The sequence below is a fragment of the Arcticibacter pallidicorallinus genome, from assembly GCF_003002875.1.
Taxonomy (GTDB): domain Bacteria; phylum Bacteroidota; class Bacteroidia; order Sphingobacteriales; family Sphingobacteriaceae; genus Arcticibacter; species Arcticibacter pallidicorallinus.
Genome location: NZ_PVTH01000012.1, coordinates 1 through 104451, shown reverse-complemented (window position 1 = coordinate 104451; position 104451 = coordinate 1). Strand labels below are relative to the sequence as shown.

95 protein-coding genes are annotated in these 104451 nt (G+C 44.2%); 72 read left to right on the top strand and 23 right to left on the bottom strand.

Annotated elements, in window-relative coordinates; all coding sequences use genetic code 11:
• Window positions 1-119 precede the first annotated feature (119 nt).
• Window positions 120-1073 carry an ISAon1 family transposase gene (locus B0I27_RS15845; protein WP_106295145.1) on the bottom strand — a complete coding sequence of 318 codons (954 nt, stop codon included), beginning with the start codon at window positions 1071-1073 and terminating at the stop codon, window positions 120-122.
• Window positions 1074-1086: 13 nt separating this feature from the next.
• Window positions 1087-1473 carry an ISAon1 family transposase N-terminal region protein gene (locus B0I27_RS15840; protein ID WP_245925531.1) on the bottom strand — a complete coding sequence of 129 codons (387 nt, stop codon included), beginning with the start codon at window positions 1471-1473 and terminating at the stop codon, window positions 1087-1089.
• Between the two features lie 194 nt (window positions 1474-1667).
• On the opposite strand from B0I27_RS15840, the gene B0I27_RS15835 reads away from it, so the two are divergent.
• The 10 genes from B0I27_RS15835 to B0I27_RS15790 all read left to right on the top strand — a co-directional run bounded on the left by B0I27_RS15835 (window position 1668) and on the right by B0I27_RS15790 (window position 19256).
• Window positions 1668-2252, top strand: a complete 585-nt coding sequence (locus tag B0I27_RS15835) for an RNA polymerase sigma factor (protein WP_106295141.1) — start codon at window positions 1668-1670, stop codon at window positions 2250-2252.
• A gap of 133 nt (window positions 2253-2385) precedes the next feature.
• The gene (locus B0I27_RS15830; RefSeq protein ID WP_106295139.1) at window positions 2386-3561 is read left to right on the top strand and encodes a FecR family protein; all 1176 of its coding nucleotides are present in this window, start codon (window positions 2386-2388) and stop codon (window positions 3559-3561) included.
• A 152-nt stretch (window positions 3562-3713) separates the two neighbouring features.
• On the top strand, window positions 3714-7103 hold the full coding sequence (locus B0I27_RS15825; RefSeq protein WP_106295137.1) for a SusC/RagA family TonB-linked outer membrane protein: 3390 nt from the start codon (window positions 3714-3716) through the stop codon (window positions 7101-7103).
• A 12-nt stretch (window positions 7104-7115) separates the two neighbouring features.
• The gene (locus B0I27_RS15820) at window positions 7116-8582 is read left to right on the top strand and encodes a RagB/SusD family nutrient uptake outer membrane protein (RefSeq protein WP_106295135.1); all 1467 of its coding nucleotides are present in this window, start codon (window positions 7116-7118) and stop codon (window positions 8580-8582) included.
• Window positions 8583-8596: 14 nt separating this feature from the next.
• Complete coding sequence (locus tag B0I27_RS15815) at window positions 8597-9343, top strand: DUF4843 domain-containing protein (protein ID WP_181276802.1); 747 nt, start codon at window positions 8597-8599, stop codon at window positions 9341-9343.
• Between the two features lies 1 nt (window position 9344).
• A complete protein-coding gene (locus B0I27_RS15810; protein WP_106295131.1) occupies window positions 9345-10886 on the top strand; it encodes a PKD-like family lipoprotein in 1542 nt (513 codons plus the stop codon).
• A 20-nt stretch (window positions 10887-10906) separates the two neighbouring features.
• Window positions 10907-13171 carry a Gldg family protein gene (locus B0I27_RS15805; RefSeq protein ID WP_106295129.1) on the top strand — a complete coding sequence of 755 codons (2265 nt, stop codon included), beginning with the start codon at window positions 10907-10909 and terminating at the stop codon, window positions 13169-13171.
• A 7-nt stretch (window positions 13172-13178) separates the two neighbouring features.
• Window positions 13179-14114, top strand: a complete 936-nt coding sequence (locus B0I27_RS15800) for an ABC transporter ATP-binding protein (protein WP_106295127.1) — start codon at window positions 13179-13181, stop codon at window positions 14112-14114.
• A 14-nt stretch (window positions 14115-14128) separates the two neighbouring features.
• On the top strand, window positions 14129-16393 hold the full coding sequence (locus tag B0I27_RS15795; RefSeq protein WP_106295125.1) for a Gldg family protein: 2265 nt from the start codon (window positions 14129-14131) through the stop codon (window positions 16391-16393).
• 10 nt (window positions 16394-16403) lie between these two features.
• Window positions 16404-19256 carry a M16 family metallopeptidase gene (locus B0I27_RS15790; protein WP_106295123.1) on the top strand — a complete coding sequence of 951 codons (2853 nt, stop codon included), beginning with the start codon at window positions 16404-16406 and terminating at the stop codon, window positions 19254-19256.
• Window positions 19257-19441: 185 nt separating this feature from the next.
• On the opposite strand, the gene B0I27_RS15785 is transcribed toward B0I27_RS15790, so the two are convergent.
• Complete coding sequence (locus B0I27_RS15785) at window positions 19442-19996, bottom strand: DUF1003 domain-containing protein (protein WP_106295153.1); 555 nt, start codon at window positions 19994-19996, stop codon at window positions 19442-19444.
• A 293-nt stretch (window positions 19997-20289) separates the two neighbouring features.
• Between B0I27_RS15785 and B0I27_RS15780 the strand changes: the two genes are divergently transcribed.
• The gene (locus tag B0I27_RS15780; RefSeq protein ID WP_106295121.1) at window positions 20290-21081 is read left to right on the top strand and encodes a TIGR00266 family protein; all 792 of its coding nucleotides are present in this window, start codon (window positions 20290-20292) and stop codon (window positions 21079-21081) included.
• Window positions 21082-21101: 20 nt separating this feature from the next.
• On the opposite strand, the gene B0I27_RS15775 is transcribed toward B0I27_RS15780, so the two are convergent.
• From B0I27_RS15775 to B0I27_RS15765, 3 genes are all read right to left on the bottom strand, one after another.
• Window positions 21102-21728 (bottom strand): response regulator transcription factor, encoded by a 627-nt coding sequence (locus tag B0I27_RS15775; protein ID WP_106295119.1) that lies wholly within the window; start codon window positions 21726-21728, stop codon window positions 21102-21104.
• Window positions 21721-23724 (bottom strand): sensor histidine kinase, encoded by a 2004-nt coding sequence (locus tag B0I27_RS15770; protein WP_106295117.1) that lies wholly within the window; start codon window positions 23722-23724, stop codon window positions 21721-21723. Before B0I27_RS15770 ends, B0I27_RS15775 begins: the two co-directional genes overlap by 8 nt.
• 83 nt (window positions 23725-23807) lie before the next feature.
• Window positions 23808-24755, bottom strand: coding sequence for a TolB family protein (locus tag B0I27_RS15765; protein ID WP_106295115.1), 948 nt, complete (start codon window positions 24753-24755; stop codon window positions 23808-23810).
• A 401-nt stretch (window positions 24756-25156) separates the two neighbouring features.
• Between B0I27_RS15765 and B0I27_RS15760 the strand changes: the two genes are divergently transcribed.
• The 7 genes from B0I27_RS15760 (at window position 25157) to B0I27_RS15730 (ending at window position 31894) form a co-directional block, all read left to right on the top strand.
• The gene (locus B0I27_RS15760; RefSeq protein ID WP_106295113.1) at window positions 25157-26185 is read left to right on the top strand and encodes a LacI family DNA-binding transcriptional regulator; all 1029 of its coding nucleotides are present in this window, start codon (window positions 25157-25159) and stop codon (window positions 26183-26185) included.
• 16 nt (window positions 26186-26201) lie between these two features.
• Window positions 26202-28355, top strand: coding sequence for an alpha-glucuronidase family glycosyl hydrolase (locus B0I27_RS15755; protein WP_106295111.1), 2154 nt, complete (start codon window positions 26202-26204; stop codon window positions 28353-28355).
• Between the two features lie 133 nt (window positions 28356-28488).
• Window positions 28489-29589: a glycoside hydrolase family 43 protein gene (locus B0I27_RS15750; protein WP_106295109.1), complete on the top strand. Its 1101-nt coding sequence runs from the start codon at window positions 28489-28491 to the stop codon at window positions 29587-29589.
• A 136-nt stretch (window positions 29590-29725) separates the two neighbouring features.
• Window positions 29726-30154, top strand: a complete 429-nt coding sequence (locus B0I27_RS15745; RefSeq protein ID WP_106295107.1) for a DUF2147 domain-containing protein — start codon at window positions 29726-29728, stop codon at window positions 30152-30154.
• 431 nt (window positions 30155-30585) lie between these two features.
• Complete coding sequence (locus tag B0I27_RS15740; protein WP_106295105.1) at window positions 30586-30999, top strand: OsmC family protein; 414 nt, start codon at window positions 30586-30588, stop codon at window positions 30997-30999.
• A gap of 183 nt (window positions 31000-31182) precedes the next feature.
• Entirely contained in the window at window positions 31183-31533 is a 351-nt protein-coding gene (locus tag B0I27_RS15735; protein ID WP_106295103.1) for a LiaF transmembrane domain-containing protein, read from the top strand.
• Between the two features lie 76 nt (window positions 31534-31609).
• Complete coding sequence (locus tag B0I27_RS15730; protein WP_106295101.1) at window positions 31610-31894, top strand: hypothetical protein; 285 nt, start codon at window positions 31610-31612, stop codon at window positions 31892-31894.
• An 8-nt stretch (window positions 31895-31902) separates the two neighbouring features.
• Here the strand turns inward: B0I27_RS15730 and mscL are convergent, their stop codons facing one another.
• Window positions 31903-32316, bottom strand: a complete 414-nt coding sequence (gene mscL, locus B0I27_RS15725) for a large-conductance mechanosensitive channel protein MscL (protein WP_106295099.1) — start codon at window positions 32314-32316, stop codon at window positions 31903-31905.
• 91 nt (window positions 32317-32407) lie between these two features.
• Entirely contained in the window at window positions 32408-33622 is a 1215-nt protein-coding gene (locus B0I27_RS15720) for a DEAD/DEAH box helicase (protein ID WP_245925530.1), read from the bottom strand.
• A gap of 106 nt (window positions 33623-33728) precedes the next feature.
• On the opposite strand from B0I27_RS15720, the gene B0I27_RS15715 reads away from it, so the two are divergent.
• A complete protein-coding gene (locus tag B0I27_RS15715; RefSeq protein WP_146133145.1) occupies window positions 33729-34364 on the top strand; it encodes a hypothetical protein in 636 nt (211 codons plus the stop codon).
• A 29-nt stretch (window positions 34365-34393) separates the two neighbouring features.
• Here B0I27_RS15715 and B0I27_RS15710 read toward each other — a convergent pair whose 3' ends face one another.
• Window positions 34394-34834, bottom strand: coding sequence for a hypothetical protein (locus B0I27_RS15710; protein ID WP_146133144.1), 441 nt, complete (start codon window positions 34832-34834; stop codon window positions 34394-34396).
• A gap of 106 nt (window positions 34835-34940) precedes the next feature.
• Here B0I27_RS15710 and B0I27_RS15705 point away from each other — a divergent pair, with 106 nt between their 5' ends.
• Window positions 34941-35348, top strand: coding sequence for a hypothetical protein (locus B0I27_RS15705; protein ID WP_106295090.1), 408 nt, complete (start codon window positions 34941-34943; stop codon window positions 35346-35348).
• A gap of 13 nt (window positions 35349-35361) precedes the next feature.
• On the opposite strand, the gene B0I27_RS15700 is transcribed toward B0I27_RS15705, so the two are convergent.
• From B0I27_RS15700 to B0I27_RS15690, 3 genes are all read right to left on the bottom strand, one after another.
• Window positions 35362-35973 (bottom strand): YceI family protein, encoded by a 612-nt coding sequence (locus B0I27_RS15700; protein WP_146133143.1) that lies wholly within the window; start codon window positions 35971-35973, stop codon window positions 35362-35364.
• Between the two features lie 103 nt (window positions 35974-36076).
• Window positions 36077-37426 (bottom strand): hypothetical protein, encoded by a 1350-nt coding sequence (locus tag B0I27_RS15695; RefSeq protein WP_106295085.1) that lies wholly within the window; start codon window positions 37424-37426, stop codon window positions 36077-36079.
• A gap of 37 nt (window positions 37427-37463) precedes the next feature.
• On the bottom strand, window positions 37464-38063 hold the full coding sequence (locus B0I27_RS15690) for a YceI family protein (RefSeq protein ID WP_106295084.1): 600 nt from the start codon (window positions 38061-38063) through the stop codon (window positions 37464-37466).
• A gap of 305 nt (window positions 38064-38368) precedes the next feature.
• On the opposite strand from B0I27_RS15690, the gene pta reads away from it, so the two are divergent.
• From pta to B0I27_RS15670, 4 genes are all read left to right on the top strand, one after another.
• Window positions 38369-40462 (top strand): phosphate acetyltransferase, encoded by a 2094-nt coding sequence (gene pta, locus B0I27_RS15685; RefSeq protein WP_106295082.1) that lies wholly within the window; start codon window positions 38369-38371, stop codon window positions 40460-40462.
• Between the two features lie 15 nt (window positions 40463-40477).
• Window positions 40478-41677 (top strand): acetate/propionate family kinase, encoded by a 1200-nt coding sequence (locus tag B0I27_RS15680; protein ID WP_106295080.1) that lies wholly within the window; start codon window positions 40478-40480, stop codon window positions 41675-41677.
• 132 nt (window positions 41678-41809) lie between these two features.
• On the top strand, window positions 41810-42823 hold the full coding sequence (locus B0I27_RS15675; protein ID WP_106295078.1) for a sensor histidine kinase: 1014 nt from the start codon (window positions 41810-41812) through the stop codon (window positions 42821-42823).
• Window positions 42824-42825: 2 nt separating this feature from the next.
• Complete coding sequence (locus B0I27_RS15670; protein WP_106295076.1) at window positions 42826-43539, top strand: LytR/AlgR family response regulator transcription factor; 714 nt, start codon at window positions 42826-42828, stop codon at window positions 43537-43539.
• Here the strand turns inward: B0I27_RS15670 and B0I27_RS15665 are convergent.
• The 3 genes from B0I27_RS15665 to metK all read right to left on the bottom strand — a co-directional run bounded on the left by B0I27_RS15665 (window position 43536) and on the right by metK (window position 46150).
• Window positions 43536-44267 carry a lysophospholipid acyltransferase family protein gene (locus B0I27_RS15665; protein ID WP_106295074.1) on the bottom strand — a complete coding sequence of 244 codons (732 nt, stop codon included), beginning with the start codon at window positions 44265-44267 and terminating at the stop codon, window positions 43536-43538. The two genes, B0I27_RS15670 and B0I27_RS15665, sit on opposite strands and share 4 nt — an antisense overlap.
• Before the next feature lie 4 nt (window positions 44268-44271).
• Window positions 44272-44832 carry an NUDIX domain-containing protein gene (locus B0I27_RS15660; RefSeq protein WP_106295072.1) on the bottom strand — a complete coding sequence of 187 codons (561 nt, stop codon included), beginning with the start codon at window positions 44830-44832 and terminating at the stop codon, window positions 44272-44274.
• Window positions 44833-44896: 64 nt separating this feature from the next.
• On the bottom strand, window positions 44897-46150 hold the full coding sequence (metK, locus tag B0I27_RS15655) for a methionine adenosyltransferase (protein WP_106295070.1): 1254 nt from the start codon (window positions 46148-46150) through the stop codon (window positions 44897-44899).
• A gap of 216 nt (window positions 46151-46366) precedes the next feature.
• Between metK and B0I27_RS15650 the strand changes: the two genes are divergently transcribed.
• The 27 genes from B0I27_RS15650 to B0I27_RS15515 all read left to right on the top strand — a co-directional run bounded on the left by B0I27_RS15650 (window position 46367) and on the right by B0I27_RS15515 (window position 70685).
• Window positions 46367-47239: a diacylglycerol/lipid kinase family protein gene (locus B0I27_RS15650; protein WP_106295151.1), complete on the top strand. Its 873-nt coding sequence runs from the start codon at window positions 46367-46369 to the stop codon at window positions 47237-47239.
• Between the two features lie 5 nt (window positions 47240-47244).
• Window positions 47245-47586 carry a translation initiation factor gene (locus B0I27_RS15645; RefSeq protein WP_106295068.1) on the top strand — a complete coding sequence of 114 codons (342 nt, stop codon included), beginning with the start codon at window positions 47245-47247 and terminating at the stop codon, window positions 47584-47586.
• Between the two features lie 282 nt (window positions 47587-47868).
• Window positions 47869-48684: a MotA/TolQ/ExbB proton channel family protein gene (locus tag B0I27_RS15640; RefSeq protein ID WP_106295066.1), complete on the top strand. Its 816-nt coding sequence runs from the start codon at window positions 47869-47871 to the stop codon at window positions 48682-48684.
• 92 nt (window positions 48685-48776) lie between these two features.
• Entirely contained in the window at window positions 48777-49397 is a 621-nt protein-coding gene (locus B0I27_RS15635; RefSeq protein ID WP_106295064.1) for an ExbD/TolR family protein, read from the top strand.
• Between the two features lie 27 nt (window positions 49398-49424).
• Window positions 49425-49970, top strand: coding sequence for an ExbD/TolR family protein (locus B0I27_RS15630; RefSeq protein ID WP_106295062.1), 546 nt, complete (start codon window positions 49425-49427; stop codon window positions 49968-49970).
• Between the two features lie 39 nt (window positions 49971-50009).
• Window positions 50010-50840 (top strand): energy transducer TonB, encoded by an 831-nt coding sequence (locus B0I27_RS15625; RefSeq protein WP_106295060.1) that lies wholly within the window; start codon window positions 50010-50012, stop codon window positions 50838-50840.
• A gap of 220 nt (window positions 50841-51060) precedes the next feature.
• Entirely contained in the window at window positions 51061-51957 is an 897-nt protein-coding gene (locus B0I27_RS15615; protein ID WP_106295056.1) for a PstS family phosphate ABC transporter substrate-binding protein, read from the top strand.
• Window positions 51958-51975: 18 nt separating this feature from the next.
• Window positions 51976-53637: a tetratricopeptide repeat protein gene (locus B0I27_RS15610; protein WP_106295054.1), complete on the top strand. Its 1662-nt coding sequence runs from the start codon at window positions 51976-51978 to the stop codon at window positions 53635-53637.
• 140 nt (window positions 53638-53777) lie between these two features.
• Window positions 53778-54152, top strand: a complete 375-nt coding sequence (locus B0I27_RS15605) for an NADH-quinone oxidoreductase subunit A (RefSeq protein WP_106295052.1) — start codon at window positions 53778-53780, stop codon at window positions 54150-54152.
• Window positions 54153-54261: 109 nt separating this feature from the next.
• Window positions 54262-54804, top strand: coding sequence for an NADH-quinone oxidoreductase subunit B (locus tag B0I27_RS15600; RefSeq protein ID WP_106295149.1), 543 nt, complete (start codon window positions 54262-54264; stop codon window positions 54802-54804).
• On the top strand, window positions 54804-55301 hold the full coding sequence (locus B0I27_RS15595) for an NADH-quinone oxidoreductase subunit C (RefSeq protein WP_106295050.1): 498 nt from the start codon (window positions 54804-54806) through the stop codon (window positions 55299-55301). The genes B0I27_RS15600 and B0I27_RS15595 overlap by 1 nt, the downstream gene beginning before the upstream one ends.
• Before the next feature lie 2 nt (window positions 55302-55303).
• On the top strand, window positions 55304-56512 hold the full coding sequence (locus tag B0I27_RS15590) for an NADH-quinone oxidoreductase subunit D (RefSeq protein WP_106295048.1): 1209 nt from the start codon (window positions 55304-55306) through the stop codon (window positions 56510-56512).
• Window positions 56505-57041 (top strand): NADH-quinone oxidoreductase subunit NuoE family protein, encoded by a 537-nt coding sequence (locus tag B0I27_RS15585; protein WP_106295046.1) that lies wholly within the window; start codon window positions 56505-56507, stop codon window positions 57039-57041. The genes B0I27_RS15590 and B0I27_RS15585 overlap by 8 nt, the downstream gene beginning before the upstream one ends.
• 3 nt (window positions 57042-57044) lie before the next feature.
• Window positions 57045-58412, top strand: coding sequence for an NADH-quinone oxidoreductase subunit NuoF (gene nuoF, locus B0I27_RS15580; protein WP_106295044.1), 1368 nt, complete (start codon window positions 57045-57047; stop codon window positions 58410-58412).
• Between the two features lie 16 nt (window positions 58413-58428).
• Complete coding sequence (locus tag B0I27_RS15575) at window positions 58429-59433, top strand: NADH-quinone oxidoreductase subunit G (protein WP_106295042.1); 1005 nt, start codon at window positions 58429-58431, stop codon at window positions 59431-59433.
• Window positions 59433-60482, top strand: a complete 1050-nt coding sequence (nuoH, locus tag B0I27_RS15570) for an NADH-quinone oxidoreductase subunit NuoH (protein ID WP_106295040.1) — start codon at window positions 59433-59435, stop codon at window positions 60480-60482. The genes B0I27_RS15575 and nuoH overlap by 1 nt, the downstream gene beginning before the upstream one ends.
• Window positions 60483-60486: 4 nt before the next feature.
• The gene (locus B0I27_RS15565; RefSeq protein ID WP_106295038.1) at window positions 60487-60984 is read left to right on the top strand and encodes a NuoI/complex I 23 kDa subunit family protein; all 498 of its coding nucleotides are present in this window, start codon (window positions 60487-60489) and stop codon (window positions 60982-60984) included.
• Window positions 60985-61037: 53 nt separating this feature from the next.
• The gene (locus B0I27_RS15560; RefSeq protein WP_106295036.1) at window positions 61038-61535 is read left to right on the top strand and encodes an NADH-quinone oxidoreductase subunit J family protein; all 498 of its coding nucleotides are present in this window, start codon (window positions 61038-61040) and stop codon (window positions 61533-61535) included.
• Window positions 61535-61864 (top strand): NADH-quinone oxidoreductase subunit NuoK, encoded by a 330-nt coding sequence (nuoK, locus tag B0I27_RS15555; protein WP_106295034.1) that lies wholly within the window; start codon window positions 61535-61537, stop codon window positions 61862-61864. The genes B0I27_RS15560 and nuoK overlap by 1 nt, the downstream gene beginning before the upstream one ends.
• 57 nt (window positions 61865-61921) lie before the next feature.
• On the top strand, window positions 61922-63832 hold the full coding sequence (gene nuoL, locus B0I27_RS15550) for an NADH-quinone oxidoreductase subunit L (RefSeq protein WP_106295147.1): 1911 nt from the start codon (window positions 61922-61924) through the stop codon (window positions 63830-63832).
• Between the two features lie 20 nt (window positions 63833-63852).
• Window positions 63853-65331: a complex I subunit 4 family protein gene (locus tag B0I27_RS15545; protein ID WP_106295032.1), complete on the top strand. Its 1479-nt coding sequence runs from the start codon at window positions 63853-63855 to the stop codon at window positions 65329-65331.
• 31 nt (window positions 65332-65362) lie between these two features.
• Window positions 65363-66742: an NADH-quinone oxidoreductase subunit N gene (locus B0I27_RS15540; RefSeq protein ID WP_106295030.1), complete on the top strand. Its 1380-nt coding sequence runs from the start codon at window positions 65363-65365 to the stop codon at window positions 66740-66742.
• A 45-nt stretch (window positions 66743-66787) separates the two neighbouring features.
• Complete coding sequence (locus B0I27_RS15535; protein WP_106295028.1) at window positions 66788-67462, top strand: DedA family protein; 675 nt, start codon at window positions 66788-66790, stop codon at window positions 67460-67462.
• The gene (locus tag B0I27_RS15530) at window positions 67449-67988 is read left to right on the top strand and encodes an inorganic diphosphatase (protein WP_106295026.1); all 540 of its coding nucleotides are present in this window, start codon (window positions 67449-67451) and stop codon (window positions 67986-67988) included. The genes B0I27_RS15535 and B0I27_RS15530 overlap by 14 nt, the downstream gene beginning before the upstream one ends.
• A gap of 8 nt (window positions 67989-67996) precedes the next feature.
• Complete coding sequence (locus tag B0I27_RS15525; protein WP_106295024.1) at window positions 67997-69322, top strand: hemolysin family protein; 1326 nt, start codon at window positions 67997-67999, stop codon at window positions 69320-69322.
• A 5-nt stretch (window positions 69323-69327) separates the two neighbouring features.
• Complete coding sequence (locus B0I27_RS15520) at window positions 69328-70026, top strand: 16S rRNA (uracil(1498)-N(3))-methyltransferase (protein WP_106295022.1); 699 nt, start codon at window positions 69328-69330, stop codon at window positions 70024-70026.
• A complete protein-coding gene (locus B0I27_RS15515) occupies window positions 70023-70685 on the top strand; it encodes a DUF4159 domain-containing protein (RefSeq protein WP_106295020.1) in 663 nt (220 codons plus the stop codon). Before B0I27_RS15520 ends, B0I27_RS15515 begins: the two co-directional genes overlap by 4 nt.
• 45 nt (window positions 70686-70730) lie before the next feature.
• Here the strand turns inward: B0I27_RS15515 and B0I27_RS15510 are convergent, their stop codons facing one another.
• A complete protein-coding gene (locus B0I27_RS15510; protein WP_106295018.1) occupies window positions 70731-72302 on the bottom strand; it encodes an SUMF1/EgtB/PvdO family nonheme iron enzyme in 1572 nt (523 codons plus the stop codon).
• 106 nt (window positions 72303-72408) lie between these two features.
• On the opposite strand from B0I27_RS15510, the gene porV reads away from it, so the two are divergent.
• Window positions 72409-73575, top strand: a complete 1167-nt coding sequence (gene porV / locus B0I27_RS15505; protein ID WP_106295016.1) for a type IX secretion system outer membrane channel protein PorV — start codon at window positions 72409-72411, stop codon at window positions 73573-73575.
• A gap of 168 nt (window positions 73576-73743) precedes the next feature.
• Entirely contained in the window at window positions 73744-74232 is a 489-nt protein-coding gene (ispF, locus tag B0I27_RS15500; protein WP_106295014.1) for a 2-C-methyl-D-erythritol 2,4-cyclodiphosphate synthase, read from the top strand.
• On the opposite strand, the gene B0I27_RS15495 is transcribed toward ispF, so the two are convergent.
• Window positions 74222-74371 carry a FeoB-associated Cys-rich membrane protein gene (locus B0I27_RS15495; RefSeq protein ID WP_106295012.1) on the bottom strand — a complete coding sequence of 50 codons (150 nt, stop codon included), beginning with the start codon at window positions 74369-74371 and terminating at the stop codon, window positions 74222-74224. The two genes, ispF and B0I27_RS15495, sit on opposite strands and share 11 nt — an antisense overlap.
• 110 nt (window positions 74372-74481) lie before the next feature.
• On the opposite strand from B0I27_RS15495, the gene typA reads away from it, so the two are divergent.
• From typA to B0I27_RS17845, 6 genes are all read left to right on the top strand, one after another.
• Window positions 74482-76287, top strand: a complete 1806-nt coding sequence (gene typA / locus B0I27_RS15490) for a translational GTPase TypA (RefSeq protein WP_106295010.1) — start codon at window positions 74482-74484, stop codon at window positions 76285-76287.
• Between the two features lie 173 nt (window positions 76288-76460).
• A complete protein-coding gene (locus tag B0I27_RS15485; RefSeq protein WP_106295008.1) occupies window positions 76461-77225 on the top strand; it encodes a class I SAM-dependent methyltransferase in 765 nt (254 codons plus the stop codon).
• Between the two features lie 83 nt (window positions 77226-77308).
• The gene (locus B0I27_RS15480) at window positions 77309-78361 is read left to right on the top strand and encodes a glycosyltransferase (protein ID WP_181276801.1); all 1053 of its coding nucleotides are present in this window, start codon (window positions 77309-77311) and stop codon (window positions 78359-78361) included.
• The gene (locus B0I27_RS15475) at window positions 78361-79854 is read left to right on the top strand and encodes a lipopolysaccharide biosynthesis protein (RefSeq protein WP_106295004.1); all 1494 of its coding nucleotides are present in this window, start codon (window positions 78361-78363) and stop codon (window positions 79852-79854) included. Before B0I27_RS15480 ends, B0I27_RS15475 begins: the two co-directional genes overlap by 1 nt.
• A 48-nt stretch (window positions 79855-79902) precedes the next feature.
• Window positions 79903-80814: a glycosyltransferase gene (locus B0I27_RS15470; RefSeq protein ID WP_106295002.1), complete on the top strand. Its 912-nt coding sequence runs from the start codon at window positions 79903-79905 to the stop codon at window positions 80812-80814.
• Window positions 80815-80834: 20 nt separating this feature from the next.
• On the top strand, window positions 80835-82859 hold the full coding sequence (locus B0I27_RS17845; protein WP_342751883.1) for a glycosyltransferase: 2025 nt from the start codon (window positions 80835-80837) through the stop codon (window positions 82857-82859).
• Window positions 82860-83276: 417 nt separating this feature from the next.
• Here B0I27_RS17845 and B0I27_RS15460 read toward each other — a convergent pair whose 3' ends face one another.
• From B0I27_RS15460 to uvrB, 4 genes are all read right to left on the bottom strand, one after another.
• Window positions 83277-85760, bottom strand: a complete 2484-nt coding sequence (locus B0I27_RS15460) for a YfhO family protein (protein WP_106295000.1) — start codon at window positions 85758-85760, stop codon at window positions 83277-83279.
• Window positions 85761-85831: 71 nt separating this feature from the next.
• Window positions 85832-86116 carry a DUF4834 family protein gene (locus B0I27_RS15455; protein WP_106294998.1) on the bottom strand — a complete coding sequence of 95 codons (285 nt, stop codon included), beginning with the start codon at window positions 86114-86116 and terminating at the stop codon, window positions 85832-85834.
• Window positions 86117-86193: 77 nt separating this feature from the next.
• Window positions 86194-86400: a YwbE family protein gene (locus B0I27_RS15450; protein ID WP_106294996.1), complete on the bottom strand. Its 207-nt coding sequence runs from the start codon at window positions 86398-86400 to the stop codon at window positions 86194-86196.
• Window positions 86401-86403: 3 nt separating this feature from the next.
• A complete protein-coding gene (gene uvrB, locus B0I27_RS15445; RefSeq protein WP_106294994.1) occupies window positions 86404-88443 on the bottom strand; it encodes an excinuclease ABC subunit UvrB in 2040 nt (679 codons plus the stop codon).
• A gap of 120 nt (window positions 88444-88563) precedes the next feature.
• Here uvrB and upp point away from each other — a divergent pair, with 120 nt between their 5' ends.
• From upp to B0I27_RS15390, 11 genes are all read left to right on the top strand, one after another.
• Entirely contained in the window at window positions 88564-89205 is a 642-nt protein-coding gene (gene upp / locus B0I27_RS15440; RefSeq protein ID WP_106294992.1) for a uracil phosphoribosyltransferase, read from the top strand.
• A gap of 8 nt (window positions 89206-89213) precedes the next feature.
• A complete protein-coding gene (locus B0I27_RS15435; protein WP_106294990.1) occupies window positions 89214-89906 on the top strand; it encodes a YjjG family noncanonical pyrimidine nucleotidase in 693 nt (230 codons plus the stop codon).
• Window positions 89903-90418 (top strand): DinB family protein, encoded by a 516-nt coding sequence (locus B0I27_RS15430; protein WP_106294988.1) that lies wholly within the window; start codon window positions 89903-89905, stop codon window positions 90416-90418. The genes B0I27_RS15435 and B0I27_RS15430 overlap by 4 nt, the downstream gene beginning before the upstream one ends.
• 28 nt (window positions 90419-90446) lie before the next feature.
• A complete protein-coding gene (locus tag B0I27_RS15425) occupies window positions 90447-91424 on the top strand; it encodes a DUF6427 family protein (protein ID WP_106294986.1) in 978 nt (325 codons plus the stop codon).
• Between the two features lie 113 nt (window positions 91425-91537).
• Window positions 91538-92290 (top strand): type III pantothenate kinase, encoded by a 753-nt coding sequence (locus B0I27_RS15420; RefSeq protein ID WP_106294984.1) that lies wholly within the window; start codon window positions 91538-91540, stop codon window positions 92288-92290.
• Window positions 92274-93566, top strand: a complete 1293-nt coding sequence (gene bamG / locus B0I27_RS15415) for a BamG family beta-barrel-assembly machinery protein (protein WP_106294982.1) — start codon at window positions 92274-92276, stop codon at window positions 93564-93566. Before B0I27_RS15420 ends, bamG begins: the two co-directional genes overlap by 17 nt.
• Before the next feature lie 2 nt (window positions 93567-93568).
• Window positions 93569-94129 carry an LPS export ABC transporter periplasmic protein LptC gene (gene lptC, locus B0I27_RS15410; RefSeq protein WP_146133142.1) on the top strand — a complete coding sequence of 187 codons (561 nt, stop codon included), beginning with the start codon at window positions 93569-93571 and terminating at the stop codon, window positions 94127-94129.
• Window positions 94130-94236: 107 nt separating this feature from the next.
• Window positions 94237-96339, top strand: coding sequence for a peptidylprolyl isomerase (locus B0I27_RS15405; protein WP_342751882.1), 2103 nt, complete (start codon window positions 94237-94239; stop codon window positions 96337-96339).
• Window positions 96340-96497: 158 nt separating this feature from the next.
• Complete coding sequence (locus B0I27_RS15400; protein ID WP_106294976.1) at window positions 96498-97013, top strand: DUF2480 family protein; 516 nt, start codon at window positions 96498-96500, stop codon at window positions 97011-97013.
• A 9-nt stretch (window positions 97014-97022) separates the two neighbouring features.
• Complete coding sequence (locus B0I27_RS15395; protein WP_106294974.1) at window positions 97023-97778, top strand: DUF3108 domain-containing protein; 756 nt, start codon at window positions 97023-97025, stop codon at window positions 97776-97778.
• A 57-nt stretch (window positions 97779-97835) separates the two neighbouring features.
• Window positions 97836-98411 carry a DUF3109 family protein gene (locus B0I27_RS15390; protein WP_106294972.1) on the top strand — a complete coding sequence of 192 codons (576 nt, stop codon included), beginning with the start codon at window positions 97836-97838 and terminating at the stop codon, window positions 98409-98411.
• A 67-nt stretch (window positions 98412-98478) separates the two neighbouring features.
• Here B0I27_RS15390 and aspS read toward each other — a convergent pair whose 3' ends face one another.
• Together aspS and dapF are read right to left on the bottom strand one after the other, a co-directional pair.
• Window positions 98479-100224, bottom strand: coding sequence for an aspartate--tRNA ligase (gene aspS / locus B0I27_RS15385; RefSeq protein ID WP_106294970.1), 1746 nt, complete (start codon window positions 100222-100224; stop codon window positions 98479-98481).
• A 90-nt stretch (window positions 100225-100314) separates the two neighbouring features.
• On the bottom strand, window positions 100315-101097 hold the full coding sequence (gene dapF / locus B0I27_RS15380; RefSeq protein ID WP_181276800.1) for a diaminopimelate epimerase: 783 nt from the start codon (window positions 101095-101097) through the stop codon (window positions 100315-100317).
• Between the two features lie 177 nt (window positions 101098-101274).
• On the opposite strand from dapF, the gene B0I27_RS15375 reads away from it, so the two are divergent.
• Window positions 101275-102810 carry a Do family serine endopeptidase gene (locus B0I27_RS15375; protein ID WP_181276803.1) on the top strand — a complete coding sequence of 512 codons (1536 nt, stop codon included), beginning with the start codon at window positions 101275-101277 and terminating at the stop codon, window positions 102808-102810.
• A 162-nt stretch (window positions 102811-102972) separates the two neighbouring features.
• Complete coding sequence (locus B0I27_RS15370) at window positions 102973-104265, top strand: thioredoxin family protein (protein WP_106294964.1); 1293 nt, start codon at window positions 102973-102975, stop codon at window positions 104263-104265.
• Window positions 104266-104451 lie beyond the last annotated feature (186 nt).

Sequence of the window (104451 nt, the reverse complement as noted above, 5' to 3'; positions counted from 1 at the left end):
TATGGATCTTGCAAGGGTATTCTTCTTTTGGGATTTTAAAATGATCTACAAAAAAACGACTTTTTTATTTCCCCCCCAAGAATTCCGCTTGATCCAAAACTTGTGGACTAATACTCTTTTCAAGCATAAAGTTGTGTGAGGCGGTACAAGAAGAATTCGGTATTTCTTACTCCTCTGAACTGGCTTCTGAACGCTTTTATTTTGGCATTGAACGACTCTGCTGAGGCATTTGTAGATCTGCTATCGAAGTAGTTTAGGATTGTTTGATAGTGGTACTGAATAGATCTTGAGATCGTATTGAAGGACTTAAAGCCAGATTGCCTTACAGCCTCATGCCATTTGGCAAGCCTTGCCAGACCATAAAGTTTGTCGTGAGTTTTCTCAAAGATGTTGCTCAGGCCTAGACTTAAGTTGTAGGCCTGTTTAAGTTTAGGATATTTTTCAAAGAGTAGATCCGCCCGCTCTTTTTGGCTCTCAGACCAGCCATCAGGTCTTCTATATAATACATACCGGCTCCGGGCCAGTAGTTGTTTCAGTGTGTCACCATTTGATAATACTTCCGCATGGAAGGCTTTCTTTGCTTTTCTAGCCAGATCTATTGCTTCGTTTTCTGCCTCTAAAGCTTCCCAACGGTACTTTATACGCATTTCCTGCAATGCTTCGGTTGCCAGTTTCTGAACATGGAACCTGTCGGTCACCCGCACTGCTGAGCGGAAGCACCGCTTGGCAATAAGCTCCATGTTACCTGCAATATCCAGGGTGATCTCCGTGACTTTCATGCGTAGCTTTTCAGGAATTTTCTGCAATACTTCTATAACGGTTTCTGCCTTTGTACCGGCGATAATGGCCACGATAGCGCCCTTTTTACCCTTAGCGGCCTTATTGGTAAGTATAGTATAGAGCTCTCCATGGGATAAGGAGGTCTCATAAATGGATAGCTGAGGGCCTAAGTTCTCCGGGTACAACAGCCAATCTTTTGCATGGGATCTTTGGTTCCAGTCCTTGAATGCACTTAATGACTCCCGGTAGTTACGCTGCAGCGTTTTGCCTTTTACACCATAGAAACCCCCAATCGTGTGGACCGAGTTAGGGCTGGTATCGACTGATTTCTTTTAAAAAAGCCGCGAATCCCTCTGTTATTCGCGTTCCTTCTGCAACAATATTCCAATCCCGGTAAGCCACCTTGTTTGTGCTGGTATTCAACCAGCGCCGACGTTTGATATGAAGAAACACCTTGTGTCCACGAATAGGAAAATCCTGCACGGTAATGGTAGGAAAGAAACCTTTGGAAAGCAGTTTCTCTCCATCAGGCACATTCGGCGTAATATTAACTTCCTGCAGGTCCAGGTGAAAGATATCTTCTTCCTTGCGAACTTCTTTGAGTTCAAAAAAGTCAAGAATAAAATCTGGGAGTAGTAGGCTTATTAAAGTGTGATATCCGTCCTGCATGAATGTTCTAACCTGAAAATCCAAAGCTAGAAATTTACCTCATGCTCCACAAGTTTTTGACTTGATCCGTCTTAGTCACTGATACTGTGTGTTTTTTGCTGTATTCTTTCCATCCTTGATTCAATTCGCTCTTGCTTATTGAAAATTTGCCCATATTTCACGTTTCTTTACGAAATACATCAAATAAGTCGCATTTTGTTTTAATTTTGATATCTAGGATGGTACAAAAGTTAGGAGAAAGCGAAGAGGATGTTCTGCATTCACTAAAACAAGGAAATGTATCTGCGCTTAGCAATTTGTACAAAATCCATGTTGATCAGCTTTATGGCTTCGTCCTGAAGATAGCAAAGTCTCCCACGCTGGCTGACGATGTTGTTCAGGACACTTTTATCCGCATATGGGAATCCCGCCACAACATCGACACCTCCAAGCCGTTCAAGCCACTTTTGTATACTGTAGCCCGCAGACATCTTTTAAACCTGCTCCGCCGGGCAAGTCACGAACAAGTTATCGTATCAGAGATTAAACAGTATACTACTTTTTCGGAGAACGTAACCGATCTGCAAACAGAATTCCTCGAAAGCAATAACATATTGAACGACGCAATAAGGAGCTTATCTCCTCGCATGCGGGATGTCTTCGTCCGATGCAAGATCGACGGCTACTCATATAAAGAAGTCGCCAATGAGTTCGGCATCTCAGAAGGAACAGTCAATAGTCAAATTGTAAAAGCAACCAAGTCAGTCAGGAAGTTTTTCCAAACGCGAGGAATGACAACGCTCTTTTTTTTATTTTTTTTCTGAGTTATTATCAAAAATGCCTGTTCGTACAGGTCTCTTATATTGGAATTTTAAGCTTTTTTTAAAAATAAAGCACTTTTTTCCTCTAACCAGTATATGATTCCTTCCTCTTAATTGTATTACTGTTAAAAGATAGATGTTGAATAAGGAAATCGTCCTGGTTTTTAAGAAGTTTATCAACGATAGCTGCGATGCCGAAGAACAGGATCGTGTATTTTCGTATTTGCAAAACGGGGAATTCCTTGATGAATGGAACCGCGCTATAAGCGAAGAAGCAGACAAATCTATCGACGTGAATGTGCTGTCAGCGCTAAGCTCCCAACACAAGGATGAGCTGGAAAACAAAATTCTGAAGAAAATTTCCAAGAGAAGTATCCCATACTGGATCAGATACTCAGCTGCCGCTATCGTGTTGTTAGCACTTGGCATTTCGTTGTCAACGTTTGAAAAAGATCAACCTACCCAGGAGCCGGCAGAGACTCTAGCAGCGAATGTAGAGCCGGGGCGTAATGTGGCCAGTCTGACTTTGGCAGACGGGACGGTAATCAATCTCGACGACAAAGGAGCAGGTAAGCTGAGCACTCAGGGAAACGTATCTATCATCAAGAAGGGTGACGGAGAGATCGTTTATCAACCGATTGACGACGTAAAACCCGTTACCGCCAACAATTCATTAGCTACTCCACGAGGCGGTCAGTATCAGATAACACTTCCCGACGGAACCCATGCATGGTTAAACTCCGCTTCTTCCATCGAGTATCCTACTAGTTTTGGTCCTAAAGAAAGACGAGTTCGCATCAAGGGAGAAGTATATTTTGAAGTAAGCCATAACAAAAATAAGCCTTTTATAGCAGAGACAGATGGTCAGGAAATACAAGTATTAGGTACTCATTTCAATGTCAACGCCTATAAAGATGAGGGTGCTATTAAAACAACCCTTTTGGAGGGCAGCGTAAAGATAGCTATATCGTCAACGAAATCTCTGGTGCTAAAGCCGGGACAACAGAGTTCTGTTATGCCTGGAAGAGACCAGATCAATGTAAAAAGAGTAGACACCGAAGCCGCTACAGGATGGAAAAACGGTGATATTCACTTCAATAGTGCTGATTTAAAAGGGGTGCTCAGGCAGCTTGCCCGTTGGTATGATGTAGATGTCGATATGACCCGGGTTCCGGCTGTTAAAATAAATGGCGTTATCTCCAGAAATGTAAGTCTTGCGGTTGTCTTAAAGGCTATAGAAGCAACAAGTGACGTTCACCTGGCGATTGAAAATAAACCAAACGGAGAAGGAAGGAGGATAATTATGAAATAATTCTCCCCGGTTACAATTATTAAGATGTCAAAACTCCCCGATACTGCAAATATCGGAGAGCTCTCCGGAGTAGCTGCAAACTCTCCATACAGGAATTAAGATTGTAAATCCAGAGCAATTCAGAAAAAACAATCCATTAATCTTCACAATTTATGAATCTTCTTTTACATAAACGTCGTGCGCCTTTTTTGGTTTTCAGAATCACGATGATATTAATGTTCGCCTGCTTGCAGGTTAACGCCAGCGGCTTTGCGCAGACAATCACACTTACTCTTAAGAATACTCCTGTTGCTGAAGCGATCAAGCAGATCAGAAAGCAAACAGGCTATAGTTTTATTTACGAAGAGAGCTTTGTTGCAAATGCAAAGCCTGTTTCCGTTACATTAAACAAATCATCGATCAAAGATGCAATGGAGAAGATTTCTTCAGGGCAACCCTTTACTTTCGAGATCTCTGACAAGCTCATCTACTTGAAAAAGCTGGAGGCCGTCAAGCAGATTAAAAGTGATCCTTTTATCCAGGTTAGTGGTAAAGTGACTGATTCCGTTGGGAACACACTTCCCGGAGTGTCAGTGTCTTCGAAAGAACCTTCCAGGTTCGCCAGAACCGATCAGGATGGCATGTATGTCATAACAGGCGTACCCGCTGACGGAGTATTATACTTCTCTATGATCGGATTCCGTACACAGGAAGTTAAAATCAACAACCGCAGCACTATCAACATCAAGTTGAAGGAAGAAGCAGCTTTGCTGAAAGACGTTGTTGTTACCGGAGTATTTGAAAGGAAAGCGAGCAGCTTCACCGGTGCAGCTGTTTCTATTTCAAAATCAGAATTGAAAAGAAATGGAAATGCAAATCTCTTCCAGGCCTTGAAAAACATTGCGCCTTCCATGGTGATGGACAATTTCGATATGGGTTCCAATCCGAACACGATGCCCGATATTCAGATTCGCGGAACTTCCACTTTTCCTGTGGATCAGTCTACTATGAATACGGGCCTAAAAGGAAACTTCCTTAAAAATCCAAATGAGCCCCTTTTTATACTTGATGGTTTTGAGGCTAACGTCGAACGCATATTCGACTTAGACATGAACCGCATTGAGAGCGTAACTATCTTAAAAGATGCAGCCTCAAAAGCGTTGTACGGATCAAAAGCAGCTAACGGAGTAATTGTTATAGAAACGACAAAAATCTCATCCAATAAGCCGCTGGTTACCTATAATACGAGTCTGGACGTCGAGATGCCTGATCTATCAAGTTATAATCTCACAAATGCACTGGAGAAGTTAGAAGCAGAGCGTATTGACGGTATGTATATTGCTCCCTCTATAACATTCGATGCTCCGGGAACGGATGTCAGATTACAACAGAGTTATAACTCCAGACTTAAGCTTGCCCTGGAGGGACTTGACACTTACTGGATCGCCAAACCATTGCAAAACGGAATTGGTCAGAAACATGCATTATCCGTCGAGTTAGGTGCAGATGCCCTGAAAGTAATTGCCGACTTATCTTACAGAGATGTCACAGGTGCGATGAAAGGTTCACAACGAGAAACTATTTCTGGTAGTGTTAGCGCATCCTACCGCTTGAACAACTTTTTGTTCAGAAACATCAGCAGCCTGGTAAGTAATAGTTCCGCCGACTCTCCGTATGGTCTATTTAGTGATTATGTTCAGATGAACCCTTACTGGAGAGCCGTTAACGTGGATGGAACTATACCGTTCTACGCAGAGTTAGGAGCAAATGGTGAAAGATACACCAATCCACTATACAACTCGACGCTGAATTCAAAGAACACTTCGGGATATTTGAACTTCATCAATAACTTTTATTTGGAGTGGACACTTCTGCCTGGATTAAAAGCTACCAGCCGTATAGGTATTGATATCAGAAATACAAATGCAGATGAATTCTATCCTTCAAGCCATACAATGTTTGATACGTATAGCGATGTAGACGCAACACGTAAAGGCTCGTACCAGGTAAATACCGGAAAGAGTACTAACCTTTCGGGAGATTTAAACGTCAACTACTCTAAACAGGTAAATAAACATTTCTATTTTGTAAATGCAGGCTTCAATGTTAGCCAAAGAGATTACAATGAGTTGATCCACGAGGTCGAAGGATTTGCAAGTGACCAGATGGATAACATTACTTTCGGACGCGCCTATGCTCTGGGCTCAAGGCCGTATGGCGTGAGTGGAATTACCCGGGATATCGGATTTCTTGCCGTTGGTTCCTACATGTGGGATGACCGCTTTATATCCGACCTTACACTAAGGACAAATGCTTCATCGCAATTTGGTGCAGATAAACGTTGGGCAAAATTCTGGAGCCTTGGTCTTGGATGGAACCTTCATAAAGAACAGTTCCTGAAAGATCTGGGATTTGTAGAAAATTTAAAGATCAGAGGTTCCCTGGGATCAACCGGAAACCAGAATTTTAATTCAAATGCCTCGATCGCTACTTACAAATACTATCTGGAGTCATTGTACCAGGGTTTCCCTGGCTCGTTCCTGTTCAATATGGCAAACGCTGGTTTGCAGTGGGAATCTAAATTTGAATACAACGCTGGTTTAGATGCAAAGATCAAGAAGCTAAACCTCCGTTTTGATTATTATCTCGGCTATACTGAAAACCTCCTGACAGATGTAACCTTACCTAACTCATCAGGATTTGATATCGTAAAGGACAATTTAGGAAGGGTGCAGAATAAAGGTGCCGAACTTTTCACGTCCTATCAGGTATGGTCCAGAGGTAGAAGTTTTCTGAACCTCAACTTCGGACTCGAAACAAACAAGAATAAAATTGTCGAGCTATCTGATGCCATGGAGACTTATAATAGCCGGATGGACAAATTGGCCGCGGATCAAGGTAATAGCCGCCCGGTTAAGAAGTATCAGGATGGTATTTCCATGAACGCTATTTGGGCGGTTCCCTCATTGGGTATTGATCCCGCAACCGGGAACGAGATCTATGTTGATCGCAGTGGAAACACAACGTTTATTTGGAATGCAAGCGATATGGTAGTTGCTGGAAACTCTCTACCCTCGTACCAGGGTACCTTCGGTTTCAGCGCTGAATACAACCGTGTTGGCGTAAGCGTAACAGGCCGTTATCTGGGCGGTGGGCAGCTTTACAATCAAACGCTTGTAGATCGTGTGGAGAATGTCGACATGAACTTTAACGTAGACAAGAGAGTTCTTACCGGTCGCTGGAAGAATCCTGGTGACAATAGCTTGTTCAAGCGTTTAGGTCAGTTTAGTCGCCCGACCGAAGATGGTACCTCCACCACTCCTGAAAACGAAAAAACCAGAGCAACTACCCGCTTTGTACAAGATAGAAAGGAAATCAACATAGGAGCAATAAATGTGTACTATGATTTTGGTCCAAAAGTGCTTTCGAAATTAGACTTCCAACGTCTTCGTGTAAGCGCGAATATGAATGAAGCGGCTCAGTTCTCTTCCATTCGTATCGAAAGAGGAACATCGTATCCATTTTCAAGAACGCTTTCATTCTCTTTATCAGCTACATTTTAATCAGGAAACATCATGAAAGAAATTAGATATTTACTACTCGGCCTTACTGTAACCCTGTTCACATCATCTTGCGAAAAAGGATGGCTGGATGTTACAGCAAGTAATGAGATCAAGGCCGAAGATCAGTTTAAACAAACTTCCGGATTCAGAGACGCCCTGATGGGTGTGTATATTGGGATGACCAAGCCCGAGCTATACTCCAGAGATATGACATGGAATCTGGTTGACCTGCTTTCTCAGCAGTATAATCCATTACCAAGCCTGGCACAATATGATAAAGTACAGCAGTTTGATTACAAAGCAGTAGAAGCAGTCGACAAGGTCAATGCATTATGGAATAATCAATATAATGTGATCGCGAATGTAAATACTACCCTCGGATTTGTAAACAAGAGTGAGGGTGTACTGAATAAGATCGACTACTCCATTATCAAAGGTGAATTACTCGGTTTGAGGGCTCTACTTCATTTTGATCTGATCCGTTTGTACGGACACAGCAATTATGCCGGCAGACCCGAGCTTAAAACCCGGCTGACTATTCCTTATGCTACCTCATTCACGAAGGACCTGATCCCACAGCTCTCTTATGATGAGACGTTCAAACTGTTGGAGAAAGATATTCAGGATGCCTTGGAGCTTCTCACCGAAGATCCTATTTATGCAGATCCTCAGCGCCCCCAGAATTACTTCGCCGAAGTCAATAGGGGAGGATTTTACAACGACAGGCATTTACGCATGAACTACTATGCCGTAAAAGCGCTGCAGGCACGGGTATTATCCTGGCAGGGTGGTGATAAGATGGCTGCTGCAGCTGCAGCAGCTGAGGCTGTCATAGCTGGCTCTAAAGCTAAATTGATCACTCCAGCCACTAATATAAATGCCGACCTCATCTTGTCTACTGAGCATATCTTCAGTTTGCAGGTTACGGCATTTGCAAATATTAACGCATCCTATTTCGATGCAGTTCTCAACACAAATTATGATGCGCTCTTCATCCCTACCAGCGTCGCACAGACGATGTATGAAGCGAATGTGCCAAGTATTGGTTTAACGGATATCCGCTACACGAAGTTGCTGTCATCTTCATCCAGAGGCATGGTTCCAATCAAACTAAGGCAAGGAGATGTACCAACCCCGACCGGCTTGATGCCCTTGATGAAGGTTCCTGAAATGTACTATATCGCTGCCGAGCAGTATATCAAATCAAACCCGGCGAAAGCGGTTGATTATCTGAATATAGTAAGGGCAAGCAGAAGTATAACTCAACAAATTACGCCAACTGCCAGCACCACCGTCCTTGAAAATGAACTGTTCAAGGAGTACCGGAAAGAATATGTAAGTGAAGGACAATTATTCTTCTACTTCAAAAGGACCGGACGTGAGACTATTCCAAACTTGGCTGGCGTGGTAGCGGGAGATAAAATTTATATGCTTCCTTACCCAGACAGCGAAGTGGAATTTGGAAACAGGATTCAATAATTAATTCAATGTACATGAAAAAGATTAACTTCTTCTTATCTACTGTACTCCTGGCTTCGACCATGTTTGCCGGATGTAAGAAAGATGAACCAATGGCCTTCAAGGCTGAAAGTGCTGTTAATTTCAATTTAATTAACAAACTCTACTCTGTTGATTACTCGTTTCTCACGAACCCTGAGTCTGAATTTGTACAAGAGATCCCTGTTGCCATTATAGGTGATAGCACAGGATATGATCGTACTTTCAATGTAGAAGTAGTGAATGACAGTGTCACCACCGCCACCGCTGATCTTTACGAGATCATCGGTGGTAAAGTTGATGCGGGGCAATTCACCGGAAAATTGCAGGTAAAACTGAAGAAATCTGCAGCCTTGGATAACTCAACAGTCTCCCTGAAGGTACGAATTGTCGACTCTGAAGACTTTAGAATCGGAAATATAGAGGCCCGGGAATTTGTAATTAACTGGACCAACAAGATTATCGTTCCTACCTGGAACGTCTATTTGCGTACCTACATTACCCCCACGAGAAGCACTCTTGCATTCCGGATATTCATGCAGCTTTCAGGTCTCACGCAGTTTACCGCGGCTGAGTACAGAATTCTCGGCGTAGCAGGTAGTGAAGCTTTGGGAACCAGATATGGTGATTACATTAAGCAATGGAACAAAGATCACCCGAATGATATCTTAAGGCATGATGACGGAACAAATGTCGGAGAACCGATTGTACCTCTTTATTACACGCGTTCTAAATTCGATTAACATGAATAAGCATAGTATTATATATTTTCTGTTTGCTCTTTTTAGCACCTCCCTCTTCTTTTCATCTTGTAAGGAGGACCTCAGTTCCCTAGATCTCGATAAGATTTCCGGAGTTAGCTTCGATACCACCGGAACAAGCTCATTGAACGTGTTCCAGTTTGAGCACCTTGTAGTGAAGCCTAATATAACCACCGAACTCGATCCTGCGGATCTGAATTATGAGTGGAAAATCAATGTTGCTCCGGGTAGCCTTACCTATGATGTAATCGGCACCGAGCGTGACCTGGATGCTGAAATTCGTTTGAGACCAACTGATGCAAACAAGTTTCACCAGATCGTTTACACCATTACAGATAAGAATACAGGTCTGAAATATGTTATGGGCTGGCCCTTAACTGTCAGGAACAGTATTTCCGAAGGATTGGTAATTGCGGAAACTACCGATGGGACGACAACAGACATTAGTCATATCATGTCGCCTTTAGTAACGCCTAACTATGATAAGGTCAGCGTAAAGCATAATATCTATTCTTCCTTAAATGGCGTGACCATTCCGGGACTGATTAAAGAGATGCGCTATACCAATTTGAGAGGGACAGGACCGGTTATTTTGGGTATTACTGACAATTCCTTTATCACGATCAAAACACTGGATTATTCACCAGGACCGGCAGATGAAGGATTGTTCTACAATACACCAGATGGTATTAAACCACAAACACTGGCAGGTCTGCAACAGGTTGATGTATACGTAGGGAACAATGCAATCCATGGAACCTGGTTAGCTACTTCAGACAAAATAGGTCTCCCATTTGCTTCCTCTTACAAGGTGCCTGATCATATTGCTCTCGACGCAAGAAGCAGCGGTACTGCAGTTGCTTTAAGCTTCTATGATGAAACCAACGGAAGCTTTATTTATCAACCTAGCTTAACAGCCTTTGGAGACAGAACCATGCACATGGTTCCATCAGCAAGCAGCCAGGCATTTAACCCAACAGCTTTACCGTTTAAGGTTAATGTCGCAGCGGACGCAACAACCGATGGTGACTACTTACACCTGTTGAAAGACAAAAATACCGGAAAGATCGGTTTGTATATTCTTGGTGCCGGCAGGTATGACGCTTCCAACAGGGTCGTTCCTCCTTATGCGAAATCATTTTTCGACCTGTCAAGTGCTCCTGAAATTGACGCTGCTGTTCATTTTGTTCTGTTGAATGATCAGCGCGTCATGTACTATGCAACTAAAACAAAGATCTACGCGATGTTGTACGGTGCCTCAAACCCGCAGTTTGAGTTGAGGTATACAGCCCCTGCGGGAGAGGAGATCACTACCCTGCAGATCTATCGTCAGGCAAATTACCCTTTCAAGGTCGGCTACCTCCCAACCAACAACAAGCAACTGATTATGTCTACGTTCTCCGGAACCGAAGGTAAGGTGTATCTCCTGCCGATGATCAATCCTGGAGTAGGTAATATTGATGCTGCCAATATCAAGACCTACGGCGGCTTCAAGAAGATCACTGCCATAGCACCTCAACTATAAGCATTTCTTTAAATAGATCCATGAAGAAAATTTTCAAAATAGCTAAGCTCGAACTTAGCTTATTATTCTACTCCCCGATCGCCTGGATCGTACTGATCATCTTTATTGTTCAGTGCGGCCTGTCCTTTACCGATCTCCTGTACACTAAAGAAACCAGTCAGCAGTTAGGAAGTACTATAAAGAGCCTCACTGCCGATATATTCGGTGGAGGAAAAGGCTTTTTCTCTGCTGTACAGGGAAAGCTGTTCCTGTATATTCCCTTGCTGACTATGGGATTGATGAGCCGTGAAATAAGCAGCGGTTCCATCAAATTATTGTTATCATCCCCGGTAACCATTGCAGAGATCATTCTCGGTAAGTTCTTCGCCATGATGCTCTATGGTTTCCTCCTGGTTTCCGTACTCCTATGCATCATGCTGGCGGGCGCGGTTTCTATAGAGAACCTCGACTTCGGCTTTGTTGCCGGAGGAATACTCGGCCTGTATATGCTGATATGCGCGTATGCCGCAATCGGCTTGTTCATGTCTAGCCTTACATCGTATCAGGTAGTAGCTGCTATCAGCACCCTGGCTATTTTCGCGGCCCTGAAATTTGTTGGTAACATCGGGCAGACCATCGATTTTGTAAGAGACATTACGTACTGGATCTCCATTGATGGAAGAGCTGACAATTTTGTTAACGGACTGATCAGCAGTAAAGACGTTATCTACTTCTTGCTTGTAATAGGTCTGTTCCTGCTGTTAACCATTATGAGGTTGAATTCAGGCAGGGAAATTATTTCTGCTTCTCAAAAGGTAATGCGTTACAGCCTTTTGGTAATCGCTGTACTTGCCATCGGATATTTAAGCTCTCTGCCGTCCTTCACCCGATATTTTGATACCACGCGATTCAAGAACCGGACACTGACTGCCGAAAGTCAGGCCATCATCAAACAACTGGATGGCCCGGTTACGCTTACCAGCTATGTAAACCTCCTGAATATAAACGCCCATCTCGGTGCGCCTAAATTCAGGATCTTTGAACTTCGCCAGTTTGATCAGTATCTACGTTACCTGCCTGATCTGAAGATCAACTACGTTCCTTACTACGACTCCACCATGACCAGGAACCCGAAGGATAAAACCCTGGAGGAAAGAGCTGAGCGTGCTGCTACAGCTTTTGGTTACGAGTTTGAAGACGTACTCAGTCCGGCTGAGATCAAGAACCGCATCGACCTGGTACCTGAAGAGAACCGCTTCGTGAGAACGATGGAATATAAGGGCAAAACCACGTTCCTGAGAATGTTCGCTGATATGATCGCTTACCCTCAGGAAGCGGAGGTATCTGCTGCTTTGAAGCGGCTAATTGGCAAGCCTGCTATAGTGGGGGTCTTATCTGGTAATGACGAACGTAACATCGTTAAAACCGGCGATAAGGCTTATCAGAACATCACCACTTCGGTAAGTTCAAGAACTGCCTTGATCAATCATGGGTTCGACGTTCTGGACATCGCTATCGATCAATATAAGGCTATCCCCGACAGCCTTTCCGTACTGGTTATCGCCGACCCGATCACGGCTTATACGCCTGAACAGCTGGCCAAGATCAATGCTTATATCGCCGCCGGTGGCAATATCCTGATTGCCGGAGAGCCAGGAAAACAAGGATTGCTGAATCCATTCCTAAAACAGTTTGGTGTCTCTCTGAATGAAGGCACCCTTCTTCAGAAGTCAGATAAGTATGAGCTTGACCTTATCCAGACACATACAACGAAAGAAGCCTCCACCTATGGCCTTTCTCTGCCTGAAAGCTGGATCGTGACCACACCGGGAGCTGTGGCTGTCAACTATGGAGGTTCAAGCGACTATAAGGCTGTTCCCGTATTGGTTGCAAATAAGCCAGATCCATGGATCAAATACGGCACGTTTAATTTAGAAACCGATAAGATTACCTTCAACCGGCAGACGGATAAAAAGGTGCCGGCTGTAGTAGCTGTAGCCTTGAGTAAGAAGTTTCCGAATAAAGAGCAGAAGGTCCTTATCACAGGCGATGCAGACTTTATGAGCAACGCAGAGCTTTCCAGGTCTAACATCAGGATTGCCAATTTCGAGTTTGCCGTGCAGGTATTTAAATGGTTCAGCAATGGCGAATACCCAATCAATACATCCCGTCCTGATCCTATCGATAACAAGATCACCGTCTCCAGAAGCGAGATCAACTGGATGAAAATGCTCTTGCTAGGAGTCCTGCCAATCGCATTGGCGCTTGCCGGCAGTATTACATTAATTAGAAGAAAAAGAAAATAATTTAACAATGACGAAGATCATCGCACAGATTAAAAATCTGTCTCACCGCTATACTAAAGACTGGGCTGTTAAAAATATAAGTTTCGATATCACTGAAAAAGGTATCCTTGGCCTGTTGGGTTCTAATGGAGCTGGAAAGTCAACTACCATGAATATCCTTTGTGGGGTAATTAACCAAACAGAAGGTGAAGTTTTTATCGACGGAATCAACGTACGCGAGAATCCTGTTGAGGCGAAGAAGCTGATCGGCTTTCTTCCTCAGAAAGCTCCTCTGCACCTGGAACTGACAGTTGATGAATACCTGACACATTGTGCTCACATGCGCTCTATTCCTAAAAGTGAGATTAAGGATGCTCTGGAGCTTGCTAAGGCAAAATGCGGCATTACTCACTTCAGCAAAAGGGTTTTGAGTAACCTGTCTGGAGGCTATCAGCAAAGGGTAGGCCTGGCACAGGCGATCATCCACAATCCTAAGCTGGTTGTATTGGATGAGCCTACCAACGGACTTGACCCTAACCAGATCCTGGAAGTACGAAAGCTGATCAAAGAGATCGCTCAGGACCGTTCCGTTATCCTCTCCACGCACATCCTTTCTGAGGTTCAGGCAACTTGCGATAATATCATTATGATCGAGCATGGAAACATTGTTTTTGCTGACACGATGCATGCTTTCAATAACTATGTCGAGCCTAATACTTTGATCGTCGAGATGGAGGCTAAGCCTCCGGTAGAAACACTCTATGAGATCACCGGTGTGAGCGAAGTTGAGTTTATTACCGACACCAAGATCAGAATACACTTCAGTAGCGGACCGGAGATCACCAAATCAATCATTCAGACATGCGTAGCAAAAGGATGGCCGCTTACTGAGATCTATCTGGAAAAAAGTTCACTTGACGGCATTTTTGCACAGCTATCGAAGAAGCAAACGCCGACTCTCTAATATAAAGAAAACACATGCAAAGAATATTCAGGATAGCCCTTTTAGAGCTACGACTATTGTTTTACTCGCCAATCGCATGGTTGGTGTTAATGATATTTACCATACAGAGCGGTTTTGCTTTCACCGACATGCTATACAGTCAGGAAACGCAGCAACAGCTGGAGCGCCCCTTAAACGTCTTGACAAGGGTGCTTTTCGCAGGAGATACCGGAATGTTTAAAGCGGTTCAGGACTCTCTATACCTCTATATTCCCCTGTTGACGATGGGACTGTTCAGTCGGGAAACGAGTAGCGGATCAATCAAGCTGCTGCTCTCATCACCAGTGAAAATACGCGAGATCGTGCTGGGAAAGTTCCTGGCCATGATGCTCTATTCCCTCTCTCTGGTGGCCATCATGCTTTGCTATATGCTTGCAGCCTCTGTATCCATTGAGAATATTGACGTTACATTTGTCCTGGGCGGAATCCTCGGTCTTTACCTCCTGGTATGTTCCTATTCAGCTATCGGTATCTATATGTCGAGCCTGACTTCCTACCAGGTAGTGGCAGCGATCAGTACCCTGGCAGTACTGGCCGGATTTAACTTCATTGGCGAAGTAGGGCAGGGTCAGGATGTGCTGCGCGATATAACCTACTGGATCTCCAGTGCAGGCAGAACGGAAACGATCATTAACGGAATGATCACCAGCAGAGATATCCTGTATTTCTTACTGATCATCGCGCTGTTCCTCCTGCTGACCATGATGAAATTGAACAACGGAAGGGTTCATCGCAGTGGTTTGTCCAAGACCCTGAGATTTAGCGGACTGGTTATCGCTGTGATAGTTGCCGGATATATTTCTTCTTTACCGGTATTCATCAGTTACTATGATACTACCCGGATCAATGATCTGACCATTTCCAGCAACAGTCAGGAGCTACTGAAAAAGATCGACAAGCCCTTGAGCATCACAACTTACGTGAATGTTATCGATTACAAGGCTCCACTTGGAGCACCGAAGAACCGGATCGCCGATATGCAACGGTTTGAAAACTATCAGCGTTTTCTGCCAGGGCTTAAAATGGAGTATGTCTATTACTATGATACGGTATCGTATCAGAAGGACACCCCGGCGGCTCTCAGGGAAAAAGCAAAAAAGGCATCTGAGGCACATGGCTTTAATTTTGAGAAGTTGCTGAAACCAACTCAGATCCGAAAGATGATAGACCTTTCATCAGAAGACAACCAGTTTGTAAGAATGGTGAATTACGATGGGAAGCAAACACCTCTAAGGATGTTTGATGATATGATTGTCTATCCTAAAGAAGCAGAAATCAGTGCTGCCTTAAAGCGTTTGCTTCAGGGCCCTGCACGCGTAGGTGTAGTAAGCGGTCATGATGAACGCAGTACGGAGAAGGTGGATGATAAATCATATAAAGCAATAACCAAGGGACTAGGAGTGAGGGGATCGCTCATCAATAATGGCTTTGAAATCGTTGATATATCCCTGCCAGCTGTAGCTAATGTGCCTACAGATTTGGCCGTGCTGATCATTGCCGATCCAAAAGGAGCATACAGCACAGAGGAGCTCCTTAAAATTGAGAAATATATTCAGGCAGGCGGAAACCTGATCATCGCAGGTGAGCCGGGAAGACAGGCTTTCCTAAATCCAGTCCTTAAAAATCTGGGTATTGAGTTCACTGATGGAACATTGTTGCAGGAAAGCGAGAATCATGAACTCAACCTCATCCAGGGAGTGTTTACGGCACAGGCACAGGCCTTTGGTCTTACCTTCTACGATAAGGCAGTCGTGACCTTTCCAGGTGCCACCGGTATGAACCTCAAGGTTACAGGCGATTTTCAGATCATTCCTTTGCTGGTAAGCAGCGGGAACAAAACCTGGAATAAGTATGGCAACTTCGACCTGGCTACCCAAAAGATAGTGTTTGATCCGAATGCTGAGAAAAGAGGTGTCTACCCTTTGGCTGTGGCATTAAACCGGAAACTGAACAACAAGGAGCAGAGGATCCTGGTCACCAGCGACGCCGACTTTATGAGTAATGCAGAGTTAAGCCGATTCAACCTGAATAATATGAACGCTTCTTTTGTGCTCCGCATGTTCAAATGGTTCAGCAACAGGGAGTACCCGTTCAGTGTGAATAAAGAAGATGCGATAGATAAGAAAATAACGGTATCAAGAGCGCAGATCAACCTGCTGAAGCTCATCTTCTTCGCCATTATACCGGCACTGATCGGCATCGTCGGTGCCACTATTTTAATAAGAAGAAAAGGAAAATAAAACCACTAAAATGTTCATTAAACATATTTTATATACATCCGCATTGGGGTTGTTCTTTGTGCTGCCGGTCGCTGCTCAAGGAACTGCGTCGCCCGCAGAGCCATCGGCTAATCAGTTCAGGTTTGATCAGCCGGAGGACCTTCCCCTGGATGCTGCCGTTAAAACGGGAATATTAAAAAATGGCTTCCGCTATTTTATCCGCAAGAATGTAAAGCCGGAGAAGCGCGCTACCTTTTACCTGGCTATGAAGGCCGGTTCTATACTGGAAACCGAAAAGGAACTGGGCCTTGCCCACTTCCTGGAGCATATGGCTTTCAACGGAACAAAAAACTATCCGAAGAATGACCTGATCAGCTACCTGCAAAAGAGCGGTGTGCGTTTTGGTGCTGACCTGAATGCCTATACCAGCTTTGACGAAACGGTATATCAGTTGCCACTACCTACGGATAACCCCGACATTGTGAAGAACGGGATGCAGATATTGAGGGACTGGTCACAAGACATTCTTCTTGAAGGTTCTGAGATAGACAAGGAAAGAGGCGTCATTGTGGAAGAGAAGCGTATGGGTAAAGGGGCATCAGAAAGGATGCAGAACAAATACCTGCCGGTTCTTTTCAATCACTCCCGGTATGCAGACCGTTTGCCTATCGGCAAAGATGAGGTGTTGAAGAACTTCAGTCACGAAACTATTCGTGAGTTCTATTCCAAATGGTACCGCCCGGATCTGCAGGCGCTGATCGCAGTGGGTGACTTTGACGTTGAGGCAATGGAAAAGCTGATCATAGATAAGTTTTCTGACCTGAAGATGCCGAAGAATGCACCGGAAAGAGTATACTATTCTATTCCTTTGAAGGGAGAAAGCCAGTTTCTTAAAGTAACAGACAAGGAAAATACATCCACCCTTATTCAGGTGCTGATGAAACATAGGGCTCCGGAAATGAAAACGACGACCGATTTCAGGGAAGCGCTTAAGAAAGTCCTGTTTAACAATCTGGTTGCAGCCAGAATTTCTGAGCTGCGCAAGCAGGCAGACCCTCCTTTCCTGCAGGGGTCAGCCAGCATCGGAGACTTTATGGCGGGGCTGGAAGTTGCTTCTGTAGTTGCCGCTGTTAAGCCTGGTGAACTGGAGCGTGGCTTCAAAGCAGTATGGTCAGAAACAGAACGTATCAAGAAATTTGGCTTTACCCAGACCGAATTAGACCGTATGGTTAAAGCGATCCTGATGTACCAGGAGTCTTCTTACAAGGAAAGAGAAAAGACCAATTCAAGTGCTTACGTGAAGGAATACCTGGCTCTTTTCCTGAAAGAGCAGGTGAGTCCGGGTAAGGAATATGAATATAACTTTTACAAGAACGTGCTTCCGGGCATCCGTCTTGATGAAGTGAATGTCCTGACATCCAAATATTTTACGGATGTGAATCGCGACATCCTGATCATGGCACCTGAAAGCCAGAAAGATAGCCTGCCATCGGCAGCAGACGTTTTATCCTGGATCGATAGCATTAGATCAACAGCGATGCTGGCTTATGATGATGCCGTATCAGATAAGCCTTTGATGTCTAAAGTTCCGGTTGCCGGAAAAGTTACTTCTATCAAAGATTTGAAGTTTGTGGGAGCGAAAGAGGTCACGTTAAGCAATGGAATTAAAGTTGTTTTAAAGCCTACAGATTTCAAGAATGATGAGATTCGCTTCAGCTCATTCAGTCCGGGGGGTAATTCGTTGTACGGCGACGAGAAATACCAGTCGGCAGTCAATGCAGCGCCCGTGATTGCCAGCAGTGGTTTGGGACAGTTTAATGCTAAAGAACTTCCTAAAGTATTATCAGGCAAGATGGTCAGCATTTCTCCTTACATTTCTGAAAGGTATGAAGGGGTGAATGGATCTGCGTCGCCGGCCGACCTGGAAACTGCTATGCAGCTGGTTAACCTGTTCTTCACCGAGCCGCGTGCGGATAAAGATATTTTCAACGGCCTGATCGCGAACTACAAAAGCACGCTTTCTAACCGTGGAAATAGTCCCGCAAATGTGTTTAGCGATACGGTATCTGCCGTGGTGGGTAATTACCATCTACGTCGTACCGGTCCAAGCATGGCGAAGGCTAATCAGATCTCGCTGAATGATGCGATGGAGATCTATAAAGATCGCTTTGCCGATGCATCTGATTTTACTTTCTTCTTCGTAGGCAGCTTTCAGGTTGACACCATTGTGCCTTTACTGGAAAAGTACCTGGGTTCTCTTCCATCCATCAACCGTAAGGAAAACTGGCGCGATCTGGGGATCAGAATCCCTGGCGGAAAGCTCCGCAAGGTTGTTGAGAAGGGTTCAGAGGATAAAGCAACTGTACAATTAATATTTAGCGGAGACTATAAATACAATGAAAAGGCAAATATAGCCATGGACGCTCTTAAGGAGATCCTGAACATCCGTCTTACAGAGCGCCTTCGTGAAGATGAAGGTGGTGTTTACACACCAAATGCGTCTGTGGGGTATAGCAAGATTCCATCTAAGTACACCATAAGCGTATCCTTCGGATGTGCTCCTGCAAACGTCGATAAGCTGATCGCAGCAACGCTTGATGAGATAGAGAAGCTACAGCAGAACGGTGCAAAGAAAGAAGATCTGGAAAAACTGATCTCAGAATCAAAGCGATCAAGGGAGCTTGGTTTAAAAACGAACAGTTTCTGGCTTTCTTATCTGAACGGACGGTATCAGTTGAACGAAGATCTGAATGAGTTTTCCAAATACGAGAAGCTGTTAGAGAGTCTTAAATCTGGTGATATCAGGAAGGCCGCAAGATCCTATCTGACTCAGCAAAATTATATGGAGTTCATCCTCCTTCCGGAGGCTACCGCTCAGAAATAGGCCCGCAGTCCGTTTCATCCTTCATTTAGGGGAGCAGCGGAAAGGTCCTGATGATCCCCGATACCGGATCGGAATTACCAGACATCAGGGAAAATTTAAATGGAGAAAGGCTGCGATCAGGGATGCCGCAGCCTTTCTTGTATCAGTCTCAACAGCCAGATGTCTTCTTTATACCTCATCCTTCGTTATTTCGACTGCAGTTTCTCTACTTTTTCATAAAGCTCTCTGATCAGATTCACCCCCGTGACCTGGGATTCATAGAGTTGCCTGATCTGATCTTCCACCATCAGATCCAGTTTCTGATGCAGGCTCCTAATCTCCAGCTCTGCTTTGAGGTTGATCAAATAGTCGTTCTCACTGCGCATACGGTCTTTTTCTTCCTGCCTGTTCTGGCTCATCATAATAATGGGTGCCTGCAGAGCGGCAATGGAAGAAAGTATCAGATTCATGAGAATGAAGGGGTAAGGATCAAAATCGGCACCCCGTGGAGCCATCATATTGTAAACGATCCAGACCATCATTATCAGCGAGAACAGGATGATGAACTTCCAGCTTCCACCAAACCGTGCAACCTTATCGGATATCTGCTGTCCCCTCGACAGTACTTCCTGTGGCGGATTCAAGAGGTTATTGACAATGAGCTGCTCCTCTTCCATCGTCTTTTGTACGATGTCGTGCAGCCTTTTCAGGTTTTCCCGGCTTTGTTCGGTCATTTTGCTTATCAGGTTATCGTCACTCATATTCATAGTGTTAATCCTGCTCTAATTTAATCTATTCGGGTAATAAATTTGTTGCTACTCCCTGATTATAAGCGTATTTTTAGTACTCACTCTGATTATACCCCCCTGTTTGATAGCTATAGATTTATCACATGGCAAACACCACTTAACAAAAAGACAGAAGCCCAAGAGATTGGCGGCGGATGGTCATTTCGCTATTCGGAGCAAGCACTCACATTCGATTTCAAACGGTTCTGAATTTTCCATCTGATACAGAATATTCGTATTTTAATCCCTGATTAAACAAATTCAAGATGATTAGAAATCACGAAATAGACTACCGTATTTATGGTGAAGAAATGCAATATGTCGAAGTAGAACTCGATCCGAATGAAACTGCTGTCGCAGAACCGGGAGCCTTTATGATGATGGACGATGGTATCCAGATGCAGACCATCTTCGGCGACGGGAGTCAGCAGTCGGGTGGGCTCATGGGTAAGCTCTTCAGCGCGGGAAAGCGTCTCCTTACCGGAGAAAATCTCTTCATGACAGCATTTACCAATGCCGCCCACGGAAAGAAAAGGGTTAGTTTCGCTTCTCCCTATCCGGGCAAGATCATTCCTCTCGATCTTTATCAGCTTGGTGGCCGTATCATCTGCCAGAAGGATGCCTTCCTGTGTGCCGCTAAGGGCGTCAGCGTGGGTATTGAGTTCCAGAGAAAATTAGGTACAGGTCTTTTCGGAGGAGAGGGCTTTATCATGCAAAAGATCGAAGGGGATGGAATGGCCTTCATGCATGCGGGTGGACATGTTCTGGAGCGAAACCTTCAGCCCGGAGAGCTTTTAAAGGTGGATACCGGTTGCCTTGTCGGCTTTACGTCTGGCGTAAACTACGATATTCAGTTCGTAGGCGGGATCAAGAACACCCTCTTCGGTGGAGAAGGAGTGTTCTTTGCTACCCTGAGAGGCCCCGGAAAGGTATGGATCCAGACCATTCCGATCAGCAGATTGGCAGGCCGCATCATGCAGTTCGCCAATTCCGGTCGTAAGGAGGAGGGAAGTATTCTCGGTGGGTTGGGCAACTTGCTTGACGGCGACGGGCGCTAAGACCCGATTAGCGACCTTCGCTAAATATATTTCATCTCCATCGCTTTATGGATGAGCGCAGCAACATTCACAACCTTGAATTTCTGCAGCAGATTCCTCCTGTGGCTTTCAACAGTGAGCGGACTGATGAAAATACGTTCACCTATCTCACCGGAACTCAGTCCCTGCGAAAGAAGCTGGAGTACCTCTTTCTCTCGCCGCGTGATGACCGGCAAATCGCCTGAATGTGCAGAATCGATTATCGTCTGCACATTCAGGCTAAGAGCGTTACCCCCGCAAGCTACCTGATGTATTGCATCCAGAACCTCGTCCGAGGAAGCATTTTTCAAAAGATATCCTGAAGCTCCTGCCCGAAGCATCCGCTGAATAATACTGTATTCGTTTAGATTGCTAATGGCAATGACCTTGCACATCGGATTTATCGCCTGTATCTCCTCGCAGGCATCGATCCCATTCTTTCCTGGCAAATTTATGTCTAGTAATACTATGTCCACGTGCTCAGTCCTGAGGAAAGCCAGTCCCGTATCTGCGTCAGCAAACTCACCCACCAGCTCCATGCCCGCAATATTTGCTAGCATATAAGAAAACCCCTGAAGTACCACAGGATGGTCGTCTATAATAATGATCTTAAGCGATTCTTTATGCATTGCTTAGGGGTATTTGAATGTTAACCGCTGTCGGCCGTCCCGGTTTGCTGTCAATTTCAACCTTGCCCTGCAGCAAAGCCACCCGGTTCTGGATGTTGCTCAGTCCCATACCCTTCTTCGCCATGTCTGTCGGGTCAAAACCACAACCGTCATCCTCCACCGTTAGGAAGAGGTGGCCTTCATTTTCACTGCATTGGACGATAATCTGACGGGCGCTTGCATGCCTGACGGCATTGTTCAGCAGCTCCTGAGCGATACGATACACGCCAATCAAAACAGGCTGACTGTAGGAGGTTTGTAGATTAAAGGCTTGAAACTGAATGTCTTTTCCGGAAGTCTGCATATACTTGCAAAGGTCGGCCAACGCTGGCTTGAGGCCAATTGATAAAAGCGACTCAGGCATCATATTTCTAGCAATTCTCCGCAGTTCATCTACCGATTGATCCAGATCCCTGATCACATAATCTATATCCGGATGTTCCACTCCTGTTCGGTTTTTCTCCCGACTGACAATTGATGACAGTCTTAATTTTACACCCGCAAGCAATCCCCCCAGACCATCATGTAAATCACGCGAAATCCGGTTCCGCTCTTCTTCCTGTGCCTGAAGTACAGAGCTGTATTGATGTAGCTTTTCCTGCTGCTTGAGGTTGATAACTTCTTCTCTGTGCAATAAATCTTTCTGAAGGAGGGCCTGACGGTTATTATGCGCGAGCTTCCAGGAAAAGCCGGCTGTTATGAGTGCAAGGAGCAGTCCGGAGGTAAGCAATATCGTCCAGCGCTTGTTTTTATCCATAGAAAGTGCCTGCTTTTGGTTCATATCCTCAAGCTTTAAAATTTGGTTCTCCTTTTCTATTGTCCTGTATTTTTTCTCCAGCTCAAGGATTTTTAGCGCCATATTCTCTTCCTGAAGAGAATCCTTGCCGAGAGCGTAGGTCTGCATCTGTTCATATGCCCTCTTGTAGTTACCCAGCCGATATTCCGTGTTCGCCATCTCTCTAGCAAGCAATAAACGGTTATGAAGATTTTTGTTCGGCTCATACCGGCTCGAGGTCAAAAGATATTTTTTCGCAAGAGCAAATTCTCCGAAATCCCGGTACGTGGCGTAGATCTCAAAGTTAATATCTTTCAGGAGGTACTCATCAGAGAGTCTCTCCGCTGCGTCAAGGCCTCTAAATAAGTTAGCCAGCGCTTCGGACTTATTGTTTTTGTGACGATAATAAACACCCTCGGTTCGGTAGTAATGAGGCGCGTAGTTCGAATGTGGAATTTGGTTAAACTGATGCCGGGCGCTATCCAGATAAGTCCGAGCCCTGGAATGCGCGCCTGCCAAAAGCGCGTTCTTCGACGCATTGACAAACAGCGTGAGCTTATCTTCCTGAACATCATTAAAATGCAGTAATGTTCGCTGTGCTTGCTTGTAATAATTCTCAGCCTTTTGGTAATCGTGGACGTTTCCTAAGAGCATGCCAATATTCTGGAGGTTCACGCCTACAGCGATACTATCCCCCGCCTGGCGGGAGTAAGGTATGGCTTTTTCGATCAAGATGTCCATATATCGGCTGGCGCTGTCCTGTATCTGGAGTAAAGTTCCGTAGTTATTCCATGCCTTTGCCCGGTAATAGTAAGCTCTTTTGAACCGGCTGCCCGAGAGGCGCAGGTCGGCCTGCATATATAAACGTTTCGCCCGTTCAATATCGTGAGTATACACGACGTTCGCGGTGAAGTGATGCAACAAACCCTGGTGATAATCGCGTGGTCTGGCGCCCATAACGTTTCCTGCTTTTCGTATCAATTCAAACGCCCTGGCAGTATCGCGATCGCACCAGAAAAAGCTCAGACTAAGCAGCCGTTCTATCTTTACGCTGTCATTTGGTGATCTCGCTGCCTGCCGGAACAGACTGTCTGAAAACTGAATGGTGGCCTTATCGATAAGTTGAGCAAACCCGCCTTTAATATTTAAAAATAGAAATGCTAAGCATAGGTATCGCCTCATTTTCTTGAGCAATCAGCAATTATTCGTTTTTCGGTTAACCAAAATAAGCAAAAAATCCAAAGTCCCTTCCTTATGTCATGGTCTTATGGTCGCCACATGGAGTTCCCGCTTGCTTTTGTTCGTTCGCTGCTCTGACCGGGAACGATCGGGATCACTTCATTGCTGTTATCCAGATTATATATCTTGCCATCTGCCGGAATGACCTTCAGCTTCCAGTTTGACCGCCCTGATACGGGGGCGTGTATGTAGTCGCAACCGACCAACAGATGTTTTCCGTCAGGTGAGAACTCTCCAAAGTTTTCCGCGCTCTCACTTTCCGTCACCTGTGTCAGATTGCTTCCATCGATGTTCATCAGATAGATGTGATTACCGATATACATCGAAACCTTTTGTCCATCCCGGCTTACCCTCACCGCTCCCCACTGCTCGTAGTTCATTTCCTTTACGAGTGTCAGATTAGTGTAGGGCGCCTCAGCCCTAAGAAGGTATTTACCGTCAAAGGATACAAGCAGACTGTTGTCAGGTAGCCAACGCGCCCGATCGTTCAGGCCTAATTTTTTACCGTTAATTTTATCGAGACGGTGCTTAACCTGGCCATCCATATCGATGATCACGATCCCATTGTCATAATCCGGATTGATCACGATCAAGGAGTTATCAAACGATATCTCTCCGCTGTTATTCGTGTTGTTTCCTATCAACGGGTCGTACATAAACTCTTTTATAATCGTTCCATCCGCAACATTGACCAAAATAAATTTGTTCTTGTCATACACTCCTGCGGGGCGCTCGCTGACCAGCCTCAATTTGCCATCTTTACTAACGTCCCAGTCGACGGTGGAATAAGCGCTATACGTAAAGAAAGTACTCTCGCTCCAATCGTTAAGATTGATTTTTTTAACTTCCGTGGTGTACTCATGGATAATATTCCCGCTGAGGCTGCCTGCACGGCCGCTGTCACCCCCGTCTTTGGAGCATGCAGAAAGTGCTGCAACCAAAAACAGAGCATAAATTGTCTTTATAGGTTTCATAGGGTCTGTGTTTTAGTCAAAGTTACCAACCAGGTGTAACTGCTGCAATCCACGGAAACAAGGATATTTTAGCCGACTTAGTTAGAGGATGTGCGTCCTCGCGCTATTGTTGTTTGCTTGTATGGCAGGTTTGGAACTGCATTTATTTACTCAGCCTGTTCATAGCAGCTTTGCCCATTCCTAAACCGTCCTCGCTGTAAGCCCCTATTGCGACCCATAAAAGCGCCACATAAGTCCGACTTTTTTAACTGTAAGTCGGACTTATGTGGCGCTTTTATGGGTTTGATAGCCGGATGATTTAAACGCTGGCGCAACCAAAATGTCAACAAGTAACAATCTAACTGCAACCGATTGCATATTGGGTTTTTTTATTAATTTGCAACAGTTCGCTTAACCAGCTTATGAGCCAGGAGAAAATAATTACCATTTACGATATTGCTGAAAAACTTAGTTTGTCTCCTTCGACTATAAGCCGGGGGTTACAGAACCATGCTGCTGTAAATGCAGTGACGAAGAAAAAAATCTTTGATACTGCGAACGAAATGGGGTATCGCTTCAATACATTCGCAAGAAATCTCCGCAGTAGAAAAACGAATACCATCGGTGTCATTGTTCCGCGTTTGAATAGTTATTTCATCTCAGCGATGCTCGCCGGCATCGAAAAAGAACTGAACGGATCCGGTTATAATATGTTGATCAGCCAGTCGCTTGAATTACAGGAAAAGGAGGCAGAATATGCGGAAACAATGATGCACAACCGTGTAGATGGTCTTATCGTAGCGCTTGCGGCAAACACCACTAGTCTTGATCATTTTCAGCCCTTTTTTAAACACCATATACCTTTGCTGTTTGCGGACCGGGGCATTGCCGGAAATGAGTATACCAAAGTGGTTATTGATAATTTCAGAGCAGGATATGAGGCTGCTTTTCATTTGGCAGAGCAGGGATGTACCCGCATTGCACATATAACGGGTAATACAATACGTGACGTCTATTCGGAAAGGAGGGACGGTTATCAGCAAGCATTGAAAGACAAGGGTCTCTCTTTCGACGAATCGCTTGTTTTTGAAACTGACCTGACGGAAATTTCAACGATGAAAGTAATGAACAGGATCTTAAAAATGGAGGTTCTACCCGACGGGCTCTTCGTTTCGAATGATTTCTGCGCGGCGATAGGTCTGAAGACCTTAAAACAGGCAGGATTGAGGATTCCCGAAGATATCGCCATTGTCGGTTTTAATAATGACGCTACTTCACGTATTACTGAACCTGCGTTGTCTACGGTAAACTATCCCGGACAGGAAATGGGAGAGGTGGTGGCGAGAAGGCTTATTAATCAGCTCAATGCTTCTAACCCATCGGAACCTGAAACTCTTGTACTTAAATCAGAATTAATAGTAAGAAGCTCTTCCCTTAAAGGAGGGGTATAAACCAATTTTAACCTTTATGAAGAAACTAATATTTGCGTTGATCATCTTTTTTATGAGTGTCGGCCACAGCTTTGCAGAAAGTGGGTATCGCTTGTGGATGCGGTATGATCAGATTAATGATGAAGCTTTAAGAACGCAGTATCTTAAGAGCTTGAGCGGTATACGTATCGATACGATATCCCCAACATTGAAAGCAGCATCTGATGAACTGGGCAAGGGCTTGTCGGGTTTGCTGGGAAGAACGCTGGGCTTATCATCAACTGCCAGCATCGAAGCGGGCTCAGTTGTCGCCGGAACGCCTGCCTCTTCCTCCCTGATCAGAGGCCTGAAGCTGCAGTCGCTGGCCGGATTAGGGGATGAGGGTTATATGCTGTCTTCCATGGTGCATAATGGTAAGCAAATTACCGTTATCGCAGCCAATACGGATGTAGGCGTTTTATACGGCTCCTTTCATCTGCTCAGGCTCGTTCAGACGCAGCAACCTGTTGTCAAGCTGAGTATCGTTGAAAAGCCATTGCTTAAGCATCGTGTGCTTAATCATTGGGATAATCTCGACCGTACTGTTGAACGTGGCTATGCTGGATTTTCGCTTTGGAACTGGCATCTTCTGCCCGGATATCTTCAGCAACGTTACATTGATTATGCGCGGGCTAACGCTTCTATCGGTATAAACGGTACTGTATTGACTAATGTTAATGCAAATTCTCTGATTCTGACTGAGGAGTTTCTGCCTAAGGTAGCTGCTATCGCAAATGTGCTCAGACCTTATGGAATCAAGGTATATCTTACAGCGCGCTTCAGTTCTCCAATCGAGATCGGCAAGTTGAAAACTGCGGATCCGCTTGATGAGAGCGTCAAAAAGTGGTGGAAGGATAAGGCTGATGAAATCTACAGACATATTCCAGATTTCGGGGGCTTTTTGGTAAAGGCCAATTCGGAGGGTCAACCGGGACCGCAAAACTATGGTCGTTCTCATGCAGAAGGGGCGAATCTGCTGGCGGATGCCCTTGCACCTCACAACGGTATTGTCATGTGGCGTGCTTTTGTTTACAGTCATGAGGTAGATGAGGATCGTTTCAAGCAGGCTTATAATGAGTTCAAACCGCTGGACGGGCAGTTCAGGAAAAACGTGTTGGTACAGGTGAAGAACGGACCTATCGATTTCCAGCCAAGGGAACCTTTCTCTCCGCTTTTTGGAGCTATGCCAAAAACTCCGCTGATGATGGAGTTCCAAATCACGCAGGAATATTTGGGACAAGCTACGCACCTGGTGTATCAGGCTCCGTTATATAAGGAAGTCCTTGATGCGGATACGTATGTTAAAGGTAAAGGCTCAACTGTTGCGCGTGTAGTCGATGGAAGTTTAGACAAACACGCTTTATCGGGTATTGCAGGTGTAGCCAATATCGGGGATGATCTGAACTGGACGGGACATCTGTTCGGACAGTCTAACTGGTATGCTTTTGGGCGGCTGGCCTGGAATCACCAGCTCAGTTCTGAGAATATTGCCGATGAATGGACAGGGATGACCTTCTCGAACGTTCCGGAGTTTAAGGTTTCGTTACGGGGTATGATGATGAAATCGAGGGAGAACCTGGTAAACTATATGACGCCTCTTGGGTTACACCATATCATGGGTTGGGATCATCATTACGGCCCTGGTCCATGGATTAAAGATAAGCCACGGATGGACTGGACTTCGTTCTACTACCATAAAGCGGATAGTGTGGCTATTGGCTTCGATCGTACTGCCAGCGGCAGCAATGCACTTTCTCAATACAGTCCCCAGGTCAGGAAGTTCTATGGAGATCTGAAGACCTGCCCTCCCGAGTATCTTTTGTGGTTTCACCGGTTACCCTGGTCTCACCGGATGAAGACTGGCGAATCGCTTTGGGAAGCTTTGTCTCAGCGCTATCAGCAAGGTGCTGAATCGATGGACCCTTTGATCGCTGGTTGGAATAAACTGGCTCCCTACGTGGACCAGGAACGTTTTGATCAGGTGAGAATGCTGTTAGCGATCCAAAAAAAGGAGGCCTGGTGGTGGCATGACGCTTGTCTGGCTTACTTTCAATCCCGCTCTGGTTTGCCCTTCCCGCAGGGAGTAACACCGCCTAAAGAAACACTTGAGTTTTACGAAAGCCAGCATTTCCATTTCGTACCGGGCATCTAATTATCGATTATGTTCCACGTGGCTTGTTGTTATCCGAAAAGCTATGTGGAACATAATCGGAGTAAGTGATAATAGAAGTCTCTTCCAGCCAGAAGAGGCTTTTATTGAATAGTTTAATGATAACGTTGAGGATATGAATACAAAAATGCAATTGGCTTTGGCTCTGGGAATGAATGTGCTGGTCGCTGCTGGATGCCAGAACGGTGGTGGGAAAAATGCCGGTAAGCAAGAAGTAAGTAGTGTGGATACCAGCAGGTATCTTTCACAGCCTCTTGTCAGTCATATGTATACCGCCGATCCATCAGCTCACGTGTTTGATGGCAGGATCTATATTTATCCTTCACATGACGTGGATTTAGGTACACCGCAATCAGTGGGTGGAGATCATTTTGATATGCGTGACTATCATGTTTTTTCCATGGACAGTATTGGCGGCAAAGTAACTGATCACGGCGTAGGCTTGTCGCTGGAGGATGTTCCCTGGGCAAAAAGACAGCTTTGGGCACCTGATGCTGCGTATAAAAATGGTACGTACTACCTGTTCTTTCCGGCCAAGGATCCGGAAGGTATCTTCCGAATGGGTGTAGCAACTTCAAAGTCGCCTTCGGGTCCGTTCAAGGCAGAACCAAAGCCTATTGAGGGGAGCTTCAGTATAGATCCGGCGGTTTTTACCGATGACGATGGTGCTTCATATATGTACTTTGGTGGAATATGGGGTGGCCAGCTGCAGAAGTGGGTAGGTGGAAAGTTCGATCCGAAAGGATCAGAAACTGACTTGCCCGACGATAATGCGCCCGCTCTTGCTCCGAAAGTTGCAAAAATGAGCTCTGATATGCTAAGCTTTGACGGTGCGGTGCGGGACGTGCAAATTCTCGATAAGAATGGAAAGCCATTTTTAACAAAAGATCATAACGAGCGCTTTTTTGAGGCTGCCTGGGTACATAAATATAATGGTAAATATTATTTCAGCTATTCTACCGGCAATACCCATTTTTTGGCCTATGCAGTTGGAGACAGCCCTCTTGGTCCCTTTACATACCAGGGCGCTTTTATGAATCCGGTACACGGCTGGACCAGTCATCACTCGATTGTTGAAGTTAAGGGGAAGTGGTACGTTTTCTATCACGACACTCAATTATCGGATAAGACCTATCTGCGAAATATTAAGGTGGCTGAGCTAAAGCATGATAACGACGGGTCGATTGAGCTGATCGAGCCTTTGGTAAAACGCTAGTGTTTAAGGAGATGTTCAAGTAAAGATTTCGAAAGTTCTTTATCGTTGAGCCAGACACTATCCCGAGTTAAGGAATTGTCGGCTATAATTAAACAAATGTCATCAAAGTGTGTATTTAGAAAAAAGAGTACTAGCTATGAAGAGATTTTTGATTTTGTTGATGCTATTGCAGTTGCCCGGATTTATTTTCGCGGGTGATGAGAATGGTATCGTGGGTAAGTGGGGAGATCACAAAGGAGAGGCGAAAGTCATGATCTACAAAAAGGGGCAACACTTTTTTGGAAAGCTTTACTGGCTGAAGGACCCGTATGACAAAGACGGAAAAGTTCGGAAGGATGAGAAGAATCCGGAGCCTGAAAAACGGGACAGGGAGCTGGAAGGACTGGAAATTTTAAGGAACTTTAGCTATAATAACGGGGTGTGGACAGGAGGTAAAATCTACGATCCGCGTTCGGGTAAAACCTATGACTGCAAACTTTCCTTATCCCAGGATGGAAAACTTTCGATAAGGGGATATCTGGGCTTTAGCTTCATTGGTAAGACAGAAACAATGGTAAGGCTTTAAAATAAGGGACAAAAAAATAAGCTCTCGATGGGCGAGAGCTCAAACTAACCAATTATAAACCTAAATTATTGAAAGGAGCTGTTAGAGAAGGAGTCGAACCTTCAGGAGTTCATCCCGTTTCACCACTCTACAGTGTTTAAGCATTTATTTCCTTTTGCTTGATACAAAGATAATGTCAAGGCTGATTTCTTGCAAATATTTTAATCGATCTTTTGAATTTTTATCAATTGTATAATGTAAATCGATGCCGATTGCAAAATTTTTAATCTCAGAGCTAGAAATAATGCTCATATTAACACTTTGTCAACTGTTATATCATCGTTTATTTGGTTTTTAAAGGGGTTGAATCTATATATTCGTACAAAACAGGATGTTTTAAGTCAAACCAAGCTTGACCATAACCGTTAACACTATAATATAACCAAGATATTATGATAAGAAATGCAACTGCTGTCTGGAATGGATCCGGCAAAGATGGAAATGGTAATTTGACGACTCAAAGTACTGTATTGGATAATACACAGTATTCATTCCATTCCCGCTTCGAGGATGGAATAGGAACGAACCCTGAAGAACTGATAGCTGCAGCTCATGCGGGATGTTTTACGATGAAGCTAAGCTTTGTTCTAAATGAAAAAGGTTTTACTGCAGAGCAACTGAGTACCCGTTGTGATATAACTTTTGAAAACGGCGCGGTGACTAAATCTCACTTGATTGTTGAAGGTTCAGTTCCGGATATTTCAGCTGAGGAGTTTCAAGCTGCTGTTAAGGATGCAGAAGAGAATTGTCCCATCAGCAAACTGCTAAATACGGCGATTTCGTCTGAGGCCAAGTTGTTAAGCTAAAGCGGTATATGAAAAAAAGAGAGCGAAGTCTGAACGGATTTCGCTTTTTTTTTATCTCGTCTGTTTTCACCTGTCTGTTCCGGCTGTTTACCGAGAATTTTAATGGTCTTGCCTAAAGGTTATTGGGTAGGCGTTGGATGGGATTTACCTTTGAATAATAAATAGTTATTAAAACGCATTCAAATGGAAAATCAAAAACTAGGGACGGGTATGATAGCCGGCATTTTGTTTATTTTATTCGGCATAATTCTCTTAATGCATACGTTAGGGGCAGTCGATATTGTTCCTGGGTGGCTCATGAGCTGGCCGATGATCCTGATCGTGATAGGTGTTATCAGTGGCGTCAAGCATAACTTCAGAAAGGCTGGCGCATACTTGTTTATCGCGACTGGTCTGGCATTTCTGGCTGGCGAGATCGATCCTCATCTGTTTACCGGGAAATTGGTATTCCCTGCTATCCTTCTCGCGATCGGTCTCTATCTTATATTCGGTAAACACCAAAAATGCAAGCTCAGCTCTCATTCCAGAGTTTAGCTCACAGGATAATCTTACATTTCTGTGGAGGTTTTCATGGTTCTTTCTGATTACCTTTGCCGCCACAAAAAATGATATGAATAGACTTTTTACTATACTATTTTTGCTGATTTCCTTACAATTAAACGCTTCCGGAAAAGCTGATAAGACGGTTCCGGAGACGATTGCGGCAGTGGGCTCGGTCAAGGTGTCTCCGAATTTTGCGAAACCCAAAATGGAGAAGCTTAATAAAGTTGTGGTGGACAGTCTGCTTGCTCGTCCCGCTTCTGAGGTGTCTTCCATCAGGAAGCATTCAAAAAGGTACAGGCCGGCGTCTGCGCCTGGCCTGCAAAAGAAACTAAACTGGGTGTTCGCTTACTAGTAGCGCACTCAGTCTTTTTTTTCTCTCAGTATATCGCGTATTTGAGTAAGAAGTACTTCCTCTTTACTTGGAGGAGTAGGGATGCTTGGAGCAACCTCCTCTTTTCTTTTCATGGAGTTGATGGCCTTAACAATGAGGAAGATACAAAATGCCACAATAAGGAACTGGATCAGGGTGTTTAAGAACTGGCCATACTTAACAGACACCTCCGCAATTTTATTCGCCGCATCTCCTTCTTTGAGAACTAACACCTTGTCAGCAAAATCAATGCCCCCTGTCAGATATCCTATAGGAGGCATGATAATATCGTCAACTAAAGAAGTGACGATTTTTCCAAAGGCAGCTCCGATAATAACACCGACTGCGAGGTCGATGACATTACCTCTAACTGCAAATTCCTTGAATTCTTTAATGATACTCATGCTTTTTAAATTTAACGTACGTGAATATTTTAATTAAGTCTGAACCCATCGTAAACGTGCATCAGTTCAGCGAGAAGACTCAACGGAGAGATTAGGCGGAACTTTCCTTCGGACGCTTAACGAATTTTTTCTTTTTCTTGGTTTTGAGTCCCGGGCTAGCGGCCTTAAAAACAGGTTCTTCGCCAATTTCGGGAGGGAGAGGTGTATGAGGAATCGGCCTGCCGATCAGTGCTTCGATATTGCTGAGCTTACGCACATCTTTCTCGTTCACAAACGTGATGGCAGTTCCGGTAGTCTCAGCGCGTGCAGTTCTTCCTACGCGGTGAATATAGTCTTCGGCATCACCCGGGACGTCAAAGTTTAAAACAAGGCTGATGCCTTCAACATCAATTCCCCGGGAAATGACGTCTGTTCCAATCAGTACCCTTAACTTTCTGTTTCTGAAAGACAGCATGATTTCTTCACGTTCTGACTGATCAAGGTCTGAATGAAATGGCTTTGCCTGTATATGTATAGCCTTTAAGGATTTGTAAAGTGCTTTTACTTTATCTTTGGTAGATGCGAAAATGATTACGCTCTGGTATTCATTTTTCTGAAGCAGCAAGGTGATCAATGGGATCTTCTGGCTATCGGCAACCTTATAAATCTGTTGGTCGATGCCAGCTGCCGGCTGTGAAACAGCCATTGTCACTTGTTCAGGTTTGTTGAGAATAGATGTGGCGAGCTTTCTGATCTTCGGCGGCATGGTCGCGGAGAACATGACCGTCTGTCTATTTTTTGGGAGAAAGCTGATGATGCGCATGATATCATCCAGAAAGCCCATATCCATCATCCGGTCTGCTTCGTCGAGGATCAGACATTCCAGATGTTCTGCCTTAAACGTTCCGGAATTGAGATGGGCAATCAACCTGCCCGGTGTGGCAATGACGATATCCACACCGTCTTTTAAGGCGCGCTGCTGCTGGCCGTACACGATGCCGTCGCCTCCGCCATAGACTGCTACGGAGCTGATGCCTGTGAAATATCCGAGTCCTTCAACCTGCTGGTCAATCTGTTGGGCCAGCTCACGTGTTGGTGCAAGGATGAGCGTATGGGTATGTTTTTTATCAGTTTTAGATATGCTGTTTAAAACAGGGAGCAAATACGATGCGGTTTTTCCGGTACCTGTCTGGGCGCAGGCAATCAGGTCTTTCCCTTGAAGAATTAAGGGTATTGTTTGCTGCTGAATGGGAGTGGGTTCTTTATAACCCATGCTTAGAATGCCATCAAGTAGCTGCTCTTCGAAATTAAAATCCTGGAAAGTCAATATATGTTGTATTATTCATTGCCAAGTTAGATATAATTTTCAACAATTTATACTTTGATAAGTACGGGAGAAAGCGGTAACTTGAGCTCTTAAACGCATGTTCGAGATGAAACACTATTTAATAGGCCTGGCCATGCTTGCGCTTCTGTACACGTCCTGCTCGAGTTCTTCACAGAATAAGGAGGAGGATGCAACTCTTAAAGAGCTTGTGACGCTGAAAAGAGATATAGACAATATGATGTCTGACAGTACGCTTCAGGTACTGGTAAAGGTTAAAGGGAAACGTGAGCTTCAGGTAGTAAAGGACAGGGGATATCCAAGAAATATTGAGACGACGTATAATCTGCTTCGGGATACTACGGGAAGAGTGTTGTTTATATCTGAAATGCCGTATAATGCCACCAGTGAGTGGTTTATCGCTTACAAAAGCTATTTCGATGCAGATGGTAGGTTATTTGCGTTTCAAAGGCAGAATAATTTCCTGAACAACGGTTGTACGCATGGTGCCGCGATGGAGAACAGCATCGGCTATTATAATGAGGAATTTTTGCTCATTGATTCCGTATATACTATAACGGATACCTATAAAAAGCCCCTGGATAAAAAGGTTTGTAAGTTTCCTTATAATTTTAAGTACACAATCATTAAAACCTTAAATGAGTATATAGCAGCAAAAAACATAACACTTGCTTCGCTTGATGAGTCCAGCGGTGTTTCTATTGCAGAGGGCGCAGAAAGATAGCCATTGATGGTTGCTAAGATTTAGCTGGATTATCCGGTCATGCTGCTTTCCCAGCGTGACTGTTTGATCTGAGCCTCGGTGATCAGGTACAGATCCGCTTTTATTTCATCCAGGGTCGTTTGCAGTGCCATAACATCTTGTTGTATGGACTCATGCTGAACAGTGAGGTAGTTTTCACTTAAATCCATCAGTTCTTCAATTGTCGCTTTCAGATTGGCCTGGTGACAGAATATTTTGCTTAGGACGGTATTCTTCTTACGGTCCAGAGAATTGATCGAACAGTTGATTAATTGAATTTTATTGATCCTGTCATCATTAAGTTCGACCATGAAAAATTTCAGCATCAGTTTGTTTAGAAACTTAATTTCATCCTCGAAAAAATCGATATATGATAGCCAGTTTCTTGATGAGAGATAAAGTCCTTGAATGTTGGAACCTGTCCCTGCCAGTGATGTTGTTTCCGCTTTCATAATATTGATATTAAATAATGATAAGTATAAAAATGAGGTTATTTTTGCCGGGTAAAAATGACACAAGTCATTTAACTTGCTGATATAGAGAATAAATAAAAATGCAATGAAAAGAGTCGTTTTGAACGGATTAGTCATCGGAATTATCTTATTCATAATTAGCTACGGAGGGCTATTTCTATCGATCAGATTCTTTCCGGAATTGTTTTTGGATTATAATAACCCATTATTTAATTCAGACGGTAGTCGTGATGTTCTGTTTTACTTACACGCCTTTATTATCAGTATGGCCTTGTCATGGTTTTGGGACAGATTCAAGGGCCTGTTTAAAGGGAACTTCGTTTTAAGGGGAATTGAGTTCGGCTTTGTATATGGGCTGGTTGCACTAGTGCCAGTCATGTGGATTACCTTCAGTGCGATGGACATTACCGTTATAATGGTAGCCAGCTGGTTTATTTATGGCTTACTTCAGGCAACGGTTGCCGGAATTGTATTGGCGAAGATTAATCCCTAGGTGTACAGGCGTGTTAGCTAAGAGGCTTAAGCGTAAGCTTGAACTCGACGCTCAGTTTATTATCTGTCTGTATCATTCCACCTAGCTTCCTGGGTGGAGTAAGTCCGAAATCAGAAAAATTAACATCCCGCTCACCCAAGAGCTGAATGTTCCGCTGGTTATCCAGCTTGAATGTGTAGTCGACGAGAAAGCGTTTTACCTTACCGGCGAGCTCGATATCAACCGTTCCTTTTATTTTACTTTCTCTGGAACTAAGGTTGGGAAATTTCTCCAGACTGATAAAGATGATCTTCAGTTGGGGAAACTCTTTTGCTTTTAGTGTTTTACGAAGGTCGGCTGTCATGACGGCATGGTGGCAGTCGAAAAGCTTCACATTAAGACCAATTCTGCCTCTGAGCGGCAAAAGACCTTCTTGCATCTGACCTCTATATAATAATATGGTATCGGGAGTACTGTAACCGCTTATATCGCAGTTAAAAGTATTGATGTTTGTGGTGCCTTTCACTCTCAAAGACCCGCCATTCATTACTACCCAACGCGTTGGTGCCGGTGAGGACTTGTGAAGCGAGAAGCTAGACAGCAGGAATGTCAAGAGGGCGAATGAATATATAACCAGGCATTTCATGTGTTATGTCTTGGGGCTGATGAGTCCGGAACAACGCAATAATAAAAAATAAAAGTCAGGTTGAAGGCTCAACCTGACTTTACTAGTTCAAAAGAACCGTTTATTAGAATCCTACTACAGCCTGAATCACGTAGCCATTGAACTTGCCACCGTTTCTATAGTCTGTTACTGCAAAATCTTTATATTTCTGGTTTACGTATTCGCCTTTTAAAAGTACGTTTCTTGTAAGGAACCAGCCTGCTGCGAATGATGCACGGTCGATCTTAATATCTTCCGGACTTCCTGCCAACTCAGCTGTTACTGTATTGTAACGTGCGCCGATGAAAACGTTCTCTTTTTGTCCGAATCTGTACACACCCTCGATTGCAAATTGTTTAGCATCTCTTGAGTCTGCTTCTGATTTAGTTCTTCCTTTTGCAATTTCGTAAGTTCCGAAAATCTCCAGACCGTAAGTTTTAACAAATCCATTGAATTGGAAAGCGTCAATTTTCTTTGTGAAGCCTGGGTTGAAACGTCCTGAGAAAGCTGCAGAAGCGTAAGTTGGTGCAGGATTGATAGGTGCACCGGCAACTGTCGCAATCTGCTCCATTACCATAAAGTAATTAGATCCGGTACGGTCGCCACCATATAAAGTGTTACCATTATTACCTGCACTATTATTATGGTAGTAAGATCCAGCTACACGGATGCGTACATTTTCGTCAACTTGTGCATCGTATCCGATTTTTCCATAGATAGAAGGAGATTTGCGGAGGTTATCGTCTACGATGTTGCCTTGTGCATCTCTTCCTACAGTGACACTGTCAATATTTCCTTTGATTAATCCGTTAGATACACCCAGCATTCCGAATGCATTGCCCTGACGTACATAAACCTCTCCACCAATCTCGGTTGCAAATGCGTCCATGATATAGTTTTCAACAAATGGGTTTTGAAGTGTTTGCCCACCATCTGATCTGCGGAAGTGCTGATCGCCATAGTTGATTTCAGTATGACCGATCTTGATCGTTGTGACTTTCATGATATCATCCCAGATCTTTCCGTTAAAAGGAAGCTTGTCAAACTGGATATAACCACCCTTTACCCAGGTTTCATTGTGGTGGCGGGAAGATAAATAACTAGTCAGGTTCAGGCGGATACCATCGGCTAACTGCACGTCCATGAAGAGATTTGCATTAGCGGTGTTAAAGCCCGGGCTCATTTTGTACAGGTTATTGGCAGTGTTCTCATGCTTTAAGCCTTGGAAAGACTGAGTAAAGCCTGCTCCGAACTTCACTTTTAAGCCGTCGAACTCAGTTAATGTATCTTTAGGTGCTTCAAATACATTGATGCCGCTTTGATCATAAGACCTCATGTTGGTCCAGTTCCTGTCTTGTGCATTTACAAGTGCAGGGCTTATCAGGATTGCCGCCAGCGCTGCTTTTTTCGCAATTGATAGTAAATCAGTTTTCATTTTATTGGTGTTTTATTTGTGTATGATCTATTGATGATTACTTTTTAAGTTTCAGAGTGTAGGTGACGTTAATCTCATCGGCTACTTTCAACGCGCCAAGCATGAAGCTAGGGGGCTGTATGCCGTACTCGCTCATTTTGATTTTTCTAGAGCCGTTGATTGAAAGGGATCCGTCTGCATTTTCTACAGCTTTTCCTTGAACAGCAATCTCTTTCGTAACGCCCGCTATAGTTAATGAACCACTGCCTTTTACTATGTCTCCGCTTACAGTGGCAGAGTTCAGTTTGAAGGCGATTGTAGGGAACTTGTCAGCTTTCATTGCTTTGTGAGCTCTGGAGTTTAACAGGTCTTCTTTACCTTTAAGATTTTTTACCGCTGTGCTGAAGTTCAAGGTTTTTACATCAGTCAGGTTCTTCCCTGCCAGAGCGACCTGAGCGTCACCAGACATAGTAGTGGTTTTCATGTTCCAGTCGTGGATGTTTGACGTTCCGTCTACTTTAATTTCTGATCCCGGAGCGATCTTGTATGTTTGTGCAATGCTGCTCTGTGTAAAAGCTACTGTGCTGAAAGCAAAAGTCAGAAGAACGAAAGTCTTCTGAAGATTTTTAGTGAAATGTGTGATTGTTGCCGTTTTCATTTTTTTATTTTTAAGGTGTTGTAACTCTTGTTGTATGGTACAAATGTAGAGGTATCAAAGGGGCGGGGGAATGACGTTTGTTATGAACAAAAGTGACGTTAAACATTAAATGTTGAAACAGATGATAGTTTTTTAACCAAGGGCTGCGAAGATATCGTTTAACTTATATAAACAAGAGTCAGTTATTATTGTAATACAAAAGTTATTCTCGGGGAGAAAGGTATCAGCCTTGTAATAAAGTGACCGCTGTCATTCCAAGTTGCTGGAGATAACCCTACTTTCGTGCATTATTTCAAAAACAGATCATGACCAAAAATATTTTTATTGCGACAGCAGAGCCCTACAGTGGGAAATCCATCGTTGCACTAGGACTTGTAAATATGCTCCTGGGAAAGACGCAGCGGGTGGGTTATTTCAAGCCGATTGTTAATTTCCATCCGCTCGAAGAAAAGGATATTCACGTCCGGACGATAATAGAACATTTCGGGTTGCCTATCAATTATGAAGATACCTATGCGGTGACCAGACAAGAAGCGATGCGTCAGATTGAAGGGGACAGCCAGGGGCAGATGATGGATCTGGTAATCAGCAAGTTTAAAAAGATCGAAGCGAATTACGATTTCACAGTAATAGAAGGAAGCGATTTTATAGGTGAAGGAGCAGCGTTTGAGTTTGAGGCCAATATTTCAATAGCAAAGAATTTAGGAGCACCGGTTATCATCGTAGTATCCGGAGAAAATAAAACCACGGCACAGGTTATTAACTCCGCTCATACGATGTTGAGAAATTTCGAAGCCCGCGAAATGCAGGTTCTTGCAATTGTGGCTAATCGGGTTAAACCTGATCAGGTAGACGATGTGCAGGATTTGCTTAAAGTCCAGCTTCCCGAAGGATCAATCCTGGCGGTTATTCCCGAGGATAAGGGGCTACAAAGTCCTTCAATGAAAGAGATTTTCGAAAACCTGGGTGGAAAGCTTCTTTTTGGAGAAGATCAGCTGACAAACCAGGTTGATAATTTCGTAACCGGAGCGATGAACGTGCCTAACTTTCTGAATCATATTAAGGAGAACGTGCTGATCGTAACCCCAGGGGATCGCGGTGATATCATTATTGGCGCGCTCCAGGCAAATCTTTCTACTAATTATCCGAAGATTGCAGGTGTGGTGCTGACTGCGGGATCAGAACCTGAAGAGCCTATTATCCGATTGTTAGAGGGTTCACAAACCGTCTTTCCGATCATTGCAGTGAAAACCGGGACATTCCAGACGATTACACAGATTGACTCGATCAAACCGAAGATTACAACAGATAACGCAAAAAAGATTCAACTGGCAATTGATACTTTTAGCAAGTACATGGATATGCAGTCATTGGATGAGAAGATCATCACCTTTACCCCCGAAGGCATCACGCCGCATATGTTCCAATATCAACTGGGTCAGTGGGCTAAGAAGGAGATTAAAAATATCGTATTGCCGGAGGGCCATGATGACCGGATACTAAAGGCCGCAAGCCGGTTAATAAACCAGGAGATCGTTGAACTGACTATCCTGGGAGATATCGATGTTATTGCTGCGTCTGTTAAGAGATTGGGACTGGATCTTGACCTCGGCAAGGTTCGTATCATCAATCCGGCGAAATCTGAGTTTTACGAAGAGTACGTAGAGACGCTTTATGAATTAAGAAAGAATAAGAATGTCACCCTCGAGATGGCAAGGGATCTTATGACAGATGTTTCCTATTTTGGAACTATGATGGTTTACAAAGGACATGCGGACGGAATGGTTTCCGGTGCCGTTCACACTACTCAGCATACTATCAGACCTGCCTTACAGTTTGTAAAAACAAAGCCTGGAATTTCGGTCGTATCGTCTGTGTTCTTCATGTGTCTTCCTGACCGGGTTTCGGTATTTGGGGATTGTGCAGTAAACCCGAACCCTAGTGCGGAGCAACTGGCTGAGATTGCTATATCTTCAGCAGAAAGCAGTATTCGTTTCGGTATTGAGCCTCGTATTGCTATGCTGTCTTACTCGTCGGGAACTTCCGGAGAAGGTGAAGACGTAGAGAAAGTGCGTAGAGCTACCGAAATCGTTAAAACGAAGCGTCCGGACCTTAAGGTGGAAGGACCTATTCAATATGATGCGGCAGTAGACCCGGTTGTAGGTAAGCAAAAGCTTCCAAATTCAGAGGTTGCAGGCCAGGCCAGCGTGCTTATCTTCCCGGATTTAAATACCGGTAATAATACTTACAAAGCGGTTCAGCGTGAGACAGGTGCCCTTGCTATCGGTCCTATGCTTCAGGGATTGAATAAACCGGTTAACGACCTAAGTCGCGGATGTACGGTAGATGATATTTTTAACACCGTGATCATTACTGCGATCCAAAGTCAACAGAGCTAAAATTAATAGAAAAGCATGAATATTTTTGTAGTAAACTGCGGAAGCAGCTCAATAAAATACCAGTTGTTTAAGTGGCCGTCTGAAAGTCCAATCTGCTCCGGACTGGTGGAACGTATCGGCCTGGAGGAATCGATCATTACGCATAAAGTGTTTGTTAACGATCAAGAACAGGTGATTAAACGCGTATTGGAATTGCCGGATCATGATGCGGGGATGAAGGAAGTAGGTATGTTGCTTACAGAGCCCGGAATCGGGGTTATCCAGAATCCAGAAGAGATCGAAGTTGTGGGGCACCGGATCGTTCACGGGGGCGAGTCTTTCGTGGAAACCTGCAAGGTAACTCCTGATGTTAAGGAGGAGATCAAACGCCTGGCCATTTTAGCGCCCTTGCATAACCCGGGTCACTATGTCGGTATTAACGTAGCAGAGCATATCTTCAGTAAGGCAACTCATGTGGTTGTATTTGATACTGCTTTCCACTCAACGATGCCTGAAAAAGCTTTCCGCTATGCTATTCCAGAGAATTTTTACAAAGATTACGGTGTGCGTGTTTATGGTTTTCATGGAACGAGTCATAAGTATGTGAGTGAAGAGGCTATTGCGCACCTGAACAAGCCTGACGCTAAGCTGATCACTATTCATTTAGGTAATGGTTGCAGCATGGCAGCAGTAGACGGTGGCAAGTGTATCGATACCAGTATGGGCTTGGGACCTCTGGACGGTTTGATCATGGGTACTCGCAGCGGAAATATTGATCCATCTGTGATCTTTTACCTGGTTAATCAATTGGGATATGACATCGCCCAGGTGGATACATTGCTCAATAAGCGCAGTGGTATGCTTGGGTTGACGGGTTTCAGCGACATGAGGGATATCCTGAAGGCGATTGACGCTGGCGATAAAAATGCCAAACTTGCGTATGATATGTATGCCTATCGCATTAAGAAATATATCGGATCGTACGCTGCCGCGATGAACGGCCTGGATGCAATTATTTTTACTGCTGGCGTCGGTGAGAATGATCCCGACCTCCGCGAGATGGTATGTTGTGATATGGAGTTTCTAGGCATCACGTTTAACGCAGAAGAAAATAAGATCCGTGCAAAGGGCCTAAGAGAACTTAATCTTCCGGATTCCAGGGTTAAAGTGCTGGTAGTACCTACGAACGAGGAGCTGGAAATCGCCAAACAGTGCTTTGAGCTGATCCAGAATTAATTAAAATCATAAAATGGAGAGAGGCGTTTCGAAAGGGACAGCCTCTTCTTTTTTGGTGGTGGTTGGCAGATAAATATCGACGGTTTGTCTAATGTGTCTTAAAATGCAACATCTTTCAGGTATTTTAGGACGATGAATAATTTGCAAAGAGCTTGTCTGCATGCATTGCTTTGGGCTCTTATATTAATTCTGTTTGTTTATATCAGCAGCCGCGGTGGAAATCTCGCGAGCTCTGTGGTGATATTTTTTTATTTCGGCCTGATCAATATCGCTGTCTTTTATATTAATTACCTCTATATACTGCCTAGCTATTTAAATAGCCGAAGGTACCTGGGTTGTGCTGTGAGTATTCTTCTTCTAATAGCATCGTCTGCAGTAGTTAAGTATGCAGTTGCGTCCTTCTTCAGGGAAATTGTGCTGGTCCGGGGGCCGAACAGGGATTATTATGTTAGCTTTTGGGAGTATGTCGTCATCGCTCTAATCACCGGAGCATTTTTTGTTTTTATCAGTACAGCCCTTAAGTTTGCTGGGGACTGGTTTCAAAATGAGAAGGTGAGAAAGAATTTGGAGAATGAGAAGCTCACCGCGGAGCTTGCCTTTCTGAAATCGCAGATAAATCCTCATTTTCTTTTTAATTCACTCAATAATATTTATTCCCTCGCTTATCAGCGTTCAGAAAAGACACCTGCTGCTATTCTTAAGCTCTCGGAGATTATGAGGTATATGCTGCAGGATAGTAATGAGCCGACGGTGCCATTGGAACGCGAAATGCGTTATTTACAAAATTATATTGAGCTACAGAAACTGCGCTTCAAAGATGGCGCGTTTGTTAACTTTAGTTATTCCGGCGTGAACGAGGATATGCAAATTATTCCGCTAATCCTGATTGCATTTGTGGAGAACTGTTTCAAACACGGTATCGTGACAGAAGAGGCTAGTCCGCTTGATATTAAATTGCAGGTTCAGGCAAGCAAGATGACGTTTGAAGTAAGAAACAAGAAGAACCTCCAGAATAAAGATGTTCTTGGAGGTATAGGATTGAGCAATGTGAAACGACGTCTTGAGTTAGCTTATGCAGGAAGATATGAGCTGACCATAGAAAACGGACGGCTTATCTACTATTGTAAATTAATTTTACATTTATAACCATGATACGATGTTTAGTTGTAGATGATGAACCACTGGCTTTAGACATCCTTGTAGACTATATTGAAAAAGTATCTAGTCTGGAGTTGATTAAAGCGACCACTAGTGCATTCGAAGCCCTGGCTATTGCGCAAACAGGAGAAGTGGATCTGATTTTTCTGGATGTACAGATGCCGGAACTTACGGGAATTCAGTTATTGAAGATCATAAAAGGAAAATGCCGGGTGATTCTAACTACGGCCTATCCACAATATGCACTGGAGGGTTATGATCTGGATGTGGCTGATTATCTGTTGAAGCCAATAGCTTTCGACCGGTTTTATAAGGCGGTATCAAAAGTTCAGCAGCAAATACAGGAGAAACCCGTTATAATTCCCGAAAAGGCAAGTTCGGGCGTTCAGGATTTTATTTTTGTTAAAACAGAGCACCGGATTCAGAAGATTTACATCAACGACATCCTGTATATAGAAGGGCTCAAGGATTATATATCGATTTTTACACCCCAGGAGCGGATCATCACCCTGCAGTATATGAAAAAGATGGAAGAAGCACTGCCGTCGGATATATTCGTCAGGGTTCACAAGTCTTATATCGTCGCCATCCCCAAGATAGAAAGCATTGAGAGAGGCCGCATTCAGATTGGGGACAAAATCATACCGATAGGAGACACCTACAGGGAAGGATTTTTTAATAAGATACAGGACAGAAATATTTAGACGATATGGTTTCTGATTGCTGTTTCGGCATCTTTTAGTATTTCTTCGGGCGAAAACCCCTCTGTCTCTAACGGCTTGAGAATGGTGATCTTCATGTGCTCACCAAAGCTCAGCGGGTATCTGCCGAAGCGGGTGATTTTCCAGGAGTTTTCTATGGCTACGGGAACAACCAGGACCTCAGGGACTTTTTTGATAAGGGTTGTAGCTCCGCCGGGGATGAATGTCTTCATGACTCCATCGCCTGACCGGGTTCCTTCAGGGAATATGGCTGCGGACCATACGTTTTCCCTCATTCTCTTTGCGAGCTTTAATATTTCGGAAATCGACTGTTTTGGGTCTTTCCTGTCAATGTTGGCGGCACCTCCATGCTTCAGGTTGAAGGAGACACTTGGGATACCCCTGGTCAGTTCTATCTTCGAGACAAATTTAGCATGATACCGGCGAAGGAACCAGATCATCGCAGGCACGTCGAACATGCTCTGATGGTTGGCAACGAAGATGATTGATCTGCCCTCGGGTAGCTTGTAAGGGTTGATAAAGCTAACGCGGCATCCGATCAGATAGTAGGTGCTGACCAGGAAGAAGTTCAGCACGTCAACTGATCTTTTATGTGCAGAATATCCGCCGACTTTGAGAGACAGCCATTGTATTGGATGGAATATCAGTAGAAAGAGAAGAAATGCAAGATAGTGGATGGGACTGAAAATATAACCTAAAAGCCTTTTCATTATGCTATAGTTGGTTTTCTAATAACAGAATCTTTAATCTCAGTATGGCAGCTATGCTCATAGAATCAGTAATCTGATTGTTGATGACCATTTGATACGCGTCTTCAAAGGGGATCCTTTTTAACTGGAGTTCTTCCGTTTCTTCCGGTTCCGCCTGGCCCATGCTCAGGTTTCTGGCCAGATAGATAATGCCGAGTTCATCAGACACGGAGTTTGAAAGGTGTATGTGCTGAAGTTCCGTCCAGCTTTCTGCTGTGAGCCCGGTTTCTTCCATAAGCTCTCTCTGTGCCGATTCGAGAGGTGAGAGGTGGAGGGGCCCTCCTCCTTCGGGAAGTTCCCAGCTGTATTGATTGATTGGAAATCTATATTGACCGACCAGCCAGATGTGTTGTTGCTCATCGAGGGCAATAATAGCCAGAGCGTAATTCTGAAAATGGACTTTGCCGTATATGCCTTTTCCGCCAGACGGATTAATAACATTGAACTCAGTTACGTTGATCCAGGGATTTGTATATATCTCCTTTTGCGATAAGATCTGCCAGGGATTCTTGTCCTCATTAATCATGCTGCAAAGTAATAAAAAAGCCTTCTGATTTGATGCAGAAGGCTTTCTTTATTTGAACATTGTTTTACAGTGCGAAGGCAGCTTTTACCTTCTCGAGGTAATCGAGTTTCTCCCATGTGAAAAGTTCCACTTCTATGGACTTCTTTTCACCATTAGCAGCTTCAAACACTTTCGTTATTGTTTCAGGGTTACGACCCATATGTCCGTAAGCAGCTGTTTCGGAATAAATTGGGTTTCTTAGCTTTAGGCGGGTTTCAATACCATAGGGAGTTAGATCAAAGATCTCCAGGATCTTTTCAGCTATTTCTCCATCGGTAAGACCTACATTAGCTGTGTTGTATGTGTTTACATACACGCCCATTGGGTCTTTCACACCTATTGCATAGGATACCTGCACAAGAATTTCACTGCAAACTCCGGCCGCAACGAGGTTTTTTGCGATGTGGCGCGTAGCGTAGGCAGCAGAGCGGTCAACTTTTGAAGGATCTTTCCCGGAGAAAGCGCCTCCACCGTGTGCTCCTTTGCCACCATAAGTATCGACAATGATCTTTCTTCCGGTTAATCCAGTATCCCCATGAGGGCCGCCTATAACAAATTTGCCGGTTGGGTTGATATGGTATTTGATTTCGTCATTGAACAGGCTCTGTGTCTCGGCAGGAAGCATTGACTTGATCCGGGGGATCAGTATGGAGATGATGTCTTCCCTGATCTTATTCTGCATTTCCACTTCCGAAGCAAAATCATCATGCTGGGTGGATACAACGATGGTATCGATGCGGACAGGCTTGTGATCGTCACTGTATTCAATAGTTACCTGTGATTTAGCGTCGGGACGGAGGTATGATATCTCCTTATTTTCCCTGCGCAATGCAGCAAGTTCAATCAGGATTTTGTGAGCCAGGTCTAAAGCAAGCGGCATATAGTTGGTCGTCTCGCTGGAAGCGTATCCAAACATCATTCCCTGATCTCCTGCTCCCTGCTGTTGTTTTTCCTGGCGGTCAACTCCCTGATTAATATCTGCTGACTGTTCATGGATGGCAGACAGAATTCCGCAGGAATTTGCCTCAAACATGTATTCAGATTTGGTATAGCCAATTTTCCGGATAACGTCGCGGGTGATTTTCTGCACGTCCAAATACGTATTTGATTTCACTTCTCCAGCAAGAATTACCTGCCCGGTTGTTACGAGCGTTTCGCAAGCAACCTTCGAATCAGCATCCCAAGCCAGAAAATTATCAATTAATGCATCTGATATTTGGTCAGCGACTTTGTCCGGGTGACCCTCAGACACTGACTCAGAGGTAAATAAATACGGCATATTTATAGTTTAAGATATAATGCTTAAGGAAGACGATCAGGCTAAGACCAGCAAGTGTAAAAGAAAGCATGAATTAGCAATTTTTTTACGTGGTTGCAATCTTATTCCGGAGGAACAAAGCAAATCAGTCCACTTAGCACTGCAAATTTAGAAGATTTTTTATATTATGAGAAATTAAAACCTAATTTAGCAACGAAAAGAACTACTTGTAACTTATTGAAAAAGAATATATTATTTATAATAAACCCTATATCGGGGGGTAAAAACAAGCGAGATTTCCCTTTAATGGCAAAAGCGCATCTGGATATGCGTAAGTATAATTCCGAATTCATTTACACGAATTATCCCAGGCATGCGTATGATCTGGCGCAAAAAGCAGTGAAGGAAAACATAGATGTAGTCGTAGCTGTTGGAGGAGACGGGACTATCAATGAGGTTGGCTCAGCGATTATGGGGACTGATACGAAGATGGGTATAGTCCCTTGCGGATCGGGAAACGGGCTGGCACGAGCGCTGGGTATTCCGTTGAGCTGGAAGAAAGCGGTAATGAGACTCAACGAATTTCGATCACGCCGCATTGATACCGGCATCTTAAATGAGTTTCGTTTTTTCAACATGGCGGGCCTTGGCTTCGATGCGCACATCAGTAATGAATTTGCCGCATTAAAAGGAAGAGGGCTAACCGGGTATGTAAAGAAGGCTTTCTCGGAGGTATTGAATTATAAACCCGGACAGTACACACTTGAGATTGACGGGAAAACACTGGAGAGGGAAGCGTTCATGATCAGTTTTGCAAATTCAAGTCAATATGGAAATGATGCGCATATCGCTCCGAAAGCACTGCTGGACGACGGAATACTTGATATATGTATCATTAAACCATTTCCTTTATATCTCTTTATCTCAATGGGTTTGAGAATGTTTGCAAAAACTTCTGAGCAATCTAAGTATGTTGAAATAATAAAAGGCGAATCTGTACGTATTGAATCTGTTACTAATTCATTGGTGCATATCGACGGTGAGGCCAAAATGATTGAAAAAGAAATTTGTATTTCTATTGACCCGTTATCTCTTTGTGTGCTATATTAGCTCTTATGTCTAAGAGAAGTAACATAAACGGAGTGGTTTTTTCCACGGATCCTGATTTCGAATACACATACGAAACGGATCAGGAAGAAGATACACTGCCTCCGTCTCAGCAGGACCTGCGTGTTCAGCTGGACAAGAAGCAGAGAGGAGGAAAGGCCGTTACTTTGATAACCGGTTTCAGAGGAACGGCGCAGGACCTTCAGGACTTAGGGAAAAAATTAAAGTCCAAATGCGGAGCGGGGGGCTCAGCGAAGAATGGGGAAATTATTGTGCAAGGAGATTTTAGAGAAAAGATCTTAGAATATTTAAAATCTGAAGGTTATAAAGTGAAAAAATCAGGGGGATGAGTCTAGAAGTCAAATTGTGAGCCAAATCAGGCGCCTTTTTATTTCAGATGTTTGCATTTCCAGAAAAAAATGGTTTTTATTGTATCCGATTATTAAGAAAGTTACCTGAAAAATGAGAGAGGAGTGAATAAGCTGATGAAAAGAATGTCTGAAAACGGCCTTATAAATGTAATTTAAATCACATTTTTATTAATTTCAAAATTCTATTTTTGTTATCGTATCATTGCAAATAAGTAGCAACTATTATATTAAATTAAAACTAAAAACTAAATTTCAAGAAGAATGGCAACCGCACCAAAACCAACAACTGCTAAGAAAGAAAGCACTGGTTCAAACCTTTTCGCAAGTTTGACCATCGTTATCTGTATTATTATTGGAGTACTAATCTGGAAGTTCGTAATGGGACATCCTGGTAATTTCGGCGAAGATGGACAACCACTACCGGGGAACTTTCCTGGGATGATCTATAAAGGCGGTGTTATTGTACCGTTATTATTCGGAATGCTTTTAATGGTAATCGTTTTTTCAATCGAGCGGTACATCGTAATCTCTAAAGCTGCCGGATCTGGAAGCGTTGAGGTTTTCGTAAGAAAAATTCAAACTTTATTATCTGCAGGAAACATTGAGTCAGCAATGGCTGAGTGTGACAAACAAAAAGGATCTGTAGCAAACGTGATTAAGTCAGGTTTGAAAAAATACAGAGAAGTTGAAGCAGATCAGGGTATCGATACTGAGCAGGCTTCATTAGCAATCCAGAAGGACATTGAAGAAGCTACCGCTTTGGAAATGCCAATGTTGGAGCAGAACCTGACAATTATCGCAACTTTGGTATCAGTAGGTACGCTGGTTGGTCTGTTAGGAACAGTAACAGGTATGATTAAATCGTTTGCGGCTCTTGCAACTGCAGGTGCGCCTGACCAGGCTGCGTTAGCAAACGGTATCTCTGAGGCATTGATTAACACGGCTACAGGTATCGCGGTATCTACTATTGCGATCATTATGTACAACATCTTTACCTCAAAAATTGATAAGCTGACTTATTCAATTGACGAAGCAGGCTTCTCGATTGTTCAGACTTACGCAAGTACCCACAAATAATATTGAAAAATAATTCCGGATCACTTATGGAATATCCGGAATTATTTCATCAATGAGATATACAGATAAAGGAATCAATTTAAAATATTACAATGCCTAGAGTAAAAGTACCTAGAAAGAGTACCGCTATTGACATGACGGCAATGTGTGATGTGGCTTCCTTGTTGTTAACATTCTTTATTTTAACAGCAACTGCCCGTCAACCAGAAGCGTTGACTGTAGATACGCCTACTTCGACGGTTAAGATCAAGCTTCCGGAATCAAATATTGCCACTATTACGGTAGGTCAGGGCAAGGTTTTCTTCGGAGTTCAGGGTCAGCCTATTCGCGAAAGGGTGTTACAGAAAATGTCAGAGCGCTATAAAGTTCCGTTTAGTGCGGAAGATATAAAGCGATTTTCTTTGATGGATAACTTCGGAGTTCCGATAAATCAGTTGAAGCAGGTTATCGATATGAAAGGTGCGGACCGAAATAAAGAAGGTTTGCAACCCGGCATCCCGGTAGATTCTGTAGCAGGTGCGGCTTCACAGCTTCACGAGTGGATTTATCAGGCTCGTGTTGCCACGAAGGAAATTAATGACGAATCTCTTCGGATTTCCATCAAAGGAGACGCTAAGGAAGAGTATCCGACAATTAAGAAGATAATTGATATTTTACAAAAACAAAAAGTTAATAAGTTTAGTCTGGTTACTTCCATGGAAGGTGCCGACTAATTATTACAGAAAACGTAGAATAATAAAATGGCAGAATTAAATAGTGACGGCGGCGGCGGTGGTAAAAAGGGTGGCAAGGTAAGAAGTAAGAAGCAGTCTACACGGGTGGATATGACCCCGATGGTGGATTTAATGTTCTTACTGATCACTTTCTTCATGCTAACGACTACGCTTGCAAAACCCCAGGCGATGGACCTGGCGATGCCAGACAAAGACGATAAGAACAAAGATGAGCAGTTAGATGTTGCGGACACGCGTACCATGACTGTCTTGCTTGGTAGTAAGAACAAAATCGAGTGGTTTGTTGGTCTTGCTGACAACCCGATATCGGCTCCTACTGTAGAGGATTATGGCAAGAATGGTATTCGTAAGGCGATCATCGAAAAATCCAAAGATATTAAGGCATCAACGGGGAAGGATATGATTGTTATCATCAAGCCCAGCGATAAGTCTAACTACAAAAACCTTGTAGATATCCTGGATGAGATGAAGATCACGAACATTAAACAGTACGCGATTGTTGACATCAATACACCGGAGATAGAATTGCTTAAACGCGATGGTGTTTACTAAAAGACTGATGGAAAACTCCATTGATGAAATAAGATAAAAATGGCAAAATTAGATATTTTTAACCGCGAGTGGATTGACGTTGTCTTCACTGGGAGGAACCAAGCTTATGGTGCTTACCAGTTACGTAAGAACAACGCTAAGACCACGAACAGAGCTTTGCTGTTTGGAAGTATCGTTTTTATACTGGGTATGAGCTCGCCTCTGATTGCCAAGTATATTAAGGGTATGGCTCCGGACGAGGATAGCAATAATATTATTCAAACTGAGGTGGTTCTAACTCCTCCTCCTCCGGTTGACGAGGCAGCTCCGCCACCTCCACCAGCTGCGGAACCTCCTAAGCCAAGGGTTGACCAGGTGCGTTTCCCGCCTCCGGTTGTTGTTCCTGCGGAAAAAGTTAGAGATGAAGAGCCGCCAACAGTAGAAGAGCTGAAGGTAGCTGACCCTGGTCAGAAGACTATCGCCGGAGATCCTAACGCAGACATCAGAATTGATGAGCCTGTAGGTGAGGCGCCTCCAACCAAGGCAGCGGTTGTTGAAGACAACGCAGTTTATGATTTCTCGAGCATTGAGCAGATGCCTGATTTCCCTGGAGGTATGCCTAAGTTTTATGCCTATGTTGGTAAAAACTATACCTATCCTGCTGCAGCAAGAGAGCAAGGCGTATCAGGTCGTTTGATCATGAGCTTTGTAGTGGAGAAAGATGGAAGTTTAACAGATATTAAGGTGTTAAGGGATTTAGGAATGGGTACAGGAGATGAGGCTATCAGGTTGCTTAAAAAGGCGCCAAAATGGAAGCCGGGTATCCAGAATGGTAGACCTGTTCGTGTTCAGTACACTTTACCGATCATGTTGAACCTGGAGGGACAATAGAAAATGTTTAAAAGACAAAATCAGCAAAAATCGCCCCAAAAGCGATTTTTGTTTATTTTAGGGTCAGTGATGTTTGTGTTCTACTTCGTGTTGGGCCTTGCAATCTTATTTTGGGAGGATATACCACTGGAGCTAACTAAAACTTACCGAATCGTTTTCGGTTCTTTTTTAATTATGTACTCATTTTTGAGGATGGTTAGATTAATCCAAACAAGACGTGATGAAGATTAGTATGAAGCAATCATTCACTGTTATTTTACTGAGTCTTGTTTTCCTTAGTTCATGTGAGAACAGTAAACAAACAGAGACTACGGGGAGTACCCGCTTGGTGGCAGACGAAAGCCTCATGCCGATTGTAGAAGATCAGGTGATTGTTTTTGAAAATATTTATAAGAATGCTGATATAGAGGCTGAGTATAAGCACGAAAAGGCAGTGATTAATGATCTTTTGACTGATAGTACAAAGATTGCGATTACATCCCGGATGCTGACACCGCGAGAGGTCGCTGTGATAGAGAAAAGGGATATGAAAGTCCGGGTTAACCGGTTTGCGGTAGACGCTGTGACGTTTGTATCCAATAAAAACTCGGCAGACACCGTTATCACTGTTCAGGAGATCATTGACATACTTAAGGGGGTGCCATCCGGACGTCAGCTGGTATTTGATAATCCCAACTCCAGTATCGTCAGATATCTGATGGAATTGGCTGAGATTAGCTCGCTTCCAGCAAAGGGAATCTATGCGTTGAACTCTAATGCAGAAGTAATTAAGTATGTACACAATAATTTAGGGTCAATTGGTGTTATAGGTTTTAACTGGATTAAGCAACCTACAGTAGAACTAGAACCGTTAGTTGCGGGATTGAAGATAATGGGTGTGAAAGGTCTGCCGGGGAAATCTGGTTCTGATAAATTTTATCGGCCTAGTCAGGATAACCTCGCTTTGGAAAATTATCCTTTGAGCCGTAACTTGTACATCATCAATTGCCAGGGTGGCGGAGGTTTAGGCCTCGGATTCGCTGCTTTTTTGGCGGGAGATGTAGGGCAACGGGTAATTTTAAAATCAGGACTATTGCCCGACAGTATGCCACCAAGAGAAATAATAATTAGAAAATAAACAGAGGACATATAAACTATGAATGTACTAAGAAGAGCAATACAAGCAAGCCTGTTGGTAGGAGTTGTGGGGACAACGGCTTTTGCACAGAGTCTGGGCGATGCGAAAAAGGCGATCGACGCTGAGAAGTTTCAAGAGGCTAAAACTATTCTTAAGAAACTGATTTCGTCTGATGCCGCCAAGGGAGAGAATTATTTCTATTTGGGAAATATATATTTGAGAGATGACTATGTTGATTCAGCAAAAGCCACTTATACTAAGGGTGTGTCTGCTGAAGCAGCTTACCCGTTGAACTATGTTGGTTTAGGTGCTGTTGATTTAGAAGCAAAAAATGCTTCCGGGGCAAAAGCGAACTTCGACAAAGCGATATCTTTAGCTAAGCGTAAAGACAACAGTCCATATCTTTATATTGGAAAGGCATACACCAATGCCGATCCAGCAGATTATACTGCCGCCATTGCCAGCTTAGAAAAGGCGAAAGAGATCAATGAGAAAGATGCAGAAGTATTTTTGGCTTTAGGTGACGCTTACCGGGGTTCAAAAAAGAATAGTGAGGCATTCGGAGCTTACCGTACTGCTTTTGATATGGATAAGACCCTGTTGAGGGCGGAAATAGAGCAAGGGATTCTGATTAAGCAGTCAAAGGCTTTCCAGGAGTCGGCTGACAAGTTTAAGAGTGTATTAGCGGTTAATGCTAATTATGCACCAGCATACAGGGAATTGGCTGAGACCTATTATTTGTGGGCAAAAGCAGAGCCTCAACAATATGATGCACGTATCAAAGAAGCGTTAGGATATTACACCAAGTATCTTGATTTAACTGACCGTTCATTGGAATCAAGAATGCGTTATGCAGATTTCCTCGTTTTGTCGGGAGAATATAAAGCTCTTGAGGCTGAAGCACAGGAGATGGCTAAACAAGACAAGGCTAATCCGCGTATTTACCGTTACTTAGGCTATTCACTTTATGAGAATGGTAACTTTGCAGGTAGCGTTCAGGCGTTGAAGGACTTTATGAGTAAAGTTGATCCTAAGCGTGTGATTGCGCAGGATTATTTATACCTCGGTCAGGCGCAACTTAAAGCAGGTGATTCTACAGGCGTGGTAAGCTTGGCGAAGGCTGTCGAGATAGACTCAGCATATGCTGAACCTATCAGCGAGTTGGCTAAAGCACAGTTTGGGGAAAGGAAATATGCGCTGTCTGCAGATCTATATGAGTTGGCTGTTAAGAATGCAGCTTCTAAGACTTATTTGTTTGACTACTTCTACCTGGGTATGGCTAACTATTTTGATTATGCTACCAAGACTCCAGAAGTTCAGAAAGCTAGCCGCCAAGATCTTGTAAAAGCGGACTCTGCATTCAGTTTAGTATCTCAGAAATCTCCGAGTACTGCTGATGCCTATCTGTACCGTGCGAGAACCAACAGATTGTTGGACGATGATTCAAATCCGAAAGGACTGATGGTTCCTCACTTTGAAAAGTACATAGAAGTGATTGCCGCTAAGCCTGACGGTCTTGCTGATGCAAGAAACAAAAAGAATCTGGTTGAGGCCTACAATAATCTGGGTGCTTATTATATCAGAACAGATCAGGCCAAGGCAAAGGATTTGTTTAACAAGGCTATTGCACTTGATCCGGCTAACGAATATGCATTGAGTGTTTTAAAGACGCTTAAATAGCTATATCTGTTGTATCTAAATGAAGAAGGCCTGTTTTTTGCAGGCCTTCTTCATTTGGTCTTTACCGCCTGATAAGCGGGTTTATCTTTTATTCTGTACATATGACTGTTTTTTTCTAAGTTTGCGACAAATTCTATATCATGGATGTTCACAGCGCCCCAGTAGACTACGTTCCTATTCTATTTCAAATGTTTGTAGCTCTCGGCTTCGTTGCGTTAACGATGTCGATTACGCACCTCATTGGTCCGAAGAGAAAGACTGCCGACAAACTGAGCCCTTTCGAGTCGGGTATTGAAGTCATAGGAAATGCCAGAGCCCCTTTTTCAATTAAGTATTTCATGGTAGCGATACTGTTTGTGCTTTTTGATATTGAGGTAATCTTTATGTATCCATGGGCAGTAAATTTCCGTGAATTCGGAGTTCAGGGACTGATTGAGATGTTCATATTCATGGGTACTCTTCTTTTAGGATTTATCTATGTGATAAAGAAGAAAGCACTGGAATGGGATAAGTAGAATGGTTCTAAATAACTTAGGTGTTATAACATAGCAATACTTAATTAGTAACTTTGAGGCTCATTTCATATGCATTGAAATGAGCCTTTTTACTTCAAAAAGAGACGAGATGAGTGATATAAAATTAGCTGAAGCGCCTCCGGGCATTGAAGGGTCTGGCTTTTTTGCAACATCTTTTGACAAAGTAGTCGGCCTGGCCCGAGCTAACTCGCTATGGCCACTTCCATTTGCTACATCATGCTGTGGAATTGAGTTTATGGCCACCATGGGTGCACATTATGACTTGGCTAGATTTGGGTCAGAGCGACCTTCATTTTCGCCTCGTCAGGCTGATATGTTGCTCGTTATGGGAACGATTGCAAAGAAAATGGCACCTGTCCTGCGGCAGGTATATATACAGATGGCTGAGCCGCGTTGGGTGATCGCTGTTGGCGCTTGTGCTACCAGTGGTGGTATATTTGACAGCTACTCCGTGCTCCAGGGAATAGATGAGGTAATTCCGGTTGACGTATATGTCCCCGGTTGTCCTCCAAGACCTGAAGCCATTTTGAGTGGTGTGCTTCGTCTTCAGGATTTGGTGCGAAACGAGCCGATGAGGAGGAGAAATTCTGATGAGTATAAGGAACTGTTAAATAAATACGGAATTCAGTAATGGGAAAGATTAGTAATCAGGAATTAATACAGAAGATATCTTCAAGGTTTGCCGATCGCGTATTTGCTTTCAGCGAGCCAACAGGGCTGCTGACCTTCGAAACTTCGAAAGAGGAGATTATCGAGGTGTTGACTTTCCTGAAAAATGATCTTGATTTTAATTTTCTTACTGATATTACAGGGATACATTATCCTGAACAGGAGTTGCCTATCGGGGTGATCTATCATCTACATAGCTTCCGTCAAAATGTTCGTGTCAGGATCAAGGTATTTCTTGAAGAGCAACAGCCAACTATACCTACAGCCTTCAATCTTTGGAGAGGTGCAGACTGGATGGAGAGAGAAACGTATGATTTCTTTGGTGTTCAGTTTGAAGGGCATCCGGATCTTAGGCGTATTCTTAATATGGATGACATGGTAGCGTTCCCTATGCGGAAGGAATTTCCGCTTGAGGACCCAAACCGTGTCGATAAAAAGGACTTTTTCTTCGGAAGATAATTATGAACGAACCGGCTATCATAAAAAATTTAGATCGCAAAGAGACAACTACACTTAATCTTGGACCAACCCATCCTTCGACGCATGGTGTGTTTCAAAATGTTCTGGAGATGGACGGTGAGCGTATTGTTAGTGGCGTATCTACCATCGGATATATACACAGGGCATTTGAAAAGATTGCCGAACACAGGCCCTTTTATCAAATCACTCCGTTAACGGATCGTATGAACTATTGTTCGTCTCCAATAAATAATATGGGGTGGCACATGACGGTTGAGAAGATGCTCGGTATTCAAACTCCTAAACGCGTAGACTACATGCGCGTTATCATTATGGAGCTGGCCAGGATCTCAGATCACCTTGTATGTAACGGCATTCTCGGTGTGGATACGGGGGCTTATTCGGGCTTCCTTTACCTCATGGAAAAGAGAGAGCATATTTATGAGATCTATGAAGAGATCTGCGGAGCGCGTCTGACTACTAATATCGGGAGGGTTGGAGGATTTGAACGTGACTTCAACGATATCGCTTTCGCTAAGATCAAGAAGTTCGTTAAGGACTATGTTCCGGTACTTAAGGAGTTTGAAGACTTGTTTACAAGGAGCCGGATTTTTATGGACAGAACCATAGGGGTTGCTGCTGTGGATGCCCAGACTGCCCTTGACTATAGCTGGACCGGACCAATTTTACGTGCTTGTGGTGTCGATTATGATGTTAGGGCAAATGAGCCGTATTCTTCATACGAGGACTTCGACTTTGATATTCCAGTAGGTACCACAGGCGATGTTTATGATCGCTATATGGTTCGTAATGAAGAGATGTATCAGAGTATACGTATTATAGAGCAGGCACTGGACAAGATTGAGAAGGAGCCTAAAGGGGTCTTCCATGCAGATGTTCCGGATATTTATCTTCCGCCAAAGGAGGAGGTTTATAACAATATGGAAGCCCTGATCTATCATTTCAAGATTGTAATGGGTGAAGTCGACAGTCCGAAGACCGAGGTTTACCATTGTGTCGAGGGAGGAAACGGAGAGCTCGGTTTTTATCTTGTAAATGACGGAGGACGCACTCCTTACAGATTACATTTTAGGAGACCTAGTTTTATAAACTACCAGATGTATGCTCACATGAGTAGTGGAATGCTTCTTTCGGATGCGATAATTAATTTAAGTAGTTTAAATGTAATTGCAGGAGAATTAGATGCTTAAGATTTCCAAAACAGACGAAATTATTTTCACTCCTGAGCTTATTGCTAAGTTCAACGAGATTTTATTAAGATATCCTGAAGACAAGCAGAAATCTGCGTTGCTTCCTGTGCTTCATCTTGTTCAGGCAGAATATGGCTGGGTGAGTACGCCTTTAATGGATAAAGTCGCAGATTTTCTGAATCTGAAGCCTATAGAGGTCTATGAAGTTGCTTCTTTTTACACCATGTTTTTTCTTAAGCCTCAGGGAAAGTATGTCCTTGAAGTATGCCGTACCGGGCCTTGCTGCCTGGTAGGTGCCGAAAAGATTATGACGCATATTGAAGCGAAGCTGAACGTGAAGGAAGGGGAGATAACACCTGATGGCTTATTCAGCTGGAGAGGCGTCGAATGTCTCGCTGCCTGCGGAATGGGGCCAGTGCTTCAGATCGGTCCGGATTACACGTTCTATGAGAATTTAACCGCCGACACGGTGGATGACCTGATAGATCGCTTACGTCTAACAACAGTTGAAAAAGCTCAAATTATTTAATATATGGGGCGGAAATTATTACTCGAAAATATAAACGTTCCCGGAATCAACACTTTTGAAGTGTATCGTCAGCATGGTGGTTACCGTGCTGTGGAGAAGGCTTTAAAAACCATGTCCACAGACGATGTTGTTGAAGAAGTGAAGAAATCTGGACTTAGAGGAAGGGGTGGTGCCGGTTTTCCAACCGGTATGAAGTGGAGCTTTTTGGCCAAGCCTGAAGGAAAACCACGGTATCTGGTTTGTAACGGAGATGAGTCGGAGCCGGGTACATTCAAGGACCGCTTTTTAATGACTCACATTCCTCATTTACTTATTGAGGGAATGATTGTATCCAGCTATGCATTGGGTGCAAAAACTTCCTATATATATGTCCGGGGTGAGATGATGCCTCAGATCCGGATTTTGGAGAGAGCTATTGCTGAAGCGAAGAATGCTGGTTTCCTTGGAAAGAACATCTTAGGGTCAGGCTATGATCTTGAATTATATGTTCAGCCGGGAGGAGGTGCGTATATTTGCGGAGAAGAAACTGCTTTAATCGAATCATTAGAGGGTAAAAGAGGAAATCCTAGGATTAAGCCACCTTTCCCTGCAATATCAGGCCTTTATAACTGTCCGACGGTTGTAAACAACGTGGAATCGATCGCGGCTGTCGTGCCGATTATCAATGATGGCGCTGATGAATATGCGAAGGTAGGTATTGGACGCAGTACAGGAACAAAGCTCATATCGGCATCTGGAAATCTAAACAAGCCGGGCGTCTATGAAATCGAACTTGGGATTCCGGTTGAAGAATTTATCTATTCCGACGAATATTGCGGTGGTATAGCGAATGGCAAGCGTCTTAAGGCGGTGGTAGCAGGAGGGTCTTCCGTTCCAATACTCCCGGCAAACCTGATTTTGAAGACAGCAACTGGAGAAAGCAGGCTGATGTCTTATGAATCTCTTGCTGAAGGCGGTTTTGCTACTGGCAGCATGATGGGATCCGGCGGATTCGTGGCTTTTGATGAAGATCAGTGTATCGTGAGAAATACATGGAACTTTTCAAGATTTTATCATCACGAGAGCTGCGGTCAGTGTTCACCTTGCAGAGAAGGTACCGGCTGGATGGAAAAAGTTCTTCATCGCTTAGAGTACGGTCATGGTAAGATGAGCGATCTTGATCTTCTGGTTGATGTAGCGAAAAAGATAGAAGGAAATACAATTTGTCCGTTAGGAGATGCGGCTGCATGGCCAGTGGCCAGTGCTATCCGCCACTTTAGAGACGAATTTGAATGGCATGTATCTCATCCTGCTGAAGCAATAGAAAGAAATTACGGCCTGGCACGGTACGCAGATCCTTTGCCAAAGGCTGAAACAGTTGCTGCTAATTAATTAATGGTCCTTTAACATGTCTGAAAGAGTTAAAGTTACGATAGATGGAATAAGTGTTGAGGTAGAGCAGGGAACAACTATCCTGAATGCAGCAAGACTTATTGGCGGAGAGATTGTACCTCCAGCAATGTGCTATTATTCCAAGTTGGAAGGTAGTGGCGGAAAATGCCGTACCTGTTTGGTAAAAGTGAGCAAAGGCTCTGAAAAAGATCCTCGTCCAATGCCGAAGCTTGTTGCATCCTGCCGCACTACGGTTATGGAAGGGATGGAGGTTCAGAATATCACCTCACCTGAAGTGAAGGAGGCAAGAAAGGGCGTTGTGGAGCTTCTTCTCATTAATCATCCGCTGGACTGTCCGGTCTGTGATCAGGCTGGCGAATGTCATTTGCAGGATTTAAGCTATGAACATGGATCCGCAGCGACGCGGTATGAGTTTGACCGCAGAAGTTTTGAAAGAAGGGATATAGGAGATAAAATTCAGCTCCATATGACCAGATGCATCTTATGTTACCGCTGCGTATACGTGGCCGATCAAATTACCGATAGACGTGAGCATGGTGTTCTTGGAAGAGGCGATGCAGCAGAGATCTCGACTTATATAGAAAAGGCTATTGAGAATGATTTTTCGGGTAACGTAATTGACGTTTGTCCGGTTGGAGCACTTACTGATAGAACGTTCCGGTTCAAAAATCGCGTTTGGTTCACCAAACCAGTGGATGCCCATTGCAATTGCGACAAATGCTCAGGGAAAGTTACTTTATGGTATAAGGGTGAAGATGTTATACGTGTAACAGCCCGCAAGGACGAGTATGGCGAAGTCGAGTCGTTTATCTGTAACGACTGCCGTTTTGAGAAGAAAAAAACGAGCGATTGGGTTATTGAAGGTCCGAGAAAGATATCAAAACACTCGGTTATCTCAGCAAACCATTACGAGCAACTGGCTCCTCCTCCGGTTATTAGAAAGAACCCTGCTCTTAAAGAAGCTAATAAAGAGCAATTTGAAAGAGTAATAAGATATTAATGGAACTAGCATTTGTTATAGAAAAAGTAGTCTTAGTTACGGTCATATTCCTTATCACCCTGGGAATAGCTGCGTATTCGACGTTAGCTGAGCGAAAGATTGCCGGGTTCATTCAGGGCCGTGTTGGTCCGCATCGGGCGGGACCTTCAGGTATGTTTCAACCACTTGCCGATGGTGGTAAGATGTTCTTTAAAGAGGAAATCATTCCAGCCGAATCAAATCCCTGGTTGTTTATAGCCGGCCCCTGTCTGGCTTTGCTCACAGCCAGTATAGGCAGTGCAGTTATTCCCTGGGGACAGGATTTAGTTATAGGAGACCGGGTTATTCAATTGCAGGTTGCTGATATCAACGTGGGTATCTTGTATATTTTTGGAATCGTTTCTCTGGGGGTATATGGTATCATGATTGGTGGGTGGGCATCGAATAATAAGTATTCCCTAATGGGTGCAATACGTGCTGCTTCACAGAATATCAGCTACGAGATCGCCATGGGACTCTCCCTTATTGCATTACTGATGGTGACCCAAACCTTGTCTTTAAGGGGCATTGCCGAGCAGCAAGCTGGTTTCTGGCAAAATGGTTGGTTTTCCTGGAACGTGTTTTGTCAGCCGTTGGGCTTCTTGATTTTCCTTGTCTGTTCGTTTGCTGAATGTAACAGAACACCTTTTGACTTACCCGAAAGTGAAAACGAGCTGGTGGCCGGATATCATACAGAGTATTCAGGGTTCAAGCTTGGAGCATTCCTCTTTTCAGAGTACATTAACATGTTCGTGGCGTCTGCGGTAATGTCTACGTTATATTTTGGTGGATATAATTTCCCATTCATGAATCACCTCGGGCTTTCCGATAATGTGGTCACTATACTTGGGGTTGTGTTCTTATTCGCGAAGATTTTCTTTTTCATCTTCTTTTTCATGTGGATTCGCTGGACAATTCCGCGGTTCAGATATGATCAGCTGATGAATTTGGGTTGGAAAGTGTTGATCCCTCTTTCGATTGCAAATATTGTGTTGACAGGGATCTGGATTACAGTTAAAGATTTAATGTAGAATTATGGAATCCTTAAGTAATAGAAAAAAAGTACTGGAGCAAAAGCCAATGACATTTGGGGAGAAAATCTATCTCCCTTCTATTGCCAAGGGCTTGGCTATTACCTTCAAACATATATTTAAAAAGCGCGAAACGATCTTTTATCCGGAGCAGGAAAGACCTGTTTCTGAAAACTGGAGGGGATTACACTCGCTTAAGAGAGATGAGCAAGGCAGGGAAAGATGTACCGCCTGCGGATTGTGTGCACTTGCTTGTCCGGCTGAGGCTATCACCATGACTGCGGCTGAGCGTAAAAAGGGAGAGGAAGGGCTTTATAGAGAGGAAAAGTATGCTGCCGTTTACGAGATAAACATGCTTCGTTGCATATTTTGCGGCCTGTGTGAGGAAGCATGTCCGAAAGAAGCAATATACCTCGATGGTCCGTTTCTCGAGGCGGATTATTTGCGGAAGGACTTCATCTTCGGAAAAGATAAGCTTGTTGAGGAACCATTGAAATCGTAAAATATCATACCTTTGAACAGGTTTAAGGCTGTCAAAGTCAAACAGAGGAATTAATGAATCTTTTCTATTTAGTTGCTTTTTTATCCATTTTCTTTTCGCTCCTGGTGATTTTTACTAAAAATCCAGTGTATAGCGTGTTATATCTGATCGTCACCTTTTTTACGTTCTCGATACATTACATTTTACTGAATGCACAGTTTCTGGCGATTGTGAATTTTATTGTATATATGGGTGCCATATTAGTCCTGTTCTTATATGTACTCATGCTCTTAAACCTGAATAAGGAGTCTGAGCCAATGAAATCAAACCTATTGAAGGTTGCTGGAGTGATTGCTGGTCTTTGTTTACTACTGACGTTGGCGGGATCACTTAAGCTCGTGCATGTGTCAGATCCAGTGTTATTGAAGAACCCTGACATCGGCCTGGTAAAGAATTTAGGAAAGGTATTATTCAAAGACTTTTTGTTACCGTTCGAGGTGTCCTCAATTCTGCTTCTTGCAGCAATGGTCGGGGCAGTTTTATTAGCTAAGAAGGATCCAAATAACGTATAATGGAAACAATTACTCAATCAATTCAGGGTGTACCTTTAAATCACTATATTCTTCTGAGTTCGATCATTTTCACGATTGGAACGATTGGCGTTCTGATCCGCAGAAACGCGATCATTATTCTGATGTCAGTAGAATTAATGTTAAACGCAGTTAATCTTCTGTTAGCTGCTTTCTCCGTATACAGAGGGGATGCTTCAGGGCAAGTGTTTGTTTTCTTCATTATGGCCCTGGCCGCAGCTGAGGTTGCCATTGGTCTGGCTATCCTGACGATGATTTACAGAAATACGAATTCGACAGATATAAACATACTCAACAGGTTGAAGTGGTAATTTTCTTTTTTTGAAGTACCTACTTTAGTTATATACATAATACGAACAACATTCATGATAATAAATTTAGTTTGGTTGGTTCCTTTGTTCCCTTTGATTGGCTTTCTGATCAATGGATTGGGCAGGAATGTATTGCCAAAAGCTGTTATTGGATCTTTAGGTAGTATTTCTGTACTGCTCTCATTCATCGTTAGTGTGGGAATCTTTTCGGAGTTATCGGCTTCAGAAATCAAGGCATTTTATATACCTCTTTTCGATTGGATAAATACCGGTTCTGTCAAAATACCTTTCGCTTTCCAGATTGATCCTCTCAGCTCGATCATGTTGTTGATCGTCACCGGAATAGGATTTCTTATTCATGTGTATTCAATTGGTTATATGAGTCATGATAAAGGATTCGGCAAGTTTTTCGCTTATTTGAATCTCTTTATTTTCTTTATGCTACTTCTGGTCCTGGGATCCAACTATGTTGTGATGTTCATAGGATGGGAAGGTGTTGGCCTGTGCTCATATTTGTTAATCGGCTTTTGGTTCACTAATCCATCATATGCGAGTGCTGCTAAGAAAGCCTTTGTTATGAACCGCATAGGAGACCTTGGGTTTCTGATCGCCATTTTTGTGATCTTTACTACTTTCGGAAGTGTTGAATTCGGGGATGTATTTATGGGCGCTGCGAGGCTCGAATCGGGGGATTCGACGCTCCTCCTGATTACGCTGCTACTATTCGTAGGTGCTATAGGTAAATCGGCTCAGGTTCCACTTTTTACGTGGTTACCGGATGCTATGGCCGGACCAACTCCGGTTTCTGCTTTGATACACGCTGCTACAATGGTAACAGCAGGTATTTATATGATTACTCGTTCGAATCTGCTTTTCTCATTGTCTCCTCTGACGATGGATATCATAGCCGTAATAGGCATTATTACCGTGATTCTGGCAGCAGCTATTGCTGTAAGTCAGACTGACATCAAGAAAGTTCTTGCGTACTCTACAGTTTCACAGTTGGGTTACATGTTCCTCGGCCTGGGCGTAGGTGCTTATACCGGATCTTTCTTTCATGTAATTACCCATGCCTTCTTTAAGGCGCTGCTGTTCCTTTGTGCGGGTTCTGTGATCCATGCGATGAGTAATGAGCAGGACATGCGCAAGATGGGTGGGATAAGAAAGAAACTTCCTGTAACGTTTATGACCATGCTTGCAGGAACTCTGGCAATTTCAGGACTGCCTCCATTTTCTGGTTTCTTCTCTAAGGACGAAATTCTTGCTCATGCCTATCAGGAAAATCAACTGCTGTGGGTCTTGGGAGTGATAGGCGCATTATTAACATCATTTTACATGTTCCGTATGCTGTTCCTGACATTTTTTGGAGAGTTTAGGGGAACCCAAGAGCAGGCAAGTCATCTGCATGAGTCTCCAAAGTCGATGACGATTCCGCTGATTGTTCTGGCTATCTTATCAGTGTTCGGCGGATTATTAAATGTTCCCGCGGTATTAGGTGGTGGACATTGGTTGGCGAGTTTCATGGCGCCGGTATTTGAGCATCAGGGACTGTCTACCGCATCTGTTATCCACCTGGATCACAGCACAGAATATCTGTTGATGGGTATTTCCGTTATGGCAGCGTTGATTTCCGCGATCTACGCTTACTCCAGATATGCTAAGGCCCATCATATCCCAGCCCCCGATGAGGCGTCAAGAGGATTGTTCGCAAAGCTATCTTACAATAAATTTTATATTGATGAGCTTTATGATGCAATAGTAACCAAACCTTTAAATCTGCTGTCTTACTTCTTCTTCAAGGTTGTAGACAAGGCTGCAATTGATGGGTTAGTCAACGGGTTAGGAAAAGCAACCTCAGAAGGGAGTAAGGTTCTACGTCTCCTGCAATCGGGTAACGTTGGCTTTTACATATTCATGATGCTGGCCGGAATTGTGGCATTACTGGTTTACGGATTTTATAATATATAACAGAGAAGGATAAGAAATAAATGGAAATTTTACTGCTCATATTTTTGCCTTTAGCTGGTGCTTTGATCTCATTCTTATTTGGTGGATCGCAGCAGGTAAAGACTGTAGCTTTCATTTGGTCACTATTATCGTTAGTGCTGACAGCTTATCTTTTATCGGGATTCGACACTGCAAGCTCTATACCCCAATTTGTTATCGATCAGCCTTGGTTAAGTTACTTTGGCGTTAGGTTCAAAGCAGGTATAGATGGTATCAGCATGATACTCGTTCTCCTCACTAATGTGTTGATGCCGCTGATCATCCTATCAAGTTTTAAACATGCCTATTCCCGTCCTGGTGCGTTTTATGGATTGATTCTTCTTATGCAGAGTGCATTACTACTGGTGTTTACGGCACTTGACGCATTCCTGTTCTACGTAGGATGGGAAGCTGCTTTAATCCCTATATATTTTATCTGCGCTTTATGGGGCGGTGAAAACCGCATCAAAGTGAACATGAAATTCTTCATTTACACTTTCGCGGGTAGTTTGATCATGCTCATCGGCATCCTATACTTGTATTTACAGACCCCTGATCGCAGCTATGATGTGCAATCCTTCTACCAGTTGGCTTTAAGCTCATCAGAACAAAGCTGGATTTTTTGGGCTTTCTTCATTGCCTTTGCGGTAAAAATGCCCGTATTTCCTTTTCATACCTGGCAACCCGATACGTATACGGAAGCTCCGACTACGGGAACGATGTTATTGTCAGGTATTATGTTGAAGATGGGGATTTATGGAGTAATAAGGTGGCTAATTCCTGTTGCTCCCTTGGGTTTTGCACAATGGGGTCAGTTGGCATTGATTCTTTCAATTATTGGAGTCGTTTATGCCGCGTTGATAGCTTTTACGCAGAAGGATATCAAAAGACTCGTTGCCTATTCGTCAATTTCTCACGTTGGTCTGATAGCTGCCGGTATTTTTGTATGGAACACTAATGGTCTGCAAGGAGCGATGATTCAAATGGTGAATCACGGAATTAACGTGTTTGGAATGTTTTTCGTGCTTGATATCATTATAAGAAGAATGAAGACAAGAGACAGTTTCGAACTTGGAGGAATAGCTAAGGTTGCTCCACAATTTGCCGTGGCTTTTCTGATTATTCTACTGGGAACAGTTGCATTGCCTTTAACCAACGGTTTTATCGGTGAGTTCCTGCTTCTTATGGGTATATACCAGCATAGTATCTGGGCAGCCGCAATTGCTGGTCTGACCATCATCTTCGGTGCCGTTTATATGCTTCGCATGTACCAAAGGATAATGCTTGGGACCACCAATGCACAGACGTCGACATTTAGCGAGATCGATGGGACAGAGAAACTTGTCTTGGGTATTGTTTGTGCCCTGGTCATACTGATAGGTGTATATCCGAATCCTATTCTTGATATATCCGAAGCTACGGTAAAGTCACTGGTCGAGCTTGTAGATGGTAAATTACATGGAGTGAGTACCACATTCTAATTACGAACGAGGGACACAGAATAAAGAAAAAATGAGCGCATTAATTACGATAACTGTTTTAGCATTAATTCTATTATACCTGGGCTTATTCAAAGCAAGCAAGGCATTATTGCCCGTTGCATTGATAGGTCTTGTCGTTGCCTTAGTTCTTTCTTTGATGGAGTGGGGTGCAAATGCGGAGCCAATATTCAGCAGAATGATGCTTTACGATCATTTTGCAGTTGCTTTTTCAGGAATCACTATCTTTTCCACTATTTTGATTCTTGCACTGTCGAAGGATTATTTTGAGCGAATCAGCTCTAACGTTGCCGAGTATTATGCCCTGATCCTTTTCTCTCTGGCAGGGATCATCCTAATGGTATCCTACCATAATTTATCGATGTTGTTCATCGGTATAGAGATCATGTCGATATGTATGTACATTCTGGCAGGTATCAAAAAGAAAGACTTCGCTTCCAATGAGGCTGCGTTGAAATACTTTTTAATGGGTGCTTTTTCTACGGGTATCTTATTGTTTGGAATAACACTTATATATGGCGCATCTGGATCATTTGATCTTGAGATGATTAAGCAGTATATCTTGAATGATCCGGCAGGAGTATCACCATTGTTATATACAGGGATTACCTTGCTGATCATCGCGTTAGCGTTCAAGGTAGGGGCGGCCCCTTTTCACTTTTGGGCTCCGGACGTTTATGAAGGTTCACCATCGCTTATTACCGCTTATATGAGCACCGTGGTTAAAACAGCTGGCTTTGCTGCCTTTTTAAGATTAATCATGTTTTCCTTCGCCCCAATTCAGGATTTCTGGGTGCCAATCATCATTACCCTAGCAGTCCTTTCACTGTTGATCGGCAACGTAACGGCTGTGTATCAGCAGCATTTTAAGAGAATGCTAGCTTACTCTAGTATATCACATGTTGGTTATATGCTGTTTTCGTTGCTAGCATTAAATGGATCCTCTGATAATGCAGTTTTTGTTTATGCTGCGGCGTATTCGGTTGCTTCTATCATTGCTTTTGGAGTGCTTATTCTAATGCAGAAACAGGTTGGGAATGATAGCTTTGACAGCTTCAATGGTCTGGCAAAGAAGAACCCTTTTCTTGCCCTTACGCTTACCATAGCTATGTTGTCTTTAGCAGGCATTCCGCTTACAGCTGGTTTTATAGGGAAGTTCATGATGTTCTCAAGAGCACTAGCCTCTTATCACGTCGTGTTAGTTGTGTTTGCAGTATTGAATGCAATCGTCGGCATCTTCTACTATTTCCGCGTGATTGTAGCTATGTACTTTAAACAAGAGGATCGTAAAGAGCTTTCCGTTCCGGTGTTTTTCAAGTTCGTTCTAGGGTTGTCGGCCTTGGTAACAATCGTATTGGGAGTATATCCAGATTTTATCGCAGGCTTGATTTAACGTTAAAAAAATTATTTAATATTCGTAGATTTACGAATATTCATTATGTACGAATTCTGGGATTATCTCCAACATCTTATAAACCCTGAGCTTCTACTTCGAGAAGGAGGGTTCTATCTTCTGTTATTTGTGGTTTTCGCAGAAACAGGATTGTTTTTCGGTTTTTTTTTACCAGGGGATTACCTTCTGTTTCTAGCAGGATTATTTGTAGCCACTGATAAGTTAGATGTATCCATCTACACTTTAATATTTGGCCTGATGGCTACAGCCATTGCCGGCAACTTTGTTGGCTATTGGTTCGGAAAAAAAACGGGGCCAGTACTTTATCTCAGGAAGGATACTATGTTCTTCAAGAAGAAATACCTGATCGCAGCCGAGGCATATTACAGAAAGCAAGGTGCTTTTGCTCTGATTATGGGGCGATTCATCCCGATTGTAAGGACCTTTGCTCCTATAGTAGCAGGAATGATCAAGTTGGATAGCCGAAAGTTTGCCTTATATAATGTGTCAGGGGCCATATTGTGGGTCGGTTCATTGACCTTGCTGGGATTCTTTTTAGGCAAAAGATTCGAGAAACAAATTGACCAATATTTGTTATACATTATCGTGGGATTTATAGTTATAACTGCCATCCCGCTAGTACTAGCCTATTTCAAAAAAGACAACAAAAAAGAACGTATTCAAGCCAACGAAAATAATCAAGACAATGAGCAATTCTAATGCCTGGCATAGTGTAACACCAGGAAAACAACTACCTGAATTTGTTAACGCAATCATTGAGATCCCAAAGGGGTCAAAAGCAAAATATGAGATAGATAAGGAATCGGGTTTATTACGCCTCGACCGCATACTTTTTTCTTCAGTGATGTATCCAGCTAATTACGGCTTCATTCCGCAGACCTACTGCGATGACGAAGATCCGTTGGATATCCTCGTATTGTGTTCAGCTGACGTATTTCCGATGTCTCTCATTGAAGCAAAGGTTATAGGTGTGATGCACATGGTGGATAACGGTGAGCAGGATGACAAGATTATAGCAGTTGCAAAAAACGATATGTCGGTAAACTATATTGATGACCTCTCTGCTCTGCCTCCCCATACAATGAAAGAAATCGTACGTTTTTTCCAAGATTATAAAGCCTTGGAGCATAAAAACGTAACGATAGAACAATTGATGGGCAAAGAGGAAGCGTACCGGGTCATTCAGGAGTCTATCGAGTTGTACGATAAAACATATAAAGGATAGCATAGTAAATGGGATTCCAGATATTTCTGACTTTTTTCCTTGTTCTACTGAACGGCTTTTTCGTAGCAGCTGAATTTGCTATCGTCAAAGTCAGGGCTTCACAAATTGAAATTCATGCGAAGTCTGGTAACCGGATAGCTAAGACAGCTAAGCACATTACTCAGCATTTAGACGGGTATCTTGCGGCAACGCAGTTAGGTATTACGCTTGCATCTCTGGGTCTGGGCTGGGTCGGAGAAGAGGTGATGGAGCATATCCTGCAAAATATTTTATTTGCGTTTGGTTCAGATCCTGAGTTCGTGGCCTCATTTACTAAAACCGCTGCACCGATAATTGCGTTTGGTACCATTACCGTCCTTCACATCGTCTTCGGGGAGCTTGCTCCTAAGTCCATTGCGATCCAGAAACCTATTGGCGTGACCATGGCGATATCGCTGCCTCTTCACTTCTTTTACATGCTTTTCAGGCCTTTTATCTGGCTCTTGAACGGCTTTGCGAATTTTCTGCTAAGACTTCTTGGTATACATGCGATAAGCGGACATGAAGCAGCACACAGTTCTGAGGAGCTTCAATATTTACTTGAACAAGGAAAGGAGAGTGGGGCTTTAGATAGCAATGAGCATGAGCTGATCAAAAATGTTTTTGACTTCAATGAGCGCGTTGTTAAGAATATAATGGTACCTCGTACTAAGATTTCAGCTATTGAAATTGCTGCTACTCCTGAAGATGTGATTGCCACAGTTGTACGCGAGGGCTATTCCAGAATACCTGTCTACGACGAGACCATTGATAAGATCGTCGGAGTGATTCATGCCAAGGATATCTTGCCAATCCTCGCGGACAAGAAAAGCATGTTGGTTTCTGATATCATCAGGAAGCCATATTTCATTCCCGAAACGAAGAAGATCAATGATCTCCTTAGCGAATTTCAGCTAAACCGTATCCAGATTGCAATTGTTCTTGATGAGTTTGGCGGAACTGCAGGAATGGTGACTCTTGAAGATATCGTGGAAGAGCTGGTCGGAGAAATTCAAGACGAATTTGATGAGGAGAAACCTATCGTTGAGAAGGTTTCAGAACATGAATTCATTGTTAACGCATCCGCGTCCATACATGATGTGAATGAATATTTGCCTCATGACCTGCCCGAAGATGAAAACTATGATACGGTAGGTGGTCTGGTTGGTGACCTGTTCGGTAAGATACCGGAGGTGGGTGAACGTAAAGAATTTTACGGTTATATCATCACTATCATGAAAAAAACAGAGCAGAATATTGAGTCTGTAAAGCTTGACCTGGTTATAAATCAGGAGGATATGATTGACGAACGGTAGCTCTTATGCATTTATTCTACACACCGGATATTGCTGGAGATGTTTATATCATGAATCCAGACGAAAGCAAACATTGCGTTCGGGTGCTTAGATTGCAAAAAGATGATATTGTTCAGTTGATTGACGGTCGTGGCGGTATTTTCGAAGCTGTTATCGTCAATCCCGACGCCAAAAGAACTGAGCTTAAAGTTGTCCGTGAGACAAGGGAGTATCAAAAAAGGAATCACTATTTACATATCGCCATCGCTCCAACAAAAAACATCGAGCGATTGGAATGGTTCTTAGAGAAAGCCACTGAGATCGGTATTGACGAGATATCACCAGTTATTTGTGACAGGTCCGAAAGAAAAGAGGTGAAGACTGAGCGTCTGGAAAGGGTCATAACATCTGCTGTAAAACAATCTCTTAAAGCTTACCATCCTAAGCTTAATGAACCCCAAAAGTATAGGGATTTTATTAAGAATATCTCCGGCGATAGGTACATAGCTCACTGTATGGACGGTGAAAAAGTTCCCCTTAAAGATTTGATCACCCCAAGCGGCCATTACACAATTTTAATTGGTCCTGAAGGTGATTTTACTTCATCGGAGCTGGATTCAGCGTTAAATTATGGGTGTCAGCCTATCACTTTGGGTACCAGTAGGCTCCGGACGGAAACCGCAGCCCTTGAAGCATGTTTTGAAATTAACTTTTTGAATAGATGATAAGCAGATGGTCATTGGTAGTACCTCTTGTATTGCCGTTGATCATGGCATTTAGCTTTAGCTCCTCTTATAAAATAGCCAGGCTTAAGTACAATGGCGGCGGTGACTGGTATGGAAACCGTACGGCGCTCACAAACTTAATTACGTTTTCTAATTCCCAGCTAGGGACAAATATTGATCGGGAAGAGGCGATTGCAGACGTCGGTAGCTCAACACTGTTTCAGTACCCATTCATCTACATGACAGGTCATGGGAACGTTCAATTTTCTGATTCAGAAGCAAGGAATCTTCGGAATTACCTATTGGGAGGCGGATTTCTCCATATTGATGACAACTACGGATTAGACCAATACATTCGTCCGCAGATGAAGAAGGTATTTCCCGAGCTTGACTTTGTGGAGCTGCCATCCTCACATCCTCTTTACCATCAGAAGTTCTCTTTCCCGGCAGGTCTGCCTAAGATACATGAACATGACGGAAAAAGACCGCAAGGATTCGCGCTTATATATAAAGGCAGGGTAGTATGCTATTATACATATGAGGCAGACCTTGGCAATGGCTGGGAAGATGCCGGAACTTATCCGGGAGACTCGGAAGCTACGCGACTTAAAGCCTTAAAAATGGGCGCAAACATCCTCCAGTTCACGTTTAGTCAATAAACAGACGTTTTCATTTGGAGCTCAGAGAGGGTTAGTGTAGAACACTTATCTTACTTTAGTATTGGTTCGGGAGCGCGGTTGCTTAAACTTTTTCTTACCTACACTATTAATTTCAGCAGAGCCAACCATATTCATTGCACATCTGAAGCCTACCTCAGCACTCGTTTCATCCTGTTGCATGAACCTGCGGGTCGCCGGGTTGAGCCAGTACGCCCGATCGTTCCATGATCCACCTTTATACACCTTTGACCGATCGTTCACAAGTGTAGTAACACCGTAAAGTTCCTGGTTCACTGTATCCTTATAGCCACGCAGGTCATAATTAAACTTTGCTTCAGAGTTTTCTCTGGTGGTATCAACCTGTCCGTTAAGCTCCGCCCAGGTTTGCTTCCTGCGTGAAGTGGCTGGTTCTTTAATTGGCCTACCGTACTTATCTTTCGCAAATGTGCCCTTATTAACGTCGGCAATACGCTTATTTACGTATTCGTTTCCGCGAAACGGATTGAAGTCATCGAACTCTTCATATGACATCTTCCGATAAGTGTCACCAACCCATTCGTTTACATTTCCGGCCATATTATACAGTCCGAAGTCATTCGGCATATAGCTTCTCACTGGAGCGGTAATATCCGCCTTGTCGTTCAAAGCTCCGCCAGTACCCATGTTGTCTCCCGCGGCCCGTTTAAAGTTCGCCATAATCAGACCCTGAGTTCTCCTCGATGAGGAGCGAACGCCAAGACCGCTCCAGGGATAGATCTTTCCATCTGCAATATTTTCGTCAGAAGTGTTTCCCGCAAGCGCCAGCGCAGCATACTCCCACTCCGCTTCAGAAGGCAGGCGGTAATGCTCCTGCAGCACCCCATCTTCCTTTCTCACCGGTCTGCGAACATTCGCACTTCCCCGCGAACCTTCCGCCCCTGCAGCCGGATTCAGGTCTCTTGGCATTCTTTTTCCGTTGATACCCTCCCCTTGATACTGACCATTGAGGTAGATGTCCGTATTAAACGGTTCGTTCGTGGCTTCAACCTTATTTCCCTTGTTGGCGAGCGTTTTAAAATCGACCATTATTCCGCGGGCACGAAGGATTTGTTCATTTACCCTGTCTGTACGCCATTCTGCATATTCTTTTGCCTGTTCCCAGCTGATTCCAATTACCGGGTAATCCTGATAGGCAGGGTGCCGCAGGTAATTCTCTACATAAGGCTCATTGTAAGAAAGAGGGCGACGCCATACAAGCGTATCCGGAAGAGCATTGTAATAATATTCGCGGTCGTCCGGGAAATTTCTCTGTATCCAGTAAAGATATTCACCCCAGTTTACATTAGATACCTCTGTCTCGTCCATATAAAAAGACGGAACTGTAACCCGCCTTCTCAGATTATCGTTTTCGTAAGCCAGATCCTGTTGCAAACTGCCTCCCATTACAAACGTTCCTCCCTCGATCGGGATAAGCCCCGGTCCCGGTGCTGGCTTTATGTTTTGGGCGACGGTAAATCCCCCGTTTTTGCTATCGTTATAAGCCCAGCCTGTATTCGAAGAAACCTTGCTTTTACAGCCAACCCCTAAACAAGCAAGCCCTAAAATTCCGGTTGTAAAAAGTATTGATAATCTTTTCATTCAGTATATAAAACAGAGAACTGCAATAATAGGAATAATCACTTAAAACCAGAAGAGATTGGTGTCTATATATGGCGTTCTTCCTAAATATATTCTACATTTATCTATGATCTTTTGCTCGTTTCGAAGTTTCTTCACTGTCTTTGTCCTGCTTTGGCTCCGGGGACTCGAAACGGTCGCTCAACCTACAGTAAATACCCCATCTTCCAAAGTCATATCCGGAAGAATCCAAACAGCAGTACCTTTCTTGCGGATAAGTCCCGATGCCAGAACCGGAGCAATGGGAGACGCAGGTGCAGCAACTCCTTCAGACCCCAACGCCTTGTACGCTAACCCATCGAAAATTGCCTATGCGAAGGATAGAGCAGCTGTCGCCATCTCCTACAGTCCCTGGTTGCGCAATCTTACAACAGATATGTACATCACTTACCTGAGCGGCTATCATAAAATAGATAAAAAAAGTACCCTGGGAATTTCCGCAAAATATTTTTCTATGGGCGACATTCAACTTCGCGATGAGCTCTTCTCTTCTCTGGGAACATACCGACCAAACGATCTGGCGTTTGATGCCACGTACGCGCGACTCTTTGGCTCGTCATTGGCTCTGGCCACCACCGTTCGCTTTATTTCGTCAAACGTTCCAGATGGTACAGGCGCCGAGGGGCAGTCATCCCTCTCCGCAACGGCCCTGGCCGTCGACGTCTCCGCGTACCACCAAATTGAGTTAATCATCGGAAATCGTTCGCATAATATCGCTTTTGGGATCAACGTCTCAAACATTGGAAATAAACTATCCTATGTCAATGCCGGAGAAAAGATGTTCTTACCCACAAACCTCAAGCTCGGATCTGCGCTCACTGTTAACCCCGGTTCTCCTCAGCAGCTGCTCATTGCAGTAGATTTAAACAAACTCCTTGTACCGACGCCCCCCAGATTCAATGAAGATGGTGACATCGTGGCCGGACGAAATGACGACCGCTCAGTGGCCTCCGGCATCTTTGGTTCTTTCGCCGATGCGCCCGGAGGGCTCGGTGAGGAAATCAGCGAGGTAAGCGTTGGGCTGGGACTCGAATATCTGCTATCTCAGCAATTGGGTGTCCGTGGCGGCTATCAATATGAGAGTCCCGACAAAGGCAACAGGCAATACCTTACAGCAGGGGCAGGCTATCGATATTCCTCACTGCAAATCGACTTCTCCTACCTTTTCTCCACCATTAGAAACAATCCACTAGCCAACTCCCTCCGCGTCTCGCTTATGTACGCATTCAACTAACGAAGTTTCAGCAGATAACGATTAAAGCCCTAAAAGAAGGTTGATCCATTAAAGTTTAGTAGGTTTGATAAAAAACAGAAACGAAGCCATCCGGAGCGCGCCGCTCAAAAGCAGCAACGAATACGTTCATGATAGCTTCATTACCATAAAAAAACAAATTATACCATAATGAAAATAAAAGTTGGATTTGGTTTCGATGTACATCAATTGAAGAAAAACCACCCCTTCATCATTGGAGGAGTTCATCTTGATCATCACTCCGGAGCATTCGGACATTCAGATGCCGACGTCTTACTGCACGCCATTAGCGACGCACTGCTCGGTGCAGCGAACCTGGGAGATATAGGTTTTCACTTTTCCAATACCGATGACCGCTGGAAAGGAATCAGCAGTGCTCTCCTGTTAACGGAGTGTGTTCGCCTGATCGCAGAAAAAGGTTGGAGAATAGGAAACATTGACGCCATGCTGTGCCTGGAAGCCCCCAAAATAAATCCCCATGTTCCTGCAATGAAAAAAAACATAGCCGAGGCAGCAGGTATCAGCGAGGATGATATCTCCATAAAAGCGACCACCAATGAAACCATGGGATTCATCGGCAGGGAAGAAGGAGTGGTTGCCTACGCGGTCTGCCTAATAGAAAAAGACGTTAAGGCTTAACATCAGTAAAGTCAACTCCGCACTTATTACAACCGCTCGCGCAGCCTTTATTGGAACGCAAACTTCTGAAAACTAGCCGCCCTATATACGCTATTGCGAGGAGGAACAAGATCAAAACGATAATCTCCTGTGTATCCATATACAAAGATAAAGTTTTATTACTCCCTGATTGTCATGATATTTTAATGTTCAAACGCGGGATTTTATGAATTAAATCGTACCTTTGCAAAAAATTTTTTAGGGCATTACATGCAGAATATCAGAAACATTGCAATTATAGCACACGTTGACCATGGTAAAACTACAATGGTTGATAAAATTTTACACTCTTGTCAGTTATTCAGAGACAACGAACAAACAGGAGAGTTAATTCTAGATAATAACGATCTTGAGCGTGAGCGAGGAATAACTATTGTAGCGAAAAACGTATCCGTAAACTACAAGGGAGTAAAAATTAATATCATCGATACCCCGGGTCACGCCGATTTCGGCGGAGAGGTAGAGCGGGTTCTTAAGATGACTGACGGTGTTATTTTGCTTGTTGACGCATTCGAAGGAGCAATGCCGCAGACACGTTTCGTAACACAGAAGGCGCTTGCACTAGGACTTAAGCCTATCGTTGTTGTAAACAAAGTTGACAAAGAAAACTGCCGCCCTGAAGAAGTTTATGAGTCTATCTTCGAATTGTTCTTCAATCTTGAAGCAACAGAAGATCAGCTAGACTTCCCGGTTATCTACGGTTCATCTAAACAAGGATGGATGAGTACTGACTGGAAACAAAAAACAGAAGACATTTTCCCATTACTAGATGCAATTTTAGAAAGCATTCCTCCGGCTCCAGTTTCAGAAGGAACGCTTCAAATGCAGATCACTTCTCTTGATTACTCTTCTTTCGTTGGACGTATCGCTATCGGTCGCGTTGCAAGAGGCGAGATCAGAGAGAACATGCCTGTGTCTTTAGTAAAGCGCGACGGTACCATCCAAAAATCCCGTATTAAAGAGCTTTACACTTTCGAAGGTCTCGGAAAAATCAAAGCAAAAGAAGTTAAAGCTGGTGATATCTGCGCTGTAGTAGGTATTGACGGATTTGATATTGGTGATACCATCGCCGACTTCGAAAATCCTGAGCAGCTTGAAATTATACATATTGATGAGCCAACAATGAACATGTTGTTTACCATCAATAACTCTCCATTCTTCGGTAAAGAGGGCAAGTTCGTTACCTCACGTCACCTTCGTGACCGCCTTTACAAGGAGATGGAAAAAAACCTTGCATTAAAGGTTATTGAAACAGAATCTCCCGATGCCTATTTGGTTTACGGAAGAGGTATCCTCCATTTATCTGTATTGATTGAAACGATGCGTCGCGAAGGTTATGAGATTCAGGTAGGACAACCACAGGTTATTCTGAAAGAAATTGATGGAGTAAAATGTGAGCCAATTGAAGTCCTAATCGTTGACGTTCCTTCAGAGGTTTCCGGTAAGGTTATCGAATTAGTAACGCAGCGTAAAGGTGAACTGTTGATTATGGAGCCTAAGGGCGACTTGCAGCACCTGGAATTTGATATTCCTGCCCGCGGTATTATTGGCTTAAGAAATAACGTTCTTACAGCAACTGCTGGTGAAGCAATCATGGCACACCGTTTCAAGGCTTACGAGCCATGGAAAGGTGCCATTCCTGGAAGATCAAACGGTGTATTGATTTCTATGGACAAAGGTACTACCACTGCTTATGCGATTGATAAACTACAAGACAGAGGCCGTTTCTTTATCGATCCGGGAGCTGATGTTTATGAAGGACAGATCATGGGAGAGCACATTCGCGAGAATGACCTGGTTATCAACCTGACCAAAGGAAAGCAGCTTACCAACATGCGCGCCTCAGGTACTGACGATAATACACGTATCGCACCAGCTATTAAGTTCTCTCTGGAAGAAGCAATGGAATATATCCAAAGCGACGAGTACATCGAGATCACTCCAAAGAGCATGCGTCTTCGCAAGATTTACCTAAATGAAGGCGAACGTAAGATCAACGCAAAGAAATTTGTTTAGTCGATCATTTAATAAATAGTTTAAAAGGCTGGTTCATAACGATCCAGCCTTTTTTTGTATAACGATATCGTATAAGTAAATTTTCTTAGCTTCCTGGCTGATATTACCTCAGCTGTACTTTTTTATTTCCGTTATGGGGAATCTTAGTATTTTCGAAGATTAATCTACTAAAAATGCAGGAGCAGTCAGCCGAACAGGTAATTACCTATTATAACGAGCACGTTCAAAACAAGTTGAACGACTATATCAAGGTTAATCCCAGAATTGAGGAAGCCTGGAATACGCTCGTCCGGTATGCACCCCAGAAACCGCTTCGTATACTCGAAGTAGGCTGCGGAATAGGCAGTATTTGCGCCCGCATGGGTAAACAGTGGCCCGATGCCGAAATACATGGTATTGACATCAGTACGCACTCGATCCAAATGGCAGACAAGCTGTTCGGGAGCTCCCGGCTGAAGTTCAAAAGTGGCATTCTTACAGAAGATACTTACGACACCACTTTCGACCTCATTGTCTTCATGGATGTCTACGAGCATATTTCCATACCAGACCGCCCCGTCGTACACGCTTCCATCAAAAAGCTGCTGAATAACAAAGGCCGCCTCTTTCTGTCTGTGCCAACTCCTCATTACCTCAAATGGTCGGCAAAACACAAGCCCGAAACCATGCAGCCGGTCGATGAGCATATTTCATTCGACGTAATCGGGAAGCTGGCTGCTGATATCGGGGCCGACGTACTGCTCTATCAGATCAAGGACATCTGGAACCAGGGAGATTACGCACACATTGTCTTCGAAAAGAACGACGATTTCGAAGCCGCCTTCTTTCATCAGAAACCCGTAACGCTGCAGCAGAGATCAAAGCGCATCATTAATAAAGGCATTTACAAGCTGGGCAGTTTGCTCCGACGTACCTATGTCAGAAATAAGCTGAAATAAACATGGCTAAACTCTGCATTATCAAGCCAAACCCCTCCACGTATTCGGAAACTTTCATCCAGTCGCATGTTGATTTCCTCCCGATGGAAAAGAAAATCCTCTACGGAGGTGTCTTCCCGCTTTACAAGGAAGATGGATCTTTCCTCATTCCTACCTTTTGGGGTATCGCCAGCTACCTTTTTCAGAAGCGGGCTCTAAAGAAAAGAGATATTCCCGTGCGCACAAAAGCGCTCGTGTCCTATCTCCGGAAAGAAAAGGTAGACGTTGTACTGGCAGAGTACGGTACTACAGGGGCGATGGTAGCCGAAGCCTGTAAGCTGGCCGATGTTCCCCTGGTCATCCACTTTCATGGAGCCGATGCGCATCATCATTCAACCATCAACGAATACCAAGACTGGTATCGGCGCGCCTTTCAATACGCTTCCACCATCATCGGGGTATCTAATGATATGATCAATAGCCTGCAGCGGCTCGGCGCGCCCAGGGAAAAACTGGTGCTCAATCCCTATGGTATCAACACCGAACGTTTCGCTCCTGCGCATGAAAATACAAACCGCAGTAACAGCTTTCTCTTCGTTGGTCGTTTTGTCAGCAAGAAATCGCCACAGACCACTATAAAAGCGTTTTACGAAGTTCTCAAACGTTCTCCTGAGGCGAGGCTCATCATGGCAGGGGGCGGTCCTCTATTAGAAGAATCAAAGACACTAACCCAGGAATTGGGTATTGCCGATAAGGTGAACTTCCCAGGGGTGCTGCCATCCGATGAGATCAGCCAACTGCTCAAACAGAGCTGTTGCTTCGTCCAACACTCGGTCACACCTCCCGATGGAGACATGGAAGGCACGCCTAACACCATTCTTGAAGCTGCAGCAGCGGCTCTGCCTGTTGTTAGCACCCGGCACGCCGGAATCAAGGAAGCCGTTATCGAAGGAAAAACAGGCTATCTGGTCGACGAATACGACACCACAGGCATGGCAGAGAAGATGGTCGCGATCCTTTCCTCTCCTGAGCAGGCAGCCGAAATGGGCCGCGAGGGTAGGAAGCATATCATGCAGAACTATACGCTCTCCGATCGCATCGCCCGGCTAAATGCTATTCTCGAAGAAGCCATTGCAAAAAAACACAACCACTCTTAATGAATCTATTACAGAAGCAGGGGTTTTATAACAGCATTATCTTATACGCAGGTACTGTACTCGGTTTTCTGAACCTGGTCATTCTCTTTCAACGCATCCTTACCAAAGAGGAGATAGGCTTTTATACGCTGGTGATAACGGTTTCCGGACTGTATGCCCAGATTGCCTCCCTGGGCATCAACGGCGTAATTCTGAAGTATTTTCCGGTATTCCGCACAGAAGACAAAACCCATAAAGGCTTTATTTCCCTGGTGGTGTTATGGAGCACACTCAGCTTTCTGGCCTTCACCCTGCTGTTCCTACTATTCAAGGGCTTCGTGATGAACCAATATGAAGACAAGGCAGGCGGCGGACTAATGGTACAGCATTACTATTACCTCATCCCGATATCCTTTTTAACCCTTCTGTTCACAGTTCTGGAAAGCCTTGCGCGCACAGTTTTTAAGAACGTGTTTTCAGCCTTCCTCAAAGAATTCCTTCTCCGGTTCATTACCAGCATTACCGTGCTGATGATGGCCGCTGCCTGGTTCGGTTACGACGGCTTTCTCAATGCCTACCTCGTCGCAAACGCATTAATCGCATTCCTGCTCTGGTACAATATCGCTAAGGGCAAGCATTTTAAACTGGCGCCCATCACCCGGGAAGTAAAATCACAACGCAAGGAGCTTTTGAACTACGGGCTGTTCTCAGTAATCAGCGGAGGCTCTTTTGGTCTGGTCCAGGGTATGGCCGTGCTGATGCTCAGCGTAATTGCCGACAGATCATTGGAGCTTGTAGGGATTTACGGAACATTCTTTGGAATCGCCGTTGTCATCAGTTTACCCGCCAAGGCCCTCGGACGCACCTCTTACCAAATCGTTTCCGAAGCGTGGGCGCAGAACGATCTCAAAAAGATTGATCGCATCTATAAAAAGACTTCGCTTGTCCAGTTCATCATTGGCTGCCTGTTGCTCATCGGGCTGCTCATCAACTACGACCACATTCTCTTCCTGATGAACCGGCCTGAATATGCGCAGTACTTCTGGGTCTTTGTTATTGTAGGATTGACCTTCCTGGTGGATATTACCGGAGGCTTAAACGGGCAGATCATCAACTTCTCCAGGTATTATCGCTACACCACCTACATGATCACTGCCGCAGTCTTTGTCTGTGCTTTTCTCAATTGGCTGCTGATTCCACATTTCGGTCTCGTCGGTGCCGCCTTATCCTACCTGCTGATCATGGTCATCCTCAACTTTCTCTATTGGTTGTTCATTCTGGTCAAGTTCAAGCTGCAGCCCTTCGATAGCAAATACCTGGCGGTGCTGCTGATCTCGGCAGTAAGCCTTGCCATCGGCATCTACATACCTCTTTTCGATAATATTGTGGTGGATATAGCCCTTCGCTCAGCGGCTGCTACCCTGGTATTCACCGGTTCGGTGCTCGGGTTCAATATTTCCGAAGATATCAACCAATTATACCGCAACGCACTTGTAAAAGCAGGTATCAAGTAATCATCTTTCACTGCTTACGGATAGAGAAAATTGTTAGTTTTGCATACTATGCAAAATCCGGCACCTATAGCTTTATTTGTCTACAATCGTCCCGATCATGCGCGCCGTACGATCGCTTTTCTCAAGAAAAACTATCTGGCCGAAGAATCACGCCTGTTTATATTTTCAGACGCTGCCCGACCCGGTGATGAGGAAAAGGTAAACGAAGTTCGTGAAATGATTGCCGGCGTAGAGGGCTTTAAAAGTGTGGAGGTGGTAAAGCGCCCGCATAATTACGGATTAGCCAATTCAGTTATTGATGGCGTTACCCGACTTTCCAAAGAGTACGGAAAGGTGATCGTCCTGGAAGACGACGTCATCACCTCGCCACATACGCTTCAGTATTTTAATGAGGGACTAAGAAAGTACGAGCATGTCGACCAGGTGATGCATATCACGGCCTATATGTACAACCTCAAAGAGAACAATCTTCCCGAAACCTTCTTCCTGCGAATAGCAAGCAGTCAAGCCTGGGCCACCTGGGACCGGGCGTGGAAGTTCTTTGAGCCGGATATCGATTTGCTGATGAGCAAGTTCGACCGGGAGTCTAAGCATGCATTCGAGGTCGAAGGGGCCATGAACTTCTGGAAGCACATGAAGCATTTCAAGGAGGGTAAAAACAACTCCTGGGCTATCCGCTGGTACGCGTCCGTGTTTCTGAATAAGGGTCTTTCCCTGAACCCGCGGGTTTCTTTAATCGATAATATCGGCCACGATGGCAGCGGTGTACACTCCGCAGTCGGTGAGATTTATCGCAGCCCGATCTATCCAAAGAGAATAAGCAGTTACCCTGAAGTCATAGAGGAGCACCCCGAAGCCTTCGCCGTATTGAAAGATTTCCTTAAAAACCGTAAAGGAAGCTTACTCAAACGCGGTATCCGCTACCTCAACCATGTCATCACCAAGCTCAAAGCCAGGTAAAAGATGTATTTTTAGGGGCTGTGAAGGTAGTTCATATAAACACATACGATGGGAATGGGGGTGCAGGCCGCGCATGTCTCCGGCTGCATCAGGCTTTGCTTGCCGAAGGCCTGCAATCGCAAGTCTGGGTTAGCTATAAATTCGGCTCTAATCCACAGGTTCAAACCTTTTCATCCTCACTGATATCCCGTGGCCTGTCCGCATTCGGTATCTTATTCGAACGCTATTACTCTTCTTACATATCAAAACCCCTGAAGATTCCGTTCTCGGCAGCGCTTTGGGGAAAGAATATCACTCGAAACAAGGCTGTGCAAGACGCCGATATTATCCATATTCACTGGATAAATCACGCCTTCCTGCGTCCCGAAGACCTGGCCAGCCTCAGTAAGCTGGGTAAGCCTGTGGTGTGGACTTTTCATGACAGCAATGCCTTCACCGGCGGGTGTCATGTTCGCTATAGCTGTGACCATTTCGAAAATGAATGCGGCAATTGTCCCCTTCTTAAAAATGAAAATCCTGACGACCAGTCGCACAAGATCTGGAAGCGGAAAAATAAGGCCTATCAGCAACTGAATTTCTCCATCGTAGCTCCGAGCCGCTGGATGCACGATTCCATCCGTCGCAGTTCTCTGCTGAAGCACTCCAGGGTAGAAGTTATCCCCAATACCCTCGAAACGACAATATTCAAGCCCTGGGATAAGAAAGTTGCCCGAAAAACCCTCGGACTGCCTGAGGATAAGTTTATCATGTTAAGTGGCTTTATGCCTTCCCGCAAAGATCTGCATAAGGGAACACCTTACCTGCTGGAAGCCTTGCAGATACTCGTCGACAAAGGAATGGTCGACAAGCAAGATGTCGAGCTGATCATCTTCGGAAATAAGGACACAGCCAATGTGCCAGAATTTGCCGTCAACACGACATTCCTGGGCACGATATCCGATGATGAGAAACTCAGCATGTGTTACAGCGCTGCCGACGTATTTCTGACCCCATCGCTCGAAGACAATCTGCCTAATACCGTCATGGAGAGCCTTTCCTGCGGAACTCCCGTTGTGGCCTTTACCACCGGCGGTATCCCCGACATGGTTACTCATCATGAAAATGGATACCTTGCTCAGTACAAGTCCGCAGATGACTTTGCCAATGGAATCTCCTGGATATACGGACGTACGGACCGCAACCAGTTGAATATAGCGGCGAGGGAAGCCGTACTGACCCGCTTTTCTGAAAGCGTAATTGCAGCTAAACACATCGCTCTATATAATGAGGTATCCGGTAAAGGCAAGAATTCAAAGTTTAAGCCCCTTCTGTCGGTCGTTACCGTAGTTTACAACAATGTACAAGACATCGAGCGTACCATTCGTTCTGTGGTCGATCAAACCTATCAGAACATCGAGTATATCGTTATTGATGGGGGATCTACTGATGGTACACTGGACATCCTTCATCGTCATGAATCCAGGATCAGTAAGCTGATCAGCGAGAAAGACGCCGGCATTTACGATGCCATGAACAAAGGACTCGCACTCGCCACCGGCGACTACGTGCTGTTTATGAACTCCGGCGACGAGATATATGCTCCCGACACGGTAGCCAAGATCTTCGCGTCGGCAGATAATGCCGATATCTATTACGGAGAGACGGAGATGTATAACGAACGCTGGGAAAGTTTGGGTCGCAGGCGCCATCAGGCTCCTGAACGATTAAGGCATTCCAGTTTCCGCTACGGCATGAGTGTCAGTCACCAGGCCATTTATATCCGCCGCTCGCTTGTTATACCCTATGATCCCCGTTATCAGCTAAGCGCCGATATCGACTGGATACTAAATGCCATCAAAAAGGCTAAAAAAACCCAGTTTGCAGGTATGTATGTGGCCAAATACCTTGTAGGTGGGATGTCCAAGCGCAAGCACAGGCAGAGCCTTATAGAACGCTTCCAGATCTTTAGCAAGCACTACGGTACTGTATCGAATATCCTGAACCATGTTGTCATCAGTATGAAGCTCGCTGCTTACTATTTCCTTCACAAACGTACTAACGATTAATCGTCCCCCTAGGCTGTACTATCTTACCATACCCTTTTCGGGAATACTTTGACTATGCTTTTATAAATTCCGTATCAGGTTCGAGTCAACTCCGTACCAACGTCGTACCAGCTTCGATAAATGTCGAAGGTAATACGACCCAAAGAGGGAGCAGCTGCGTCAATAAGTCGACTCTTGGGAAATGCTAATATGCGCGAGACTAAGAGGCTGCCTGGAAGGAGTTGAGAAAGGGGTCGAAAGAAGATTTGCAGTTGTTCCGAAGGAGATCGAAAGAGGGTCTGAAGAAGTTCAGAAAGAAATTCAGAAAAGTTCCAAAGAAGCTCAGAATCAAGCCTGAAAACAATCATAAAGAGATTTAAAAAGAAAAAGGGATAGCCGTTATCACCGACTATCCCTTTTCAAGATGTTTATCAAAATTTACTTGTTCCCTCTCTTACGTTCGCGGTAACCGGCGAATCCGATTCCTCCAATCAGAAGAATAGATGCGATCAGAGAAATATTTTCTCCTGCATAATAAGATACCGGTTCGAACTTGAACTCCAGGGTGTGGTTTCCACCAGGGAGTTGAGCGGCACGAAGAATATAATTCGCTCTGAAATACGGAATCTTTTCACCATCCACATAGGCATTCCAGCCTTTATCATACCATACCTCAGCGAATACGGCGATCATATCCTTGCCTGCGGTGTATTCGTAGGTCAGGTGGTCCGGGTGATACTTCGTCAAAGTAATTTTCGCATTCGGATCAGGGACACCTGCTTTTCTAACATCGATAAGTGACTTGAAGCTTTCGTGTACAATAGCCTCTTTCTTAGGATCAAAGCTGTTGATTCCCTGCATTTCTTCATCAGCACTCTTCACCCAAAGAACGTTAGATACGAACCAGGCGTTTCCGCAGGCCGTGCTTCTGTTCTGTATACGTTGAGACTGGTTTTTTTCATCATTGGTGATGACGTACTTGGTATTCAGCATATCGAGTACGTCTTCGTTGATGGCATTATTGAATTGCTTATCCAGCACTTCCTGGAATCGCTTCAGCTTCGCAGCATGATAGCCACCCACTGTCTTATGGAAGTAGGAAGCGGTTGCGTTACTGAAGGTATTCGTGGTTAGGTCCAGAACCCGGTAGTTGAGGCTTGGATCGCGAAGGATCAGCTCGTCAACCTGGCGAGGCTGGAAGCTCTGCTCAAGGGTGTTTTTCTCAACAAATTTTTCGTTATTCAGGTAGCGACGATCAACTCCCCACATGTCGATCAGTATTACAATTGCAAATATGGCATATATGTACTCCTGCTTGATCGTCTTCTTGATAAGCGCCCATACAAGTCCGGCACCAATAAGGACAAATATTAAGGAGCGCAACGCGTCTGCACGTGCCATGCTCGTACGGTCTTCAATAAGTGCGTTGGCTAGTGAGTTGGCAAATCCTTGATCGCCTACCGCCTGCGTCAGCCCTTCAATCACCTGCTGGTGGTTACTCGCCTTAAAGCTTAGGAATAGTCCGGGAAGAATCAGGATAACCAAAATAATGCCCCCGGTAATATAAACCGAGTAGGCAGCTTTCTTCAGAAGTACTTTTGTTTCATGCTTACCCGAAACAAGCTCTTGAATCGCCATGATTGCAAGTATGGGAACGAGGAGGCCGGCGATGACCAAAATGGATTCAACCGCCCTGAACTTGTTATACAGTGGGAAGTAATCGAAGAAAAGGTCGGAGATAAACGGTAGGTTTTTACCAAATGAAAGGAATAAGCTGAGAACTGTTGCAGCAACTATCCACCACTTGATACGATCGCGGATCAGAAAAAGACCCAGTACAAAGAGCAGGCAGACGATGGCGCCGAAATAGTACGGACCGGAAGTAAATGGTTTATCTCCCCAATAGGTGTTGATCAGGCCGTACTGCTGCAACTGCTGCACAGCGGCTTCAACCTGCTCCTGAGGAATTCCCTTCGCTGCCAGTGTCTTACCTACTTCAGAATCTTTATCCAGACGGTGGCCTGACTCCCCGCCATAGGCGTTGGGAATTAAGAACGTAATGTTCTCGCCGACGCCCTGGCTCCAGGTATAGGCATATTCACGGTCAAGACCTGAAGATGGCTTCCCTGCGGAGGCATCCTGACTCAGGTTCGACTTGCCGCGGATGGTTTCCTGTCCATATTCATAGGTTACCCATAGCATGCTCGCGTTTACAGCTACCGCTAAAATAACCGCGCCAGCCAGATATCCGATAGATTTACCAAATGCTGGTAGTGTTTTATTCTTGTAGGCATGGTATAATTCAATGCCGGCAAGGATCAGAAGAGCCAGGAACAGATAATAGGTCATCTGGATATGGTTGGCTCTGATCTCCATGGCGAGGGAAAACGCCGTAATAACTGATCCCCACAGATAGCGTCCTCTGAGCGTCATCAATACACCTGCAACAATCGGAGCAAAGAAGGCAATAGCGAATGCTTTATTGGTGTGTCCTGCTTCAATGATAATGAAGTTGTAAGACGAGAATGCGATGGCAATGGCACCTGCGGCAGCGAGCAATGGTTTAACCCTTAACGCGATGAACATCAGATAGCCACCCAAAAGATAGAGTAATACGTTATAGACCGGGTTAGGGAACACCGCGCTGAAGAAGGAAACGACGTAAGAGGTTAAGTTCTTTGGAAACTGTGCCCAGATCTGATAAGCGGGCATTCCTCCGAACATGGAATTCGTCCACAAGGGAGCCTTTCCGTCTTCCGCTTTATACTTCATGATCTCGCTCTGCATCGCTTTTGCCTGCATCACGTCACTCTGGTAGAGCACCTTACCCTGAAGTGCAGGGCTGAAATAGATAAAGCATAATACTATAAAGAGCGCAATGATGGCCAGATGTATGCCATTTCGTTTAAACCAGTTACTCATTCTATCTTTTTAATTGGAGACCAAAAATAGAACTTTTTAGGGTATGGCAAATACCTTATATGGAATAGTGGCTATTTTACCTCTTCGAAGTCAATGAAATCACCGGCTTTATCTGCAGCACGTGCTTCTTTATCTTTTGGGGGGATAAAATCGATACTGATCTTACCATTATTACGAGGTTCTGAACGATATTGCTGTTGTCCGCCAAACGTTTGCTGATTGTAGGAAGTTTTGAACTTCTCCTGCGCTTTGCTGACCATTTTTTTGAAAAGAAAAGGTAGTAACAGCTTTGCAAGCATTCGCAAAAGCCACATCACGCAGATCGTTATCAGTAAAAATTTAAGTAATGCTGTCATAGTCTAATGCAAATATGACGATAAAATAGGTGAATTATTACAAGTGTAAGCTAAGAATTACATTTTGAAGACCCTCGTCAGTCTTCATCCTGATCGGGAATATTGGCTACGCGACCGACCTGTCCGTCCTCCAGACGTACTTTTATGCCTCTTGAATGGTATGTTGCGCTGGTCAGAAGGTTCTTCACTATCCCCCTTGTTAATTTTCCGCTGCGCTGGTCCTGCTTGAGGATAATGTCTACCTCAAGTCCGGGATATATATCTTTTCTGTTCTGTCCGTTCATGTTCTATTTCTTTTGTCCAAAGCGTTCTTCCATCATTTTCTCCAATGCGTACATCTCGTCGCGCATCTTGGCTGCCATCAGGAAGTCCATATCTTTGGCTGCTACCATCATGTCTTTCTTGCTCTTTTCTATTGCCTTCTTCAGTTCGGCCTTCGTCATGTATTGTACGATAGGGTCTGCTGCTATACTGACAGCCTCATCCATACCGGTATATACTTTTTGAAGTCCGCCCTTAAAGTCTACAACCGAGGTCTGCTCGATGATGGCTTCCTTGGATTTTCCTACAGTGGTAGGAGTGATGCCATGCAACTCGTTGTATTGAATCTGCTTGTCGCGCCGGCGGTTGGTTTCTTCTATGGTGATGCGCATGCTGTCGGTGATATTGTCGGCATACATGATCACCCGCCCATGGTCGTTTCGCGCGGCACGACCGATGGTCTGGATCAGGGAGCGGTGTGATCTCAGGAAACCTTCTTTGTCTGCATCCAGAATGGCTACAAGTGATACTTCCGGTAAGTCAAGTCCTTCCCTCAGCAAGTTAATCCCGATCAGCACATCGAATTCTCCAAGGCGTAGTCCTCTCAAGATTTCTACCCTTTCGAGGGTTTTTACTTCTGAGTGAATATAGCGAACCTTGATTCCGAGCCGGTCCATGTATTTGGCGAGCTCTTCGGACATTCGCTTGGTCAGGGTGGTGACCAGCACGCGATCTCCCATCTTCACCGTTTTATCAACTTCGTCAAGAAGATCATCGACCTGGTTAATAACCGGGCGGATATCGATAGGCGGGTCTAGTAGTCCGGTCGGACGTATTACCTGCTCTACAACAACACCGTCTGATTTTTCCAGCTCAAAGTCGCCGGGAGTGGCACTTACATATATCGTCTGTGGAGCGAGCCTTTCAAATTCTTCGAAGTTGAGCGGCCTGTTGTCCAGTGCAGCCGGCAATCTGAATCCATAGTCTACGAGAGCAATCTTGCGCGATCGGTCACCGCCGTACATTGCTCTTATCTGTGGCACGGTAACATGACTCTCATCGATGACCATGAGGTAATCGTCAGGAAAATAATCGAGCAGGCAGAATGGACGCATTCCGGGTAGCCTGCCATCGAAGAAGCGTGAATAGTTCTCTATCCCACTGCAATAGCCCAGCTCACGCATCATTTCGAGATCATAGTTCACCCTTTCTTCCAGTCGTTTCGCTTCCAGGAAGCGCTGTTCATCAACTAACTGCTTCTTGCGTGTCTCCAGCTCTTCCTGGATTGCCCAGATAGATTCAGTAAAGCGTTCGCGCGGAGTGACGAAAAGATTTGCCGGATAGACAACCATATGGGTCATCTTTTCGATTGTTTTTCCGCTGGCCGGATCGATTGCTGTAAGCTCCTCTATATCATCGCCAAAAAACGATATGCGGTAGGCGTGGTCCAGATAGGCGGGGTATATATCTACTGTGTCGCCTTTTACCCGGAAAGTTCCCCTCTTGAAATCTGCTGTGGTACGTGCATAGAGGATTTCCACAAGCCTGTGGAGAAAAGCATTCCTGGCGATCCGGGTTCCTACGGCGAAACTGAACACGGAGTTGTGAAAATCTTCGGGGTTTCCCATACCGTATATACAGGATATGGAAGAAACAACGATGACATCCCTCCGGCCCGACATTAGGGAGGAGGTGGTTCGTAAACGTAGCTTCTCAATCTCCTCGTTGATCTGGAGGTCTTTCTCGATATAGGTATTCGTGGTGGCTATATATGCTTCCGGTTGGTAGTAGTCGTAATACGATACGAAGTAGTTAACGGAGTTCTCCGGAAAGAACTGCTTGAACTCACCGTAAAGCTGCGCAGCCAGAGTTTTGTTATGACTTAGGATCAGGGTGGGTTTTTGCGTTTGCTCAATGACATTCGCAATGGAGAAGGTTTTACCGGAGCCGGTCACCCCTAATAAGGTTTGATAGTTTTCTCCCCCGCGCACACCCTCTACCAATTGTCTTATCGCTTCGGGCTGATCACCCATCGGCTGATAATCCGATATTAATTTAAAATCCATCTATTCAAAAATACATATTATCGGGATCAATGTCCAGAGGATAGCGTTGTTCCGGACATATATTTACTTCAAATCAACTGAATATTAGTGTTGATCTCCTAAAATCTGTAATTTTACCCGATGTTTGTTTTAACTGAAAATCCGACCATAGGCAATAATTTTCTTGCGGAACTACGAGACGCCCAAATCCAGCAGGATAGCATGCGATTTCGTAGAAATATAGAACGTTTGGGTGAAATCTTCGCCTATGAGATCAGCAAGACGCTGGATTACGTGGAAACGGAATTCGAGACGCCGCTTGGAACCGCTTCTGTATCGGTGGTTGAAAATTACCCGGTACTGGCCACCATTCTGCGAGCCGGCTTACCGCTCCATCAGGGCTTGCTTAACTTTTTCGATCGGGCCGATTCGTCCTTCATCGCGGCTTATAGAAAGACCGGTAAGGATGGTAAATTTGTGATCCAGAAAGAGTATGTGAGCGGACCGAACCTTGATGGTAAAATAGTGATCGTTGCCGATCCTTTGCTGGCTACGGGACGCAGTATGGTGCTTACCTGCAAAGAATTAATGGACAAGTATAAGATTAAGCAACTTCATATCGTTTCTTTAATAGCGAGTACAGAAGGTGTAGCCCATGTTAAGGCGAACCTGCCGCGCGCCCGCCTTTGGTTAGGCGATATAGATGAGGAGATGACGACCAAAGCTTATATCGTGCCCGGACTTGGAGATGCAGGTGATCTGGCCTACGGAATTAAGGATTAATTTGCTTCATGAAATACAATCACATATTTTTCGACCTGGATCATACGATCTGGGACTTTGACAAGAATGCAGAAGAGACGCTTCAGGAACTTTATGTATCTTATTCGCTGAAGGAGCTGGGCATCGGTTGCGTGAATACGTTCATCGAAAAATATACCTACCATAATCATTCGCTCTGGTCTTCGTATCATCTGGGGAATATCACTAAGGAGCAACTGAGGGAAGCACGGTTCAGACTCGCTTTCGAAGATATGGGTGTTTGTGGAAGTCTCATACCGGAAGGCTTCGAAGATCTGTACGTACGTACCTGTCCTACCAAAACGAATTTGTTTCCCAAGGCGCACGAGACGCTTTCCTACCTTTCGGGAAAATACAAGCTACATTTAATCACTAACGGGTTCAAAGAACAGGCTCAAACGAAGATTGAGCGGTCAGACCTCGGCAAGTACTTCGACACGATCGTCATCTCAGAAAACGTGGGTGTGAACAAGCCACACAGCAGGATATTTGAGTATGCCCTGGCAGGTGCCGGAGCGGTTAAGGAGAAAAGCGTGATGATAGGCGATAGTATAGAGGCTGATATCAGGGGTGCTATGGGTTATGGCATCGACGCCATATTTTTCAACCCAGGGAGACAAGATGTGCCGGATGATGTGAAAATGCAGATCAATCACCTGGAAGACTTAATCGAGATCTTATGAGTCTGCAAGCCAGTGCATCGTCTATCAAAGATGCCTTAGCAAGTTATCTTGCCTGGCTTAAGGAGATAGATGAGGACGAGTTTGTTCAGTCGCCGCCCGGTGGAGGCTGGTCTTATTCGGAAGTCTTTTGCCATGTTATACAGGTAAACGTGAGATCGATGCTTGCCGCCGAGAGATGTATTTACGCGAAGTTTGGTCACCGGACATCTGGCCCTAATCTTATTGCGCGACTCATTCTTTATATGGGCAAGTTTCCTCCGCTGAAGATAAAAGCACATGCAAAAGTGGTGTCGATAGTGAAACCCGTAACTAAAGAGGAGGCCAGAAATGACATGCTTGTTTTTTGCAACAAGCTTCAGGATTTGTTGCCCAAATTGATGAAAGTTCCTGCGCATCAGCGGACACGGCATGCCCGTCTTGGGATGCTGAACTGCGAAGAATGGTTAAAATTCATCGACATTCATACACGGCATCATTTGAAGCAGTTAGAAAGGATAAGAAAAAGTTCCTAATATTGCGCTTTATTCAGGGACAACCCGCATGATCAATCAGTTCAGAACAATAAATCCCATCAATATCTTACTCCTGCTTATTGTAGCTGTGCTCATAAGAGTGGGGGTATTATTCAATTTGCCTGAGTCGTTGAATGTGCTGTTGGTGGAACCCTATACGGGTGTACTGCTGCAGCTACCTGCCGATTTTTTCAGTCCCTTTAGCAGCGTGTTCTACGCTGTGATCATATCGGTTATTCAGGCGCTGATACTTAACCGAATGGTTAATAATTACAACCTGTTGCCCAAGCCCACCTTTCTTCCCGCGCTGATGTATGTTACTCTAACCGCGCTGATTACTCCTTTCGTAGTACTCAGTCCGGTACTTATCGCCAACTTTTTTCTGTTATGGCTGATTGAGAAATTCCTGAGTATATACAGGAAAGACCATGTTATTGCCGTGGTTTTTGATATGGGAATGATTGTTGGCGCCGGTACCCTGGTTTATTTCCCGTTTATAGCCATGCTGCTCCTGTTATGGATTGTGCTGCTGATCTTCAGGCCTTTTAACTGGCGGGAGTGGGTTTCGGGCATTACCGGGTTTCTGACTGTCTGTCTTTTCCTTGCGGTGCTGAACTATCTTAACGATTCCTGGGGCGTTCTTTCGGCAACGGCTTTTCCTTTCGCAACGACCTTCCCGAATGATTTTGCGGTTAATTTGTATGATTACACCGTGCTGGTGCCCGTTATAGCACTTTCCTTTCTGTCTTTTCTTACGATCAGTCAGAAGCTGAATAGAAGTAATGTGCATGTAAGGAAATCTTATTTGACCTTACTGATTATGTTTCTTTTTGCCGCATTATCATTTTACATTAAGTCGGAGTACAATATCTATCACTTCATCCTCACACTTCCGCCGTTAGCGATCTTCCTTGCGCATTATTTCATCTCCGCGCAAAAACGTTGGTTTTACGAATCCCTTTATCTAATACTGGTAGGCTGTATTATTTATTTTCAGATTTTTTAAATTACGGCTCGGTTCATTAACCTTTTTTAACAATTCACCAGCCGATAGCAATCAAAATTTAGATAATTTTGTGATATGAGATTCAGGCCGATTCCGCGACTTTGTATAACGCAATGCTAAACTTTGTTATAGATATAGGTAATACTCTGACTAAAGTTGCGCTGTTCAATGGGTACGATTTGAAAGAAACCCATGTGTTTGGCGGGGGCGCCAAAGAAGAGGTTCGGAATTTATTGAAGTTGCGGAGTATTGACAATGCTATCATTTCGTCGGTGAAAGAGAATCCGGAGGATTACAAAGACGTTTTTGAAGGAAATGTACCTCTGCTCCGTTTCTCTGCAGAAGACTCCTGGTGGATTGATAACCGTTACAGAACTCCCAATACGCTGGGTCTCGACAGACTGGCAGGCATAATAGGTGCCGCAGCTTTGTATCCGGAGAGTAATTGTTTAGTCATTGACGCCGGAACCTGCATTACGTATGATTTCATTGATTCGGAAAGACGATACTTTGGCGGGGTAATCGCACCCGGACTACAAATGAGGCTGAGGTCCATGAATGCATTTACAGAAAGGTTGCCTTTGGTGCCGATAGAAAAGGAGTTCCATGCGGATTATGGCAGAGACACATCAGAGGCGATATTAGCGGGCGCCATGACGGGGACTTATCATGAGCTGTTTGGCTTCATAAATAGTTATATAACAAGGTTTCCGGATCTTAAGGTGCTGATATGCGGAGGGGATGCGAATTTTTTTGTCAGTCGGCTGAAAAATAGCATCTTTGCGCACATTGTTGAACCCGAGCCGAACCTGGTGCTTATTGGTTTAAACGAAGTTATTCATCAGTATAATGACAAAAATTCTTAAAAATATATTATTTGTAGTAACCATTTTCAGCGGATTGAGTGTCTCATCACAGACGACTACAAGTTCTGTTTATTCGCAATTCGGGGTTGGCGCTCTCACCGGACCTTTGCTTCCGCAGAACCGTGCGATGGGCGGAATCTCTGCAGGTTTGCGCAAGCCCGGGTCATATAACAATATTAACCTGGCTAATCCAGCTTCCTATTCTTCGATCAGGATGACCACTTTTGATGGGGGAATATCCACGGAGTATATGAACAGAAGCAGGGCAGGGGTATCAGAAACTGATTTTACCGGGTCATTGAGCCATTTGCTCTTCGCGATACCTGTTAGTAAGAAATCGGCGATGAGTTTTGGCCTCTTACCGTACAGCAGTCTCGGTTATCAGTCAAGACAAAGTCGTAACGTTGACACCACAGCCATCGATAAGATATATGCGGGTGACGGTGGATTATCGAAGTTTTATATTGGTTACGGTCTTCAGATAGGCAAGCACCTGAGCGTGGGATTCAACGCCGGGTATCTCTTCGGGAAGCTGGAGAAAACTCAATCAGTCGAATTCCCGAATGATTTTACCGCCTACAATACCAGAATTCAGGATAACAACTCCATCGGAGGGTTTAACTTTGACTATGGTCTGCAATACTTCACTAACCTTTCTCCAAAGGTGAGGCTTACCCTTGGATATAATGGAAGCTCGGGCCCCAACCTGGATCTGGAAAGAAGCACAGTCGCATCCCGTTATCTGAAAGCTTCAGAGGGTGAGGATGTGGCATCAGATACTACCTATTTAAACGAAAGAGGAAAATCTACCATCAAATTGCCTATGATGCATACAGGTGGTTTCGTTATTGAAAAAGCGAATAATTGGTTGTTCGGAGCAGATTTCAAATACGGCAAATGGAAAGATTACAGGGAAGCTGGTATTAATCCGGGCCTCAGCAACTCCTACGGTGTTTCGATAGGGACCCAGATCACTCCGGATATCAATTCGGTAGGCAGTTATTTGAAGGTAGTCGACTACCGCTTAGGATTCAGGTACGACAAGACTTATATGAATCTTGACAATACAGACATTAAGGATATGGCGGTAACTCTGGGATTTGGTTTCCCGTTACAGGCTAGTCCAACGCGGACTACTTTTTATAAAGTGAATTTCGCTGCTGAACTGGGGCAACGTGGTCCTAACTCGGCATCGCTGGTGCGCGAGAAATACGTTAACTTTTCTATCGGCTTTACACTGAATGATCAGTGGTTCAGAAGGTATAAATTTGATTAAAGTTGGAAAAAGTCAGAATCTGGGCATTTGCTTGTTTGATGATTTCGATTTGCCTCCAGTCTTGTGAGAACGATCTCCGGGATGTGGAGAAGGTATCGGCTGACAATAGTCTGCTGCCCGTAGACAAGTCTTACGGCGTGGAGGTAATTTATAGTGACTCTGCCATTGTAAAGGCGAAAATGCTCGCTCCGCAGGTTGACCGCTATAAAGACAAAAAATACGATGAGATGGTAAAAGGGGTCACGCTCATCTTTTATGATGAAAACCAACAGGAAACCAGCCGGATTGTATCCGATTATGCCATAAGGCGAGAGGCCGAGGGCTTGGTAGAGCTCAGGAAGAATGTGGTAGCAACCAATACAAAAGGCGACGTTTATAAGTCAGATGAACTGATCTGGGATGAGAAACAACGTAAGTTCTATTCCAATAAGATGGTTCAGGTTACACAAAAAAACGGCAACGTGTTGTTCGGGACCGGATTTGAAAGTGACGAGACTTTTAAGAAGTCAAGAATCTTCAATGCAACCGGAAATTTTCCGTCGGGGGCTGGTTTAATGCAGTAAAATATGAAGTACATCTAACCAAGTATTTTGTATTCGTATATTTTTTTAAAAATTGTATCTTGCGCCCTCTTTTTAAGGGAGAATAATTTAGTTTGAATATGGGAATAATGAGTTTCTTGCGAAACCGTGCCGGATTTATCCTGGTAGGAGCTATAGGTTTTGCAATTGTTGCATTTTTGGTAGGGGATGTAGTAAGCTACGGAGGATCATTCATGGGTGGTGACCGTACTACTGTTGGTGAAGTTGCCGGCGAAAAGATCAGCTTCGATGAATTCAAAGCTCAGGTAGATCAAAACGAAGCGAATTTCAAACAACAAATGGGGCAGGCTACACTGAACCCACAGATGGCATCTTATGTTTTGGAGAATACCTGGAACCAAAAAATTTCTGAGGTACTGCTAAATAAGGAAGTCGAGAGACTTGGATTGAGTGTAGGAGAGCAGGAACGTGAAGACCTTGTTTCAGGAAAGAATCCTGATCCGCAGATCGTTCAGGCTTTCGGTAACCCGGAAACGGGACAGCTTGACAGAGCTCAGTTGACTAACTTTCAGAACAATCTGAAAAGCCAGGACCCTAACAGTCCGGTTCGTCAGCAATGGGTGAGCTTCCTGTTATCTATCCAACGCAATCGCTTGTTCCAGAAATATAACAACCTGGTGAAGAACAGTATTTATGTGACTTCGCTGGAAGCGCGTGAAGAATACACTCAGCGTAATAAACTGGCAGATTTCAATTATGTTAATCTGGAGTATTCATCTCTGCCGGACAACCAGGTAAAACTTACTGACGGAGATTATTCTGAGTACTATAATGAGAATAAGAACTTATTCATCAATAAAGAGGAATCACGCACAATCGAATATGTAGCGTTTGATGCAAGTCCTTCGAAAAGTGATACAGCAGCTGCGCTTCAGGCGATCAACAGGATTGCTGCTGATTTCAAAACCACACCTAACGACTCGTTATTCGTAAGCATTAATGCGGATACCAAGATGCCTCTAAGCTATGTGAAGAAGGGTCAATTAGAGCCTGCGCTGGATTCGGTTGTATTTAATACTTCAGTAGGTACAGTTGTGGGTCCGATATTTACAAACGGATCGTACAAACTGGCTAAGCTGGTTGATACGCGCATGAGTCCTGACTCTGTGAAGGCAAGTCATATCCTGATCAGCCCGGCGACAGAAGGAAGTCCGGAAAGAGCTAAAGCAAAAGCAGATTCAATCTACAACGTTATCAGAAACGGCGGGAACTTTGCTGAGCTTGCTTCACGTTTTGGTAGCGATGCAACAAAAGATAAAGGCGGTGATCTGGGAACTTTTGGAAGAGGATCTATGATCCCGACTTTCGAAGAGGCAGTTTTTAACGGCAAGCCCGGTGATCTGAAAGTAGTGACTACGGAGTATGGAACGCATGTTATCCGTATTGACAGACAGGTAGGTTCATCAAGAGTTGCTAAGGTGGCAATCGTAGACAAGGCCGTGATCAGCAGTAGCCAGACACAATCAACGGCTTTCTCCAGGGCGTCCGCTTTTCTTTCGGATGTAAAGGATGCAAAGTCATTTGACGAGCGAGCGAAGAAAGATAAAGTCACTAAGTTATTAGCAGAGAATTTAACGCCATCACAAGCGAATATTCCAGGGTTTGAGAATCCACGTGAGCTTGTTCGCTGGGTATTTGAGTCTGAAGAAGGTGATATCTCTGAAAAAGTATTCGAAGTGGGCGACCGTTTCGTAGTGGCAAGAGTTACTGATGTTCGTGAAGTTGGAACACTGCCATTAGAGAAAGTTAAGCTTCAGATAGAGCCTGTAGTGCGTAACCGTGCTAAAGCGAAGATGCTGGCTGAGAAATTAGAAAAGGCTCTTGAAGGAGCGTCTTCTATCAACCAGGTGGCTTCCAAAGTTGGCCGTCCGGTTACTCCTGTACAGAACGTTGTGTTTGCAAATCCGGTTCTTCCAGGTGTTGCTCAGGAAAACAAAGTTGTCGGAACTGTTTTTGGCCTTCAGCCTAAGAAGCTTTCCAAGGTGATCAGAGGAGAGCAGGGTGTTTATGTTGTTCAGGTAAATGGGTTTACTAATCCTGCACCGTTGACTAACACCATTAATCAGAAACAACAAATTGCGCAGGCATTGGATCAGCGTGCACAGGGCCAGGTATTGGAAGTGTTGCGTGATTTGGCAGAGGTTAAAGATTACAGATTGAGATTCTTCTAGACTTAATCAGTATGCACATAAAGGAATCCCGGAGAGTTATCTTCGGGATTTTTTAGTTTGTAGCCTTAATGCTAAAACAATATGCCGTTTTAAGTTTTTACTTTAGACTTATAACAAATCGTTGAACAAACACGACATTTGTTGTTTAGTGGATTGAAATGGAAATACAGGAAAACATAGTAAATAGGGTTGCATTAAGTGGATTGATCAGCTTTGATCCGGCTGTGCTGTATGCGGAAGGTGAGCGGGTGGTGTACGATATAAAGGAAAACCTCTTTCATGGCCTTCTTCTGCGTGAAAAGGATTTCAGAGAATTTATCAAACAACACGACTGGAGTCAGTATCAAGGGAAGCATATTGCTTTGACCTGCTCTTCGGATGCTATTGTGCCTACCTGGGCTTATATGCTGCTGGCGAATAAAATGGAGCCTTATGCTTCTACGGTAGTTTTTGGGTCTTTGGAAACCCTGGAAGCAGTTCTGTTTGACCGGGCGGTTCAGGCTATCGATATGGAACAATACAGGGATCAGCGTGTTGTTATCAAAGGCTGCGGGGAAATACCGGTGCCGGTATCTGCGTATGCTGAGCTGACCAGAAGACTCAGTGCAGTTGCCAAGAGTATTATGTACGGTGAGCCTTGCTCTACTGTGCCCATTTTTAAGCGTAAAGACTAATTGAATAGCATGAAGAGATTGTTGTTGGTTTTACCACTCGTCTTGTGGATCACGGGGACTTTCTCTCAAAGCCTTGACTATAGAAAGGAACCGGCGTTCAAGCCGGGAGAAGAGCTGAAATACAGGCTCCGTTATGGATTTATTACTGCCGCTGAGGCGACTTTAAGTGTGCTGGCGACAGATACGAAGTTTGATAACCGGTCGGTCTACCATCTGCTGGCACAGGGTCGTACTGCTGCATCATTTAATTTGTTCTACAAGGTCCGGAACCGATATGATTCGTATATCGACCAGACTACACTATTGCCTTACCTGTATACGGAGAACATTCGTGAAGCGAACTACCGGAGACAGGATAGGGTAAGGTTCAATCAGCAAACGAATAAGATTACCGGTAGGAAGGGAACTTTTAATGGTAAGGATAAGACGTTTGACCTGGTATCAGCATTTTACTTTGCACGCAGTCTTGATCTTAATGGCATCAAAGTGGGTACTGTATTCTCAATACCCTATTTTCTTGATGATGAAGTGTCTGAACTTAAGATTACCTATGTTGGAAAAGAACAGGTAAAGACAGCAATAGGAACGGTGAACTGCCTGAAGTTCAACCCGTCTATCAAGCCGGGCCGTATCTTCAAGAAGGATAGTAAGCTGTATCTGTGGATCACAGATGACGGCAACCGTATCCCTGTCAAAGCACAGGTTGAGATCCTGGTGGGCTCAGTTACTCTCGAGCTTACTTCTGCCAAAGGTTTGCGATATTGAGAATGGGCTTTTTTTCTGCCCATTTATTCCGACCTTTGCGCTCAAATTCAGAATGATATGTTAGAAGTACAGCAAACCCTGGTGCATGAGGATGTTTTAAGTGAGAATTTTGTTTGCAACCTGGATAAGTGTAAAGGCGCATGCTGCGTGGAGGGTGATTCCGGAGCGCCGTTGGAAATGTCTGAATTGAAGATTCTGGAGGATATCTATCCGCATGTAAAACCATACATGACAGATATTGGTATTGCGACTATTGAGCGGACCGGTACCTGGGTTAAAGACTTTGAAGGCGATTACACGACTCCATGTGTCGACGACAATAAGGAATGTGCTTATGTGATGTGGGAAAATGGGATCAGCAAATGTGCCATTGAACGAGCCTACCTGGATGGTAAGATCCACTGGAAAAAGCCGATCTCCTGTCATCTTTACCCTATCCGCGTTACTGCATATCCCGAATTTGATGTTTTGAATTATGATCGCTGGCATATTTGTAAACCTGCCTGCTCATTCGGGAAAGAACTGAAGATACCTGTATATAGATTCCTGAAAGAACCACTTATCCGAAAGTATGGAGAGGAATGGTATACGGAGCTGGAGACTTCGGTTGAAGGCCCTGAGGCTACGATATAAAAAGAAGCCCCGGAACATTTCGTTGTTCCGGGGCTTCTTGCTTAATAGCTCATAGTTGTTTCTATGGCTATACGGTTGTCTTGATATGAAGTTCCTTCATCTGATTGTCGGCAATCGTAGAAGGAGAGTCGATCATGACGTCTCTTCCTGAGTTGTTCTTAGGGAATGCGATGACATCGCGAATAGAGTCAAGTCCTGAGAATATCGATACCAAACGGTCGAAGCCGAAGGCGATACCGCCATGTGGAGGGGCACCATATTCGAAGGCATCCAGTAAAAAGCCGAATTGTTTCTGTGCCTCATCTTTAGAGAAACCAAGATGCTTGAACATAAGGGACTGCAATGTGCGATCGTGGATACGTATGGAACCGCCGCCAATTTCCGTCCCGTTAATTACAAGATCATAAGCGTTTGCCCTGACTTCACCAGGATTGGTGTCTAAAAGGGAAATGTCTTCGGGTTTCGGAGAGGTGAAGGGGTGGTGCATCGCGTGGTAGCGGCCTGATTCTTCATCCCACTCAAGCAATGGGAAGTCAATGACCCAGAGAGGTGCGAATTTATTTTTATCGCGCAGACCGAGACGGTTGCCCATTTCCAGGCGCAGTTCGTTTAATTGTTTACGTACCTTATCGGCATTGCCGCTCAGGATCAGGAACAAGTCGCCAGGCTCGCCGTTAAATGCAGCAGACCATGCTTTCAGGTCTTCTTCATTGTAAAATTTATCTACAGAGGATTTTAGGGTACCGTCGGCGTTGAATCGGCAATATACCATTCCGGTTGCGCCTACCTGGGGTCTTTTGATGAAATCTGTAAGTTCATCCAGCTGTTTGCGGGTATAGTGAGCGCAGCCTTTCGCGTTAATGCCGACTACCAGCTCCGCACCGTCAAAAACAGGAAATCCCTTGCCTTTAGCGAGCTCATTCAGTTCAACGAACTGCATGCCGAAGCGGGTATCCGGTTTGTCGGATCCATAAAGACGCATGGCATCTGCGTAAGACATACGCGGGAAATCACCAATCTCGATACCTTTGACGTTTTTGAACAAATGAGTGGTTAAACCTTCAAACAGGTTAAGGATATCTTCCTGTTCGATAAACGCCATTTCGCAATCAATTTGTGTGAATTCAGGCTGACGGTCTGCGCGCAGATCTTCATCCCTGAAACACTTTACGATCTGGAAGTAGCGGTCAAATCCGGAAACCATCAGCAATTGCTTGAAGGTTTGAGGAGACTGCGGAAGCGCGTAAAATTCCCCCGGGTTCATGCGGCTAGGCACCACAAAGTCTCTTGCACCCTCAGGTGTCGACTTAATAAGGACCGGTGTTTCCACTTCCAGAAAGTTCTGATTGTCGAGATACTTTCTGATCTCCTGTGCCATCTTGTGGCGAAGGATCATATTGTTGCGAAGTGGGGCACGTCTCAGATCAAGATACCTGTATTTCATGCGAAGGTCGTCGCCACCATCAGTTTCGTCTTCGATAAGGAAGGGAGGAAGCTTCGCAGCATTTAATACTTCAAGTGCGGAGACCTTTAGCTCGATTTCGCCTGTTGGTATTTTGGGGTTCTTATTGGAACGCTCGACAACCTTGCCGGTTACCTTAATTACATACTCGCGGGAAATCTCACGTGCCTGGGCGCATAAGTCTTTATCCTCATCCATATTAAACACCAGCTGCGTAATTCCGTATCTGTCGCGGACGTCGATAAATGTCATTCCGCCAAGATCGCGAGACTTCTGTACCCATCCGGCCAGTATAACTTCTTTACCTAAATCATTAAGATTTAATTCACCGCAAGTATTCGTTCTATGCATAAAAGTTTTGTTAGACCTGCAAAAGTAAATACTTCTGAGGGTATGTTTCTATTGTTTTATCAGATTGTATAGATGTAATTCCACGTGGAACTACCGTATGTCGCCTTCGAAGACGTATTCTGCCGGACCTTCGAGGAAGATGTTGGTAAACTTTTTGCCATCATAATGAAAGCGGATGTTAAGATTGCCGCCCAGTACCCGGACTTTGGTGGATATGTCACCCCGCTGGTCTTTTGATTTAGCCATGGCCAGGGCAACAGCGGTAACGCCGGTTCCGCAAGCGAAGGTTTCGTCTTCTACCCCTCTCTCGTAAGTGCGGACGAAATAGTGATCGTTCTTGTCCTCGACAAAGTTTATATTGATTCCTTCTTCTTTATAGGTTTCGTTATATCGGATCGCTCGTCCTTCTGATCGCACATCCTTTTCTGCCAGCCGGGATGCAGGGACTACGTAATGAGGTGATCCTGTATTGAGTACTTGCGCCGATCCGTCGGTCTTGATGGATTGAACGTCAATCATCTGCAGGCTAACCCAGTTCCCTTCTTCTGAAATTTTGGCATAATGAGGGCCATCTACTGCCAAAAAGGTAGTTTCCAGATCAATCACCCCTAAATGTTTCGCGAATGCTACGATGCATCGGCCGCCGTTTCCGCACATGCTGGAAGGCTGTCCGTCCGAATTATAATAGATCATCTCGAAGTCGTAAGCACCTGTAAGTTGCAGAAACATCATTCCATCAGCACCAACGCCAAACCGTCTATCGCAGATGGAAGCTATCCAGGCGGGGTTTTCATGGTTTATGGCCCGATCTCTGTTGTCAACAAGTATGAAATCATTGCCCGCGCCCTGGTATTTATAAAAGTGCATCTCCATTGGTATTGTTATTCAATTCATTACAAGATTACAAAAATTCGATGACAAGCATTATCTTAAAACTGAAGCCTGTTTGGCGTGTTTAACATTTTTTAACACTGCTCATGACATCGTTTGGTTGCTTTTACCGTTTAAGTGGTATTACATTTGATGATGTAAACACAAGAATAGATGAATATGAAAAAAATAGGTATAACACTTTTGACTGCCATCTTTGGGGGTGCGGTCGCAATAGGGGGCTATAAGCTTATTGAAGATAAAACCTCGGGCAAAATGGGAATAGAAGAAAAGCAAAAAGTTTTCTTCACCAACAATCCAAGCAGTGTATCATCCGCGGGGGATGTGGATTTCGTTCAGGCAGCAGCAGCGGTAACTCCTGGTGTAGTGCATATCCAGACCATGTATGGAGGCTCTGGCTCCAGGTCAAGAGGTAGTCAGGGGAGCGGAGATCCTTTCGAGGAGATGTTCCGCGATTTCTTCGGCGGGCCCAGAGGTAACACGCAGAGCCAGCCAAGCAGGGCATCAGGTTCTGGTGTTATTGTAACGGATGACGGATATATTGTTACCAACAACCACGTGGTGGAAAATGCAGATAAGATTGAGGTAATACTTACAGACAACCGATCATTTGAAGCTAAGGTTATCGGGCGCGATCCGAATACGGATCTTGCTTTATTAAAGGTAGCGGCGACAGGATTGCCTGTTGTTAAACTTGGAAACTCGGATAATGTTCAGGTTGGAGAGTGGGTTCTTGCAGTGGGATATCCGCTGACATTGAATACTACTGTTACAGCCGGTATTGTGAGCGCGAAGGGAAGAAGTATCGGTATTTTGAATGAGCAGCAGGCTGAGCCGAGAAGAGGCGGCGGCACTCAGGGACCTGCGGTAAGTTCTGCGATTGAATCATTTATTCAGACGGATGCAGCGATCAACAGAGGAAATAGCGGTGGAGCTCTTGTAAACACGAGGGGTGAACTGATTGGTATCAATGCTGCGATTGCATCTCAGACCGGATATTACGCGGGATACGGATTTGCTATTCCTGTGAATCTGGCCAAGAAGATCATGGATGACTTTATTAAGTTCGGTGCTGTGAAGCGTGGTTTTGTGGGTGTGACTTTCCAAGAACTAAACGCGAGTATATCAAAAGAGCTTGGGCTGAAGGAAATTAGCGGTCTGTTGGTTAACTCTGTTGTAGAAGGTGGTGGAGCAGCAGCTGCGGGTATGAAAAAAGGTGATATCATTACCAAGGTTGATGGTAAGAAAATCATGTCATCTGCCGACCTTCAGGAAAAAGTTGGTCGTCTGCGCCCTGGCGACAAAGTGCAGCTTTCATACCTGCGTGACGATAAGGAAAGATCCGTATCTGTTACGCTTAAGGGAGATGAACAGCTTAATGTTGCGAAGAGCACCCGTTCGGTAACGGAAATATATAATACCCTGGGTGCAAGCTTTAGTCCGGTTACCGCCGCACAAAAGAAGCAGTACAGTATCAATGGTGGTTTAGTGGTTACGGATTCTCGTCGTGGTGGTTTGTTTAACAGCTACGGAATCGAGCGGGGAACCATTATTACCAGTATCAATGAGAAGCCGATCAACAAGATTGACGATATCGACGGAGCGTTATCTGCAAGCAAGAATAATATGTTGCGTATTAACGGAATTTCTCCGGATGGTTCCAGGGTAATGATGACTTTCCCTTTGGCTGACTAATAATATTATATATGTATTTCGAGCCCTCTGCGTTAGCAGGGGGCTTTTTTGTTTGAAATGAATCTTGCATGTACTTATAATACTGTTTAACGTTTTAATAATCAATCGACTAATTGTATATTGTGTTTGTTATTTACTAACTAAAAACCTAAAACAAGCCTTATGAGACTTATCATTCTATTAGCGGTATTCCTGTTTTGTAGTACCTCATCAGCACAGGAGCCGGCAGGCATCAAATTTGAGAAAGGACTTAGCTGGGCGCAGCTCAGGGAAAAAGCTAAGAAAGAGAATAAGTATATATTCCTGGATTGCTTCACTACCTGGTGCGGCCCCTGTAAGTTAATGGATCAGGAGGTATTTACCAGGAAGAATGTAGGTGACTTTTTTAATGCGAGTTTTATTAACGTAAAGGCACAGTTTGATAGTACAAAGAATGATAATGAAGAAGTGAGACGCTGGTATGCCGACGTAAAGGACCTTACAGCCAGGTTTGCTATCGACAGCTATCCTACCTATCTTTTCTTCAATCCGGATGGCAAGTTGGTGCATAAGATTAAAGGAAGATTGGATGGGGATGTGTTTCTTACGCAATCTAAAGCGGCCCTGAATCCAGATGGCCAATATTACAGACTCAAGGCTATGTTTGATAATGGGCAGAGAGGTGCTCCGTTCTTGCGAAACTTGCTGAATGTCGCTTTTGCCGTACGTGAAAGTGCAGATTATACCCCCATAGCGAATGCGTATCTTTCTCAGCGAACAGACCCTTTAACAACAGATGAGGTTAATCTTTTAAGTGCCGCATCTTTCAAAATGTCTGATGTTGGTTTCAATGTTTTATTAAAGCGTTCAAGGGAAGCGGCCTCGCTGTCGGAAAGAGCCAAGGCAGCCAGGATGGTCAGGGACATTATAATGGAGGAGATAGCAGTGCCATTTTTAAGGAACGGTGGAAAAATGACTAGGCACGGGTTTATGAAGGAATTTGTAATTTATACCGGAGAGATAAGTGAGCATGTTAATTGGGATACACTGAGAAATCAGGTTTCCAACCGTTTTCCTGATTTGGCTGAGGAGGTGGTGATGGCCTCTCAGATTATGTATTTTGAATGGCAGAAGGATTGGTCTAGGTTTTGTGCTCATACAAACGCTTTCATCAACAAGTATGGTGACAAAGTCGATGCCGATCAAATTTACATGTATATACATTCGGTCGTTAACGCGCCAGTCGATACTCAATGCGCAGAAAATGCTTTAGGCTGGGTGAAAAAGGCGATGGTTATAGCCGAAGGGAATAATATATCAAGATATCTTTTTCAGGAGGCAGCTCTTTTATATAAGGCGCAGCGGAGAGAAGAGGCCATCGACAAGATGAAGAAGTTAATTGCCTCAGATGGGGATCCTTCGGACCAGTTAGCGCCGATTTTAGAAAAGATGAAAAAGTACGAAAAGGTATTTTAAAATCTTCCTTTTGTCTAAAAGCCTGATTAACAAAACTTGAGAAACGCTTATGGCAGAAAGTTTCATTATTTCACAAATAAAAGCCTTAAAGACTTGCAGGGAATACAAAAAGTTCCCATCTTTGCAGTCCCAAAACGAACAAGGGAAAGCGAGGCGCAAGGCTAAGTGAGAGATTGAAAAGAGGAA

Coding starts and splice junctions, on each gene's coding strand:
- B0I27_RS15835 (WP_106295141.1), top strand. CDS start 1,668: ATGGTACAAAAGTTAGGAGAAAGCGAAGAGGATGTTCTGCATTCACTA.
- B0I27_RS15830 (WP_106295139.1), top strand. CDS start 2,386: ATGTTGAATAAGGAAATCGTCCTGGTTTTTAAGAAGTTTATCAACGAT.
- B0I27_RS15825 (WP_106295137.1), top strand. CDS start 3,714: ATGAATCTTCTTTTACATAAACGTCGTGCGCCTTTTTTGGTTTTCAGA.
- B0I27_RS15820 (WP_106295135.1), top strand. CDS start 7,116: ATGAAAGAAATTAGATATTTACTACTCGGCCTTACTGTAACCCTGTTC.
- B0I27_RS15815 (WP_181276802.1), top strand. CDS start 8,597: ATGAAAAAGATTAACTTCTTCTTATCTACTGTACTCCTGGCTTCGACC.
- B0I27_RS15810 (WP_106295131.1), top strand. CDS start 9,345: ATGAATAAGCATAGTATTATATATTTTCTGTTTGCTCTTTTTAGCACC.
- B0I27_RS15805 (WP_106295129.1), top strand. CDS start 10,907: ATGAAGAAAATTTTCAAAATAGCTAAGCTCGAACTTAGCTTATTATTC.
- B0I27_RS15800 (WP_106295127.1), top strand. CDS start 13,179: ATGACGAAGATCATCGCACAGATTAAAAATCTGTCTCACCGCTATACT.
- B0I27_RS15795 (WP_106295125.1), top strand. CDS start 14,129: ATGCAAAGAATATTCAGGATAGCCCTTTTAGAGCTACGACTATTGTTT.
- B0I27_RS15790 (WP_106295123.1), top strand. CDS start 16,404: ATGTTCATTAAACATATTTTATATACATCCGCATTGGGGTTGTTCTTT.
- B0I27_RS15785 (WP_106295153.1), bottom strand. CDS start 19,996: ATGAGTGACGATAACCTGATAAGCAAAATGACCGAACAAAGCCGGGAA.
- B0I27_RS15780 (WP_106295121.1), top strand. CDS start 20,290: ATGATTAGAAATCACGAAATAGACTACCGTATTTATGGTGAAGAAATG.
- B0I27_RS15775 (WP_106295119.1), bottom strand. CDS start 21,728: ATGCATAAAGAATCGCTTAAGATCATTATTATAGACGACCATCCTGTG.
- B0I27_RS15770 (WP_106295117.1), bottom strand. CDS start 23,724: ATGAGGCGATACCTATGCTTAGCATTTCTATTTTTAAATATTAAAGGC.
- B0I27_RS15765 (WP_106295115.1), bottom strand. CDS start 24,755: ATGAAACCTATAAAGACAATTTATGCTCTGTTTTTGGTTGCAGCACTT.
- B0I27_RS15760 (WP_106295113.1), top strand. CDS start 25,157: ATGAGCCAGGAGAAAATAATTACCATTTACGATATTGCTGAAAAACTT.
- B0I27_RS15755 (WP_106295111.1), top strand. CDS start 26,202: ATGAAGAAACTAATATTTGCGTTGATCATCTTTTTTATGAGTGTCGGC.
- B0I27_RS15750 (WP_106295109.1), top strand. CDS start 28,489: ATGAATACAAAAATGCAATTGGCTTTGGCTCTGGGAATGAATGTGCTG.
- B0I27_RS15745 (WP_106295107.1), top strand. CDS start 29,726: ATGAAGAGATTTTTGATTTTGTTGATGCTATTGCAGTTGCCCGGATTT.
- B0I27_RS15740 (WP_106295105.1), top strand. CDS start 30,586: ATGATAAGAAATGCAACTGCTGTCTGGAATGGATCCGGCAAAGATGGA.
- B0I27_RS15735 (WP_106295103.1), top strand. CDS start 31,183: ATGGAAAATCAAAAACTAGGGACGGGTATGATAGCCGGCATTTTGTTT.
- B0I27_RS15730 (WP_106295101.1), top strand. CDS start 31,610: ATGAATAGACTTTTTACTATACTATTTTTGCTGATTTCCTTACAATTA.
- mscL (WP_106295099.1), bottom strand. CDS start 32,316: ATGAGTATCATTAAAGAATTCAAGGAATTTGCAGTTAGAGGTAATGTC.
- B0I27_RS15715 (WP_146133145.1), top strand. CDS start 33,729: ATGAAACACTATTTAATAGGCCTGGCCATGCTTGCGCTTCTGTACACG.
- B0I27_RS15710 (WP_146133144.1), bottom strand. CDS start 34,834: ATGAAAGCGGAAACAACATCACTGGCAGGGACAGGTTCCAACATTCAA.
- B0I27_RS15705 (WP_106295090.1), top strand. CDS start 34,941: ATGAAAAGAGTCGTTTTGAACGGATTAGTCATCGGAATTATCTTATTC.
- B0I27_RS15700 (WP_146133143.1), bottom strand. CDS start 35,973: ATGAAATGCCTGGTTATATATTCATTCGCCCTCTTGACATTCCTGCTG.
- B0I27_RS15695 (WP_106295085.1), bottom strand. CDS start 37,426: ATGAAAACTGATTTACTATCAATTGCGAAAAAAGCAGCGCTGGCGGCA.
- B0I27_RS15690 (WP_106295084.1), bottom strand. CDS start 38,063: ATGAAAACGGCAACAATCACACATTTCACTAAAAATCTTCAGAAGACT.
- pta (WP_106295082.1), top strand. CDS start 38,369: ATGACCAAAAATATTTTTATTGCGACAGCAGAGCCCTACAGTGGGAAA.
- B0I27_RS15680 (WP_106295080.1), top strand. CDS start 40,478: ATGAATATTTTTGTAGTAAACTGCGGAAGCAGCTCAATAAAATACCAG.
- B0I27_RS15675 (WP_106295078.1), top strand. CDS start 41,810: ATGAATAATTTGCAAAGAGCTTGTCTGCATGCATTGCTTTGGGCTCTT.
- B0I27_RS15670 (WP_106295076.1), top strand. CDS start 42,826: ATGATACGATGTTTAGTTGTAGATGATGAACCACTGGCTTTAGACATC.
- B0I27_RS15665 (WP_106295074.1), bottom strand. CDS start 44,267: ATGAAAAGGCTTTTAGGTTATATTTTCAGTCCCATCCACTATCTTGCA.
- B0I27_RS15660 (WP_106295072.1), bottom strand. CDS start 44,832: ATGATTAATGAGGACAAGAATCCCTGGCAGATCTTATCGCAAAAGGAG.
- metK (WP_106295070.1), bottom strand. CDS start 46,150: ATGCCGTATTTATTTACCTCTGAGTCAGTGTCTGAGGGTCACCCGGAC.
- B0I27_RS15645 (WP_106295068.1), top strand. CDS start 47,245: ATGTCTAAGAGAAGTAACATAAACGGAGTGGTTTTTTCCACGGATCCT.
- B0I27_RS15640 (WP_106295066.1), top strand. CDS start 47,869: ATGGCAACCGCACCAAAACCAACAACTGCTAAGAAAGAAAGCACTGGT.
- B0I27_RS15635 (WP_106295064.1), top strand. CDS start 48,777: ATGCCTAGAGTAAAAGTACCTAGAAAGAGTACCGCTATTGACATGACG.
- B0I27_RS15630 (WP_106295062.1), top strand. CDS start 49,425: ATGGCAGAATTAAATAGTGACGGCGGCGGCGGTGGTAAAAAGGGTGGC.
- B0I27_RS15625 (WP_106295060.1), top strand. CDS start 50,010: ATGGCAAAATTAGATATTTTTAACCGCGAGTGGATTGACGTTGTCTTC.
- B0I27_RS15615 (WP_106295056.1), top strand. CDS start 51,061: ATGAAGATTAGTATGAAGCAATCATTCACTGTTATTTTACTGAGTCTT.
- B0I27_RS15610 (WP_106295054.1), top strand. CDS start 51,976: ATGAATGTACTAAGAAGAGCAATACAAGCAAGCCTGTTGGTAGGAGTT.
- B0I27_RS15605 (WP_106295052.1), top strand. CDS start 53,778: ATGGATGTTCACAGCGCCCCAGTAGACTACGTTCCTATTCTATTTCAA.
- B0I27_RS15600 (WP_106295149.1), top strand. CDS start 54,262: ATGAGTGATATAAAATTAGCTGAAGCGCCTCCGGGCATTGAAGGGTCT.
- B0I27_RS15595 (WP_106295050.1), top strand. CDS start 54,804: ATGGGAAAGATTAGTAATCAGGAATTAATACAGAAGATATCTTCAAGG.
- B0I27_RS15590 (WP_106295048.1), top strand. CDS start 55,304: ATGAACGAACCGGCTATCATAAAAAATTTAGATCGCAAAGAGACAACT.
- B0I27_RS15585 (WP_106295046.1), top strand. CDS start 56,505: ATGCTTAAGATTTCCAAAACAGACGAAATTATTTTCACTCCTGAGCTT.
- nuoF (WP_106295044.1), top strand. CDS start 57,045: ATGGGGCGGAAATTATTACTCGAAAATATAAACGTTCCCGGAATCAAC.
- B0I27_RS15575 (WP_106295042.1), top strand. CDS start 58,429: ATGTCTGAAAGAGTTAAAGTTACGATAGATGGAATAAGTGTTGAGGTA.
- nuoH (WP_106295040.1), top strand. CDS start 59,433: ATGGAACTAGCATTTGTTATAGAAAAAGTAGTCTTAGTTACGGTCATA.
- B0I27_RS15565 (WP_106295038.1), top strand. CDS start 60,487: ATGGAATCCTTAAGTAATAGAAAAAAAGTACTGGAGCAAAAGCCAATG.
- B0I27_RS15560 (WP_106295036.1), top strand. CDS start 61,038: ATGAATCTTTTCTATTTAGTTGCTTTTTTATCCATTTTCTTTTCGCTC.
- nuoK (WP_106295034.1), top strand. CDS start 61,535: ATGGAAACAATTACTCAATCAATTCAGGGTGTACCTTTAAATCACTAT.
- B0I27_RS15545 (WP_106295032.1), top strand. CDS start 63,853: ATGGAAATTTTACTGCTCATATTTTTGCCTTTAGCTGGTGCTTTGATC.
- B0I27_RS15540 (WP_106295030.1), top strand. CDS start 65,363: ATGAGCGCATTAATTACGATAACTGTTTTAGCATTAATTCTATTATAC.
- B0I27_RS15535 (WP_106295028.1), top strand. CDS start 66,788: ATGTACGAATTCTGGGATTATCTCCAACATCTTATAAACCCTGAGCTT.
- B0I27_RS15530 (WP_106295026.1), top strand. CDS start 67,449: ATGAGCAATTCTAATGCCTGGCATAGTGTAACACCAGGAAAACAACTA.
- B0I27_RS15525 (WP_106295024.1), top strand. CDS start 67,997: ATGGGATTCCAGATATTTCTGACTTTTTTCCTTGTTCTACTGAACGGC.
- B0I27_RS15520 (WP_106295022.1), top strand. CDS start 69,328: ATGCATTTATTCTACACACCGGATATTGCTGGAGATGTTTATATCATG.
- B0I27_RS15515 (WP_106295020.1), top strand. CDS start 70,023: ATGATAAGCAGATGGTCATTGGTAGTACCTCTTGTATTGCCGTTGATC.
- B0I27_RS15510 (WP_106295018.1), bottom strand. CDS start 72,302: ATGAAAAGATTATCAATACTTTTTACAACCGGAATTTTAGGGCTTGCT.
- porV (WP_106295016.1), top strand. CDS start 72,409: ATGATCTTTTGCTCGTTTCGAAGTTTCTTCACTGTCTTTGTCCTGCTT.
- ispF (WP_106295014.1), top strand. CDS start 73,744: ATGAAAATAAAAGTTGGATTTGGTTTCGATGTACATCAATTGAAGAAA.
- B0I27_RS15495 (WP_106295012.1), bottom strand. CDS start 74,371: ATGGATACACAGGAGATTATCGTTTTGATCTTGTTCCTCCTCGCAATA.
- typA (WP_106295010.1), top strand. CDS start 74,482: ATGCAGAATATCAGAAACATTGCAATTATAGCACACGTTGACCATGGT.
- B0I27_RS15485 (WP_106295008.1), top strand. CDS start 76,461: ATGCAGGAGCAGTCAGCCGAACAGGTAATTACCTATTATAACGAGCAC.
- B0I27_RS15480 (WP_181276801.1), top strand. CDS start 77,309: ATGGAAAAGAAAATCCTCTACGGAGGTGTCTTCCCGCTTTACAAGGAA.
- B0I27_RS15475 (WP_106295004.1), top strand. CDS start 78,361: ATGAATCTATTACAGAAGCAGGGGTTTTATAACAGCATTATCTTATAC.
- B0I27_RS15470 (WP_106295002.1), top strand. CDS start 79,903: ATGCAAAATCCGGCACCTATAGCTTTATTTGTCTACAATCGTCCCGAT.
- B0I27_RS15460 (WP_106295000.1), bottom strand. CDS start 85,760: ATGAGTAACTGGTTTAAACGAAATGGCATACATCTGGCCATCATTGCG.
- B0I27_RS15455 (WP_106294998.1), bottom strand. CDS start 86,116: ATGACAGCATTACTTAAATTTTTACTGATAACGATCTGCGTGATGTGG.
- B0I27_RS15450 (WP_106294996.1), bottom strand. CDS start 86,400: ATGAACGGACAGAACAGAAAAGATATATATCCCGGACTTGAGGTAGAC.
- uvrB (WP_106294994.1), bottom strand. CDS start 88,443: ATGGATTTTAAATTAATATCGGATTATCAGCCGATGGGTGATCAGCCC.
- upp (WP_106294992.1), top strand. CDS start 88,564: ATGTTTGTTTTAACTGAAAATCCGACCATAGGCAATAATTTTCTTGCG.
- B0I27_RS15435 (WP_106294990.1), top strand. CDS start 89,214: ATGAAATACAATCACATATTTTTCGACCTGGATCATACGATCTGGGAC.
- B0I27_RS15430 (WP_106294988.1), top strand. CDS start 89,903: ATGAGTCTGCAAGCCAGTGCATCGTCTATCAAAGATGCCTTAGCAAGT.
- B0I27_RS15425 (WP_106294986.1), top strand. CDS start 90,447: ATGATCAATCAGTTCAGAACAATAAATCCCATCAATATCTTACTCCTG.
- B0I27_RS15420 (WP_106294984.1), top strand. CDS start 91,538: ATGCTAAACTTTGTTATAGATATAGGTAATACTCTGACTAAAGTTGCG.
- bamG (WP_106294982.1), top strand. CDS start 92,274: ATGACAAAAATTCTTAAAAATATATTATTTGTAGTAACCATTTTCAGC.
- B0I27_RS15405 (WP_342751882.1), top strand. CDS start 94,237: ATGAGTTTCTTGCGAAACCGTGCCGGATTTATCCTGGTAGGAGCTATA.
- B0I27_RS15400 (WP_106294976.1), top strand. CDS start 96,498: ATGGAAATACAGGAAAACATAGTAAATAGGGTTGCATTAAGTGGATTG.
- B0I27_RS15395 (WP_106294974.1), top strand. CDS start 97,023: ATGAAGAGATTGTTGTTGGTTTTACCACTCGTCTTGTGGATCACGGGG.
- B0I27_RS15390 (WP_106294972.1), top strand. CDS start 97,836: ATGTTAGAAGTACAGCAAACCCTGGTGCATGAGGATGTTTTAAGTGAG.
- aspS (WP_106294970.1), bottom strand. CDS start 100,224: ATGCATAGAACGAATACTTGCGGTGAATTAAATCTTAATGATTTAGGT.
- dapF (WP_181276800.1), bottom strand. CDS start 101,097: ATGGAGATGCACTTTTATAAATACCAGGGCGCGGGCAATGATTTCATA.
- B0I27_RS15375 (WP_181276803.1), top strand. CDS start 101,275: ATGAAAAAAATAGGTATAACACTTTTGACTGCCATCTTTGGGGGTGCG.
- B0I27_RS15370 (WP_106294964.1), top strand. CDS start 102,973: ATGAGACTTATCATTCTATTAGCGGTATTCCTGTTTTGTAGTACCTCA.